This window comes from Frankia sp. BMG5.23 (assembly GCF_000685765.2).
In the GTDB taxonomy this organism is placed as follows: domain Bacteria; phylum Actinomycetota; class Actinomycetes; order Frankiales; family Frankiaceae; genus Frankia; species Frankia casuarinae.
In genome coordinates this window covers 7,201-122,543 of sequence record NZ_JDWE01000004.1, presented here as the reverse complement: position 1 = coordinate 122,543, position 115,343 = coordinate 7,201, and the positions used below count along the sequence as shown (strand labels likewise).

Below are 115,343 nucleotides of genomic sequence, written 5' to 3'. Positions count from 1 at the left end.
GCGACGACGTCCATCGCCCCGTGGACCAGCGCGGCGACCCGGTCATTGACCGTGGTCAGCAGGCTGAAGTCGGGCACCCGATCCGGATCGGCATCGGCCAGCAGCCCCGCGACCCGACGCACCAGCCGGCGACCCATGGTCGACGCGGTGGCGCCCACCTCGGCAGCGACCTCGGCGCACAGCGCCAGCAGCCTGGTGGTCGTCTCGGCCGTCTCCGCCCGGCCGGCACAGGCGACGATGAGTGCGCCGGGCAGCCGGACGACCACTCCCGTCCGATCTCCGCGCCCGGATTCCACGACCACCCGGAAACGGTCCAGTCCCGCCATGACCTCGCCCCTCGTATCCCGCACCCCGGAGGATCCCGACCTTGAAGGATCCCGCATTCCGAACATCGGTGCCGATCTTCAGGCTATCGGCTCCGGTGCGTGTCCTCGCCGCCTATCCTGCCGTGCCGCGCCGGCACCGGAAACCGCCTGTGGTCACCGCGCACCTGTGGTCACCGCGTACCTGTGGTCACCGCGCACCTGTCCTCGGGTCGGTCACCCCAGCGCGCGGTCGAGATGGATCGCGGCACTGATCAGGGCGAGGTGGGTGAACGCCTGCGGGAAGTTGCCGAGCGCTTCCCCGGAGGAACCGATCTCCTCGGCGTAGAGCCCCACATGGTTGGCGTAGGTGAGCATCTTCTCGAAGACCATCCGGGCCTCGGCGACCCGACCGGCCCGGGTCAGTGCCTCCACGTACCAGAACGAGCACAGGTTGAAGGTGCCCTCGTCACCCGTGAGGCCGTCGCTGCCGTCCGCGGCGTACCGGCGCACCAGACTGTCGCTGACCAGGTCCCCGCTGAACCGTTCCAGGGTCGACAGGAACCGGGGGTCGGTGGGGCCGGAGAACTTCACCAGCGGCATGCACAGCAGGGATGCGTCCATCCGTGGTGAGCCGGGGAACTCCATGTAGGCGCCGCGGGCGGGGTTCCACGCCTCGTTCTGGACGAACCGGTAGGCCCGCCCGGCGTAGTCCTTCCATTCGTTCGTCGGCCCGGGCAGGCCGCGCTGGCGCGAGATCCGGCAGGCCCGTTCGAAGGCGACCCAGGTCATCACGGCCGAGTAGGTGAAGCGCTGGCGCCCACCCCGGGTCTCCCAGATGCCCTCGTCCGGTTCGTCCCAGTGCCTGGCCAGCCAGTCGAGCTGGCGGCCCAGCGCCTCCCAGAGCTGGAAGGAGATCGGGACCTGCTTGTTGTACAGGTACACCGAGTCCATCAGCTCGCCGTAGATGTCGAGCTGGAGCTGCGTGGCGGCGGCGTTGCCGATGCGCACCGGCTTCGAGCCGCGATAGCCGGACAGCTGGTCGAGGACCAGCTCGTCCAGGTCGGCGTTGCCGTCCACGCTGTAGAGCACGTAGAGCCCGCAGTGCTTGGGTGCCTCGTGACATCGCTGTTCGAGCCAGTCCATGAACGCCGCGGTCTCGTCGGTGAATCCGAGCGCCATCAGCGCGTACACCGTGAAGGCCGCGTCGCGGATCCAGGTGTAGCGGTAGTCCCAGTTGCGCACGCCGCCGAGCTCCTCGGGTAGCGAGGTGGTCGGCGCGGCCACCAGCGCCCCGGTGGGCCGGTAGACGAGCAGTTTGAGGACGAGAGCGCTGCGTAGCACCATCTCCCGCCACCGGCCGTGATAGCGCCCGCGCCGGATCCAGGCCTGCCAGTAGTTCAGCGTCCGGGTGAACAACGTCTCCGCCTCGCCGATGATCAATGGGCGGATGGTCGAGTTCCATTCGAGCACGATGTCGGCACACTCGCCCATCGCCAGCTCGAACTCGGCGACCACGGCCGTGGCCTCGACGCGCAGCGGCAGGGCCGTGCGCAGCACAAGGGTGCCGGCGGTCGACTCGAACACCGCGCCCGAACCAGGCACCAGGGTGACGGTGTGCGGGGCCCGGCCGTAGTCGAACCGGGGGTCGCAGCGCAGCCGGAACGTGGCGGTTCCACGCACCGCTCGGGCCTGGCGGACCACGACGTGCGGTGTCTCGGTGACGTCGCTGTCCACCGGGACCATGAAGTCGATGACCTCACCGACCGCGCGGGGGGCGAGGAAACGGGTCATCAGGATGTTCGAGTCGGGGAGGTAGAGCTGCCTGGCCCGGGAGTCCGGACAGTGGATACGGAACGATCCGCCACGGTCGGCGTCCAGCAGACTCGCGAAAACCGACGGCGCGTCGAAGCGCTGCGGGCAGTACCAGTCGATCGTGCCGTCCGTGGCGACCAGGGCCACGGTACGCAGGTCGCCGATGACCGCGTGCTCTTCGATGGGCGGATAGTCGGTGTCGGGCATTCGTGGGCTCCGCGAAGCGTGACCGGCCGAGGTCGGCCGTGGGGGTTGCGGACAGGGGGGAGGATGGACCGTGTCGCCGCGGCCCGCTAGGAGCCGCCCGCGTCCTCCGACCGCCGCCGGTCGCCACGCGATTCGGTGGCAACCAGGCGAAGGTAACCCGTGGCGGAGTCCACGGGACCATCACCGGGCATAAGCCACAGTGGCCGCGGCGAGCCGGTGAACGTGCGATGCCGGCGGTGGTTCGCGGCCACATCGGTGGCTACCAGGATCGTTGGCACCGGTTCACCGGTGCGAAACGGTGGTTCCCGGCGCGGGTGTGCGGGTGTTGCGGATGCGCCCTGGTGGGGTCTCGGCGCTCGGGCCCTCACAGTGGCCACCTACGATCACGCCATGGCCGCCCACCCGCCGATCGCCGAGGACGGTCGTGCCGCGTTGGTGATGTTCGCCCGGGGTGACCGGGTCTTCCCCGTTGACGACCTCGGTGGCGGGGTCTGGTCGCGGCGCGGCACGGTACTCGCCGTCCACCCGGCCGGCCGTCGCGAACCGGCCGGGAACGCCGACCCCGTGCGGGTCGAGTCGGCCCGCGGCGTGACCCCCGTCACGGCCCGAGCGACTGTGCTGTGGGACGACGGCACCGCGGAGGTGATGGCGGAGGACCAGCTGTGCCTCGTCTACGACCAGGAGGCACCCGTCGGTATCCGGGTCGTCACGCTGCCGATGGTCGAGCCGGTGGACGTGGTGCAGCACGGTGGCCACGTCGTGCTGGTCCTGCGCGACGGTCTACTGACACCCGCCGACGTGGAGATCCTGCGCGGCAAGCTGCGCTCGGTGCGTGCGGCGCTGGCCTCCACGCGGCCGGATCCGTCGTCCGTCGCCGAGCTGCGCCGCCGGGATCTCGACCTGCTGCGGGCCCTGATCGCCCAGCTGACCGGGGGATAGCCCGACACCGGGGGGACAAGCCCGGCTCGGTGCCGGATGGCTCAGGACGTCGAGTAGGGGCCGGGGCGCACCCCGGGGCCGTAGGCGTTGCCGTTCATGCCGGCTCGCGGCTGCTCGGTCATCGCCTGGCTGACCTTCGACGCGATCGCCTCCGTGAGCCGGATCGCCTGGGTCAGCGACAGGTTCAGCACGATCTCGCTGTCATCGGTCATCGCGAAGCGTACCGACACATCCGCCATGGTGGTTCCTCCCAGTCTCGGCCCGCCCGACACCCGTCTCCGGTGGTTGGAGGTCGGAGGGAGGCCCGTTTGGGCGCTCACTGCCGCACGGCCTCGGGGCATGGTGACCACCCCACCCTCTCGGATCGACTTCTCGAGCTGTACGCGACCCCCCCGTTCAAGGGCCAGGGCGGTGCTGCTAGTGGCATCCTGGTCCGACTCTTCGTGACCGTCCAACTTCGATAACCCCTGTCGCCGCGGCTGTCGCCGTTCCAGCTTGCCGATTCGTAATGGTTGCATCGCCTACGGTGGTGATGCCACGAATGGGGTGCGGAGCCGTGAGTCGGATCACGTTGAGGCGACGCCGTGGGGCCTCGTCGGGGGTCCACGGGTCGGCGCTGTGGGCCTGGTGTGGTGTCCTGTCAGATCCAGCCCGGGAACCACATCCGGGCGCGCCACGAGGAGTAGGGGATCACCTCGGCGGCCAGGATCGGGTAGAAGTACGCGAAGAGCAGCACGACGATGATCGTGTAGACCCCGACCGACAGCGCCCCGACCAGGCGGCGGGTCTCCGACGCCTCGCGCGGGCCGAGGACGAGCCCGGCCAGCGCCGTGATGGCGAGGACCAGGAACGGCAGCGACGGCAGCGCGTAGAAGAAGAACATCGTGCGGTTCGGGAACAGCAGCCACGGCACGAAGGCCGAGCCGAACCCGACCAGCACCAGGGCCGCCCGCCAGTCCCGCCGGGAGACCCACCAGGCGAGCATCGCGACCAGTGCCGCCGTGCCGACCCACCAGATCGCCGGGTTGCCCAGGGCGATGACCTCCCGGGAGCAGCCGGCCGGATCGTGGCAGCCCGAGGTCCCGTACGCCGGCGAGGAGTAGTAGTACGCGACCGGCCGCGCCATCACCAGCCAGCTCATCGGATGCGACGCGAAGGCGTGCCCCTCGTGGAGTCCCTCGTGGAACTTCAGCACCGCCATCTGGTACTTCCACCAGCCGTGCCACGCGGCGCCGAAACCGTTGCCGTAGTAGTGGCGGTAGTAGCCGCCGTCGGTGACGAACCAGCCGGTCCAGGTGGCGAGGAAGGTCACGATGGGGACGAGTACGAACGCGGCGAACCAGGCCGGGCTGTCCCGGCGCAGTGCTCCCAGCACGGGTCGGCGGGCTCCGCCGGTGCGCCGTGCTCCGATGTCCCACGCGAGGGCGAGCGCCGCGAAGCCGATGATCGTGTAGAGGGCGCTCCACTTCACCCCCATGGACAGTCCCAGGGCCGCTCCGCAGGCCAGCCGCCAGGGGCGGAACCCCAGCCGCGGCCCGTACATGTCGAGGAGGCGGTCGGCCCGGGTGGGCGGAGCCGTCGTGGTCGGGCCGCCGTCCGGGCCGGCGTCCGTACCGCCGTCCGGGCCGGCGGCCTCGTCCCCCAGGGGTGCTGAGCCGGGGCTGGAACCAACCGGTTCCAGCCGGTCGGCGAGCCGGCGGCGGCCGTCGTCCCGGTCGAGCAGCAGACAGGCCAGCGCTACGACGACGCCGGTCATCAGGAAGATGTCGAGGATCCCGATGCGGCTCTGCACGAACTCCAGCCCGTCGAGGGCGAGGAGCAGACCGGCGAAGCAGCCCAGGAGCGTGGAGCGGAACATCCGTCGGGCGGCGCGGGCGAGGACCAGGACGGCGAGCGTCCCGAACAGCGCGGACGAGAACCGCCAGCCGAGCTCCGGACTGCCGTGCGGGACCCCGGCACAGTCGGTATAGCCGAACAGGCCCTCGGAGGCGGCCATCAGCCATTTGCCGAACGGCGGATGGACGACGTAGGCCGGACCGGAACAGGTCGTCGAGTTGATCTCATACCCGGCCGTCAGCAGGCCCCAGGCGTCCTTGGTGTAGTAGACCTCGTCGAAGTAGATCCCGCGGGGCTCCGTGAGGTGCCAAAAACGCAGCAGCCCGGCGACGATCGCGACGGACAGGGTCGCCAGCCACCCCATGAGCGGCGACCGCGGCATCGGTGGACACAGCCGCTCACGCACCGAGAGCGCCCGACCGCCGGCCGGGCCGGCGGAACCCGGGCCGGTCACCCGCGCCGCGTCCCCGCGACCGGTCGCCGTCCAGGGCAGGTGAGCCGTCGTCGCCGTCACACCGATCAGGGTAGGTCCTGGCTCCTGACAGACTGGTCGGGTGTCCGGGACCCTGGTGCTGTGCGGTGCCCCCATCGGCGACGTCCGGGACGCCAGCCCTCGGCTCGGCGAGATCCTCGCCACCGCGGATGTGATCGCCGCCGAGGACACCCGCCGGGTCCTACGGCTGGCGCACGCGCTCGGCGTGACGGTGTCCGGGCGGATCGTGTCGTGCTACGACGCGGTGGAAGGCGCCCGGGCCGCCCAGCTCACCGACTACCTGCGCCAGGGCGCCACCGTCGCGCTCGTCACCGACGCCGGGATGCCCGCCGTCTCCGACCCCGGGTTCCGGGTCGTGGCCGCGGCCGCCGCCGCGGGGATGGCCGTGACCGTCGTTCCCGGTCCGTCCGCCGTCACCGCGGCCCTGGCCGTCAGCGGGCTGCCGACGGACCGCTGGACCTTCGAGGGCTTCCTGCCGCGCAAGGGCGGCGATCGGCGTGGACGCCTTCGCGACCTGGCCGGCGAGCCGCGGACGATGGTGTTCCTGGAGTCCCCGCACCGGCTCGTGGCCGGCCTGCGCGACCTCGTCGCGGCCTTCGGCGCCGACCGGCCGGCGGTGCTCTGCCGCGAGCTGACGAAGACCTTCGAGGAGATCGTCCGCGGCGACCTCGCCGATCTGCTCGGCTGGGCCACCGACGGCCGGGTCATCCGGGGGGAGTTCACGCTGGTGGTCGCCGGCGGTGCCCGGGGCCGGGCCGAGCCGAGCGGGGCCGAACCAGGCGGGGCCGGGCTGAGCGGGGCCGAACCGATCATCGACGGCAGGATCCTCGTCGCCGAGGTAGCCCGACGAACCTCGGTGGGGATGTCCCCGAAGGACGCGCGCAAGGCCGTGGCCGCCGAGTACGGCGTCTCCCGCAACGAGGTCTATGCCGCGGAGCTCGCCGTCCGGGCCGGGGACCGGGCTGGCGGGCGCTGAGCACGGTCGGCGGTCAGCAGTGGCGTTGGAGAACGAGGGCCTTGCCCAGCGCCGCCCACTCGTAGGCGATCACGTACGGCCAGGCCCGGCGGGGGGGCGGGACCCCCTGCATCCGCGTCTCGCCGTCATAGCAACGGGCGAGGCGCAGCCGGGCGCGCGTGCTCTGCGAGGTCGAGGCGACGACTATGAGTGAATGCCACCCGCGGCGTGCCGCCGCCGCGGAGGTCCACCGCGACTCGCCCTGGGTCGTCCGCGGATCGGGCGAGAAACAGATCACCTCCACCCCGGGAATGGGCCCGGGGCACGGGTCCTTCTCCGTCGGCGCCGAGACCGCGAGCACGGGTGCGTAGCCGGCCCGCGCGAGTGCGACGGCGCGTTCGAGCCGTCCCGGGCTCCCGGCGAACATGACGATCGCGTCCACCGGGGCGGGAGCATCCTGGTGCGGAAAGACGAACAGCCGGGCCGTCGCCACCGCGAAGGCCACCGTCAGGCCGCCGAGGATGCCCACCGCGGCCCGGCGGCGCCACGGCCTCGTGGGAACACGACCGAGTGGACCCGCCGTCATGTTTCCCCCTCCGCGGCCCGCGCAGGTGCCGCCGTAGAGCTTCTCAGTACCACGGCGGCACCCGAACCAACCACCGTTCACCCGCTCCGGGTGGTCCACCGCTCCGGACGGTTCACCCGCTCCGGACGGTTCACCCGCCCCGGACGGTCCGCTGGCGGCGGAGAGCCACTCACGTGGTGGGGAGTGTGCGTGAGGCCGGAGGCGTCCGAGGCTGCGTGGGCGTGGGCGTGGGCGTCCCCGGCGAAGTCCGAGACGCCATCCCCGGTCGGCTGGTGAACAGCCGGGGATGGGCGAACGGTGCCCGCGCCGACTCACGGGGCCAGACCGTCCGGGAGGCACCGGCCTGCCACTGCACGATCGGGATCTGGTGGCCGACCTGGAGCCCCGTCGCCTCGTCCAGCCGGAAGCGACCGAGCAACGTGGTCGTGTCGATGCCCCGGGCGGCGGCGAGCACGGAGGCATCCTGCACGCCTCCGCAGTAGCGAATGGCCCGTCCCAGGATCAACCCGGTGACGTAGGCCCAGGCCGCCGTTTCGGTCGGCGCGACGCCGTGCAGGGCGGTGAAGTCGGCGGTGAACTCCCGCGCGGTCGGGCCGGTCGCGGTCGGCTGGGTGCTCTCGGGCATCCAGCTGCCCGGCGCCAGCAGCTGCTCGCGCAGGTCGCCCAGGCTCGCGGTGGCCTGCGCGCTGACGGCCGTGGAGAAAGCGGCCGCCCGCCACGGCCGGCGCAGCAGGATGTTCGCCGCCGCCAGCTCGTCGTCCGGGCCGGCGTGGACGATGAGGATGTCGCCCGGGGGCAGCCGGGTCGCGGCGAGGGCGGCCTTGCCCGGGGGGAAGACGTGCGAGGCCACCTCGAACGACTGCGCCACCGCGGCGGCCTTCGTCACCGATGTGATCTCGACGGCGGTGTCCCCGGAGGCGAGCAGGACGACCTTGCGGGCCCGTCGATCGGCCGCCCGTACGGCGGCGAGGACCCCGCGCGGCCAGGTCGAGGTGGCCGCGGCGATGTTCACGACGTTCGGGAACGCCTGCCGGACGAAGCGCGTGGACGGGGCGCCGGTGTTGAAGACCACCCGGTCCGTCGAGGCGCAGGCCGCGAGTGCCGCCCGGTGGCCGTAGGGTCCGAGCAGGGCGTCCGGCCCCGCGGCCACCGCGGCGCGCATGGCGGCGGCCGAATCGGGATACGCGTCGTAGGCGGTGAGACTCACCTCGTCCCAGGGCAGTGGGAGGCGTTCGTCACGCGCCCACAGGGTGACCCCTCGTAGCCCGGCGAGGCCTTGGGCGGCATCGGGACCGGTCAGCGGGGTGACCAGGGCAACGGTCAACGGTGTCGTCATCGCGTGGGGTCCTTGCGCTTGCTCACCCGATTAGCGTCCCATGCCGGGTTGTCTGGCACACCCGGCGGCGGTCGTAGACTTCAGACCTCAGGAAACGAAGGGCGGGCACGAGAGGGCGGGTGAGGTGGCGCGAAACTCTGGCCGGTCGGGTGATCCGCCGCCACCGCCGGACCCTCTTCCCGTGGCCGTGGTCGACAGCCACTGTCATCTCGACCTGATGGGCACCGAAGTTCCGGCGGCGATCGCGGCGGCCCGGGCGGTCGGTGTCACGCGGGCCGTCACCGTCGGCATCGACCTGCCCACCAGCAGATGGCAGGCCGAGGTTGCCGCGGCGCATCCGGAGATCTACGCCGCCGTCGCGATTCATCCCAACGAGGCGGCCCGGGGGGTCACCGAGGAGACGTTCGCCGCCATCGCCGAGTTGGCCCGCGCCGATCGCGTGCGCGCGGTCGGCGAGACGGGCCTGGACTACTTTCGCACCCCACCCGAGGCGCATGCCGTGCAGCAGGAGAGCTTCCGGCGCCACATCGCGATCGCCAAGGAGACCGGCCGGGCGCTGATGATCCACGACCGGGACGCCCACGACGACACGCTGCGTATCCTCGCCGAGGAGGGCGCCCCGGAGAAGGTCGTCTTCCACGCCTTCTCCGGGGACACGGCGATGGCGAAGATCTGCGCGGACGCCGGGTACGTGATGTCGTTCGCCGGCAACGTCACCTTCTCCAATGCCGCCAATCTGCGGGAGGCGGCGGCCGTCGCTCCGGCGGATCTCATCCTGGTGGAGACCGACGCGCCGTTCCTCACCCCGACCCCCTGGCGGGGCCGGCCCGGCGGCCCGTACCTCATTCCGCTGACGCTGCGGGTGCTGGCCGAGACCCGCGGCGTCGGCGTCGCCGAGCTCGGCACGCACATCGCCGCGAACGCGGAGCGGGTGTTCGGGCCCTGGTAGACACCGACGCGCTGTTCTCGCCGGCTGAACTTCGGGCCCTCGCGCACGAGCTGGGCCTGCGGCCGACGAAACGGCGCGGACAGAACTTCCTCGTTGACGCGAACACCGTCCGCCGGTTGGTGCGGCTCGCCGGCGTCGGCCCGGACGACACGGTGCTGGAGATCGGGCCAGGACTCGGGTCGATGACCCTGGGGCTCGTCGAGGCGGCGAAGGCCGTCGTCGCCGTCGAGGTGGATCGCCCCCTCGCCGCGGCCCTGCCGGTGACCGTGGCCGCCCGGCTGCCGGCCGACGTCGCCGAGCGGTTGCGCGTGGTGGCCGCCGACGGTCTGCGGGTCACCCTGGCCGACCTGCCCGCCGACGTGGCCGCGCCCGGGGTGCTCGCCGCGAACCTGCCCTACAACATCGCGGTGCCGCTGCTGCTCGGGCTGCTGGAACGGCTGCCCTCGCTGCGCCGTGGGCTGGTGATGGTCCAGGCGGAGGTTGCCGACCGGCTCACCGCGCCGCCGGGCAGCCGGGTGTATGGGGCGCCCAGCGTCAAGCTGGCCTGGTACGCGCACGGCCGGCCGGCCGGCGCGGTGCCCAGACCGGTCTTCTGGCCGCAGCCGAACGTTGATTCAGGGCTGGTGGCCTTCGCCCGCAGGCCCCTGCCCGGTCCGGCGCGGCTGCGGGCGGACGTGTTCGCCGCGATCGATGCCGCGTTCGCGCAGCGCCGCAAGACCCTGCGTACGGCCCTGGCGCCCTGGGCCGGATCGCCCGCCGCCGCCGGGGACTTGGCGCGTGCCGCCGAGGTCGATCCCGGTGCCCGGGGCGAGACCCTCGACATCGCGGCCTTCTGCCGGCTGGCCGCTGCCCGCGCCGCCCGCTCCGACTGAGCCACCCGGCGCAACTGAGCCACCCGGCGCAACGGCGGGGAAGGGCGCAACGGCGGGGAAGGGCGCAACGGCGGGGGAGGTCAGAGGTGCGAGATCCCGATCGCGCGCCGGACGCCGGCGAGCACCGGCCGGGCCCGGTCGCGGGCCCGCTCGGCACCCGCCGCGAGGATGCCGTCCAGCTCGCTGTCCGGGGCGATGAGCTCGGTGTAGCGCTCCCGCAGCGGTGACAGCCAGTCGTTGAGCGTCTCGAACAGGGCGTTCTTCACCTCGCCCCACCCGGTGCCGCCCTGCTCCAGACGGCCGCGCATCTCCTTGATCGTTTCTGGAGTCGCGAAGTTCTCGAGCAGAACGAAGGCCGCGGAACTGTCCGGGTCCTTCGGGTCCGCCAGCGGTGTGCTGTCGCTCACGATCCCACGGACGAGTTTCCGTAGCTGCTTCTCCGGCGCGAAGAGGGGGATTGTGTTCCGGTATGACTTGCTCATCTTGCGGCCGTCGATGCCGGGCAGTACCTTCGCCGAGCTCCCGGCCGGGAGGACCACCTCCGGGATCTTCAGGCTGAACACGTCGCCGAACAGATGGTTGAAGGAGCCGGCGATGTCGGCGGCGTATTCCACATGCTGCGACTGGTCCTGGCCAACGGGGACCACGTCGGCATTCATGATGAGAATGTCGACGGCCATCAGAATCGGATAGTTGAACAGGCCCATGTTGATGCCGGCGTCCAGATCGGGGACGCCGGCCTCGGCGTTGCGGTCACGGGCCGCCTTGTAGGCGTGGGCCCGGTTCATCAGACCCTTGCCGGTGACGCAGGACAGCACCCAGGTCAGCTCGAAGATCTCGGGGACGTCGGACTGGCGGTAGAAGATCGTGCTCGTCGGGTCGAGCCCGAGCACGAGCCACGTGGCCGCCACCGAGCGGGTATAGCTCGCCAACTCCTCGCGACTACGCACGGATGTCAGGGCGTGATAGTCGGCGACGAAGTAGATCGACTCGTAGGCCGAGGTGAGCTCCAGCGACGGCCGGATCGCTCCGATGTAGTTGCCGAGGTGCGGCTCGCCCGTCGGCTTGATCCCGGTGAGAGACACCTTCGGCTGTTGCGCTGCCATGGCAGGGCAGTCTACGGACGCGGGGCGGCCGCCGGGACGCCCCAGGTCGTTCGCCGCGGCCGTTCGCCTGCCCGCGCCTGTCTCGCGGCGGGGTGGGGATGCGAGCCTCGGTCAGGCGTCTCCGCCGAACAGGCCGGTCACCGACCCGTCCTCGAACACGGCCTTGATGGCCGCGGCCAGCAGCGGGGCGATGGACAGTTCGGTGATCTTGTCGATGCGAGCCTCGCTGGGCAGGGGCAGCGTGTTCGTGAGGACGACCTCGCTGATCTCCGAGTTCTTCAGCCGGTCGGCGGCGGGGCCGGAGAGCACGCCGTGGGTTGCCGCCGCGATGACGCCCGCCGCGCCGTGCTCCTTGAGTGACTCCGCGGCCTTCGTGATCGTGCCGGCAGTGTCGATCATGTCGTCGACGATGACGCAGGTCCGTCCGTGCACCTCGCCGACCACGTCGAACATCTTCACCTGGTTGGGAACGTCCGGGTCACGCCGCTTGTGGATGATGGCCAGCGGGCAGCCGAGCCGGTCGGTCCACCGCTCGGCCACGCGGACCCGGCCCGAGTCGGGGGCGACGACGGTCACCTCGGACGTGTCCAGCTTGGACTCGATGTAGTCGGTGAGCAGCGGCAACGCGAAGAGATGGTCCACCGGCCCGTCGAAGAAGCCCTGAATCTGGGCGGTGTGCAGGTCGACCGACATGAGCCGGTGCGCGCCGGCGGTCTTGAACAAATCGGCGACGAGGCGGGCCGAGATCGGCTCCCGGCCACGGTGCTTCTTGTCCTGGCGCGCATAGGGGTAGAAGGGCGCGACGACGGTGATCCGTTTGGCGCTGGCCCGCTTCAGTGCGTCCACCATGATCAGCTGTTCCATCAGCCAGGTGTTCACCGGAGCCGAATGGCACTGGAGCACGAAGGCGTCGCAGCCCCGAACCGATTCGGAGAAGCGGACGAAGATCTCGCCGCTGGCGAATTCGTAGGCATGGGTGGGGACGGGCTCGACGTCGAGCGCGGCCGCGACCTCCGCCGTGAGGCCCGGGTGCGAACGTCCCGCGAAGAGCATCAGATTGCGCCGGTTCTCGGTCTGGTAGGCCACCGCGTACTCCTCGGGCGTGACGGGATGATCGGGCTGGCGTGATCGGGCTGGCGGGGGCAGCCCCCGGGCGGGTGACCCGTCCGGGGGAACGGCCGTGAGGCTGCACGGTTCAACACTCGGGCATACCCGGCCCCGCCCCTGTTTGCGCAGGCGGGATGGTACCCACGTGCCCGGATCGCCGCCTGCGGACCCCGGGCGGCCGACCCGGGCGGGGCAGGTCGGGCGGTGTGCATCCCCTCGCTGGCCAGAAGGTTTGGACGGACGTCTCTTTACGTTCTGCTCCCCGCGCCGGGAATGCCAGCGATGCCGGCCTCGCCCTCGCCGGTATGCGGCAACTCACTCCGGTGCGCCACGTCACCCTGATGAGCTGGGATCGGCACGGCGGCCTCGGCCGCGGACGGTTGCGGCATTTCATCGGGATGCTCGGGATCCCCGGCGCTGCCGGGGGCCTGGACGCCGGCAGCGGCGGCCGCTCGTGCCGCCGGGCTGCCGGGACGGCGGCGGGAGACCCAGCCTTCGATGATCCGTTGCCGCCCCTCCCGGACCGCCAGCGCGCCCGGCGGAACGTCCTCCCGGATCACGGATCCGGCGCCGGTGTAGGCCCCGTCCCCGACCGTGACCGGAGCAACGAGCATGGTATCGCTGCCGATCCGGACGTCCGAGCCGATCACCGTGCGGTGCTTGGCCACCCCGTCGTAGTTCACGAAGACCGTCGTGCATCCGATGTTGCTGCGCTCGCCGACCACCGCGTCGCCGACATACGCCAGATGCGGGACCTTCGTCTGGTTCCCGAGATCGGCCGACTTCGTCTCGACGAAGGAGCCGATCTTGCCTTCGCGGCCCAGTCGGGTGCCCGGTCGGAGATGGCTGTAAGGCCCGACCACGGCCCCGGCGCCGATCTCGGCCCGCTCGGCCGTGGTCCGCAGGACGGTCGCGCCCGCGCCTACCGTCGTGTCCGTCAAGGTGCATTCGGGGCCGATGACGGCGCCGCGAGCGACGTGCGTCCGGCCGTGCAGGAAGGTGTTGGGGGCGATAGTCGTGTCCGGTTCGAGAGTGACGTCGGCGTCGATCCAGGTGGTCCGCGGGTCGACGACGGTGGTGCCGGCGCGCATCGCCGCCTCGACGATCCGGTCCCGCAGCACCCGTCCGGCGGCGGCGAGCTGGACGCGGTCGTTCACCCCACCGGCCTCGCCGGGATCGTCCACGACCCGCGCGGCCACCGGCTGCCCGGCGGCGACCAGCAGCCCGACGACGTCGGTGAGGTACTCCTCGCCTTGAGCATTATCCCTGGTCAGCCGCGCGAGCGCGGTCTGGAGCGGGCCCGCTGCGAACGCGTACACGCCGGTGTTGATCTCTCGGATCGTCGCGGTGGCGGCGTCGGCGTCGCGATGCTCGACGATGGCCCGGACCGCGCCGTCGCCGTCGCGCACCACCCGGCCGTAACCGGTGGCGTCGTCGATGACGGCCGACAGGACCGTCGCCGCGGCCGCCCGGGCATGGTGCTGGGCCACCAGGGCAGTGAGTGTCGCGCTGGTCAACAGCGGGGTGTCGCCGGGCAGCACGACCACCGTGTCGCCGGGCGCCAGCTCGCCGAGCGCCGCCAGGGCCACCCGGACGGCGTGGCCCGTGCCGTGTTGGCGGTCCTGGACGACCGGGACGACCTCGGGAGCCTGCTCCGCCAGCATCGCCGCGACCTGTTCGCGGCCGTGGCCCACGACGACCGCGGTACGCGCCGCCGCGAGGGCTCCGGCCGCGCTCAGCACGTGGTGGAGAAGGGAGCGCCCAGCGATGTGGTGCAGCACCTTCGGTCTCGTCGAGCGCATGCGCTTGCCTTCGCCCGCTGCCAGGATGATGACGGCCACCGGACGTGATGATGTCACGCGATCTCCCGAGTCTTCGGACCTGGACAGCGGTGGGGCGACGGCGCCCACACTACTCGTCGACCGGAAGGCGCCGGCAGATGCCACGGCCATCCCGGGAACACGCCGGCCCCGGACCGGGAAATGATGTGGGCCTGGCCACCGCCGTGGTGATGGTGCGGCGGCGGTGCTTCCGGAATATTCTTTTCGATGGTATTACTGGTGGTGCCTGGTAGTGCTCCGCCGCCACGACTCGAACGTGGACTAAGAGAACCAAAATCTCCTGTGCTGCCGATTACACTACGGCGGACCGCGAGAAAACACGCCAACTCTACCATCGTGGGGTGGCTCGGATGGTAAAAGCCGGGCCGCCACCGGCTACCCGGCCCGCCGGCCGGCGCGGGCGGCCGGCGCGGGCGGGCGTCCCGGACCGGGTTTGGCCGGCTGTCGTTCATCTCTTCGTCGCCCGACTGTCACTGACTGTCACCGACTGTCGGCTGATGGCGTTAAATGTCATTGGATGTCATTATTTGTCATCGGCTTGTCATCGACCTGTCGGTGATCGTGGTGCGCGGCGGTGCCGATCGATCCGGGTCGGGTCGGCGACGGATGGTTTGTTTGCGTGGCGGACGTGGAGGAGGGGGGACGTTGTCATGTCGGCGGGCTACCGTGGCGGATGGAGCGCCGGCACAGTGGGCCAGCCGCGACGGATGGAACGAGGCAATGACCGCTACCGACACGGTGACGCCGAGCGATAATCGGGCACCGCGGGACAACCGCGAACCCACCACGGGTCCGGTTCCCCGCCGGGCTGATCCCGCGAACAGCCGCGGTAACGCCACGCGGCCCCGCTCGATGGCGAAGGCCCACGCCGAGCAGGTCGTGATGGTGGTGACGATCGTGGTGCCGCTGGTCGCCCTGGCGGTCGCGATCCCGGCGATGTGGGGGCAGTGGATCTCCTGGCGGGACGTCGTCCTCGCCGTGGTGTTCTACGGCATCACCGGCCACGGCGTGACGATCGGCTTTCACCGTTACTTCACCCACCGCGGCTTCCGGACGTCCAGGCCGGTGCGGATCGCGTTGGCGGTCGCCGGCAACATGGCGATCGAGGGTCCGGTCATCCGCTGGGTGGCCGACCACCGGCGTCATCACGCCTTCAGCGACACCGAGGGCGACCCGCACTCGCCGTGGCGTTACGGTCCGGGGACGTGGTCGCTGATCAAGGGTCTCTGGCACGCCCACGTGGGTTGGCTGTTCGACGTCGAGCAGACCGACCAGCGTCGGTTCGCCCCGGACCTGCTCGACGATCCCGACATCATGAAGGTCAGCCGCTCGTTCGCGCTGTGCGCGTTCGCCAGCCTCGCGCTGCCCGCCGTGATCGGCGGCCTGTGGGGGGGTTCGTTCGCCGCGGCGCTGGAGGCGTTCTTCTGGGCCGGGCTGGTCCGTATCGCGCTGCTGCACCACGTCACGTGGTCGGTGAACAGCATCTGCCACGTCCTCGGCTCGCGTCCCTACCGGTCGCGGGACCGGTCGACCAACGTGTGGCCGCTGGCCCTGCTGTCGATGGGCGAATCCTGGCACAACCTGCATCACGCCGAGCCGACCTCGGCCCGGCACGGGGTGCGGCCCTGGCAGATCGACACCAGCTTCTACCTGATCAAGATGATGGAGACCGTTCACCTGGTGTGGGACGTCCGCTGGCCGGACCCGGCGCGTCTCGCGGCGAAACGCGCCACCGCCTGACCGGACGGCGGGTGGCGGTGGCTTGTCAGCCACCCTCGATCTCGGCGGCGAGGGTGAGCCAGGCCTCCTCGGTGCTGTCCTTGTCCGCGACGACGGCGCGCAGCTCGGCGTCCAGCGTCAGCAGACGCTCGTGATCCGTCGCGGCCTCGGCCAGCTCGTGATGCAGCTCCTGCTCGCGTCGGCTCAGGCGATCCAGGGCGCGCTCGAGCCGGGTCAGCTCCTTGCGGGCGGCGCGCAGCTCGCCCCCGGACAGGACGGGCGGCCCACCTGTCCGCCCGGCTTCGGCGACGGTGGTGGTCTGTCCGCCCGCTCCGCAGCCGGCGGCCGACGAACCCCGGGATGACGGTGCCCGAGCCGCGGCGTCCTGCCGGGCGGCCGCGCGCCGGGCGAGGTACTCCTCGATGCCGCCGGGCAGCATGCGCAGGTGCCCGTCGCCAAGTAGCGCCAGTGTCACGTCGCAGGTGCGTTCGAGGAAATAGCGGTCGTGGCTGACCACGATCAGGCTGCCCGGCCACGAGTCGAGGAGGTCCTCGAGCGCGGTGAGGGTGTCGGTGTCGAGGTCGTTGGTCGGCTCGTCGAGGAGCAGCACGTTCGGTCTGGCCATCAGCAGGCGCAGCAGCTGCAGCCGGCGGCGTTCGCCGCCGGAGAGGTCCCCGACCCGCGTCCACTGCCGTGACGACGGGAGGCCGAACTGCTCGAGTAACTGGCCGGCGGTCCGTTCCCGGCCCTTCTCGACCTCCAGGACCTGCCCGACCTGTTCGACGGCCTCCAGCGCCCGCAGCGACGCCGGTAGTTCGGCAATCTCCTGGGACAGCAGGGCCGGTCGCACGCTGGCCCCCACCCGGACCCGGCCGGCCTCCGGCGTCACCGCACCCAGCAGCACGCGCAGCAGGGTGGTCTTGCCGGCTCCGTTGACACCGACCAGCCCGATCCGGTCCCCCGGTCCGACCAGCCAGGTGACGTCGTCGAACAACGTCCGGTCCCCGATCCGGACCGTGATGTGCTCGGCGTCGTAGACGTCCTTGCCCAGCCGGGATGCCGCGAAGCTGCGCAGCGCCATGGTGTCCCGGGGCGGCGGCTCGTCGGCGATCAGCGCATTGGCGGCGTCGATGCGGAAGCGCGGCTTACTGGTCCGGGCGGGCGGGCCGCGGCGTAGCCAGGCGAGTTCCTTACGCAGCAGGTTCTGGCGCCTGGCTTCGGTGGCGTCGGCCCGCCGGGTGCGTTCGGCCCGCGCGAGCACGTACGCTGAGTAGCCGCCCTCGTACGCGTCGACACGCCCGTCCACGACTTCCCAGACCCGTCCGCACACCTCGTCGAGGAACCAGCGGTCGTGGGTCGCGACGAGCAGTCCACCGCGGAAGCCGGCTAGATGCCGGGCGAGCCAGGCGACCCCCTCGACGTCCAGGTGGTTCGTCGGCTCGTCCAGGATCAGCAGGTCGGTGTCCTGGACGAGGAGCCGGGCCAGCGCCACCCGGCGGCGTTCCCCGCCCGACATCGGTCCGACCGGGTCGTCGAGCCGTTCGAGCAGCCCGAGCCCGGCGAGGATGCCCCGCTGCCGGGGATCCGCCGCCCACTCGTGCTCAGCGACGGTGCCCACGACAATCTCGCGCACGGTGCGCTCGGCGGGGAGCACGTCTGCCTGCGCCAGGGTGGCGACCCGGGTGGAACCGGCGGGCACGACCCGGCCGGCGTCCGGGGCCACCTCGCCGGCGATGATCCGCAGCAGGGTGGACTTCCCGGCCCCGTTGCGCCCCACGACCCCGATCCGTTCCCCGGCGCCGATCCCCAGGCTCACCCGGTCGAGCAACGTCCGGGTGCCGAACGCGGCGTTGACGTTCTCGAGGCTGACCAGGACGGCGCTCACGGCGCTTCGCCTGCTCCCTCCACCATCCTGGCGCCGCTCGCCGGCCCGGAGGCCCGGCGTACCGCGCGGGCGACCCCCATCCCGGCGAGGCTCGCCGCGAGCGCGATGCTCTCCTGCGCTCCGGCCGCGAGGAAGGCGCAGGTCGGGCCGGAGCCGCTCACGATCGCCCCGACGGCTCCCAGCTCCCGGCCCGCCTCCAGGACGCGGCGCAGGGACGGCCGAAGCCGCAGTGCTGCCGGCTGCAGGTCGTTGACCAGGGCGGCTCCGAGCTGGCCGGGGTCGCCGGTGCGCAGCGCGGCGAGCACGTCGTCGGCGGGGGTCGGGCCGGTCCGCAGTTTGCCCTCGGTCAGCCGGTCGAACTCCTTGTAGACCGCGGGGGTGGACAGGCCGCCGTCGGCGAGCGCGAACACCCAGTAGTACTCGCCCGTCGCCAGGACGTCGGTGAGCTGCTCGCCGCGCCCGGTGCCGAGTGCGGTGCCGCCGGCCAGGGGGAACGGGACGTCGCTGCCGAGCTGGGCGGCGAGTCGGGTCAGGGTCGCCCGGTCCAGGCCGGTCTGCCAGAGCGCGTCGCAGGCGACGAGCGCCGCCGCCGCGTCGGCGCTGCCCCCGGCCATCCCCGCGGCGACGGGGATGCCCTTCGTCAGGGTGAGATGAACCCGTTCCGAGGTGATGCCCGCGGCCTCGGCAACCAGGTGAGCGGCCCGGACGGCGATGTTGTCCCGGCCGGTGGGGACGATGGAGACCTCCGGCGTGGACGTCGCCGGACCCAGCGACGCCGGGTCGGCGCCCTCCCCGGACACCTCGACGGTCACGACGATGTCCCCGCTGGACCGGCCGTTCCCGTCGGACCCGCCGTTCCCGTCGGTGGTCGATGGCCCCGGGTCGTGGAACCGCGGGGGATCGACGGACGTCGCCGAGACGTCGTCGAACAGCGAGACGGCCTGCAGCACTGTGATGACGTCGTGGTAGCCGTCCGGTCGGAGCGGTCCGACGCCGAGATGCAGGTTGACCTTGGCGGGGGCTCGCACGGTGACGGTGGCGGGGCCGGCTCCGACGCTTCGGCGCGGACCCGGGTGGGATCGAGGCAGCGGATGCTCCTTCGCTCGGACGCACGCGCGCCCGCTGGGCGGCGTGGCGTTCGGTGGCGGCCGGCACCCAAACCTATCCGCCCACGCCGGGAGCGGATGAGCGTCCGCCCGCGAAGGATCGCGAGGGACGCAGCGAATCGGCCCCCGGCGACGCGGCGGGGACGATGCGCGCTTCCGTTCAGTGATCGTAGCTGTGCCGACGGGAACGGGTTGTTGTCCGACCGGAGAATTCGGGTATCCCTGATCGTGAACGGCCGCACCGGAGAGCGCCCGGACGGATCGTCCCTCGACGTCCCGCTCCTGGTCGGACCTGACCCCTTCCACCGCTTCGGGCGCTCCGACGATGCCGGCCAGGAAGGAGCACCATGACCACCACAACCAGCGCGGCCGGGCCCGAGGCGAAGGCCTCGGACGCAGGTGGTGCGCGTCGCACCACCGTGCCGGAGCGCAAGACATCCACCGAGCTGGTGACCGGCCGGGGCCGGACGTCGATCGCGGACGCCGTCGTCAGCAAGATCGCCGGTGTCGCGGCACGCGAGGTCTCCGGGGTACACAACCTGGGCTCGAGCGGGGCCCGCGCGATGGGTTCGTTCCGGGCCCGCATCCCCGGCGCGTCGGCCAGCGTCTCCCAGGGGGTCGCGGTGGAGGTCGGGGAACGGCAGGCCGCGATCGACCTCGACGTCGTCTGCGACTACGGGGTCTCCATCGTGGATCTGTCCCACTCGATCCGGCACAACGTCGTCACCTCTGTGGAGGGAATGACGGGCCTGGAGGTCACCGAGGTGAACATCGCGATCGACGACGTCTACATCGGCGAGGAGGAGTCGGAAGAGCCGCGGCGGGTCGAATGAGCACGAACCCGACAGCGGCCGGGCCGGTGAGCGGGTTCGCCTGGAACCCGGATGCCGTGGCCCGGACCGTGCTGTCCTGTCCCGGTGTCGTCCGGCTCATCGGCGCGCCGGTCCGGCACAAGGATCGTCACCGTGTTCCGGACGGCGGGGCGGGTGCCGCGGCCGAGGTCGCGACCTACCTTCCGGGCCGCCGGGTGGAGGGGGTACGGGTACGGCCGGACGGGATCCTGGTGCAGATCGTGTGCCGGTACGGGGAACGGCTCGGTGAGCTCGCCGCCCGGGTGCGCGCCGCGGTGCTGGTGGTCGAACCCGGCTGTCCCCGGGTCGACGTCGTCATCCGTGATCTGGCAATTCCGGATCCGGACCTGTCGTGTCCGCAGGGGCCGGACGCGGCGGTAGTCGGTCCGGGGACGCCCCGTTCGGGGACGCCCCGTTCGGGGGTGCCGGGTGCGGGGGTGCCGGGTGCGGGGGTGCCGGAGATGGGGGTGCCGGAGATGGGGGTGCCGTGACCTCCGATCGGCGGCAGGAGTCATCCCGACGCCAGCTCGACGCCGCCCGACGCAGGGCCGAGATCCGCGCGTTCATCCGCACGCACCATCCGGATCGGGGAGGTGATCCACAGGCGTTCGCCGCCGGCCTGCGGGCCCTGCGATCCACGCCGGATGGGCCGGACGGGCCGGGTGTTCCGGGTGTCCGCCTCACCACCCATCACCGGCCCAACGCCGCGGACATCCTGTTCGCCTGGGTTCGCGGTCGCGGGCGCCGCTGTTCCGACTCCACGCGTCGGTGGTGGTCGCACCGCCGGGCGCGGTTCGGCCCCGGCCGTGGTCCTCGGGTGCGCTGAGGCGACACCGGGTCCGCGGGACCGCACCCCGGGCTCGGTTCCATGTGACGATCACGCGGGATGCCCCTCGATCTGCCGGTCCAGAGGGGCGGACCGGGTACTGCGGCCGGGCTGGACGGGGCCGGGCTGGACGGGGCCGGGCTGGATGGGCCAGGAAAGGGGAAGAGCCACATGCGATCGAGCGCGCTTGGCCTGATCATCGGTCTGATCGCCGGACTCGCCCTCGCCTTCGGGGGCTTCAGCGAGTTTCTGATCGTGCTGGTCTTCGGTGCGATAGGGCTGGTCATCGGCAAGGTGGTGGATGGTGATCTCGATATCACCCGTTATGTGGGCGGTGACCGGCGTCGGGGGCGGCGGTGAACGAGAGGGAGCGTGCGCGACCGGGCCGTCCCGCGGGTAGGCGGGCGGGGGCCGGTTCCCTGCGGGTGGCGGACCGGGTTGTCGAGAAGATCGCGGCCATGGCGGCGGCGGATGTCGTCGGCGTTACCGGACCGCCACGCGGATTCCCGCGCCATGGCGGCGCGCGGCGTCGTGGGCGTGCCGGGCGGCCACGGGTCTCGGCGAAGATGGAGGGAGCCACCGCCCGACTGACGATGTCGTTCTCCGTGCGTTACCCGATCCCGGTCACGGAGACGGCCGAGCTGGTCCGTTGCGAGGTGCGGGACCGGGTCGCGGCGCTCACGGGTGTGCGCGTGGCACATCTGGACATCGATATCCCGTCGCTGCCCTCCGATGGGTAGCGGCCCTCTTCTGTCCCTCCGGTTCGCGTTCAGACCACGGGTAACAGACCACGGGTAACAGACAAGGTTGGGCTCGGTGAGGGGAGGGTGCCGTGCGGGTGGGGCGCAGGATCGTCGCCGGACTGCTCGCCGCGCTGATCGTGGCCGCCGGGGTCATCACCGTCATCGAGATCGTGGCCGCGGCCGGCGGTGGCAGGGGCTACGTCGTGGTCGACTGGCCGGCGTGGGCGGACGACCTGGCGGACACGGCCTGGTCCTCCGGGCCGGTCCGACTGGCCGCGGGGGTCTGCGTTCTAGTTGGCCTGCTGCTGATCTGGCTCGGAGCGCGGCGCGGAACGCCGTCCCGACTCGCCGTGCGGCGCGGCTGCGCGCAGACCATTGTCTTCGTCGAGCGGCGAGGGGTTGCGCGGGCGCTGCGCTCCGCAGCCCTGACCGTCGACGGGGTGCGGGCCGCCCGGGTTCGGGTCCGTGACCGGACCGCCGACGTCCGCCTGCGCCTTCGGCAGCGTGTCGCCGGTGGCGCGCGGGAGCGCGCGGGTGCCGTCCTGGCCTCTACGCTTGTCTCCTTCGAGCTGGCTGAGCCGCTCGAGCTGCGCATCCAGGCGACCCCGCCGGCCGCGGACCGGACCGTCAACGGGGCGGACCGGGCCGCTGGCGGTGCGGCATGACCGAGACGCGGGCAGCGGGCGGGCAGGCCGCCGAGGGCCGCTCGGCGGGTGGCGGGGTACCCGCGGAGCCCGGCGGGAGGCCGGCCGGGCTGTCCGAGCCGCCGCCCGACCGCCTCAACCGGGTCGCCCTGGTCGGAATCGGGTTGCTCTGCCTCGCGGCCGGTGTTCTCGCGTTGCTGGTGGGGGCCGGTGCGTTCGGAAACGACGTCGCCGACGAGGCGGTGCTCGACGCCGACACCCGTTCCTACCCGACCTCCCACGCCTGGTTCTGGCTCGTCGTGGGGATCGGTTCCGGGCTGGTCGTCCTGCTCGCCCTCGGGTGGCTTCGGGCGCAGACGGCGCTGGCGGCGCGGCGTCGTGGACTCTACGTGACGGATGATGCGCTCGGCGGTGTCCATTTGTCCGCCGCGGCACTGACCGACGCCGTCGAGGACGACGTGCTCGGGATCGTGGGCGTCGAGGCGGTGCGGGCGGTGCTGCGCGGCCGGCGGGAACCCGTGCTGGAGATCGCGGTCACCGTTGTCCCGGGGCCGGGGGTCGCCGGCGTGCTCGACGACATCCGTGGCCCGGTGCTCCATCGAGCCCGGACCGCGGTCGGTCGTCCGCGGCTACCCGCCAAGGTGGAGGTCCGCCCCGCTGCCACCATCCGGCCGCAGGTGCGCTGAGGTGCGGCCCGGCGTGACCGGGCAGGGTGACCAAGGCCGCGACGCACCCAGGGGCTTGACAGAACGGGGTCGTTTCCCCCATGCCATGGCGCGTCCGGTACTGTGAAGGACCGCGCCGCGGTGGTTCCACCGCCCTCCGGCGCCGGATCCCCAGTTTAGGAAAGGATGAGCGCCGCCATGTCCGAGGTCCGCATCGCCGCGGAGCCGCGCACCGAGTTCGGTAAGGGCGGGGCTCGTCGCACCCGTCGGGCCGGCAAGGTCCCGGCTGTTCTCTATGGTCACGGTAAGCCGCCGCGTCACATCGCGCTGCCCGCACACGACCTCCTCCACGCCTTCAAGACCGACGCCGGCACGAACGTCCTGTTGACGCTCGAACTGGCCGAGGGGACCGAACTCGCGCTCGCGAAGGACGTCCAGCGCCACCCGATCAAGGGCAGCTTCGAGCACATCGACCTCGTGCTCGTGGCCCGGGGCGAGAAGGTCGTGGCCGACATCCCCGTGCAGGTGATCGGGGAACCACACCCGGACACCCTGGTCGACCAGCAGGTCACCACGATCGCGGTGAAGGCCGACGCCACCCGGCTGCCCGGCCCGATCGAGGTCGATATCACCGGGCTCGAGCCAGGTACGAGCATTCTCGCCCGCCAGCTGGTCCTGCCGGCCGGCTCCGAGCTCGACGCCGATCCCGACCTGGTCGTCGTGCAGTGCCTGGCCAAGCGGACGAACGCCCAGCAGGAGGCCTCGCTCGGCGAGACTCCGGTGGCGGAGGAGGCCGGCGTCGCGAGCGCGTCCGTCTAGGCGGATCCGCTCCATCGCCGATGTCGCCTGCCGATGATGATCACCCCGACCGGCGATGGGCCCTGGCTCGTCGCCGGTCTCGGCAATCCCGGACCGACCTATGCCGGGAATCGGCACAACGCCGGCTTCATGGTCGTGGACCTGCTCGCCGAGCGGACCGGGTCACGGCTGAAGTCGCACCGTTCCCGGGCCGATGTCGCAGAGACCCGCCTGGCCGGGGCGCGGGCGGTCCTTGCCCGTCCGCTCTCCTTCATGAATCTCTCCGGCGGTCCTGTCGCGGCGGCCCGGAGCTTCTACAAGGTCGAGGTCTCCCGGCTCATCGTGGTGCACGATGAGCTTGACATCCCCTTCGGGGCAGTGCGGCTCAAACGCGGCGGTGGGGACAACGGCCACAACGGTCTGCGGTCCATCTCCTCAGCGCTCGGGACGCGGGACTATCTGCGGGTCCGGGTCGGCATCGGCCGTCCGCCCGGCCGGATGGATCCGGCCGACTTCGTGCTGCGGGACTTCACCTCGACCGAACGCCGTGAGCTGCCCCTCCTGCTCGAACACGCGGCCGACTCGGTCGAGATGCTCATCGCCGACGGTCTGGAGCCCGCGCAGAACCGCTATCACGCGTTGCTCTGAACCGCTCGACGGACGCCGCGTGTTTCTGCCGGTCCGGCGGGCACTCCGGGTGCTTGGCTACTTCAAGTGTTGGCATGGATGCGAAAGGTCAACGGCATGGCCGGTTGCCGGGGAACCGGGGAGCGGAGGCTTCGTGCACTGGCATGAGGGGGAGAGAAAGGGCGGGCGAGCGCGGAGGAGTGCCGGATGCTGGCGTTGACGGCGGGCCCGCCGGCCGATGGGCGGGCGTACAGCGTCGTGGCCCTCGGGGCACATGCGGACGACGTGGAGATCGGCGCCGCTGCCACGATCATGCAGTTGCTGGCCGCCCATCCGGAGGCCACCGTGCACTGGGTGGTCTTCTCGGGCGAGGGCGAGCGCGGCTCGGAGGCGGAGGAGAGCGCGCGTGAACTGCTCGGCTCCTCGCTCGGTTCGCTGCACCTGCACGAGGTCCGGGACGGTTTCCTCCCGCGGGAGTGGAGCGGGGTCAAGGAGGTCCTGCTGCAGATCGCCCGCCAGGTCACCCCGGACATCGTGTTCGCCCCGGCGCTCGCGGATGCCCACCAGGATCACCGGGTGCTCGGCGAGCTGGCGTGGCAGGCCTTTCGCGGGGCGCTCATCCTCGGCTACGAGATCCCGAAATGGGAGGCTGACCGGCTGTCCCCCAGCCTGTACGTCCCGATCCTCGAGGAGACGGTCGGGGCAAAACTCGATCATCTCAAACGTCATTTCCGCAGCCAGCAGGACCGCGCCTGGTTCGACGACGAGACCTTCCGCGCGACCCTGCGGCTGCGCGGCGTAGAGTGCGGGACGCGCTACGCGGAGGCGTTCGACGCCCGCAAGGTGATGCTCACCTTCTGATATGTCTCCCGCCCACCGGTCTTCCGCCCACCGGTCTGCTCCGTCGGCTCGGTGAGGCCCGGCGGGCAGGGACTCAGGCTGGCGTCAGATGTTCCTGGATGCGACCGATGAGCGCCGTGTGGTCGAGTTCCTGTAGCACGTAGGCCTGGCCGGCTGTTCCGATCTCGGCCGCCTTCCAGGGCTGTTCCAGCAGGCTGCAGGCGGCGTCGGCGAAGGCGCCCGCGTCCTCGGCGACGAGGAGGTGGGTACCGGGCGTCCAGCCGAGGCCGCGGCTGCCGGTGGGTGTGCTCACGACCGGCGTTCCCGCCGCCATTGCCTCGATCGCCTTGATGTTCACGCCGGATCCCGAACGCATCGGGTTCACCGACAGGGTGGCGGTGGCGAGGTAACCGGCGACGCTCGGCACGTCGGTGTGCAACTCCACGCCCTCGAAGCCACCGAGCCATGCCGCCAGGCCCTCCTCCGGACGCCGCCCCACCACCTGGAAGGTCGCGTCGGGATGGCGGACCCGGATCGTCGGCCAGCAGCCGCCGAGGAACCAGCGCAGGGCTTCGATGTTGGTCGGGGTGTCCAGCGAGCCGACAAAGATCAGCTTTTTGCCGGCGCTGTCCCGAGGCGCCGGCTTCCGGCCCGGCGGGGCCGGCTCGGTACCGGCCGACCCGGTGCCCGTCGGTGCGGTGAGGGCGCCGACGGGCAGGAACGGCGGCAGGTGGAACGTTGGGATGCTCGCCCGCGTACGCCGCCAGTTGTGGTCTTCCAGCGAGATGTCCGCGATGCAGGTGATGAGCGGAGAGTGGTGCATCGAAAGCTCCGCCAGCCGCAGTTTGTGATACTCCAGCTCGTAGGCGACGGCGCGCGGCCCCGAGCTGTTGCGGGCCAGCACCCGGAAGAACTCCGAGTCGACGTTGTGCGCGCGCACCAGATGCGGCAGCTTCCAGATCCGGGCGACCTCCTCGCCGAGATGCGACGTCCGGCAGCTGTAACTGATCACGGCGTCGGCCCGTGGCGGTGTCGACTCCAGCGCGCGGCGCAACGGACCGACCGGCCGGGATGCGTGCATGAATGGCCGGGCCGTCAGGTGTGCCCGTGGGCTGTCGTCACGAGGCAGCCGGATGACGGCCGAACCCGGCACGGCCTCCTCGTACACGGCGATATCCAGGTTCTCCCGGGAAGGCACCAGGACCTGCATCCGAACGCCGGCCGCGGAAGCCGCGGTGAGGAAGCTGAAGGTCTCCACCCGGCCGCCCGCGTCCGCCGGGAGAAACGGTTCCTCGACAACGACGATCCAGCGTGTGGAGTCGCTCACCGGACAACTGTAACGACCGTGGGGTCGGGTAACGACTGCGGGCTCGGTACTCGCGCGGGGTGTCGCGGACAGTTCCAGGTAGATGACAAGAGTGTCGTGAGGTGAGGTGAGGTGAGGTGAGGGTGGGGTCGAGGTGCGCGCAGGCCCGCCGGGGGTCCATCCGATTCCGCGGGACGACTTTGGCGCGGTGCGGGTGTCACGGCTGCGCGGCGTCATGGCGTCATGGCGTCAATGGCGCCGTACCGCAAAGGACGGAGCCGTTGGTTGTGGCTGACCGGCGGAACGCTACGGTAACCGCCATGACAGGTGTCCGGACCATCGGTCGAGGTGCCGCCGTGGCGGCGCTGGGAGCCACAACCGTTTACGGTCACGTCTTGTATCCGATCTATATCGGATTGCGCAGCCGTGGTCTGGAGTCGACGGCACCGCCGGACCCTGAGATCTGGCCGGGACTGAGCGTGGTCGTCTCCGCCTATCGGGAGTCGGCGGTGATCGGGGCGAAACTGGATGAACTCACCCGCGCGGACTATCCCGGGCCGATGGAGATCATCGTCGTGGCCGACGATCCGGAGACGGCCGAGGCCTCGCGCCGGCCCGGCGTGCGGGTGCTGTCGTCCGGGGAACGCCTCGGCAAGGCGCGGGCGGTCAACCGGGGAGTCGCCGCCGCCACCCACGAGCTCGTGGTGCTCACCGATGCGAACGCTGTGCTCGCGCCCGGTGCCCTGCGGGCAGCCGCCCGTCATTTCACCGACGAGACGGTCGGCGCGGTGGCGGGGGAGAAGCAGGTTGACGATCCCGACGGCGCCCAGGGCTTCTACTGGAAGTTCGAGTCCTGGCTGAAGCGCCGCGAGTCGGCGACCGGGGCGACCATCGGCGTGGTCGGCGAGATGCTGGCCTTCCGCCGCCAGGCGTTTCGGCCCCTGCCCGCGGACGTGGCCGTCGACGATGCCTGGCTGGCTCTCGACATCCTCGAAGGGGGGCTGCGGGTCGTCTACGAACCCGAGGCGTACTCGATCGAGTCGTCGAGCCCGGACTACTCGGCGGAGTGGGAGCGGCGGACCCGGATCGTCGCTGGCAACCTCGACATGCTCTGGCGGCGCCGGGCGGCGCTGGTGCCCGGCGCGCTGCCGGTCACCCCGCAACTGTGGGGCCACCGGCTGGTCCGCTCGTCATTCGGCCCGTTGGCGCAGGTCGTCCTGGTGGGGCTCGCCCTCCCGGCCGCCCGCCGGAGCTGGATTGCCCGGCTGTTCCTGGCCGGCAACGCCGTCGGCGCTGTGAGTACCGCGGCGCTGCTGACCGGGCGCACGCCGCCCGGTCCGACCCGCCTGGTCGCGCAGGTCTTCTTCCTGCAGGCCGTCGCGCTCGGCGGGGTGCGGCGCTTTGTGGCCCGGGACCGGCCCGCCGTCTGGCCCAAGCCGGAGCGGCCGGCCGTGGCCTCCGCGACGTCACCGGCGCCCCCGGGGTCGGTCCTGCCACCGGGGCAGACGACGCCGCCTGGCCCGCCGACCGAGTTGGCCCCGGCCGGCAACTGACCTGCTCCGGCAACTGACCTGCTCCGGCAACTGACGCCGCTGACGCCGGCCGGGACCGGCCTCGACCGGAGAACCCACCGCGGCCCGTCACCGGCTACGCCTATCGAAATACCACCCGCCGTGGGGTGGGAATACCGTGTGGCGCGACACCGCAACACCGCACGAGGCGTGGATATCCACCTGAGTGCGCGTCAGCACACGCAGTGAGGAGCGTGCCGCCATGTCCGTCGAGAAGTCCAACCGGTCCAGGTGGCAGTACGAGCTGGTACTGGTCAGTTTTCACAGCCGTGGCCAGCTCGAGCAGCTCTTCGCGACCCTTCCGTTGGACATGCCGGTTGTGATCATCGATAACGCGGAGGGCGTCGACCGCGTTGACGAGCTGATCGCGGACCGGCCCAACAGCCGTTACCTCGACTCCGGTGGCGGCAAGGGATTCGCGAAGGCCGCCAACATGGGCATCCGTTCGTCGCGCTACGAGTACGTGGTGCTCGGCAACCCGGACAGCCGGCCCACCGTGGAGGTCATCGACACGCTGGTCGACGACCTCATCGCCGATCCCGAACTGGTGACCAGCGCGGCCACCATGAAGGGGCACGACGACAAGCCCGAGCTCGGTAACGGCGGCTGGGAGCCGACGCCTCGCCGGGTGCTGCTGCACGTGCTGGGAGCGCACAAGGTGGCGCCGAGCTCGGCGCTGTTCGCCCGGCCGACACCGGGCCGCCCGATGAACCCCGAGTGGCTGACCGGCGCCTGCATGGCCGTCCGTCGGTCCACCTTCCTCGAACTGGGCGCCTTTGATGAGACGTTCTACGTCTACAACGAGGACATGGCGCTCGGCCGGGCGATCCGTGAGGCGGGGCTGCGGCAGAAGCTGCGCACCGATCTGCTGGTACCCCACGGGGCGGGAGGTTCCGGGGCCGGTAAGACATGGATGCTGCAGATGCGCGGTGCGTCCATGGTGCGTTATCTGCGTAAGCACAATGCGCCGGCTCGGGTGAACGTGATGCGCTCGATGCTCGTCGCCGGCTACGCCGGGCGTACGGTGCTCTCTCGGGCCCGGGGCAGGAAGGCAGTGGCCGACGAGCACGCCGCATATATCAAGGGCCTGCTGGTCGGACCGCCGGCCCAGTAGCCGCGCCCGTTCCTCGTTCGTTCCCTGCCTGTTCAGTGGGCTGTTTGTCCGATTCGTCCCTCTGGCCAGGCAGGGAAGTGAACTCGCTGGTCCCGGGCTCGCTGGTCCCGGGCTCGCTGGTCCCGGGCTCAGGTGAAGCGGGCCACCCGCCATTCCCGGCGACCGCGGCGGACCAGGATGACCGAGCCGTGCAGCAGATCCTTGGTCCCGACGGTGGCTTCCACGCCGACCCGTTCCCCGTTCACCAGGACCGCATGGTTGCCCAGGTGCTCGCGCGCATCCCGCTTGCTGCTGGCGAGGCCGGTGGCGATCAGCAGATCGACAACCGGCCAGCCGTCATCCTCGAGCCGGGCGGCCGGCTCCTCGACCGTGGGCACGTCGGCGAAGACGTCGGAGAGCAGATCCGCGCCGATCGCCTTCACGTCCCCGCTGAACAACGCCGCCGACGCCGCCTCGGCCGCGTCCACCGCGGCCTGACCGTGCACCAGTGCGGTGATCTCCCGCGCCAGGTGACGCTGCAACGCCCGCTTACCCGGAGCCTCGGCGTGCTCGGCGAACAGCCGCTCCAGCGGCTCACGGTCGATGAGCGAGAAGAACAGGGCGAACCGGCGTGCCTCGTCGTCGGACAGATTGATCACGAACTGGTACAGGGTGTAGGGCGAGGTACGGTCGGCCGAGAGCCAGACCGCACCCTTCTCCGACTTGCCGAACTTCGTGCCGTCCGAACGCAGCAGCAGCGGGCAGGTCAGCCCGTGTACCTGGGTGCGCAGCACCCGTCGCACGTAGTCGATCCCGGCGACGATGTTGCCCCACTGGTCGGAGGCGCCCATCTGAAGGGTGACCCCGTGGTCCTCGCACAGGCGGCGGAAGTCGTACGCCTGGAGCAGGGAGTAGCTGAACTCGGTGTAGGTCAGGCCGACGTCGGGATCGTCCAGCCGCCGGCGCACCGAGTCACGGCGGACCATCTCGGTGACGGGGAAGTGCTTGCCGACGTCCCGCAAAAACTCGATCATTCCGAGTCCGTCGAGCCAGTCGGCGTTGTCGACGAACTGTGGTAGCTGGCCGGAGTCCAGGGCCCGGGCGAAGACGGACTCCATGATCTCCTGTTGTCCGAGCATGTTCGTCCGTACCTCCTGGGCGGTGAGCAGGCTACGTTCCACCGACTTGCCCGACGGGTCGCCGATCAGACCCGTGCCACCGCCGAACAGGGTGACCGCGCCGATCCCCGCCCGTGCGGCCCGGATCAGCAGGGTCATCGGCAGCAGGTTGCCGATCGTCAGCGAGGGGGCCGTCGGGTCGAAGCCGATGTAGCAGCGCCGCCGTCCGCTGTCGAGGTGCTCCCGCAGCTCGGCGGGATCGGTGCTGTCGTGGAGGAGTCCACGCCAGGACAGCTCGTCCAGGAGCGCGTGTGTCATGGGCCCATGGTAGAAGTGGCGCGCCGGTCCGCAGTGACACCGCGAGATCACCCGGTAGGGGAGCGCGGGCGGACGCGGCTGCCCGCGCGGCCCGGTCCCGCCCGCGTCGCGCGCTGCCAGGCGTACAGCAGATGTGTCACGATCCCGAGCAGGACGCCCAACGAGGCCGCGATCCCGAGCCCGGCGGTCCAGACCAGTGGCGAGGGTTTCGATGAGTCTGGGCCGGCTGCGCCGATCGGACCGGTGTTCGTGAGTGTGGCGCCGGCCCCGTGGGTCGTCGCGTCGCCGGCGGACCCCCGGGCCTGCCCGCCGGGCATGATGCGGCCGGCGGCCGGCGCGGGCCCCCCCACCCCCCAGCGTGTCGGTGCCGACAGCAGCGGATTGCTCCTGACCACCGGCACGGCCCGGGTCAGCGCCGCGACGGGGTCGACGATGCCAAAGCCGAACTCGTCGTCGCGGCCAGGAGAGCCCGCATCCCGCGCGGTGTAGACGAGCCGCTCGATGACGTTGGGTGCGTCCAGGTCCGGCTGGGCGGCCCGGATGAGGGCGACAACGCCCGCGACGATCGCCGCGGAGTTCGAGGTGCCGCCCCCGGTGTCCAGGCCGTCCGGGGAGACCCGGGTCGGGACGGGGGCCCGGATACCGGGGGCCGGCGCGGCGATGACGGCCCGCGGCCCGTGGGCCGATTCCCGCCAGAAACCACCAGCGGCCGTCGATCCGGTCACCGCGACCACCCCCGGGATACTGGCGGGGGAGTTGATCGCGGTGTCGCCGGACTCGACGTTCCCCGCCGAGGCGACCACCACCACGTCGTGCGCGAGGGCGTAGCCGACCGCTTTCTCCTCGTCCGGGGTCGCCGTCCCCGTCGAGCCCAGGGAGAGGTTGATGACGTCGGCACCCAGGTCGACTGCCCGGCGGATGCCGATCGCGACCTCCTCCGAGTTCGCCTCGGCGCCGGTCGAGACGGGCAGGATCTTGGCGGCCGGGGCGATGCCGCGGACCTCGGGCCGGCCGTTGTCGTTGCGACCGGCGATGATGCCCGCCATGGCGGTGCCGTGGCCGTTCGGATCATCGTCGCGCCAACCGTCCCGCGCCGCCCCGGGGCCGATGCCGGTACCGGGAAGCAGCTGACCCCACAACTTGGGTTGGCTGGCGTCGACCCCGCCGTCGATGACGGCCACCACCGTGCCCGCGCCCTGGCTGATCCGGTGCGCCTGGGCGAGTCCCAGGACAGCGTGGTACCACTGCGAGCCTCGGGCGGGCGCGATCGAAGCCGGGCCGGGCCCGGCCGCGTGCGGCGGGACGGCGGCGCCGGCCGGAGCGGTCGTCATCACGAGGCCGACCAGCAGCGCGAGGCCGACCAGCAGGCCGAGCATGGCGCGGTGGTGCATGAGGGGGTCCTGCCTCCGGGGGCTGCCGCTCGGCGGGCGTGGCTGATCGTGTCCGGTTACGCGCCCTGTCTGAGGAAGTTTTCCACATTGCATGGTCTATGCAGACCACTGTTACAAAGCAGATAGCTCGTCCGGATAGCCCGAGGTGGTTTTCCCGGCTTCAGTGCCTTCGACGGCGCAGGAGACGATCGATGCCCAGTGGGGCGTGGCTCTGCCGGGTGACCGCCTCCCCGGTCCCGGTCCCGGTCGACGCGCAACCTCCACCGGACCGGGGCACGCTCCTCGCGTCCCTGGTTGCCGCCCTGGCCTGATGGTCGCTCCGTCGCCTACCAACACTTACGTGACGGTAGAGTGCCGAGGAACCGCGTATGGGCGCCGCGAAGAGTCGCACCGAGAGGGGCCGCAGCAATGACCGACAGAAGGGACGTCGGCACGGACGTCGGCGAGGGCGTCGCGTCACCGCCGGAACATCCGCGGATCGCCGAGTTGACCGCGCGTGCCGCCACGAGTGAGATCCCGACCGCGGCGCTGTGCCGTGATCTCGCCGTCGCGCACGAGCGGGCCGGCGACGACGCCGGGGCCGTGCGGTGGGCCCTGGCGCTCACCGACGCCGGCAGCGACCTCGGTGCCTGGTCGGCCGCTGCCGGCGTGCTGCGCCGCGTCCTGCCGCGGGTCGCGCCGCTGCCGAGGTCCGCGCGGGTGGCCGTGCTCGGCAGTTACACGACGTCGCAGTTCGCCGCGCTGTTGCCGCTGGCCGCGGCGCGAGCCGGGGTCGCCGTCGAGGTCTACGAATGCGGCTATGGGCAGTACCGCCAGGAGGTCCTGGACCCCGCGAGTGAGCTCTACCGGTTCCGGCCCGACGTCGTCGTGCTCGCGGTGCACGCCGGGGAGACCGCCCTGCCGGCGGTCGCCGACGACCCGGCCGCCGCGGTGGCCACCGAGGTCGAGCGTTGGACGTCGCTGTGGGACATGATCATAAATCGGTGCGGGGCCCGGATCGTCCAGCACACCTTCGCCATCCCCGGCGAGGTCGCGCTCGGCCATCTGGCGTTGCGGGTTCCCGGCTCCCGGCCGGCGATGCTCGCGCGGGTCAACGCCGAACTCGGCCGGGTGTCCGGCGAGCGGGGCGACGGGGTCGCCTTCGTCGACTGCGAGCGGCTCGCCGCCGACGTGGGCAAGCGTGCCTGGTTCGACGCGCGGTACTGGCACCGGTCCAAGCAGGCGGTGTCGCTCGCGCAGGTGCCGCTGCTGGCCCGGCACACCGCCGCGGTGATCGGGGCTCAGCTGGGAACGAGCCGGAAGTGCCTGGTCCTCGACCTCGACAACACTCTGTGGGGCGGCGTGCTCGGGGAGGAGGGCCTGGCCGGCATCGCGCTCGGCGATGGCGCTGTCGGGGAGGCGTTCGCCGCGTTCCAGACGTACGTCGCCGAGTTGAAGGCCCGCGGGGTCGTGCTCGCCGTCTGTTCCAAGAACAACGACGCCGACGCCCGGGAGGCGTTCGAGCGTCATCCGGGGATGCGGCTCGGCCTCGATGACATCGCGGTGTTCAGCGCCTGCTGGGACGACAAGCCGACGCAGATCCGCCGGATCGCCGCCGCGCTCGGCCTCGGCCTCGACGCGCTGGTCTTCGTTGACGACAACCCGGCCGAACGCGAGGTCGTCCGCCAACTCGTTCCCGAGGTGGACGTCGTGGCGCTGCCCGCCGATCCGCACGGCTACGTCCGGGCGCTGGCGGACTATCCCTTCTTCGAGGCCAGCGCCCTCACGGCCGAGGACGCCGCGCGCACCGCCGCGTACCGGGCCCGGGCCGAGACGGCTGCCGCCGCCGCGGCGGCGACCTCGCTGGAGGATTTCCACCGCGGGCTGGACATGACCGCTACCGTGGTCCCGCTCGACGACATGACCCTGCCGCGGGTCGCCCAGTTGGTCGGCAAGACCAACCAGTTCAACCTGACCGGTCGCCGCCGGGGCGCCGCCGAGATCGAGCGGCTGGCCGCCGATCCCGGCACGGCGGTGTTCTGCGTCCGGCTCGCCGACCGGTTCGCCGACCACGGGCTGGTCGCCGTGGTCATCGCGGTGGAGTCGGCGGACGCGCTGGACATCGACACCTGGCTGATGAGCTGCCGGGTGATCGGCCGGACCCTCGAGGACGAGGTGGCCGCGCTTGTTCTCGCCGAGGCCCGCCGCCGCGGCCTCGCCCGCGTGACCGGGCACTACCGGCCGTCGGCGAAGAACGTTCTGGTGGCCGGCCTCTACGAACGGCTCGGTTTCGAGCGGGTCGACCCGGCGCCGGCCACGACCCCGGCGGCGGAGACGACGTGCTGGAGCCGTGATGCGCGGTCGCCGTACCTGCCGCCTGGGCTCATCCGGGTCGTCGTGGCCGAGCCGTCCGGCGTCGTGGCCGGGCTGTCTCCCCAGGTGTTCCCCCAGCCGCGGCCACAGGACCGCAAGATGGAAGAGGTGCCTCGCTGATGGTGCAGGAGCGACTACAGCAGATCTTCCGGGAGATCTTCAGTGACGACGACCTCGTCATCAGCGACGGAATGACCGCCGCCGATGTACCGGGGTGGGACTCGCTCGCGCATATCAACCTCATCTACGCGGTCGAACGCGAGTTCTCGATCCAGATCGCCGATGAACGGCTCGCGAGTTTCGCCACCGTCGGTGACCTGCGCGAGCACATCGAGGAGCTGAGTGGTGTCCACTGAGATCGAGCGTGTCAACGGCCCCGGCCCCGGTGCCCCTCTCGGGTCCGGCGGGTCCGCCGGACCCGACTCCGCAGGGAGCGACTCCGCAGGGAGCGGCGCCGTCCGAGCCGATCAGCCCGCAGCCGCCCCGTCCCCCCGGGTAGCCGAGACGGACGGCGACCAGGACACCCGGGATGCCTCCGACCTCGGGCTGTGGGAGATCCTGCGGGAGGACTGGCGCCGGCACTACAAATCGTTCGCCCACCCGGGGCTGCACGTGCTCGCCGTCTATCGCATCGGGCAGTGGCGGCGCACCCGCAGCCAGCCCGTCCGCGGGATCGTGACCGTCTTCTACAAGGTGGTCAACAAATTGGTCATCCGTAACCTGTACGGGGCCGAGCTCGACGAGCAGGCGCGGATCGGCCGCCGGGTCCACATCGGCCATCACCAGACGATCCTCATCCCGCCGCACTGCGTGATCGGGGACGACTGCACCCTGCGGCACAACTTGACCATCGGCTACGCGAGCGGTACGGCGGGCCCGCGGGACGTGCCGAAGGTCGGCAAGCGGGTCGAGCTCGCCCCCGGGGTCCACCTCATCGGGGCGATCAGCATCGGCGACGACGCCAGGATCGGTCCGGGCTCGATCGTGATGACGGACGTGCCGGCGGGCTCGACCGTCTTCGCCGCTCCCGCGCGGGTGATGCGCCCACCGGGGCGTTGAGACCGTCCGGGTGACGCGCCCGCCGGCGCGCTGAGACTGCCGACGCGCCACTGCGGGATGTCGGCGACCGGCTCGTGGGATCGACTCGGTACGGTTTGAGGCCGGAACACTGGTGTCCGATTGGACCCGACCTGTGCCGTTGCCGAGATGGGGAGGACTCGCGGATGAAGGTGCTCGTGACGGGCACGGAGGGGTATCTGGGGTGCCTGCTCGCGCCCGAGCTGCTGCGTGATGGCCATGAGGTCATCGGCGTGGACACCGGCTACTACAAGTACGGCTGGCTGTACCGCGGCGTCGACCGGACCCCGTTGACCCTTGACAAGGACCTTCGCCATCTCACGGTCGAGGACTTCGCGGGGGTCGACGCCGTCGTGCACATGGCGGAGCTGTCCAACGACCCGCTCGGCGCGCTCGCCCCGGACGTGACGTACAAGGTGAACCACGTCGGCTCGGTCCGGCTGGCGAAGCTGGCCAAGCAGGCCGGCGTCGAACGGTTCGTCTACATGTCCTCCTGCAGCGTCTACGGCGTCGCGACCGGTGTGGACGTCACCGAGGCCTCGCCGGTGAACCCGCAGACCCCCTACGCCGAGTGCAAGGTCTACGTGGAGCGTGACGTCGCCCCGCTGGCGGACGACACCTTCTCGCCGACCTTCCTGCGCAACGCCACCGCCTACGGTGCCTCCCCGCGGCAGCGTTTCGACATCGTGCTCAACAACCTGGCCGGGGTGGCCTGGACTACCGGCGAGATCGCGATGACCTCGGATGGCACCCCGTGGCGCCCGCTGGTCCACGGGCTCGATATCGCGAAGGCGATCCGCCTGGTGCTGACCGCACCGCGCGACATCGTGCACAACCAGATCTTCAACGTCGGCGACAGCGAGCAGAATTACCAGGTGAAGGAGATCGCGGACGCGGTCGCCACGGTGTTCACCGGCTGCACGCTGAGCTTCGGTGACAACGGCGGTGACAATCGCAGCTACCGGGTGTCGTTCGACAAGATCGCCTCCACCCTGCCCGGCTTCTCCTGTGACTGGAACGCGCTCAGGGGCGCCCAGCAGCTGCACGACGTCTTCACCCGTATCCAGCTCGACAACGAGACGTTCACCGGCCGCGGGCACACCCGGCTCAAGCAGCTTCAGTACCTGATCCGCACCGGCCAGCTCGACGCCGACCTGTTCTGGGCCCACTCGTGATCATTACGCCGACGCCGATCGCCGGGGTGATGATCGTCGATGTCGAGCCGTTCCCCGATGCCCGCGGCATGTTCGCGCGCACGTTCTGTGCCGACGAGTTCGCCGCCGCGGGGCTCACGGTCGACGTCGCCCAGTGCAGCGTGGCCTACAACGCCTCCGCGGGCACCGTCCGCGGGATGCACTGGGCGGGGGAGCCGGTGCGGGAGACCAAGCTGGTGCGCTGCACCCGCGGCGCCCTGCTCGACGTCGTCGTCGATCCCCGCCCGGACTCGCCGACCTATCTGCGGCACGTGGCGGTGGAGCTCTCGGCCGACAACCATCGGGCGCTGTTCATCGACGCGGGCCTGGCGCACGGGTACCAGACGCTCGTCGACTCCACCGAGGCGACCTATCAGATGAACGTCCCGTTCACGCCGGGACACGACCGTGGGCTGCGCTTCGACGACCCGCGACTGGGCATCGTCTGGCCGCTGCCCGTCTCGGTGATCTCCGACAAGGACCGTGCGTGGCCGCTGCTGGCCGGCGATGGCCCGGCCGGACCATCCGGCGACGCCGCGCCACCCGGCCCTCCCGGCATCCAACGTGATGTAGCTCATGCATCCGGCGGGGTCGGCGCGACGGCCTGAATCCGTCGTCCCCGGTTCGGTCGACCGCCGGGCCTCCGCTCCACCAGTGAAAATCAATGCTGGCAGGGAAAAGTGGGCGGGTGTGGGGTGTTGCCCACGAACGGGGGCGGGTGCTGGAGGGCATCCCACGTCTTGCCAGCTGGACAACCAGGCGCGGACGTGAGGGTTGGATTACCGGGGTTTCCCCCGACCGGCTGAACGAGGCCGTCGGTCGACAGTCGGTCGACCGACGGCCGACAATGCCTGCAACGCCGCGGATACCCGCCGGGCGGGACGGCTGGCGGGGCCGGCTCGGCGGCGTCGGGGGGTGGTGCCACGGCTTCCTCTCGGCGACTGTGGGTCACGTGGGGGGTGGTGCCCACCGGCTAGCATGACCCGGCGTGCGCAGAACCCATGACCGCCGATCTTCGCCGGAAAATCATCGGGCTGCCGTCAGCGGTGCCGGCGGTGGCATCTCGCCGACGGAAACGAGCGCTCGTCCGGCGGTCGCCGCTGCGGCGGTGGGTGGCGGGTGTCCGGCCGATGACCGGTGCCCGCATGCCCGGTGCCCGCGCTCTCCTTCCTGCCTTCGCCGGCGATCGCCCGGCGGCGTGGCGGGCCCGTCCCGGCTTCACGAAGATCATGTCGTTCGCGGGACCGTCACATCCTTCTGGTCGGATGTGCGGTCATCATGTCGTTCGGCCTCTCGTTCGGCCTCGCGGCCGACTGGCACAGCCATTCCCGTCCACCAGATCGTGAAGATCGATGTCGACACCTCACCTAGGGGAACGCATGTCATCCGCAACCCCGGCCCAGCGCGGTAGTGGCACCGCCGAGGCCGACGCGACCCAGAAGCAGGCGACCCAGAAGCAGGATGCTCCCGGCGGCATCGCCACGGCGGTAATCGCCTGCCGGTCCTGCGGCGGACCGGCCCCGCGCCTGTTCCTCTCCCTGGGGTCCACCCCCATCGCCAACCGCCTGGTGCGCGCCGACGCCCTCGACGCGACCGATCCGTCGTTCCCGCTTGAGGTCGGCTTCTGCGAGGCCTGCGCACTCGTCCAGCTCACCCACGAGCTGCCGGCGTCCGAGATCTTCGACGAGGACTATCCCTACTTCTCCTCGTTCTCCGACATGCTCGTCCGCCACGCGGAGAAGCACGTGATCGACCTGATCGCGAGCCGCAACCTCGGGCCGGACAGCCTGGTGGTCGAGGTCGCCAGCAACGACGGCTACCTGCTGAAGGCGTTCGTCGAGCGGGGCATCCCGGTCCTCGGGATCGAGCCGACCCCGGGCCCGGCCGCGGCCGCCCGGGAGGCGGGCGTGCCGACCCGCGAGGAGTTCTTCGGCGCGGAGCTCGCCCGTCAGCTCGTCGCGGAGGGTCGCAAGGCCGATGTGATCATAGCGAACAACGTGATGGCCCACGTCCCGGACCTCAACAGCTTCGTCGAGGGCTTCTCGATCCTGCTCGCCGACGGCGGCCTCGTCGACGTCGAGAACCCCGGGGTCGGCGCGTTGCTGGCCCACACCGAGTTCGACACGGTCTACCACGAGCACTTCTGCTACTTCTCCACGATCGCGGTCGACGCCCTGATGCGCCGGCACGGCCTCGCGCTCGTCGGCGTCCAGGAGTTCCCCGAGCTGCACGGCGGCACCCTGCGGTGGAGCATGCAGCACACCGCCACCGCGGACCCGGCCGAGTCGGTGGCGGCGGTGCTCGACGCCGAGCGGGCCGCCGGGCTCGACACGTTCGACCGGTACGCCAGCTTCGGCGACGACGTCCGCGCCGTGCAGGACGAGCTGGTGGCGTTGCTGCGCTCGCTGCGCGCCGACGGTAGGACCATCGCCGCCTACGGCGCGGCGGCCAAGGGAGCGACCCTGCTGAACTCCAGCGGCATCGGTACCGACCTGCTCGATTTCGTCGTCGACCGCAACATCCACAAGCAGGGCCGGTACCTGCCCGGCGCCCGGTTGCCGATCCTCGATCCTGCCGTCCTGCTGGAGCGGCAGCCCGACTACCTGCTGCTGCTGGCGTGGAACGTGAAGAAGGAGATCATCGCCCAGCAGGCCGAGTACGCCGCGCGCGGTGGCTCCTTCATCGTGCCGGTTCCCCGGCCCGTAGTGCTGTAGGCAACCCATCGTGGTCTCAGGCCGTCGTTATTTCCGTCCGCGGTTGTGCGGACCCTGCTCGCTGGGCCGGCTGAGCCGGTCGGGCTGGTCGAGAGAGCGGGTATGACGGACATCGACGTGGACCTGAGAGCCACGGGTGGGGAGGACGACTCCCCACCCGAGGGTTCCCCTGACGAGACCCGGTACGTGCCACGATCCCAGCGTCCCGCGCGGGCGACCGGGCAGCGTCCCGGAGAGCGGACCGAACGTCTCGGCGAAGGGTTCGAACGCCGTGGCGGCCGCCGACCCGGCGAGGTTTTCGAGGTGTCCACGGGGCCGATCCGCCCGCAGCCCGCTCCGGCGCCGGCGCCGCGGCCGGAATCCGGGGCGGGCGAGCAGACCATCAAGGTCTCTGGACTGCCGTTGATCCGCCGCCCGCCCCCGGGTACCGTGCGGACCGGCCCGGTGCGGCCCCACGGCGATCCGTCGGAGCAACGGCCCACCGCTTCCCCGGGCGAGATCTCCGTGAGCCGGGTGCCAACGGCCGGGAAGGCGGGAGACGGGAAGGCGGGAGAACCGTCGGGCGAGGCCGGGGGAAGACCGCCAGTCGACCCGGTCCGCCCCGCGGGGCCGGTGTCCGGGCGGTCCGGGCCCGCGATCCAGCCGCCCGACGTCGTCACCGCCACGATGGACCTGAGCGCGCTGCAACGCCGGCTGCGGGCGGAGAAGACCGAGCTCCTCCGGCGGGTCGAGGGGCAGACTCCCCGGCATCGCCGCTCGGACCGGCGGGCGCGTCGAACCGACGAGACCGATCCGGAGAGCACACAGATCTTTCCGCGGCCGCCCCCCGCCGGGCGTGGCGGCCGATTTCCCGGGGCGGGCACCGCGCGGTCCCGCGGTCGACGAAGGCCCGCCGCGACGGGCGGCGGCGAGCGGGCCGCCGCGGCCGCGTCCTTCGGGCCGGGGCCCGGTAACGGGGCCGACGGCCTGGTGGACGATCTGACCGGCGACGAGGGTCCGGGCCGCGAGGGTCCGGGCCGCGAGGGTTCCGGCGGCCGTGGCGGAGCCAGGTCGAAGGCGATCTGGACGCTGGCGGACCAGGCCGTCTCCAGTGCGACGAACGCCGCGGTCTCGTTCCTGATCGCCCATCAGGTCAGCGACGTCGAGTACGGCGCGTTCGGTATTGCGTACACGTTGTTCTCCATCGTCATCGGCCTGGTCCGCGCCGGAAGCTGCATGCCGCTGAGCATGTTCTACTCGGGTGCCACTCGGAGCGACTTCCGGGCGGCGGCCACCGCCACCACCGGCTCGTCGTTCGTCTTCGGTGTGGCCGTGGGAATCGCGTTCGTCGGTCCGGGTCTGCTCCTCGGCGGCCCGGTCGGGTCGTCGTTGTCGGCGATGGGCCTCGTGCTGCCCGGCCTGCTGCTGCAGGATGCGTGGCGCTATGTCTTCTTCGCGATGGGGAAGCCCTTCGGCGCCTTCGTCAACGACACCGTCTGGGCGGTCGTCCAGATTTTCGGGATCTTCCTGCTCATCCACCGCGGTGTGACCGCATCCCCGCCGCTGCTGCTCGCCTGGGGGGCCTCGGCTCTCGTCGCGGCCCTGCTGGGGATAGCCCAGGCCGGCTTCTGGCCGTCGCCCGGCGAGACCCTTCGATGGCTCCGCAGGAACAAGTCGAACTCCGCCTATCTGGCGGCGGAGTTCATCACCGTCCAGGGCGCGATGCAGACCTCGCTGCTGGTGATCGGAGCGGTGGGTTCGCTGGCGACGGTGGGCGCCCTGCAAGGTGCGCGCACGCTGCTCGGCCCGACCACGGTGGTCGGGGTGGGGGTCGTGAGCTTCGCGTTGCCGGAGTTCTCCAAGCGGACCTCCATGACCCGCCACGCCCGGGAGCGCGCCGCCTACGCTCTCTCGGCCCTCGTCCTCGCCATCGGCACGGCGTGGAGCCTGATCTTCTACCTCCTTCCGGAACGTTACGGCCAGGCGTTGTTGGGCGACTCGTGGGACGGCGTCAGGAACATCCTGGGGCTGTCGATTCTGCACTATCTGGCCGCGTCGGTCCCGGTCGGACCGGCCTGCATGGTCTACGCACTCGGAAAAGCCAAGATCACATTTCGGGTCAATGCGGTCTTTGCGCCGATGTTGTTTGGTTTTCCTATCATTGGGTTGCTTGTCGGGGAGGCGCGGGGTGCGGTCGTCGGCTATAACATTGCTTTCTGGTCCATTGCGCCGGTGTGGTTTGTGCTGCTCCGTCGACTCGCTCGGGAGCACGACGCGGAGCAGGCCGCGCTGCGGGCGGCGCGGGGCGGCTCCGGGCCTGACCCCGCCCCGGCGGGGCCGGGAGGACGAGAGCTGCCGCGCCCGCGCCGGGCCGGGATGAGCGACGCACGTCGGTCGAGACGGTCGAACGCTGGCGAATCTGACCATCGAATGGATCCCGTGGATGATGTCGAGGGTATGGATGTCGCTCCGGAGCACGGCCCTCGCCGGCCTGGTCGCGGAACCGGATCGCGGCGTGGTGGGCGGGGCACCTGAGCATCCGCGCGGCGTCAGTCATAGCTATAGACCGTTTACTATCCGCTATCGGCTATGCTCACAAATCGGTTCCGTCAGATCTAGACCGTGGTCCGGCAAACGGGCCGGATGCTCCTGTGGGGGGCCACATTGAGTTCGCTTCATGTCCCGCTGGAGGAGTCGTTGCGTCGTCTCACCGGCACTCCGATCCGGGTACGGGCCCGGTCCGCTCGTTCCGAGTCCGTGGCGGGTGCGTCATGAGTCGCAACGTGCAGGCGGGCAACGAGACCAGCCGGGCTCCCTCCGCCCCGTCCCTGCTTCGTATCCTCCAGCCACGGCTGCTGGTTGTCGCCATCGTCGTGGTCGTCTTCGCGGCTCTGGCGGCCGCCTACTCCAAGACGCAGACGGCGACCTATCGGTCGAGTGCCCGGGTCTTCCTCTCGACGGACTCGGGTACGCTCGGCGCCAACTCGGTCGACGCGACCCGCTTCGTGCAGACCCAGGCGCAGTTCGCCCAGTCCTCGGCGGCCGTCGCGGAGATCGCGAAGGAACTCAAGCTGCCCGAGCTGGACGTCGCCGCCCGGCTCAGTACCTCGCCGTCCGACGAGGGCTACTTCTTCGTCATCAAGGGGACGGGCCCGAGCCAGCAGGCGGCGGACGCGCTGGTCAAGTCGGCCGAGGATGCCTACAGCAAGCTTTTGACGACCTATGGCCCCAACAGCCAGGCGAATATCAGCGCCATGATCAAACTTCGTGACGGGCTGGTGGCGGAGCAGGCCGCTGCGGGCCAGGGAGCCGGTATTGCCGGGAGCGTCGACAACACCGTCCGCAACACGCAGATCGCGAACCTCAACACGCAGATCGCCACCGCCCGTACCGCCTCCGCGCTGGCGAGCGCGTCGATCAAACTGGCCGAGCCACCCGTCGCCGAAGGCCAGAGCGGGCCGAACCTGTTCCGTAACACGCTGGTCGCTGCGATCGTCGGGTTGCTCGGTTCGATCGCGGCGATTTGGATCATGTATCAGCGCCGGCCCACCATCCTCGACCCGCACAACCCATCCGACACCCTGGGCGTGCCGCTGATCGCCGTCCTGGAGCCGGGACGGACCACCGCCAGCGCGGCCGAGACCCTGGTCTCGGCGATGTCCGCGGTGATGTCCCCGACGAGCAAGGTGATCGCGTTCACCCCGGCGTCGCGAGGGGACCTGACCGCCGATCTCGTCGCCTCCGTGGCCGCCGCATGGTCCGATGATCAGGGCGTCGTCCTGATCCTGGACACCTCGCCGTCGTCCGAGGTGCGGGGAGTTCTTGAGGGACTGCCCCGGGCGACCTCCGGGGAGCTGCCTCGCTGGGCGCACGAGCCGACCTGCCTGGCACGCTCGTCCGGCACCGGACGGGGGCACATCCTCTACAACCGCGTGTCGCCGGCCCGGGCCGCCCGGCCCGGTGGCCTCGCCCCGATCCTCGCCGACCGGGCGCCGGTCGTCGACCTCGTCATCCTCGTCACCTCGGCGCTGGCCGAGCTGCCGATGACCGCGGCCTCCGCCATCCAGGCCGACGCCGTCGTGGTCATCACCTCCACCGAAACCAGCCTCAAGGAGCTTGAGCAGGTGCCGCGGGACTGGCCGGCGCTCGCCGAGCGAGTCGTGGGCGTCGTGCACGACGGCCGGACCGGCATCCGCCGGGCCGTCGCGGCGGCCCCGGAGCGTCGTTCGTCGGTCGACACCATCACCTCCAATTCCCCGGTGGGGGACTCGGCCGCGGTGAGCAAGCGGGGCGGCGGCGTGGACTCGGAGGCCACCGACCGCTACGCCCGCCCCGGCAAGCGTTAGAGAGCCCGTAGCCGCGAGGGTCCGGGACCCCGAGGTTCCCTGGATTCCAGGCGTCGCAACGCCGGTATGACGAGCCGGGCGGTCAGCGTAATCTGACCGCCCGGCTCCTTCGTTGTACCGGCTTCTTGTCGCGGCTTCTTGTCGTATCTCCGGTCCCTGGGTCTGGTCCCGGCGCCCGGTCCCAGTTCCGGCCATCGCGATGGCCCTACCTGCCAAGATGAGGCGAGAGGCGAGAGGCGAGACGAGCACGGGCAGGGATGGCGGTATGGGCGGATGGCGCCATCCGTGCGCTGTGGTGCGTGCGGTCGCGCGCCTGCTGCGCGCTGGGTCAGATCGAGGCGAAGGACCGGCCCGGTGCGGGAGCCGGTGGGATCCGCGGTGACGGCGCTCCCGGATCCCTCTGGAGCCTGACGGTCTCCTCGGGGGTAACCGTGAACCAGGTGACGAGCAGGAGGCCGAGCCCGGTGACAACCGGGGCCAGCAGGCCTCCGGACAGCACGCTATAGAAGATCAACACCGACCCGGAGAGCACGAACGACTGCGAGCCGCGTACGAACATCGCCACCACCAGACCGATGAACGCGGTGGTCCCGACGACGCCGTACTCGAGGATCAGCTTGGGCAGGAGGGCGTAGTTCAGCGGCAGTCCGGTGCGGTAGAAGAACGCGGCCGCGTCCCGGTCGGCGAACCCGGGCCCCGAGCCGAACGCCACCGTCATCGGGTCGCTGCCGAGCGCGTCCCAGGTCCGCTGGTACGGCTGGACGAAGCGCAGGCTGCCGCTGGACGTCGATGAGGATGTCTCCGTAGCACGCGCGGCGAAGATGCTCGATGCCGGGGTGAAGCTGATGATCAGCGCCACGAGGCTCACTCCGAGCAGGGCGGTGAGCGCGAATCGGGCGCCCTTGTGAACGGCCAGCAGGACGCCTGCGCAGGCCAGCAGGAGCAGACCTGTGCCGGAAACGGTGCTCAGGATGGCCAGCACAAACATGATCATGCGCCACCAGCCGCCGTTGCGCAGTGTGCAGACCACGATACCGAAGCCGAGGAACTGTGAGCAGAATGACGCCTCGAGGCAGATGAAGGCGTTCGACTTGTACAACGACGAGCCGTACTGCACGGGGTAGGACGTGTTGAACCCATGCATCAGGAACTGCGACGGCACGATGTCCTTGACGACGTCGGTGTACGGAACGCCGACGAGCTGAATGGCGAACTGGAACAGCGCGAGACCGGCGAGTACCGTGATCATGATCAGAAAACGGTCCAGCAGCCGGGGCAGGAGAGCGCGGGCGTCCGCGCCGCGCAGGCCGAGGACGAACGGCACGTACGTCGCCAGCAGCAGCAGCAATGAGGTGAAGGACGTGTCGTCCTTCTCGCGGAGGAAGCAGACGAGTGCCGAGGCCGAACATGCCGTCATCGCGACGAGGTAGGTGGTCACCCGGCTGGAGTTGTACGTCAGACCTCCGCGGCGCAGCATCAAGGCCGCGCAGACATAGGTGATCGGCAGGATTACCTGGACCTGTGAACCGCCCACCGGGAAAGCGATCCGTTGCAGGAAGATCTCGCAGAAGAGCAGGATCGTCAGCATCCGGAAGGTGGCGTCGTTGACCGACTTCCCGCTGCCGGCCTCCTGGGTCGGGATCACCCACGACCGTGGAATCCTGGTCGTGAGCGTGGTGGTGACCACTGGTTCCCGTCCCCCCCGTTCCTGGTCAGTGGGCTCCCGGGCGCCGCGTCCGGCGACGGGGGTCCGGCGATGGAAGCCCATCCGCACGTCGGCAGGTCGGCTAGCTGGCGCTACGGGCGGACGGCGTGGGCGATTCAGTCTATCCGGGGCCCTCGTGCCGTCTCGCAAGGTGGTCTCCGTGCCGTTTCCGGAGCGCATGGTTGCGTCTCCGTCACGCCTTGCAGCCAGCTGCTGGGGGGCTCTTCGAACCCGGCACGGGCGATGAATAATAGCGGTCGTCAGGCTTGACCGCCATCGGTTCGTATCCGTGCAGATCTGGATTCCGGCGGGGCGGGGCGGACACATGCCCTCGGCCACCCGGGACCCGGACGCTACACCGCTGACCTGCTCCGCCGCGGCCGCGGAGGCCGGTTCGTCCTGGTCCTGGATCTTGCTTCCGGATCTTGGTTCCGGTCCCGGGGTTCCGGTCCCGAGTCCGGGACCGCGCCGTCGGCGGACTTCTGGGCCTCGGGGCCCGTGGGCTCTGGCGCGCCCACGGGCCCCGAGTCGTTGCGCAGCGTGAGTGCGTCAGTAGCTCTTCTTCGCCGGCCGCAGGTGCAGCTCGGTGATCTCCGCGGTGGGTGGGAGCCGGATCAGATAATTGACGAGATCGGCCACGTCGGCCGCTTGGACGAGCAGCTCGGGTGCGTACTCACGGCCTTCCCGGGCGTAGATCGCCTCCTGCCTTGGGGTCGCCGTACGGCCGAGATGGATGGTGGTCACCCGGATGCCGTCGGCGTTGATCTCCTGGCGCAGGCTGTCGGCGAACCCCCGCATGGCGTGCTGGGTGGCGGCGAACACGCTGGTGCCCGCGCCGGCCCGGATGCCCTGGGTGGAGTTGACGATGACGATGTCGGCGCCGCGGTCGGCCCCGGCGACCCGCAGCGCCGGCAGCAGCCGCTGGGTGAGCGCGTATGGTGCTCGGACGTTCGCGAGGTACTGGGCGTCGAGATCGGCCAGCGACACGGCGTCCACCCGGGCGCTTCCGTAGGCGCCGGCGCTGTGCACCAGATGATCGACGCGGCTGTAGCGGTCCGTGACCTCGGCGGTGAACGCGACGACGGCCGCGTCATCGGTCAGGTCGAGGCGCACCGGCGTCAGGGTGCCCGGACCGCTCGCCTCCTTGCCGAGGGCGTCGAGCCGGGTCTGGTCGCGCCCGAGCGCGAGGACGGTGGCTCCGCCCGAGGCCAGCCGCAGCGCGGTGGCCCGGCCGATGCCGCTCGACGCACCGGTCACCACGGCGACCCGCCCGGCGAGCGGAACCTCGTCCGCCGCCGGGTCGCCCGCGCCGGATCCGTTCGGGGCCGCCGTCATGCGTTCTGGTGGGAGAACACCAGCATCGCGTCCTCCCGCGGCGGCGCGGTGTCGTAGGTCAGGCAGATGTCCTCGGGAATCCGGCTCAGGTCGGTGCCACGCAGGTAGTCCCGCATGGTCGTGCCGGTGCACTCCGCGTCGACGTTCGGCGCTCCGACGTGGTTGACCACGTCGTCGAAGTGGACGGTGCGGAAGTCCATGCTGAACCGGGTGCGGCCGGAGTTGTTCGGCACCGAGGAGTGCAGCTGGGCCGCCGAGAAGATCATTATGCCGCCGGAGGGGGCGACCACCCGGGTCTGCGGAAAGATCTCCACCTCCTCCTCGGGCTTGGGCTGCTTGCGGGTGTCGGACTTGATGTGCTTCGCGGCGTCGGCCCGGTTCTTCGCGTTCCACTCGTAGTAGTCGTAGTCGCGGGAACCGTTCTTCACGCCCTGGGAGAAGTAGCGCGGGTGGAAGGCCATGGCGTTCTCCGGCACGATGTCGAAGATCGGCATCCACCAGTTGAGCTGGCAGAACGGTGCCGAGTACCAGGTGTCGCGGTGCGGGTGGAAGGCATAGGCGATGCCCGAGGTGAGGTAGTCGTCCGACGTCGAGGTCCGCAGCCGGGGCACGTCGAAGTAGGTCTTCGACAGGTCGCAGCCGTGCTCGGCGAGAATCGCCGGCAGCAGTTCCTTGCAGGTGGGGTGGTGGATGAACCGTGGCTTCAGCTCGGCGAGCAGGGCCGCGTAGTCCTCGACCGGCATGTGGTACTGCGCCGTCTCGGGGTCGAGATCGCCGAAGGCCTCGCGGATCAGGGTGCGGCTGAACTCGACGAACTCCCGCGTCGCGGGCCTGGGCGCGTAGACGAACAGCTCGCCGGCGTAGAGCCTCGCCCGCCGCTCGTCATCGGACAGCGTGGATTCGACCAGTACCGAACTCATTAGGTTCCCCCTCGGAACGAACATGGGTGAGAAGCAGCCGGGCCATGGCGAGTTCGTCCGGCGTGGTGACATGGATGTTCGCCGGCTCGCCGGGGACGACCACGACCAGGCCGCCGGCCGCGGCAACCATCGCCGAGTCCTCGACGGCCTCGCGGGCCTCCGCGTGCACGGAGCGCAGCAGGTCCGCCCGGAAGGCGTGCGGGGTCTGCACGAGCCGGTGAGTCTCCCGCGGCAGCGAGGCCCCGGTGACCAACCGGGGGGTGTCGTCGGGGGGGCTGCCGAGCACCGTCGAGCGGATCTCCTTGACGACCTCGGTGAGCGGGAGCCCGGGTACGGCCGCGTCGGCGCCGGCGCGGACCTCGTCGATGACCCGCTGGTACAGGGCGGGAGTCGCGAGTGGATGGGCGGCGTCGGTGACCACGATGACCCCGGCGTCCGCGGGCACGGCAGCCAGCCCCGCCCGGACGGACTCGGCCCGGGTGGCGCCGCCAGCGACCATCCGCACTCCGTCCGGCGGTGACCAGTGGCCGATCAGGGCGGCGGGGACGACCACGACGATGCCGTCACTGGCGGGCCGCGCCGCCGCGACCGGATGGGCGAGCAGGGGCTCACCCCCGAGGTCGAAGAACTGTTTCGGCCCGCCGAAACGCGTGCCGCCGCCGCCGGCCAGCACGATCGTCCAGACCGGGCCGCTGTTCCCGGTGCTCCCCGCACCGTTGGCGACGGCGACAGCGGTGTCGGTCACCGCCGGGCTCCCGCGGGCGCGGCGCTGGTGACGTCGCTGCTGGTGACGTCGCTGAGTAGATCGACGCCCGCCAGGGCATCGGCCGCCGCCGCGACGGTGTCGAACGGCAGGTCCGCGCGGTCGGCGATGTCGAGCAGGCTGCGCGTGCCGTCGGCCAGGTTCAGCACCCACAGCAGGCCCATCTCGATCGCCTGGCGGTTCATGGTGGCCCCGATGGCGCGGTACAGGCCCCGCCGGCCGAGCTGCGGCTCCCCGTACGGGGTGGTGTTGCGCCAGATGCGGTCGCGCTCGCAGATGTCGATCGTCCGCAGCAGGATCGCGAACGAGTCGGCCAGTGACTGCGGGGTCACGAAGTCGAGGTCGTCCGCGGACGTGTGGTACTGCGGATAGTCGCCGTGCTGGCCGCGCCCGAACCGGCCGACGGGCAGGTCGAAGCCAGGGGAGCAGAACTGCCGTTCGTCGTAGCCGTAGGGGGAGAAGTCGACGACCCGGTGCGGCCGCCCGGTCTCGGCGAGCGCCGCCGCCGCGGCCCGGTCGACGGCGGCGTTACCCCGCCGGCTGCGCTTGTAGGTCGGGTCCGACCGGTCGCCCAGGCCGGTCAGCACCAGCCCGTGCCGAATGCGCCCGACGGTGTCGCGGTTGCGCGCGAGCCAGGTGATCGATCCGATCGTGCCGGGGATGAACAGCAGCCGGAAGGTGTGCCGGCGGGGCAGCCCGGCCAGGGTGCGGGCCAGCAGGGTGGCCGTGGCGATGCCCGAGCAGTTGTCGTTCGCCATCGCCGGGTGGCAGGTGTGGGTCGTGATGAGGAACTCGTCGTCCGTGGTCCCGGGCAGCACGATCTCGCCGTAGGTCAGCGACCCCGCGGTGAGGGTGGTGTCGATCTCCACGTCGTACTCGCCGTCGGGCAGCGCGGCGAGCTGCCGGTCGGTCAGGCAGAAGCCCCAGTTCTCGGTGTAGTAGGAGGTCCGGTAGGGCACCCAGTCCGGGCGGTCCGGCATCGAGAACAGGTGCGGGCGCAGCTCGTCGAGGGACAGCCGGGCGCGGACCGGTGTGCTGTACCCCAGCAGGTGCAGCGGGTTGTCAGCGGCGTCGACGACGGTCTTGCCGTCCGGGCCGGTCAACCGGGCCGAGGCGACGTTCCATTCCCGGGGCACGGTCCAGTCCAGGACCGGTGTCCCGCTGGGGACCTCGTGCACCGTGAGCGCGGGCTCCGGGCCGAGCGCCCGCGCGACGGTGGCGAGCGTCGTGCGGACACCGTCCCCGGTGATGCTGCGCATGGGGGGCAGCAGGGTGGCGACCAGGTCGTGCAGCCACGTTCCCGGGTCGGCGCCTGCCGTCGCCGCGTACTCGCCGGCGTCGGCGGGCTCGGAACCGTTCGGGGGGGAAGCGTTCAGGGGGGAAGCGTTCGGCTCGGGACCGCCGGAGCCGCGGGAGGAATCGCTCATCGCTGGACCCGTCCGGAACCTCAGCCGGCCCAGACACGCCAGGGCGCGGCACCGGAATCCCAGAGCTGGTTCAGCTCGGTCCAGTCGCGGAACGTGTCCATACCCATCCAGAACCCGTCGTGAGTGTGCAGGGTCAGCTCGCTGTCCCGGGCCAGCTGCTGCAGCGGGTGACGCTCCAGCAGCAGCGCCGGGTCGTCGTCGAGGTACTTGTCGATGAACTCGCGCTCGAAGACGAAGTATCCCCCGCTCACCCAGCCGGTCTGCGGCGGCTTCTCGGCGAAGAGGGTGACGGCGTTGCCGTCCGTGGTCAGCTCGCCGTAGCGACTCGACGGCCGGACGCCGGTGACCGTCCCGATCCGCCCCGACGCCAGGTGGTCGGCGAGCACCGCGCCGACATCGACGGCACCCACGCCGTCGCCGTAGGTCAGCATGAACCGCGGGCCGGTCAGGTACTGGGCGACCCGGCGCAGCCGGGCTCCGGTTCCGGTGAGTAGGCCCGTCTCGGCGAAGGTCACCTCCCACGCCTCGTCGCCCACGGTGTTGTGGAACTGGGGGGTGTGGTCGTCGGAGAGCGTGAGGGTGAAGTCGGCGACCTGCGCACGGTAGGCGAGGAAGTAGTTCTTGATCAGATCGCTCTTGTAGCCGAGGCAGAGCACGAACTTACGGAAGCCATAGTGCTCGTAGGTCTTCATGATGTGCCACAGCACCGGCTTGCCGCCGATGTCCACCAGCGGCTTGGGTAGTTTCTCGCTGGCTTCCCGCAGCCGGGTTCCCATCCCGCCGCACAGGATCACGACGGGGATGTCCGCCACGTCGGGAATCTCGCTGGTCTGGGCGATCTCGATGCTCAAGGCTGTTGCGTCTCCCGTGCTCATGCCCCGGTCCGGACGCACTCGGGGCGGATGGGCGTCAATGGCCTGGTCGTTGCGGGACCGCGACGCGCTCCGGGTGATCCGGGGCAGCCGTCCCGCGGGCCGGCTGGTCGTGACCGGTGGGGGCAGCCACCGGGCGGTCCGGCTGCGCGGGCGGCGCGTTCCCACGCGGGTGAGGACGTCGCTGCTCGCCCGCGAACGTGCGTGCGGGCGTGACCCGTGGCAACGGTACCGTATGGTCCTTTGCCGGCTGGCGGTGTCCCTACGAACCCGCGTATGCGGCATAGACCCCACAGCCCCGCGGGCCTCCCACGCGTCTGACTTCCCTGACTTCCCTGGCTCCGGGACCGGATGACGGTTTCGGTGGGTCGGGTGCGCGTGTCGAACAATTCTCTCGGAGCGGGAGGGTTGGTCTACGGATGGCTGATCGTTGCACTGCGTGATAAGCCGAGGCCGCCGAAGGTGCACTTCGTCGGTGGTTGTTACTGTTTAGCGATCACTCTCGGATTACCGAACGAGCCTCGGCTCAGGTGTCGACGGTGATGGCGGACCTCGTTGCGAGCCACCGGATCGGGGAGAGTGTCGCGCTTGGCCGCACTTTTGCACTACATGAGTAAAAATGACTTTATAGATAGAAATGTACGACTGGGGTGATGCGGGTGCGCGGGCGCTCCTGGTCGGATGACCCTCCGGCCGCTGGTCGCTGGCCGGTGGCCGGATCGCCATCCTCGGACCAGGACGGCACGGTGCATCACTCCGAGACGGACCCGCCCCGTTCGGCCGATCGGCGGCCCGCCGGTGGGAGCGCCGGCATGCCGACCCCGTCCCGGGGCGAGTGGCCGGACGCCCGGCTGCTCCCGCTGCGCCGTCGCCGAAGCGACACGACGCCGCGGATCCTCCGTTCCCCTAGCGAGGGTTCCCCCACCGAGCTGGTCCACATCCGCCGCGACGGCGCTCCTCGCGACGCGGATGGCGGCCCGGTCACAGCCCCCGGCGGGGACCGGCCGGACCCGGTGCGGGCACGTCCGGACGGCGCCACCACGACCGTGTTCCATTGGCACGGGCGGCAGGCCCCGGCCGGGAAGAGGCTGGACACGCCGGACACGAACGTTCTGGCCCGGGACGTTCTGGCCCGGGACGTGCCGGTCTGGGACGGGCCGGTGCCGGACGCGCGTGTTCGGGCGGACGGCGGCGGTGAACCTGGCCCGGGTCGTCTGTCTCGCGTCGCCGGTTGGATCGCTGCGCGCCCGGGGGGCCGAGCCGGCCGAATCCCGCGTCTCCCGCTTGTCGCGGTCTCGATCGCGGTCGTGACCGCCCTGACCGCCTGGGTTCTGGTGTCCTCCGGAGGACACCCCACGGACACGGTGGCCGGCGGCCCGACGTCCGCCCCGCAGTCGCAGCCCCCGCCGCAGTCGCCGCCCGCGCGGTCGCCGAGCTCCGGCCCCTCGCCCGCACCGGGGGTCCAGCCGCCGGTCACCGTGCCCCGGGTGCAGCGGGCCGCCACGACCGGTGAGTTTCCCACGGGGGTCGCCGCGCACACGTTGGCGCAGGCGAACCGCTGGGCGGAATTCCGTGGCCGGCCCAACGACGTCGTCGTCATGTACACCGAGCGGTCCAGCTGGCGGGCGATCGTCGAGCCCTGGATCGGTCGCGGCGCCTCGACCTTCGCCGGGTTCTCCGGCACATGGGTCATCAGCCAGCCGCTCTTTCCGGACGAGGGGCCGGAGAAGGGCAACCTCGCCGACTGCGCGGCCGGCCGCTACGACGCCGAGTGGCGGCAGTTCGGCCGCTGGCTGGTGAGCATGGAGCGGGGCGACTCGTTCGTCCGGCTGGGCTGGGAGTTCAACGGGCTGTGGTTCGCGTGGGCGGCCACGGACCCGCAGCAGTGGGTGCAGTGCTTCCGTAACGCCTCATCGGCGATCAAGGCTACCAGTCCGCGGGTCCGCATCGACTGGAACCTCAACGCCCACGGCTCGACCACGTCGGTCGGCGCCTTCGATCTCTACCCGGGTGACCAGTACGTCGACGTCATCGGGGTCGACAGCTACGACCAGTACCCGCCGAGCCCGACCTACGCTGACTTCGACAACCAGTGCAACGAGACCGGCGGTCTCTGTCAGGTGATCATCTTTGCGCGGATCCATCACAAGCTGTTCTCGGTGCCGGAGTGGGGCGTGGTCAGCCAGCAGGGCACCAAGGCGGGTCGGGTCGGGGCCGCGGGTGGGGACAACCCCGTCTATATAGAGAAGATGCACGAGACGTTTGTGCGTAACGCGGACATTCTCGCCTACGAGGCGTACTTCCCCGATGCCGTGCCGAACAACGTCCGTTCCTCGTTGGTCGACCCCACCATCAATCCCGCGGCGGCGGCGATGTACCAGCGGCTCTGGGGCTGATCCCTGGGGGCTGATCCCTGCCGGGGCTGGCTCGTCCCTGTTCGCCTGGTGGCCCGGGCTGCGGGGGTATCGCAGGACACGGTCTTGCGTGGGGCGGACAGCAGTCCTCAGCACGATGGGCACGGCGGTGAAGACGGGCATCTTAGACCCCGCGTCGTCCGCCGCGTCCGCCGCGCCCGCCACAACCAGTACCCGGTCAAGAAGCCCGGCCAGCGCGGCACCCGCCACGACGCCCCGCCCACGATCAGGCTCGCCAACCCGGTACTCCCTGGCATCGGGCGCCGGTGATCGGTGCTTACCCGGGTAGCTGCCGCCAGATTGCGCGCCAGCGGGTGTCGGACAGGGAAGCCGGATCGGCGCCCTCGGCACGGACTGTGCCCTCGACGGCGGCCAGCCGGTCCCGGAAGCGACGGGCGGTCGCCCGAAGGGCCCGCTCCGGATCGACGGAGGCCGTCCGGGCGAGCGCGACGGCGGCAAAGAGCAGATCACCGATCAGGTCGTCCCCCGCCGTGCCCGACCGGGCCAGTACGGCGGCCGTGGCGGCGATCTCGGTGACCCGATCGCCCGCGTCGGTCACACCCCACGCGGCCGTCCCGGTCAGCGCGAGATCCGCCGGGACGCCGATGCCGGCCGCCCGCTTCAGCAGCTTGGCCGCGAGGGACAACGCCGGTTGGGAGAGTGGGACACCCTCGGTCACCGAGACGCGCCCCTTCTCGACCGCCTTGATCGCGTCCCAGTTGGCGACGACGTTCGCCGGACCGTCCACGACCACGTCACCGAACACGTGCGGATGACGGCGGATCAACTTGGCCACCAGACCGGCCGCGATGTCATCGACGTCCCAGCCGTCGTCGGCGCGCTCGGCGGCGATCCGAGCGTGGAAGAGCACCTGCATCAGCACGTCGCCGAGTTCCTCGCGCAGCTCGGTGAGATCGCCGTCCTCGATCGCCTGATACGCCTCGTACGTCTCCTCGACCAGGTACGGTGCGAGCGAGGTGTGCGTCTGCTCGGCGTCCCAGGGGCAGCCGCCCGGCGACCGCAGGCGGTCCATGACCGCGACGGCGTCCAACAGGCTCGAGCCGGGCAGCTCCCTGGTGGCCACGAGGCTCGTCACTTCGACCCCGGTCACCCCGTCGACGCCGGCATCGTTGCGTTCCCCGGATCCACTCGCCTCGTCGAGGAGGCAGTCGAGGATGTTCGGCGCAAGCGGATCGGGTAGCCAGGCGACCTCGGCCGCCGCGGGATCAGGCAGGGCGGCCCGGATGAGGGTCACCGCGCCGGCCAGACCGCCGGGATCGCCGGGATCGCCGGGATCGACGATCAGGACGGTCGCACCGGCCGCCCGCAGCGCGGCGAGCTGAGGATGCGTGGGGCTCGCGGTCAGGACGGGCACCGTGCGCACGACATCCCACGCCCGGGCCGTGAGAATTCCCGGTGCCACCCGGGGGCTGGTGACGACCACGGTGATCCGCATCAACATGTCGCCGTCCGCTCAGGATCGGGTGGTCAGGTCCAGGATCGGCGTGGGCGCGGGCTTGCTGGCGATCGAGCCCTCAGCGGCGACCACGGCGAACTGCTTCGTGTCCCAGGTACCAAATCGTGGGTTTATCGAGATGGGATCCCGGGACTCGGCCTGCGCGAGTAGCGGACGCACCTTCGTCGCCCGTTTGTCCGCCACCAGGAACCGAGCCAGGTAGGGCTTGGCCTGCCGGTAGCTGAGAGGGATCTTCCCGATCTGATCGACGATGCTGTCGTACTGGGCGCGGGTGTCCGCGTCGGAGGCGAGGACACCCGGGCTGATCTTGTCCCCGAGCGCCGACTCGAACGCTCCCGAGCGGACGATCGTCGCCACGTCCTGCTGGGCGAAGCCTGCCGCGGCGGCTCGCTGCTCGAACGCCTTCACGCTGCCGAACTGCAGGATCGCGTACGCCTGGTAGTAGGACGCGATGTCCTGGCCGGTCAGCGAGATCCCCAGCCGCTTCGCCTCACCGGAGATCAATTCGAGCTGCACGAGCGTGGTCAGGGTTCGTCGCTGGAGTTCACCCCGGTTGAGACTCTGCGACGCCGACTGCGAGGTCTGCGGGATCGGTACCGTCTGCGCGGCCTTGAGCCCACGGTCGACGATGCCGCGCAGCTGGGAGGTCCCGATGGTCTGCGAACCGACCTGGGCGGCGGCCCCGGCATGGGTCGTGCACCCGGTACCGACGAGCATGAGGAGCCCGACACCGGCGAGGAGACGGGAAAGCTTCACGAGCCGAGACGGTATCCGCTCAGCGTGGCGTACGGTACGGCGCCCTACGCCAGGAGTCAGATCGAGGCCGCCGCGGCGGCGACCGAGTCGCCCGCGACCGCATGCAGGAGCTGGCCGACCCAGACGAGCAGGGCCCGGTCCCGCAATGGCCGGGAACCGATGCGCCCCGTCTCGGTCGGCGCGGGAACGAGTACGGTCCGCACCGCCGGTTTGACCACGGCGCCCCGGTAGAGCCGGGTCAGCCGGAGTGTCTGACTCTCCCGCAGCTCCAGCGGAGCGAACCGGATCTGGCGACCGGCGGTGATGATCTCCGTGACGCCGAAGCGCCGGGCAAGCACCCGCAGGCCCGCGACGGCCAGCAGGTTCTCGACCGGTTCGGGCACCGGACCGAACCGGTCCACGAGCTCGCCACGCACCTCGTCGATGTCGGCGTCCGTGGCGGCGCCGGCCAGCCGCCGGTAGGCATCCAGCCGCAGCCGCTCGCTCGGCACGTAGTCATGCGGCAGGCTCGCGTCGACCGGCAGCTCGACCTTGACCTCCGGGGGCTCCTCGACCCCCTCCCTGCGGTACTCGGCCACCGCTTCGCCGACCATCCGCACGTACATGTCGAACCCGACCGAGGCGATGTGCCCGGACTGCTCGCCGCCGAGCAGGTTGCCCGCTCCCCGGATCTCCAGGTCCTTCATGGCCACGGCCATTCCGGCACCAAGGTCGTTGTGCTGGGCGATCGTGGCGAGCCGGTCGTGGGCGGTCTCGGTCAGCGGCTTGTCCGGCGGGTAGAGGAAGTAGGCGTACGCCCGGTCCCGGCCCCGCCCGACCCGGCCGCGCAGCTGGTGCAGCTGGGACAGGCCGAACACGTCGGCCCGCTCGACGATGAGGGTGTTGGCGTTGGAGATGTCCAGGCCCGACTCCACGATCGTCGTGCAGACCAGCACGTCGAACTTCTTCTCCCAGAAGGAGACCATGACCTGCTCAAGCGCGTCCTCGTGCAGCTGGCCGTGGGCGGTGGCGATCCGCGCCTCGGGAACCAGATCGCGCAGCCGGGCGGCGGCCCGGTCGATCGTCTCCACCCGGTTGTGGATGAAGAAGACCTGCCCCTCGCGCAGCAGCTCCCGGCGGATCGCCGCGGCCACCTGACGGGCGTCGTAGGCGGCGACCGAGGTCAGCACCGGGTGCCGCTCCTCGGGCGGAGTGTCGATGGTCGACAGCTCCCGGATGCCGGTGATCGACATCTCCAGCGTGCGGGGGATCGGTGTGGCGCTCATCGTGAGCACGTCCACCGCCGTGCGCATCTTCTTGAGCTGCTCCTTGTGCTCGACACCGAAGCGCTGCTCCTCGTCGACGATCACCAGGCCGAGATCCTTGAAGCGGTTCTCCCCGGACAGCAGCCGGTGGGTGCCGATGACCACGTCGACACTGCCGGTAGCGAGCCCCTCCTGCACCGCCTTGTGTTCGGCGGGCGAGTTGAACCGGCTCATCGCCTTCACCACCACCGGGAATGCGGCGTAACGCTCGGAGAAGGTCTGGAAGTGCTGCTGGACCAGCAGCGTCGTGGGCACCAGCACCGCGACCTGCTTGCCGTCCTGCACCGCCTTGAACGCGGCCCGCACCGCGATCTCGGTCTTGCCGTAGCCGACGTCGCCGCAGATTACCCGGTCCATCGGGACCGGCTTCTCCATGTCGGCCTTGACCTCGTCGATGGCGGCGAGCTGATCGGGTGTCTCTCGGAACGGGAAGGCGTCCTCCAGCTCACGCTGCCAGGGACTGTCGGGAGCGAAGGCATGCCCGGGAGCAGCCATCCGGGCGCTGTAGAGCCGGATCAGCTCACCGGCGATCTCCTTGACGGCCCTGCGGGCCCGACTCTTGCGCTTGGCCCAGTCGGCGCCGCCGATGCGGTCCAGGCTCGGCGCGTCACCCCCGACATACCGGGTGATCTGTTCAAGCTGGTCGGTCGGCACATACAGTCGGTCGCCCCGGGCGTACTCCAGCAGAAGATACTCCCGCTTGGCGCCCGCGACGGTCCTGGTGACCATCTCGACGTAGCGGCCGACGCCGTGCGCGTCGTGGACCACCATGTCCCCGGGGAGCAGGGCGAGCGGATCGATGCCCTTGCGCCGCCGGCTCGGCATGCGCCGCATGTCCTTCGTGCTCACCCCGCGGGCACCCGCGATGTCGCTTTCAGTAAGAACGGCGAGGCGCAAAGTATCGCTGGTGAAGCCGGTGGCGAGCCGACCGCAGGTGACTATGGCGACGCCCGGAGTGAGCGTGGCCTCCTCGGCGAGGCCGGCGCCCAGGTCGGCGTCGCGCAGCATCTCCACCAGGCGCTGCGCCGGACCGTGCCCCTCGGTGACCAGCAGCACTCGCCAGGACTCGGCGAGCCAGCCCTTGACGTCGGCGATGACCGCCGCGGTGTCCCCGTGGTAGATCGGCGCGGGCCGGAGGCTGGCGACCACCGTGTTGTCGCCGTAGTTGTCGCCGTAGTTGTCGCCGTACTCGGTCCCGTCGTAGGCGGCGCCCGTCAGCCCGGTGCCCGCCGGTTCCCGGTCGCTGCCTGCCGGGGTCGACATGAAGGGAGTGACCGACCACCACGGCAGGCCGAGATCCTCCGCACGCTCGCGGACCTCGATGATCGATCGGTAGGCGGCCGCGCCGAGATCGATCGGCGCGCCGCCACCCAGCGCCGCGACGCTCCACGACGCGTCGAGGAACTCCTGGCTCGTGCGCACCAGTTCGCTCGCCCGCGAACGGACCCGTTCGGGATCGCAGACCAGCACGTGGGTGCCGGCCGGCAGATCGTCCAGGAGTAGTGACATGGCGTCGACGAGTACCGGGGCGAGCGCCTCCATCCCCTCCACGGGGATGCCGTCGGCGATCTTGTCGAGCAGGTCCAGCAGCTCCGGGTGGCGCGTCGCGAGGTCCGCGGCCCGCGCCCGCACCTGCGCGGTCAGTAGCAGTTCGCTGCACGGCGGCGCGAACAGGACACGGCCACCACCGGTCGCGCCATCATCCTCCGGTAGCGCCCGCTGGTCCGCCACGGAGAACCGGCGGATGTCCTCGACTTCATCGCCGAAGAACTCGACCCGCAGCGGATGTTCCTCGGTGGGCGGGAAGACGTCGAGGATGCCGCCGCGCACGGCGATCTCGCCGCGCCGCTCGACCAGGTCCACCCGGTGATAAGCGATGTCCACCAGCCGCGTCACCACGCCGTCGAGGTCGGCCGTATCGCCCTCGGCGAGGGTGACCGGTGCGAGCTCGCCGAGCCCGGCCACCTGGGGTTGCAACACCGCACGGATCGACGCGACCACGATCCGCAGTGGCGGCCGACCGGTGCTCGCCGGATGCGCGAGCCGGCGCAGCACGGCGAGGCGCTGCCCGACCGTGTCAGCCCGGGGGGACAGCCGCTCGTGGGGCAGGGTCTCCCAGCTCGGGAAGACCGTGACCACATCGGGACCGAGCAGGCTGCCGAGCGCCGACGCCAGATCCTCGGCCTCCCGGCCGGTAGCCACGACAGCGAGGACCGGCCGGTCGGCCCCGACCGCCAGGGCCGCGGCGGCGAAGGGCCGCAACGCCGCGGGACCAGCGAGGTCGAGGACCGGTTCACCGACCGCGCCGATCGCCCGGCCCAGGGCAGGGTCCCCGCCGGGACGGGCGATCAGCGCGTCGAGCAACGGCGCGAGGGTCATGGGGTGCGTCCCTGTGCCTCTCGGTTGGTTGGGATCCGATGGTTGGGATCCGACGACGTGACACGGCGAGGCCGGTCCGGCCCTGATCTACCGTCCGGCCCGGCCCCGCTCCACACGACGCTTCCGCCCGGCGATGCCCCGGTCCGCAGGCGCCGGCAGCGGGTCAACCTCGATACCCAATCGATCTTGATGCCGAGCCGACCTTAATACGGGTCAACCTTGATACCGGATCGACCTCGATCGGCTCAGCCCTGTCGGCACAGACGATATGTCCAGCCTACGACAACCTTCCCACCCGCCCCGGCAACCCACCCTCCTCCCGTTCGGACCGGCGCCATGTTCGTCGGGGCCGCGGTAACGTGCGCGTCCATACGAACGCGGGGCCGGCCGGGTGGACGCCGTGGACACGGCCGCGGGGCCGCATCGGCGAGCGCGACGGCTCCGACGTGACGCATCTCACGTTTCCGGCAACGCGGTCCGGTCGGTACCGGACGACGGACGGCACGCTCGGGCGCCCCGCACTCCCCCGTCCCGCCCGCTTCGGCGAAGGGGGCGCCACATCGCCGAGCGACGTACAGTCGACTGCCTGACGTCCGGTCCGGTTGCCCAAAATCGTCCGGTCCGGTCGTCCAATATCTACCCTAACGTAAGGGCCGAGTTGTCCACCAAGCGCCGTGGTGTTTCGGGATCGAACACGACCCGTGGCGACGTTTACCAGATCGGGGACGTTGCGGAGCGGGTCAGCCTCTCCCTGCGAACAGTCCGCTACTATGAGGAGTCAGGGCTCCTCGCGCCGGTAGGTCGGACCGTAGGGGGATTTCGTCTCTACGACGACGACGCCATCGAGCGGCTGCTCCTCATCAAGAAGATGAAACCGTTGGGGTTCACCCTGGAGGAGATACGGTCGCTGCTGGCCCTTCGTGATGAGCTCGCCGAGCCCGACCTCGCCGCGGGCGTCCGGGCCGAGCTCCAGGAGCGGCTTGGCACCTGGGTGGTACTCGCGGAGGAAAAACTCTCCACGCTTCGGGAGCAGGTCAGCGTCGCGGAGTCGTTCGTCGGCGGGCTGCACGACGACGCGAAACGGTCGGGAGGAACCGTCTGATCCGCGGATACCGATCACCGCACCCACCGCGGCGGGCCTCGCGCATCGCACCGGCAAGACCAAGATCAAAACTTGAAGTTATTTTCCGGCGGCGCCAGGGGTCCCCGCACTGCGCCGGAGGCGCTGTGGGTTCTTTGCGCCGGAGGCGCCGTGGGTTCTTTGAGGGTTGTCCCAGGAGGTTCGCCGAAGGCGAGGCGACGGAGACCCCGTACGGCGCCCGATGCCAGGGGTCCCCGCACTGCGCCGGAGGCGCCGTGCGGGGGAAGGCTAGCCTCTGAGGGCATGGCTGCCATCCCACGTAAGGCGCTGGCCGACGTCCGCCAGATCGCGGCGCGGCGGACGGCTCCGATCGTCCTTGAACTCGATCTGACGGTCGACCCGATCGAAGGCGTCCCCACCGACCCGATCACCCTGGCGCTCGCCCGGCGTCGGACGACCCTGCGGGATGTCGTCGAAGGCCTACGGTACGCGACCGAGGATCCCCGGGTGTCCATCGTGGTCGCGCATATCGCCGCCTGCGGGATGCCGCTGGCACGTATCCAGGAGATTCGCGCCGCGATCGCCGCGTTTCGTGCGGCCGGTGGCACCGCCATCGCCTACGCGGACACCTTCGGGGAGTTCGGGGGCGGCACGGCGCCCTACTATCTGGCCTGCGCGTTCGACGAGATCTGGCTCGCCCCGCCCGGTGACTGCGGCCTGACCGGTCTCGGGATGGAGGCGCCGTTCCTGCGGGGAGCGCTCGACCGGCTCGGTATCTCCGTCGAGATCGGCCAGCGGTACGAGTACAAGAACGCCGTCAACACGCTGGTGGAGCGGGACTTCACCCCGGCGCACCTGGAGGCGGTCAGCCGGATCATCGAGTCCAGCTCTGACCAGATCGTGGCCGGCATCGCCGAGGGACGCGGGCTGTCCACCGACCGGGTTCGGCGTCTGATCGATCTCGGACCGCTGGCCGGGTCCGTCGCGCTCGACACCGGTCTCGTCGACCGTCTCGGCTACCGCGACGAGGTGTACGCGGCGGCACGGGAACGGGTGACGCGGGGGCCGTCGGCCGGATTCGGGGGTGACGGGGAGGGCGCGGGCCGGGAGGATGCGCGCCGCGGGTCCGGCGCGGAGCCGGTTTTGATGTACGCCTCCGCCTACCGGCGGTCCGCCGAGCGGCGGGAGAAGTTCCCGGCGCTTCGCGTGGCGGCGCTGGCGGCCGGCGGTCCGGCGGCTTTCTTCTTCCGCGAGGTTCCCGATGATCGGGACGGCTCCCGTCCCGACGGCGCCGGGGAGGCCCACCTCCACCCGGACGAGGCCGCGGGCAGCGGGACGAGTGCGCTGGCCCCCTCCGTGACGGCGCCACATCGAGACCCGAAGAAGTCGGTCATCGCGCTCATCCATGGGACCGGGCCGGTCGTCCTCGGACACGGTGCCCCGGGTCCGTTCTCCGGGCCGGTGCTCGCAGCGGAGGCCACCGCGGCGGCCTTCCGTTCCGCCGCGCGTGATCCCGCGGTGGCGGCGGCGGTGTTCCGGGTGAGCAGCCCTGGGGGTTCCTACGTCGCCTCCGACCTGGTCCGCCGGGAGGCCGAGCGGTTCCGGGCCAGCGGCCGGCCGCTGATCGTCTCGATGGGTGACGTGGCGGCCTCTGGTGGCTACTTCGTCGCCCTGGCATCCGATGCGATCGTGGCGAACCCCGGCACGCTGACCGGCTCGATCGGGGTGTTCGCCGGCAAGCAGGTGATCAGCGGGCTGCTCGACAAGGTGGGAGTGGGCTTCGGTGCCGTCGCGGAGGGCGAGCATGCGCTGATGATGTCGCCGCGGCGGCCCTTCACCCCGGGGGAGCGGGAGAAACTGGAGGAGTTCCTGGACCGGGTCTACGCCGACTTCGTTGACAAGGTGGCGGTCGCTCGCGGGCTGTCCCGGGACCAGGCGCACCAGCTGGCCCGCGGCCGGGTGTGGACCGGCGCGGACGCCCATGCGCACGGCTTGGTGGACGTCCTCGGCGGGTTGGCGCAGGCGATCGAACTCGCCTGGTCGCGCGCCGGTCTGCCGGCCGGTGAGACTCCGCGGGTGCGGCTGACGCCCAAGCCGTCGGTGCTGGAACGGGTCCGGTCGCCGAAGTCCAGCGAGGACCGCGGGGCCGCCGCGTCGGTGGCCGGGTCGGTGGCCGGGTCGGTGGCCGGGTCCGCCCTGGGCCTGCTCGGCGCTGGTCCCGGTGCCGGCTTCGTCCCGGGTTGGGGGGCGCTGGCACCGCTGGCGGCGCGGCTTGGTCTGCCCTCGGCCGGTCCGCTGGTCATGCCGCCGATCGGGCGGATCGGTTAGCCGGTCCGCACCGGTGGCCCACAACGAACTCGCCGGCCTGTGGGATGCGTGACACCGCCGTCCGCGGGAGGATCGACGCCCGGGTGCCCGACGGCCAGGCAGGCGGTGAAATGACCGTCGGGTGGCCGGTGAACGGACCCGCCGCGGGTGAATGGACGCGCCGCGCCGGGCCGGGACCGGCGTCGCGTCGCCGTGGGGCGACGGTAGTCTCGCAGCGACCGGTTTCGTCCGGACGGCACCGCTCGTCCCGCGCCACGATCCGCGGCAGGCCATCAGGGTCTGCCCCGGTGGCCTGCCGCGGGGTGGTGGCTTCCGGTCACCGGCCTGTGGCGGTCCGCTGCTGCCACCGCGTCATCGTTCCGTGTCAGAGCGCATACCGGAGGTCGAAGCCGTGCCGTCTATCGAGGCCGTCGGAGCCCGCGAGATCCTTGACTCGCGCGGTAACCCCACCGTCGAGGTCGAGGTCGTCCTGGAGGACGGCACGCTGGGCCGCGCCGCGGTGCCCAGCGGGGCGAGCACCGGTGCCTTCGAGGCCGTCGAGCTGCGCGACGGGGACAACCGCTATGGCGGCAAGGGCGTGACCAAGGCCGTGGCCGCGGTGATCGACCGGATCGGTCCGGCGATCATGGAGTTGGAGGCCACCGAGCAGCGTCTTCTCGACGCGACGCTCATCGACCTCGACGGCACCCCGGGCAAGTCGGCCCTCGGCGCCAACGCCCTGCTCGGGGTCAGCCTGGCGGTGGCCAAGGCGGCGGCGGCGTCGAGCGGCCTGCCGCTGTTCCGGTACCTGGGAGGTCCGACCGCGCACCTGCTCCCGGTGCCGATGATGAACATCCTCAACGGTGGTGCGCACGCCGACACCAACGTCGACATTCAGGAGTTCATGATTGCTCCGATCGGCGCGAGCACCTTCGCCGAGTCGCTGCGCTGGGGTGCGGAAGTCTATCATGCGCTCAAGAGCGTGCTGAAGGCGCGGGGCCTGGCGACCGGCGTGGGCGACGAGGGCGGCTTCGCGCCGAGCCTGCCCACCAACCGGGAGGCTCTCGACCTCATCGCCGAGGGGATCGACAAGGCCGGCTTCGCCCTGGGGACGGACATCGCCCTGGCGTTGGACGTTGCCTCCACCGAGTTCTACGCGGACGGGTCGTACACCTTCGAGGGCAACTCGCGTAGCGCCGAGTACCTGAGCGACTACTATGCCGAGCTCGTCTCCGCCTACCCGATCGTCTCCATCGAGGACCCGCTGGCCGAGGATGACTGGGATGGCTGGGTGGCGCTCACCGAGCGGCTCGGTGGCAAGGTGCAGCTCGTCGGGGACGACTTGTTCGTGACCAACCCGGAGCGGCTGGCTCGCGGGATCGCCTTGAAGGCCGCAAACGCCCTGCTGGTGAAGGTGAACCAGATCGGCACGCTGACCGAGACGCTCGACGCGGTGAACCTGGCCCACCGTAGCGGCTACCGGGCAATGATGTCCCACCGGTCCGGCGAGACCGAGGACACCACCATCGCCGACCTCGCCGTCGCGGTCGACTGCGGTCAGATCAAGACCGGCGCCCCGGCGCGCTCGGAGCGGGTCGCGAAGTACAATCAGCTGCTGCGCATCGAGGAGGAACTCGACGACGCGGCCCGGTACGCGGGCGCCGCCGCGTTCCCCCGCCGCAGGCAAGCCGGCTGATCCCATGCCGCCGCGGAACACCGCGCTGACCACGAGGGCGACCCTGCTCGCCGTCGTGATCTGCGTGCTGGTCCTGACCCTCGCCTATCCGCTGCGGCTGTACCTGCAGCAGCAGGCCAAGCTCTCCGAGCTGAGCCGGACCAACGCGCAGGCCCAGGCGAGGGTCAACGAGCTGCGGGCGACGGTCGAGCGCTACGACGACCAGGCCTGGGTCGAGGACGAGGCGCGCCGTCGGCTGCATTACGTCAAGCCCGGTGAGCGGGCGTACCTGATGCCGATCAAACCGGCACCCACCAAGGACGGCGACGAGACCCGCGGCGGGTCGTCCGGGGGCTCGGCCTGGTACGCCCGACTCTGGTCGGAGATCTCGACGCCGTAGCGGTCACGGGGCGGGAGCCCCGACCCCGGTGCGGCGAAGGAACGGGCTTGGCGGACGGTGATGACGGCGATGACGGCGAGGGGGTGAGTATGGCACCGGCGGTGACGGCCGAGGATCTCGAGATCGTGCGCCGTCAGCTCTCCCGCGAGCCGCGAGCCGTCCTCGCGGTGGCCCATCGCTGCTCGTGCGGTCTTCCCGACGTGGTCGAGACCGCACCGCGGCTTGCCGGCGGCACCCCCTTCCCGACCCTGTACTACCTCACCTGCCCCCGGGCTGCGTCGGCGATCTCGCGGCTGGAGGGGGTCGGGGTGATGCGCGAGATGACAGCCCGGCTGGCGGAGGATCCGCGGCTCGCCGCCGCCTACGCCGTCGCCCACCGGGACTACCTCGCCCGGCGCGACGCGCACGAGGTGCTGCCCGCCGCTCCGAGCGCGGGTGGCATGCCCGATCGGGTCAAGTGCCTGCACGTCCTCGTAGCGCACAGTCTCGCCGTGGGTCCGGGAGTCAATCCGTTCGGTGACGAGGCCCTTGCGGCTGTTCCCGACTGGGGTCGGCGGGGGCCGTGCGTGGCCGGTGGCCGATGTCCGGGCGTTGACGAGGCCGAGGCGCCCGGACCCGCCCCGGGCGGCGGGGCGGCGGGCGACGGACCGACCGGCAGTCGTTCGACAGGGGATCCGGCAGGGGACCCGACGGGGGATCCGAAAGAGATCCGATAGGGGATTTGACCGGGGAGGAGAGACCGTGAGTCGGGTCGCCGCGATCGACTGTGGAACCAACTCGATCCGTCTGCTGGTGGCGGACGTCGAGGGATCGACCCTGCACGAGCTGACCCGCCAGATGGAGATCGTCCGGCTGGGGGCCGGGGTCGACCGGACCGGTGAGCTCGCGCCGGAGGCGCTCGCCCGCACCTTCACCGCGCTGCGGGACTATGCCGAGCAGATCGAGCGGCTGGGAGCCTCACGGGTGCGGATGGTCGCCACGAGCGCGACCCGCGACGCGCGCAACCGCCATGAGCTCGTCGCCGGGGTCCGCGCGATCCTCGGTGTGGACCCCGAGGTGATCAGCGGGAACGAGGAGGCGGCCCTGTCCTTCGGCGGCGCCATCGGTGACCTCGTCGGCCGAGCCGGTTCGTTTGACGCCGGTTCGTCTGCCGGTTCGGTCGAGGGCGCGCCGACGGGGCCGGTCGCCACGCCGATCCTGCTCGCCGACATCGGCGGCGGCTCGACCGAACTCGTCCTCGGGGACGTGAGCGGGGTGCGGGCCGCCCGTTCGGTGAACGTCGGATGCGTGCGGCTGGCGGAGCGGCACCTGCACGATGATCCGCCGACCGGCGCGCAGGCCGCGGCGATCGTCGCCGACGTGCACGCGGCACTCGACCTCGCCGCCCGTACCGTGCCCCTGACCGAGGCGGCGACGCTGGTCGGCGTCGCGGGGACCGTCACCACGGTCGCCGCCCTCGCGGCTGATCTCCCCGAGTACGACCCGACCCGCATCCACCTGTCCGTGACGACGGCGGAGCAGGTCGCGCAGGTCACGGACCGGCTGCTGAGGATGACGCACGACCAGCGCGCGGCCCTGCCGGTGATGCACCCGGGTCGGGTGGACGTCATCGCCGCCGGCGCGCTCGTGCTGCGCACCCTGGTCGAGCGAACGGGCGCCGCGGCGGTGGTGGCAAGCGAACGCGACATCCTCGATGGGATAGCGCTGGCCCTGGCCGCCGCGCCGGGCGCCCCGGCCACCGGGCCCGGGCGGGCGGCGCCGCCCGTCACCGCCGGCCCGTCGGTATGAGGACCAGCTGTAGGAGGACCGGTGGGGCGGGGTGACGGACGGGACGGGTGACCCGGTGCGGTCAGGGGGCCCGGTGCGGTCAGGGGGTCCGGTGCGACCGGGAAGCGGTTGGCCGGGGGACCTCGCCGCCGCCGACACACCGGTCGCAGCCACGCCGGGCGAGGTCCGCGCGTTGGCCGCCGACGCGACGGGCACCCGGGAGCTCGATGCCCGGATGTCCGTCTGCCGGGCCTGCCCGCGCCTGGTCACCTGGCGGGAAGAAGTCGCGGCGGTGCGGCGGGCGGCCTTCGCCGAGCAGGCCTACTGGGGGCGTCCGGTGCCCTCGTTCGGCCCGGGCGACGCCCGGATCCTCGTCATCGGTCTGGCGCCCGCGGCCCACGGAGGGAACCGCACCGGACGCATCTTCACCGGGGACCGCAGCGGCGACTGGCTGTTTGCCTCGTTGCACCGCGTCGGGCTGGCGGCGCTGCCGACCTCGGTGTCCGCCGGGGACGGTCAGCGTCTGACGGCCACGCGCATCGTCGCCGTCGTCCGTTGCGCTCCGCCCGCGAACAAGCCGACCACTACGGAGCGTGACACCTGTCGGCCCTGGTTGGTGCGTGACCTGGAGCTTGTCCGGTCCACCCTGCGGGTCATCGTCGTCCTCGGTGGATTCGCCTGGTCCGCCCTGTGGCCCGCCCTGGTCCAGGCCGGATTCCCGGTTCCTCCGCGCCGGGTGTCGTTCGGGCACGGCGTGCGGGTCGAACTTCCCGTATCCGGGGTGTCGGTCGTTGGTTGCTATCACCCAAGCCAGCAGAACACCTTCACCGGTCGGGTCACCGAAGTGATGCTTGACACGATTTTTGGCACGGCGGCGGAGCTCGCGGAAGTGGTTGAGCGGGCCGGGTAAGTCTTTGTCCTTGTGGCCGTCGACACAGAAGGTGAGCCGGAACACGGTCCCCACGCATCGGCACCACGGGCCGAAGACCGCCGGTATTCGTGTCCTGCGTCACGAAAAAAGCTGGGCGGCCAGCCCGGGACCAGGGTGTAACACGGCCCTCGTGGGTACGTTTTTGCCATGGGCTACGGGCAACCACCGCACATCCTCATCGTCGGCGGAGGATACGTCGGCATGTACACGGCCCTGCGGCTGCGGCGGAAGCTGCGCCAGGACGAGGCATTGGTCACAGTCGTCGAGCCCAACTCGTACATGACCTATCAGCCTTTCCTCCCGGAAGCGGCGGCCGGCAACCTTGAGCCACGGCACGTGGTGGTGCCGCTACGTAAGGTGCTGAAGGGCTGTCGGGTTGTCAGCGGAAGCGCGCTTCAGGTGTCGCATGGGACACGGACCGCCGTGATCAAACCATCCCTTGGCGAGAAATTTGATCTTAAGTACGACATCTTGGTGATGTGTCCGGGATCGGTGGCGCGAACCCTGCCAATCCCAGGGCTCGCGGAGCAGGGCATCGGCTTCAAGAGCGCGGCCGAGGCCATTTATCTCCGTAATCAGGTCATCAGCCGGTTGGACGCGGCCGCCTCGGTGACCGATCCCGCGGTCCGGCGCCGGGCGCTGACCTTTCTCTTCATCGGCGGAGGGTATGCCGGAATAGAGGCTCTTGCCGAGTTGGAGGACATGGCCCGCGATGCGTGTTCTTTCTATCCTGATCTGGAACCGACGGATATGCGTTGGGTCCTCGTTGAAGCCGCCGGCCGTATTCTTCCCGAGGTTTCACCCGGAATGGGGCTTTATACCCTCCGGCAGCTCGAGCACCGGGGCATCGACGTCAGGTTGAACACGCGGGTGGAGAGCCTGGTCGGTGGGCGGGTTGTGCTGAATAACGGTGAGGAGTTCGACGCGGGCACCATCGTGTGGACGGCCGGGGTGCGGGCGAACCCGATGCTGGCCGACACGGATCTGCCCTTGGACGATCAAGGCCGGGTGCGCGCGACCGTCTTCCTGCAGATCGACGGGGTGGGTGACGCGTGGGCCGCGGGTGACTGCGCGGCCGTGCCCGACCTGACCAGGGGCGAGGATGTCACGACCGGTCCCTCGGCCCAGCACGCCGTCCGCCAGGCTCGCCGGCTGGCCCTCAACATCCTCGCCGAGCTGCGCGGCGAGCCCCTCGAACCATACGAGCACAGCTATGCCGGCAGCGTGGCGTCCCTGGGCCTGCACAAGGGTGTCGCCGAGGTCTACGGGGTCAAGCTGCGCGGCTGGCCCGCCTGGTTCATGCACCGGACGTACCACCTGAGCAGGGTTCCCACCCTCAACCGCAAGACCAGGGTGGTCGCGGACTGGTCGTTGGCACTGTTCTTCCGCCGCGAGATCGTCTCGCTCGGATCCTTCGCCGATCCCCGGGCCGAGTTCCGCCGGGCGGCGATGCCGTCCGCGTTCGCCGCGGCCATCTCCCCAGGCACGCCCGGCACTCCGGTCACGACGACCGGGCGGAACGGGACCACTCGCGCCCCCGCGTCCGCCGTCGCAGCCGACTCGCCCGGCGATGCCGAGGGCGGTGAGGCCGAGGGTGGTGAGGCCGCGTCCCCGGGTGAGGATGTCGTCCGGGCCGCACCGACCGGCAGGATCTCCCGCGGCCGGAGCCGGACGCCCGGTCCGCGCGGCACGTGAACTGAGCGCCCGGCGGCACCATGGCCGGCGTGTGACGGTAGGGACGCCGGGAGCCTGCGGGCCGGTGAATCGTCGCCCGGTTGCGATGGTTCACCGGCCCTCGTGGCTTCACGGCACTTAGGTGGGGGTGTTTTCCCGCGTCTCCGCTCTGGCCGTCAGGACCAAACCCGACGGTGGACCCGCCTTTTAGCGATCTGAGCTGTCCACCGATCGAAGGGGATGGCGAACAGTTGGCATCCTCGTCACGATGAGTCACGCTTTCGGTCGTGCCGCCATCTCCGGACCACTTTTTCCGCATGTGTTATTCCCAGACCCTACGTAGCGTGGTAGAAACATCAGCGATGTAGACGAGCCGGTGTATCCCAACTGGTAGAGGAGGCTGTCCTAAAAACAGCTCGAGTGTCGGTTCGACTCCGACCACCGGCACAATCCTTTCTCGGTCATCCGGGCATCTGACCGATGAACCGCGGCCGAGGAGGGGAAGGCTTCGTCGCTGTGGGATGCTGTGAGGATGCGCGCGTGGACGTGCGCCGCGATGCCTTGTCGCCATCCACCGTGTCCCGGTGCGCCGGGAACTCCCGTATCCCAAGGAACGTTCCAGACGGTGACGTAGGCTGTAGTCACCGAGGGTGATGCCTCCCCGGAGGCGACCGAGAGGAGCCGGCTCCATGGCCGACCTTCGTTCCTCGAACCCCGCGTTCCGTCGCGGTGGGTTCGCGTCTCCTCCCACGCCGACCCCCGAGGAGCTGGCGAGCCACTACCGCCAGCCCACCACCCTCACGATCGACGACGTCGTCGTGCACACGCTGGGGCTGTTCGCGCTGCTGGCGGTCGGTGGCGCGGTCGGCTGGGCCCTCGCGCCGGACTCGCCCGGCATCGCGCTGGGGGCCGGCCTCGTCGCCCTGGCGATCAGCCTGTTCGTCTCGTTTCGCAACCTGATCAGTCCGCCGCTCATCATCGCCTTCGCCCTGATCGAAGGGGTGGCGGTCGGGGCGGTCTCGCGCTACTACGAGAACGCCTTCAACGGCATCATCCCGCAGGCCCTGCTCGGGACCGGTCTGATCTTCGTCGCGATGCTGGTCGCCTACCGTAGTGGTCGGCTACGGGCCACCCCCCGGATGGCCCGTATCGTGTTCGGCGTGCTCCTCGGGGTCGTGCTCCTCGGCCTGACCGACCTCGTGATCAGGGCCACCAGCGGAAGCCACCTGCCGGTGATCAACGATGCGACGCCGCTCGGCATCCTGTTCAGCCTGCTTGTGCTCGGCGTCGCGAGCCTGCAGTTCATCCTCGACTTCGACTACATCGAGCGGGCGATCGCGTCCCATGCGCCGCGTTCCGAGGCGTGGCGGGCGGGATTCGGCCTGCTGATCGGCTTCGTCTGGGTCTACCTGGAGACGCTGCGCCTGCTCTCCAAGCTGCGGCAGTAGCGCGCGGGTCCGTCGTGGGGCCGGGTCCTGCCGATGATCATGTCAGGGCGGGCAGGGTCAGGGCGCGCGTGGTCAGGGCGCGCGCATAGCGGGTGTCCTCAAGCCTGGTCCTCAGCCCGAGACGTCCGGCCCCGCCGACCGCGCAGTGATCTGGATGATGCATCGCTGATCGCGGATCATCGCCGCCCGGTAGTCGTCCCAGTCGGGATGCTCACCCGCGATGTCTCGGTAATAGGAGATCAGGAGGTCCATCGCCGCCGGTAGCCGGACGATCTCGGCGGTTCCGTTGATCTGCACCCAGGGCCCGAAGAACTCATCGGGGAACACACAGATCCGTACGGTCGGATCCCGCTCGATGTGGCGGACCTTGTAGGCGGTGAGCCGGCTGCTGATCTGCAGACGGCCGTCGGTGTCCACCCCGACGGTGACCGGTGACATCTGGGGCGTGCCATCCCGGCGGGTGGTGCTGAGCACCGCCCGGTGGTGATCGCGTACGAACTCAGTGGCTGCGTCGAGGTTCATGCAGTCATTGTGATGTGTCCGGTGGCCGACCGGGCGCGTCAACGATGCGGACCATGTCCGCCCCATGGCGCCGGGTACCCGGCGCCATGGGGCGGGGGACAGCTGCGGGAAGCCGGGCCGTACCTCGACGCCCCACCGAGCGGCCGGGCCTGCGCGGCCGGGCCGCCGAGTGTCTACGCGCGGATCGCCCGCCGCCGCAGATCGGCCTCATGGACCAGGGCCGCCGCATAGCAGTGCGGCAGGTCGTGCTCGGCCCGCAGCCAGTTGACGCGCTCTGCGAAGCGGAGCAGGCCGGGTCCGTCGTCGAGCCGATCGAGCCAGTGGTTCACGTCGTGGCCGGTTGCCTTCGGTATCCGCTCGATGAGGATCTGGTGGGTCTGGGCGGAGCGGTTCAGCGACATGCGCGCCTCCTGAGGTGAAACCCGACGTCAACGGACCATGTCTGGAGGGTGCCCTATACCACAGTAGAGAGCAAGACCCGTTCCCGTCATCGTCAGGTAACCTGCTCGGATGTCCGACGAGGTCCGTGATCTCACCCGTGAGGTCGGCCTGCTGATTCACCGCCTTCAGTGTTGGTCCGGGTCATCATGGGATGTTCCGGTGGAATCCGGTGGTACCAGGGCGGAGCGGGCCGTTCGGCTGCTCGACGAACTGGCGTCGCTCGGCGAGCGGGCCGGCACGGGAGCGCCGGCCGGCGCTCGTCCGCCGCGGCTGGCGCCGCATGCCCTGACCGACCAGCTCGCGGTCCTCGCCGACGAGCTCGTCGCCGCGATCTCGGTGTCCGGTGCGGCGGCGCCGTCCGGTCGCGACGTCCTGGCCGCCGCCCGGGCCGCCGTCCTGGAGGCCCGCCGGGATCTGGACGGCGCGGGCTTCGGGTTCCGCCCCCGTTGAGCGTTCGGTCGGTCTGATCGTCCAGTTCGGTCGGTCGGTCCGATCGTCGTTCACCGCAGGTTCCACGTGCTGCGCACGGTTTCCAGAACGTGTCCCGCGGCGATCCGCGCGCCGTCGAGACTCAGGTGCACGCCGTCACGGGCTCGGGCCAGGACGGTGTTACCGTCCGTGCCGGTGAGGTAGTCGCTGTATGCGCCGTTCTTCGACAACCACGGGGTGAGATCGAGATATCGGGCTCCGACCACCCTGGTCGTGGCGTCGAGGGTCGCCTCGTTCAGCCGGCGGAAGTAGCCGTTAAGCTGGTCCGACCGGGCCGGCGGGAGGCTGAGCCACAGCACTCGGCGGGCTCCGTCGCCGCTCCAGATCCGCATCACGACGATGGCACGCCGTTGGTACTCGGCGGTCCACGCGTCCGATCCGGCCGGCAGGACGGTTCCGTCCGCAAGCGTGATGCCCTGGCCGTCGTTCCCGCCCATTGCGACGATCACCAGCTCTGGGTTGCGCTGCGTGATCTGCGCCCGGGCATGGGTGGCCCAGTCGAAGAAGTCGGGCCGCACCAGGCCCGTGCCGAACCGCGTCTCGGTCTGTGCCCGGATCGTGGCGGGCGCACTGTTCATGATGCTCGGACCGAGTGATTCCGTCAGCGAGTCCCCGGTGACCAGGACGCGCAGCGGATCGGCCGCGGTCGGGTGGCGCGGTGGCAGCGGGGAGCGGTGGGAACCGGCGGCGCCCGGCCCGAGGGCGCCGGGGCGATCGGGCTCGGCTTCAGCTCGGCTGGCCGCCGATGCCAGCTCGGAGAAGGTGCCGCCGGACTTGGCGTCGTGACCAAACGCGCGCGACAACCACCGGTCCGGTTCGTCGAGATGGACGGTCCGGGTGATCCGTTCGGTCGGCCGGGCCACGCCCAGCACGAGCGTGCGGGTGAGTCCTGGGCGCATGCCCTCGCCCGCGTGCACCATCGCCGAGGCGCGGAGCACCGCCAGCAGACCCAGGGTGACGGCTACCAGCAGGAAGGCCTGCCGAACCCGGACGACGCCGGTGGTCGCCGCGGGTGCGGTCGCCGGGGGTCCCGGTGGCGCCGAATCTTCACGCTCAGTCATCGCCCCTCGGCTTCGTTGACGCAGGTCACAGATGTCCCGGAATGTGATCGGGCGTTGCTATTAGATTACTCTAAGTTAAAGTCCCTCTCGCCGTTGCTCGTATCGTCCGGCCTGAGTGTTACCCCGGCCGGGGTAACACTCAGGCTCCGGGACCGGGGTTGGGCTGGGGAGAGCAGGCGAGCGTGACTCAGAAGCGGAAGTAGATGAACGGCGCGACGTCCTGTGGGCCGACGATCGCATAAATGATCATGATGCTCGGGGTGAGCAGCGCGATCTGGGCGCCAAGGCGCAGTCGGGTGAAGGCGGCCTGCGCGTGGATCCACCAGACGCGCGGGACGGCTGCGGTGGCCAGTCCCACCCCGATGGCGGCGAGGACCGTCGGAGTGACCAGCGGCGCCGGTCCGCTCGCGGTGAACAGCCGGACGACGAGCTCGCGTGCCGTTGCCAGGTCGGGCGCTCGGAACAGGACCCAGGTGGCACACACGAAGTGGAAGACGGCCAGCCGGCCGGCCCAGGCGCGGACCGGGTTGGGGACCGCTTCGGGAAGCGCGGCCTGTGCGGCGATGATCGTCCGGCGGCTCGCCGTGGTTGGCGTCCCCGCGGAACTGCCGGCGATGCCGAAGCCGGCAGCGGGACCGGGACCAATAACGGCGCCGGATCCGCCAGCGGAAAGGAGCGGTGCGGGGCTCTCCGATCCCGGCCGGGGTAGCGGCATCGCGGAGAGCCCCGCCGATTCGGCCTGTCCCGGGATCTGTTCCTGTCCCGTGGCTCGGGCCCGTCCCGGGATCTGCTCCTGTCCCGTGGCTCGGGCCCGTTCCGTCGCCCGGATCCGGTCCGCCCGTCGGGCCCGGATCCGGCGTTCGGTCACCAGCCCACCGCCGTGCAGCGCTCCCCACAGGACGAACGTCCAGGCGGCGCCGTGCCAGAGACCACCCAGAGTCATGGTGATCATGATGTTGAGGTAGGTGCGCCGCTGCCCCTTCCGGTTCCCTCCGAGCGGTAGGTAGACGTAGTCCCGTAGCCATCGGGACAGGGTCATGTGCCAGCGGCGCCAGAAGTCCTGCAGGGTGACGGCCGCGTAGGGACGGTCGAAGTTGTCCGGGAAGCGGAAGCCGAGCAGGAGGGCGATCCCGATCGCGATGTCGGAGTACGCCGAGAAGTCACAGTAGATCTGCACGGCGTAGCCGTAGCCGGCCGTGGCGATCTCCAGCGACGAGTGCTGGCCGGGTGCGTCGAAGACGGGGTCGACGAGGCGTGAGGCGATCAGATCGGCGAGCACCACCTTCTTGACCAGGCCGCCCACGATCAGGAACACGGCCCGGGTGGCCTGGACCTGGTTCGGGTCCCGTGGCGTGGCGAGCTGGGGGATGAACTCGCGCGCACGCACGATGGGACCGGCGACCAGATGCGGGAAGAACGCCTCGTACACGGCGAAGTCCAGCAGCGACGCGGGTGTGCTGGTGCCGCGATGGACGTCGATGACGTAGGACAGCGCCTGGAAGGTGAAGAACGAGATCCCGATCGGCAGCGCCACCTGGAGCAGGGGCAGCGCCGTGGGGAGACCGATCTCGGCCAGCGCGCGGTCCACCGACAGGGCGAAGAAGCTGTAGTACTTGAACCAGCCGAGCAGGCCGAGGTCGCAGACGATCGCGGCGATGAGGACGCGGCGGTCGCGCCAGCGGTGGATCGCGACGGCGGCACCCTGGTTGATCAAGGTGGAGGCCACGATCAGCAGCACGAAGCGTGCGTCCGCGAAGCCGTAGAAGAAATACGACGCCCCGAGGATGAACGGCTTCCACAGCCTCGGCCGGGGCATCAGCAGCCAGGAGATCGCCAGCACCACGACAAGGAACGCCGCAAACTCGATCGTCGGAAAGATCATGTGTGCCCGTCCGGTGGGGTCGCCCAGCAGGATAATCGCTTTAGGAAGTCGAGCGACTACCTAAAGTAGTTGATGGGTGGGGTGTTCGCCGCTCGACGGCCGCGCTGCCGGCATCCGCCTGGCCCTTTCGGGTAGCCTCCGGCCGATTGCCGGTGGAACTCGTGCGCCGGCGCCATGGGATGGCTACCTTCCGACCATGGGCATCGTCTCAGTCAACGGCATCGACCTCGCCTACGAGATCCACGGCGACGAGGACGGGTTGCCGCTGCTCCTGATCGGCGGCCTCGGGCAGCAGCTCGTCGGCTGGCACCCGGACCTGCTGGCCGCGCTCGGTCGTCGCGGTTATCGAACGATCATCTTCGACAACCGGGACGTGGGACTGTCCACTCATCTCGACCAGCTCGGTCGGCCCGACCTGGCGGCGATCCTGAGCGGTCGCTTCGACCTCGCTCCCTACCGGCTCGAGGACCTGGCCGCGGACGCGGTCGGCCTGCTGACCGCCCTCGGGATCGAGTCGGCGCACCTGATGGGCAGCTCGATGGGTGGCATGATCGCCCAGATCGTGGCCCTCGGGAACCCCGAGCGGGTGCGCAGCCTCACCTCGATGATGTCCCATCCGGGTGACCACCGGGTGCAGCCGACCGCCGAGGCGATCGCGCTGTTCCTGCGGCCGGCGCCGGCCGACCTGGAGGAGTTCGTCCTCGCCGGGCACGAGGCGCAGGAGGTCCTGGGCTCGCCGTTGTTCGCGCCGGACGTGGCGTGGCTGCGGCGGCGGGCCGAGATCCAATGGGGCCGTCGCCCGAACCCGGTCGGGGTCATGCGCCAGATCGCCGCCGTGCTCGCGGCGCCCGACCGCACCCCCGGGCTCGCGCGGCTCCCGGTCCCCACCCTCGTCGTCCACGGTGACGCGGACCCGCTCGTCCCGGTCCTCGGTGGTCGGTTGACGGCCGCGGCGATCCCGCTCGCGGAGCTGCTGGAGATCGACGGGATGGGGCATGAGCTCCCCCGCCAGGTCTGGGGTCGCATCCTGGACAAGCTTGACGATGTCGTGCATCGCGGGGAAGTCGATCGTCGCGGGACGCTCGCGCAGGCGAGCTGAGCGACGACCCGCCTGCCCGGATCGTCGCGGTGGCCCGGCCGCGTCAGGTCCCGGGCTTGATGACCATGAAAGCGATGATCAGTATCCAGCAGGCGGTGCTCACGGCGACACCCCCCATGATTGGAAGGGTACGCCGACGCGTGTCACCGCCCGCGTCGATCTCCTTGACGGCGTGGGCGAGCCCGGGCGCGATCATGCCCAGCGAGATCCCGGTGGCCACCACCCACAGCACGAGGGCACCCGACAGCCAGGGGTCGCCCAGCGACCGCACGCTGCCGAATGATCCCTGATGCACCAGCCCGAGGCCCGTCACGACGATGAGCAGTGAGGCGAGCGCGAGAGCCCGGATCATCCGCACGCACAGGCGCAGGATCGGCAGGGCACCGGCCCCCAACCGCAGCAGGCGCGGGGTGACCACGGTGATCAGCGTCAGCGGACCGATGACGAAGACCCCGAGAACGACGTGCACGGTCAGGAGGAGCCCGAAGCTGCCCGAATGCGGCATGCGCAGAAGGTATCGATCGTCGTCCGTCGGCCGTATCCCGGGGGACGGCGATCCGCTAGAGCCGGTAGGACTGGTAGTAGAGCGACTTCACCACGTCGCCGAAGTGAGTTCCGTACAGCTTGTCGTTGACTCCGGCATAGGCGTAGCTGACCACCCCGTCGACCCAGCCGTGCCCGGAACCGAGCCGGCCGAGGCCGGTGAGTAGTGGCCCGCCGCTGGCGCCGGCCGTCATGCGGCAGGCGACGCCGATCGACGGGCTGCCGTAGGGGTCGCCGAAGCCGGGGCCGGCGCAGTAGACGAGTTGGCTGCCGTCGTAGGGGGGCAGCCGCGGGTAGCCGAAGGTGTACTGCGGATACGTCCCCGGAAGATCGAAGGCTATGCCCTGGGATCCGACCGTGTCCTCGAGATGACGGCCGCGGGACGGGGACGGGTTGAACAGGGCGAAGCCGGTGTCGACGTCGAAGTCGTCCTGGCGGGCCCACCCGGACGTCACGGTAAGCCGGCGGGCGGTCCAGATGCCGTAGGGCATCGCGCCGTTGTCGAACCCGGGGATGAAGATGACGTTCCGCGCGAACTGTTCCCCGCTACCGCCGTGCACGCAGTGCCCCGCGGTGACCACGAGGTCACGGCTGGGGCTGGACACGACGCTCGCGGAGCAGGCGTAGTCACTGCCGCCGATGGTGGCGAACAACCGGCCGGTGGTCGTGGTCACCAGCCCGCCCCGGGTGTAGGGCGTTCCGGCGCTCGGGGGCGGGGGAGCGTCGCTCGCGGCCGTTTCGGAGTCGCCGGCGGCAGGCGGGGCCGGCCCGGGACTGAGGGGGGCGGCATCGGCATGGTCGTTCGTGCGGGCCCCGAAGGCTCGGGCCCGCCGCTGCGCGCTCCAGTACCGTTCGACCTCGCGCTGCTCGGCGAGGGTCACCGCCCCCGGCGCCGAGAGGAGCTGTCCCGCGGTGGATCCCGGGTACGTGGCGGCGATCGGCGCGCCCCCTCGCCCGGTGTCCGACGCCGCCTGGGCGGGGCTGGCCGGAAGGGCCGCGGGTGCCAGCGCGACGCCCGCCGTCAGCAGGATCGCGACGGTGAGCCTCGATCGCGCCGGCGGGCGTGGGCGGGCCCGGGTGGCGCCGGGTACATCCGCCGGCGGGAGTGGGCGGAGGCGTGCCGCGTCCGCCCGTCGCTCGGACTCCTGGTCTGCACTCCGTGACGTCACGACAGCGCAGAGTAGCAGTACTGTCGCCTTCTGTGGCGGCTCGCGGGCGTTGTGGGACGGGTGGGTCGGCGGGCCGCGCCTCCCGCCCTTGTCGACCCCTCTCCATGGGCCGGTTGGAGAGGGCTGTAGGGGTAAGACGGCTAGGTGCTAGATAGTCCGGAAGAGACGGTACCTATAAACCCGTATCATTCAACCCGTATCATTCAAGCCATATCATCGAGACCATGGCTGGAATCGCGCTGACGCCGGTGTCGTATCTGGTCCTGGGGGAGGTGGCGCGGCGTGGCAGCGCCACTCCGTACGAGCTCAAGGTCGCGGTTGCCGGCTCGATCGGTAACTTCTGGTCGTTTCCGCACGCCCAGCTCTACAAGGAGCCGCCCCGCCTTGCCGCGGCCGGACTCCTCTCGGAGGAACGGGAGGAGTCCGGCCGCAGGCGGCGGATCTTTCGCCTGACCGACGCCGGCCGGAGCAGGTTGGCCGCGTGGCTCACCGTCCCGGAGGCCGGGCGCACCGAGCTGCGCGATCCCGGCCTGCTCAAGCTGGCATTCGCCGATCTGGGCCGGCCGGGTGATGTCAGCCGGCTCGCGCGGGCCCAGGCGGCGGCGCATCGCGCTCACCTGGAGGTGTACCGCTCCCTGATCGCGCTGCCCGCGGGCGCCCTGGCCTGGTCGCTGCGCCGGACCCTCGATCTCGGGCTCGGCTACGAGGAGCTCGCGGTCGAGTTCTGGGAACGCCTCGCCGCCGAGCCGGGCGGGGTGGCGCGGCGGTCAGCGGGCGGTGCGGTGCCTGCCCCGGGCCCGCAGGTAGTCCCGGATGACGTAGTTGCCGAGGGCGGCGGGATCGGGTGAGAGAACCCGCCCGCCGTTGCGTCTGGCTATCTCCTCGACGAACTGCACCAGCCGTGGCTCGTCGTCGAGCATGAACACGTTGACGGTCACGCCGCGCCGGGTGAGCCGGTCGACCTCGGCCAGGGTCAGCTCCAGGGTCTCGGGCATCGGCGGCCAGGAGAACGAGGGAGTACCGTCGCGCAGCAGGTGCGCGGTGGGCTCACCGTCGGTGACCACCATGATGACCGGCTCCGACTGCGGGTAGCGGCTCAGCAACCGGCCAGCGATGAGCAGGGCGTGCTGCAGGTTCGTGCCCTGCACCATCTCGGAGTCGAGCCCGGCGAGCTCGACCGGCCGCAGCTCCCGGGCGTAGTCCGAGAAGCCGACAATGTGGATCTTGTCTTGCGGGAACGACGTGCTGACGAGCGTGTGCAGCGCGAGTGCCGTCGACTTCGCGATGCCCCAGGTGCCCCGCAGCGCCATCGAGTAGGACAGGTCGACGAGCAGGCACACCGCCGCCGTGGCGCGGCGCTCCGTCTCGGCGACCTCGAAGTCGGCCACCGCCAGGCGGATCGGGTGGCCCCGGCCGGGCGGACCGCCGCGCAGCACCGCGTTGCGGACCGTGCGGACGACGTCGATCGGCTGGGTGTCGCCGAACTGCCAGGCCCGGGAGGTGCCCAGCAGATCCCCGGCGGAACCCGCGTCGGTCACGCTGTGATCCCCGCGGCCCCGGGCGGAGACCTGCCGGAAGATCCGGGCCAGTGCGGCCTGCCCGATCCGGCGCACCGCCCGCGGGGTGAGCTCGAGGCTCCCGGCCCGGCGGGTGAGGAATCCCTGCCGCTCCAGCTCCCGTTCGATCTCCTGCAGCCCTCGCAGATCGTCGACGGCGGACCGGCCCAGCGCCCGGGCCACCGCCTCGGGGTCAACGTCTTCCAGGGAGGCCCCGGCGTAGTCCTGCCCCAGCGCGGCGGCCAGTTCGTCCAGCTCCGCGAGCTCCTCCAGCGCGGTGGTGGCGTCGCCGAGACCGAGCGGTTCCTCGCCGCTCAGGCCGTCGCCCAACCGGCCGGCCCGCCCCCGCAGCCGTCCACCCCAGTTGAGGTCAGGTCGGGACGCGCGCAGCGCCTGCGCCAGTCGTGACATCTCCGCGGCGAGCCCCAGGTCCTCCATCGCCGTGGACATCAGATCGGCGAGTTCGGAGCGCTGCTGCGGGGTGAGCCCGGCCAGCAACCGCGCGGCGGCGGCGGCCCGGCGGGCCAGCGCGTCAACCAGTTCCTCCAGCGAGCCGGGGTTCTCCGGAAAGAAGTCGCCGAACTCCCGCATGAACCGGGCGAACGCCTCGTCGGTGTCCTCACCGCGGGCGTCCGCCTCCAGCAGGGCGTTGAGCGCGCCGACCATCTCCCGGATCCGGGCGAAGTCCTCGGGCGTGGCCCCCTCCAGGGCCTGCTTCATCCCCTTGAACTGGGAATCGAGGACCTCGCGACGCAGCAGCTCGGAGATCTTCTCGTACGTCTCGCGGGCCGGCGGGGACCGCCAGTCATACTCGGCGAGCGAGCGCACCGCACGGGCGGGGTCCGCGGGCAGCGCGTCCAGCTCGGCTTCGCGCAGCCGGGCGTCGTCGGAGGGGTCGGGGAACAGCGCCGCCCGTTCCTGGCCCACGGCGGTGTCGAGCAGCCGGCGGACCTCTTGGAGTGTCCCGTCCATCCGGCCGTGGGATCGGGCCTCCCGCCGGTGCCGCTCGACGGCCCGGCGCATGTCGTCCAGACCACGCCGGCCCGGCATGCCCCGGCGCAGCAGCGACTCCAGAGCCTCCCGCGGGGTGCGTCCCTCCAGAATCTGGCGGGACATCTCATCCAGGGCGTCGGACGCGGTGAAGGGAGAGGCGAGTGGGTCGGGTCCGCCGTCCCACGGGCCATACCGGAATGTTCCGGAATTCACTGTTCCTCCTGGAAGCTTCCGTGCCGAGGCCAGGTGCCGCCGGGTCAGGTGCCGTAGACGGTCCGTCCGGGAAGCTCTTCCTTGGCCAGCCGGCGGTTGAGGTGCAGTCCCTCCATCGCCAGCTCCAGCGCGGCCGCCGCGAGCCCCGGCGACTCCGCCCCGTCCACGCCGAGCCTGGTCAGGATCGCCGCGAGCCCGGGCACCGGCCCGACCCGGCGCAGCAGCTCGGCCGCCGCTACCAGGTCGCCGGTCTCGACCGGGCCATCCGCGTCGAAGCGGGCCTGCAGGCCGGTGAGGTCCGCGCCGGCCAGCCTTGCCCGGAATGTCTCGGCCACCGCGCGGCGCAACAGCAGCGCGAGGACCTCGTCCTCCCGGCCCTCCTCCAGCTGGTCGAACTCGACCTTGCCGCGTACCGCCGGGACGATCGCGGCGAGGTCGACCACCCGTGCGGTGGGCGTCTCCTCGCCGGTCAGCGCCGCGCGGCGGACCGCCGAAGCCGCCACCGTCTCGGCCGCGGCCACCGACAGCCGGGCCGACACCCCCGAGCGCTGGTCGACCTGGGGGGCGTCGCGCACCAGCCGGGTGAACCGGGCCACGATCTCCACCAGGTGATCGGGTATCTCCGGTGCGCCGAGCGGGGACCCCGCCCAGGACATCACCGCCTCCTGGCGGATCAGCGCCAGTTCGTCGGTGAGGTGCAGCGGGTAGTGGGTGCGGACCTCGGCGCCGAACCGGTCCTTGAGCGGCGTGATGATCCGCCCCCGGTTGGTGTAGTCCTCGGGGTTGGCCGAGGCGACCAGCAGCAGGTCCAGCGGCAACCGGAGCAGGTAGCCGCGGACCTGGATGTCCCGCTCCTCCAGCACGTTGAGCAGCGCGACCTGGATCCGTTCGGCGAGGTCGGGCAGCTCGTTGACGCTGAAGATCCCGCGGTTGGTGCGTGGCACCAGCCCGTAGTGGACCGTCTCGGGATCGCCGAGCGTGCGGCCCTCGGCGACCTTCACCGGGTCGACGTCGCCGATGAGGTCGCCGACGCTCGTGTCCGGGGTCGCGAGCTTCTCGCTGAACCGCTCGCCGCGGTGCCGCCAGACCACCGGCAGCGCGTCACCGAGATCGGCCGCCAGCGCCCGGCATCGGCCGCAGACCGGCGCGTAGGGGTGGTCGTTGATCTCACAGCCGGCGACGGCCGGCGACCACTCGTCGAGCAGACTCACCAGAGTGCGGATGAGCCGGGTCTTGCCCTGCCCGCGCTCGCCGAGGAAGACGATGTCGTGACCGGCCAGGATGGCCCGCTCGACCTGGGGAAGGACGGTCTCGTCGAAACCGACGATGCCCGGGAACCGGGGGCCGTCGCCCTGCATCAGGGCGACGAGGTTGTCGCGCAGCTCCGTCCGCACCGGGCGGTGCGCGTGCCCGCTGCGGCGCAGCCCACCCAGGGTGGTGAACTGCGGGGCGGCGGCCGTCGGCGGGTGGACCGCAGATGCCACGGTCGGGGGCACGGTCGGTGGTATGGAATGACTGGGCTGTGCCGGCAGATCCTCCACCCGTTGACGGTACGCCGACGCCGCCACCCGTGCAGCCGGGCCGGCGCTCGTCCGCTGCTGGCGTAGTCAGCCCGAGTAGGGCGACACCGAGACGATCTCGACCTTGGCCGAACGGCCGTTGGGCAGCGTGTAGGAGACGGTCTCGCCCGCCTTGTGCCCGCTCACCGCGCCGCCTAGCGGGGACGCCGGGGAGAAGACCTCGATGGGCGTGCTGTGGTCCTCACGCGAGCCGATGAGGAACTTCTCCGTCTCCCGTTCGCCGGAGAAGCGCACCTCGACGACGGTGCCGGGGCCGGCCTCGCCGGTCGCCGCGGGTGCCTCGCCGACCTGGGCGTCGCGCAGCAGGTCCGTGAGCTGGCGAATCCGGGCCTCCTGCTTGCCCTGCTCCTCCTTGGCCGCGTGGTAGCCGCCGTTTTCCTTGAGGTCGCCCTCCTCGCGGGCAGCCTCAATTTTGGTCGCGATCTCCGTACGCCACGGGCCGGTCAGGTAGTCGAGCTCGGAGCGGAGCCGGTCGTATGCCTCCTGGGTGAGCCAAGTCTGCTGCGTCACGCGGGTCACGCTCCTCGGTGAACATCAAAAGGGTCATCATACCAAAATGAATCAAGGAATCCGATGTCGGGCTTGGTGGCTCTGGCGGCGTCTGGACCGCCCGGAAGCTCCGGACCGGCGGGTCAGCCCTTACGGGTGATCCGACAGCCCTTGCCTTCGACCTCGACCACGCATGCTTCACGCAGGGGTGGGAGGACGACGGAACCGGCCGTCGTCCATCGGCCCTCCGGACCGGGCCGACGACGATGTCGGTGCGCCGGTCGACGGCAGGCCTGCCGTCGAAGCATGCGCGGACGGTGCATTGTGCCACGGCGTTGGGTGACTTTTCCAGACCGAACGCGGGGCGGGCCCCGGCGGTTCCTCGGACGAGGTCGGATCACCCAGACCGGTGAGCCCGGAACAACGTCGAGGCATCAGGAAGGCCGAGGCATCAGCAACGTCGAGGCATCAGGAACAATGGGCCGCATGCCCGCGGTCCACGATCGGCATGGCCTGCGCCTGATGGCCATCCACGCCCACCCCGATGACGAGTCCAGCAAAGGCGCCGCCACCATGGCACGTTACGCCAGCGAGGGCGCCGACGTCCTCGTGGTCACGTGTACCGGGGGAGAGGAGGGCAGCATCCTCAACCCCGCGATGGACCAGCCGGGTGTCGCCGCCCGGATGGCGGAGATCCGCAGGCAGGAGATGGAGGCCGCCCGGCTCATCCTCGGGGTCCGCCAGGAGTGGCTCGGCTTCGTCGACTCCGGACTGCCTGAGGGCGATCCGCCGCCGCCTGTTCCGGACGGGCGGTTCGCCACCATCGCGCTCGGCGAGGCGGCCCGTCCGCTGGTCCGGTTGATCCGTCAGTTCCGGCCGCAGGTCATCACGACCTACGACGAGTCGGGCGGGTATCCGCATCCCGACCACATCATGACCCATCGGGTCAGTGTGGAGGCGTTCGAGGCGGCCGGTGATCCCGACCGTTATCCCGAGGTCGGTGTCGACGCCGGCCTCGAACCCTGGCAGCCGCTCAAGCTTTACTACCACCTCACCTTCCACAAGGAGCGCGTCCTCGCTCTCCACGAGGAGATGATGGCCCGCGGTCTGGAGTCCCCCTATGCCGAGCGGCTGGCCGAGTGGGTCGACCGCGCCGAGGACACCGGTCGGCTCACCACCCAGGTGGAGTGCGCGGACTGGTTCGAGACCCGCGACCGGGCACTGATCGCCCACGCCACCCAGGTCGACCCCACCGGATGGTGGTTCCGGATACCCCTGGAGGTGCAGCGGGACGCCTGGCCGACAGAGGACTACCAGCTGGCCCGTTCTCTTATCGAGGTCGGCATGCTGCCCGAAGACGATCTGTTCAACGGCGTGTGACTCTCCGGTAACCTGACCTTTCAGGTGGCATGTGACTTTTCGGATGGCATGTGACTTTTCGAACAGTATGTGATCTAGTCAACGGTGCGTGACCGCGGAGGCGGAGGACTCGTACGGCAGGGCGTAGGGTCGGAATCGGCGCCCGTCGTGGAGTGTCCCCGTGGCGGGCGGTGACAGCAGGTGTGGCGGACACCAGAGGACACCAGGTGTGAGGACGTGCCCGTGAACGAGGTCTTCGCCGCTTCCGTGCTGGTCGAGAGGAAGATCGACGCCGGAGCCGTCGGGCTCCTCGTCGTCCTGGCACTGATCGCGGCCTCCAGCGTGATCTTCTTCTTCCTCTCGAAGAGCCTGCGCCGGATGCGGTCGAACGTCGCCAGCGGCGAGTTCGCCGGCGTCGACCCTGATCCGAACGCGATGCGCCGGCTGGACGGTGGAGACGGGCCGGTTATCGACGGGGAGGTCGTCGAGGACACCGCCGGCACCGCCGGCGCCGGCGGCACGGCGGGCCTGGCGGGTGGCGGCGAGCAGCTGGACCTGCCGACCCAGCCTGGACCCCCCGCGGGCTCCGCGGGGAGCGATCGGTAGGCGGCTGCCGCAGACCCCGGCTAGGCGGGGGAGATGGCGATATTCACGATCCGACCGGGCACGACGATGATCTTCTTGATCGTCCGACCATCGGTCTGCCGGGCGAACTCGGGATGTGCGGCGAGCAGATCGCGAACCGTCTGCTCCGCTGAACCGTCCGGAACCTCGATGGTGAACCGGACCTTCCCGTTCACCTGGACCGGGATCGTCCTGACCGACTCGGCGGCCAGCGCCGGATCCCCGATCGGGAAGGCGACCGTGCTGACCGACTCCTCGTGACCGAGGCGGGACCACAGTTCCTCGGCGATGTGCGGGGCCAGCGGGGCCGCCATCAGGGTGAGCGGCTCGGCGAGCGCGCGGGGGGTGGGGGATTTCCCGTAGCTCTTGCTGACGAAGTTGGTTAGTTCGATGAGCCGGGCGACCGCGGTGTTGAACCGCAGCCCCGCGTATTCGGCGGTGACCGTGAGGATCGTCCGGTGCAGGACGCGAAGAGCCTCGCCGTCCAACGGCTCGTCAACGACGGCGGCCGCCCCGGTGGTTTCGTCGACGACGGTGCGCCACAGCCGCTGGAGGAACCGGTGCGAACCGACGATGTCGTCGGTGTGCCATGGCCGGTCAGCGTCGAGCGGGCCCATCGCCATCTCGTAGACGCGCAGCGTGTCGGCGCCGAACCTGTCGTACATCTCGTCCGGGCTGACGCTGTTCTTCAGGCTCTTGCCCATCTTGCCCGAGCGCCGGTTGACCGGGGCGCCCTGGAAGAGGAACCGGCCGTCGGGGGTCGCCGTCACCTCGGCCGCCGGGACGTACATGCCCCGGGCGTCGGTGAAGGCATCCGCCTGGATGTATCCCTGGTTGAACAGCCGCTTGAACGGCTCCTTGGTGGAGACGTGGCCCAGGTCGTAGAGCACCTTGTGCCAGAACCGGGCGTAGAGCAGGTGCAGCACGGCGTGCTCGACACCGCCGACGTACAGATCGACGCCGCCGTCGCCGGGAACCGCGCCCGGCCTGGCCATCCAGTAGCGCTCGACGGTCGGGTCGACGAAGCGCTCGGTGTTGGTCGGGTCCAGGTAGCGCAGGTAGTACCAACACGAACCGGCCCACTGCGGCATGGTGTTCGTCTCGCGCCGGTACTGCTTCGGCCCGTCGCCGAGATCCAGGGTGACCGTCACCCAGTCGGCCACCCGGGCCAGGGGGGGCACCGGGTCGCTCGCGTCGTCCTCGGCCATCGCCGTGGGCCGGAAGTCGGTCATCTCCGGCAGTTCGATCGGCAGCAACTCGTCGGGAACCGCGTGGGGCAGCCCGTCGACGTCGAAGACGATCGGGAACGGCTCGCCCCAGTACCGCTGGCGGGAGAACAGCCAGTCCCGCAGCCGGTACGACCGCGCCGACCTGCCGGCGCCGATCTCCTCCAGCCAGTGAACCGTGGCCTTGATCGCCTCGCTTTTCGACAGGCCGACCAGCACCGGGGCGCCGGCCGGACCGGGCCGATACTCGCCCGCACCGCTGAACGCCTCGGGCCACTGCGCTGATGGAGTCGCGGGCACTACCCCGTGCGCGGCGTACCAGTCCGCGTCCGGCTCCAGCACGGCGGGGATCGGCAGGTCGAACGCGCGGGCGAAGGAGAAGTCCCGGCTGTCGTGCGCCGGTACCGCCATGATTGCCCCGGTGCCGTAGCCCAGCAGCACATAGTCGGCCAGGAAGACCGGGATGACCCCGCCACCGACCGGGTTGCGCACGTACGAGCCGGTGAACACGCCGGTGCGGTCGATGACCTCCTCGCCGCGCTGCCGGTCGCTGCGGTGGGCCGCGAACTCCCGGTAGGCGTCGACGGCGGCTCGCGGGGTCCACGCCGGATCGGCGCCCGCCTCCGGCCCGGCGGTGTCCGCCGGTTCCGTGCCGCCGCCCGGCCGTCCCGCCGGGAAGCGCCAGCTCACCGGGGTGTCCGCCGGCCAGGTGTCGGCGATCAGGGCGTCGGCCAGGGGATGTTCGGGCGCGAGTACCAGGAAGGTGGCCCCCGCCAGGGTGTCCGGGCGGGTGGTATAGACCTCGATACGCCGGGCGGTCGATGAGCCAGACGGATCGGACGCACCTGCCTCCTCGCCGGGGGCGACGACGGTGAACTCGACGCTGGCGCCCTCGCTCGGACTGATCCAGTTGCGCTGCATCTGCTTGATCGAGTCCGGCCAGTCGACCAGGTCGAGGTCGGAGATCAGCCGCTCGGCATAGGCGGTGATCCGCAGGATCCACTGCTTCAGCGGCCGGCGAAACACTGGGTAGTTCCCGATGTCGCTGCGGCCGTCGGCGGTGACCTCCTCGTTCGCCAGCACGGTGCCCAGCCCCGGGCACCAGTTGACCAGCTGTTCGGAGATGTAGGCCAGGCGGTGCGCGTTGACGACCTTCCGGCGGGACACCTCGTCGAGTTCGGTCCACGCCAGCCCGGCCGGGTTCGCCGCCCGGACCGCGTCAACCGACACGGCCGTGTTCCCCCCGGCGGGGCCGGCTACCGGCGCCCGGGTGCCCGCGGCGAACTCCTCGATCAGCTCGGCGATCGGCCGGGCCCGGCCGGCCTGCGGGTCGTACCAGCTGTTGAAGATCTGCTGGAAGATCCACTGCGTCCAGCGGTAGTAGCCCACGTCGGTCGTCGCGATCTCGCGGCGGGTGTCGTGGCCCAGCCCCAGCCGGGAGAGTTGGCGGCGCATGTTGGCGATGTTGGCGTTGGTGGTGTCGCGGGGATGCTGGCCCGTGTTGATGGCGTACTGCTCGGCGGGCAGGCCGAAGGAGTCGTATCCGAACGGATGCAGCACGTGCCGGCCGGACATCCGCAGATAGCGGGCGAACACGTCGGTGCCGATGTACCCCAGCGGGTGCCCGACGTGCAGCCCCGAGCCGCTCGGATAGGGGAACATGTCCATGATGTAGAACGGCTCCCGGCCGGCGACCTTCTCGAAGCCCGTCGAGAGCGGCCCGACCGGGTTCGGCGAGTTGAACGTGCCCTCGTCGGCCCACCGGCGCTGCCAGCGCCGCTCGATGTCGGCGGCGAGCCGGGCGTCGTACCGGAAGCTCGGCTCGACGCTCCCGGTCCCGGCGGGGGCGCCGCCCGCGGTGCCCGCGGCTGCCGGGATGATCCCGCCAGACGCACCGGTCGGTGCCACCGTGGTGTCCGCGGCGCCGGTCCGGGCGCCGGGCTCGGCCGTCTCACTCATCGCTCGTGCCATCCAAACTCGTTGGTACGTCGACCCTCTCACCGCTCTCGCGGCGGGAACGGCGGCCTGACGGACGGCGGTCGGGCGAGCGGACGGCGGGGATCGTGCGGTCCCACGAGCCTATCCGCCGGGTACGTCGGCGCGGCGGGCCGGTCGAGGAAGCGCGCCGATCACGTCGGCGCGGCGTGGAGATGAGGGCGGACTACCTGGGCGCGCCTTTGGTTGCATATCCAGAGGCCTACGGGGTTCCGCGGGCCTGGCGGACACGCAGATCATGAGGAGTTCGGGTGCCTAACAAGCTCGCGGAGCAGACGTCTCCGTACCTGCTGCAGCACGCGGACAACCCGGTCGACTGGTGGCCCTGGAGCCCGGCGGCCTTCGCCGAGGCGGCCCGGCGGGGGGTGCCGGTGCTGCTCTCGGTGGGCTACGCATCCTGCCACTGGTGCCATGTCATGGCGCACGAATCGTTCGAGGACGCCGCGACCGCCGAGTACATGAACGACCACTTCGTCAACATCAAGGTGGATCGGGAGGAGCGGCCCGACGTCGACTCCGTCTACATGGACGTCACCGTCGCCCTGACCGGGCACGGCGGCTGGCCGATGACGGTGTTCCTCACCCCTACCGCCGAGCCGTTCTTCGCCGGCACCTACTTCCCGCCGCGTCCCCGGCCCGGCATGGGGTCGTTCCGCCAGGTCCTGACGGCGGTCACCGAGGCCTGGCGGACCCGGCGGGACGAGATCGAGGAGTCGGGGGCGGACATCGCCCGCCGGCTCGCCGAGGCGGCGACGCGTGGTCCGGCGTCCGGTCTCGCAGCCGAGATCACCCCGGCTCTGCTCGACACCGCCGTGGCGGGGCTGTCGGCCCGCTTTGACGCCCGTCACGGTGGATTCGGCGGTGCGCCGAAGTTCCCGCCGTCCATGGTCGCCGAGATGCTGCTGCGGCACTCCGCCCGCACGGGGGACGCGCGCAGCCTGGAGATGGTCGCGGTGACCTGCGAACGGATGGCGCGTGGGGGCATCTACGACCAGCTCGCCGGGGGGTTCGCCCGGTACAGCGTCGATGCGACGTGGACGGTCCCGCACTTCGAGAAGATGCTCTACGACAACGCGCTGCTGCTGCGGGTCTACCTGCACCTGTGGCGGGCCACCGGGTCGGCACTGGCCGAACGGGTGGTCCGGGAGACGGCAGCCTTCCTGCTTGCGGATCTGCGCACCCCCCAGGGGGGGTTCGCCTCGGCGCTCGACGCGGATGCCGTTCCCGCGGATGCCGTTCCCGCGAGCGCTGCCCCGGCGGGAGCGCACCCCGAGGAGGGGGCCAGCTACGCCTGGACACCCGCCCAGTTCGTCGCCGTCCTCGGGCCGGAAGACGGGCGGTGGGCCGCCGGCGTCTTCGGCGTCACCGAGCAGGGCAGTTTCGAACGTGGTACGTCGGTGCTGCGCCTGCCGGCGGACCCGGACGATCCGGCGAGGTTCGCGGCGGTCCGCGCGGCCCTGGCCGCGGCACGGGCGACCCGGCCGCAGCCGGCTCGCGACGACAAGGTGGTGGCCGCCTGGAACGGCCTGGCCATCGCGGCGTTGGCCGAGGCTGGCGCGTTGTTCGACGAGCCGGACTGGGTGCGGGCCGCCGAACAGGCCGCCGTCCTGCTCCGGGACGTGCATCTCGTCAACGGACGCCTGCGCCGGACGAGCCGGGACGGGCGGGTTGGCGTGAACGCCGGGGTACTGGAGGACTACGGCGACGTCGCCGAGGGACTGCTCACCCTGCACCAGGTCACCGGCGATCCGGAGTGGCTCGCGCTCGCCGGGACGCTGCTGGACATCGTCCGTGATCGGTTCGCGGCCTCTGACGGGGGGTTCTTCGATACCGCGGACGACGCGGAGGTGCTGTTGCGCCGGCCGCGGGACGACTCGGACTCGGCGACCCCGTCGGGCCAGGCGGCTGTCGCCGGCGCCCTGGTCAGCTACGCGGCGTTGACCGGTTCCACCGAACACCGGTCGGCCGCCGAGACGACGGTGGCGCGCGTCGCTCCGTTGCTGGCCCGGGATGCCCGGTTCGCCGGTTGGGCCGGTGCGGTCGCCGAGGCGCTGCTGGCCGGGCCGGCCGAGGTCGCGGTCGTGGACAGCCCGGCGCTGGAACGGCTCGCCCGCCTCGGCACGGCGCCCGGTGCGGTCGTGGTGACCAGCGGACCGCTGACCGTCGGCCGGGAAACGGCTGGGGTGTACGTGTGCCGGGATTTCGTCTGTGAGCTGCCGGCCCGGACCGCAGCCGAGGTGCGCCGCCAACTCGGGGTGAAGGTGGCCAGCTGACCGTCCCTCTTCTTTCACTGGTGATGCGGTAAGCATGTTGCACTGGTGATGCGGTAAGGCTGGTGATGCGGTAAGACTGGCGGTGCGGTAAGCATGTAATTGTCACGAGGGGTTCTTCGGATCCGCTCTGGAGTGCCAGATCGGGCCTCCGGGCCCGGATCAGCCGGCAGGCCGGGCCCGCGCGCGGGTCCCGATCGGAGATCGAGGGGACACGTCATGTCCGGTCCGCGTGGACGGGGGTACGGCAGACCGGGGGAGCGGGCGGAGGTGGTTCCGGCGGACGACGCCGCAGCCTGGTTCGCCGAGCACATCCCGGCCGGGTGGTTCGCCGGGATGCCCACGGTGGTCGTGGACCGGGACGAGATCACGGTCATCGGGGTACTCGCGGCCGGCGGCGTCGCGCCCGGAGGAGGGCCGTCGGCGACGGGGGCCCGGATCCGGCGGTTCCGGGAGCAGACCCGTGAGGAACGGATCGCCATCGCCACGAAGGCCGAACATCGGTACAACCGCAAGGTGGCGTGGGGCGCGACCGTCGGTGACACCACCGAGCTGTTCACCGCGCTGTCCGTGCCGGTGATGACCCGGCTGCGCCAGCCGGAACGCCAGGTGCTCGACACCCTCGTCGACTCGGGGGTGGCGCGCAGCCGCAGCGAGGCCCTCGCCTGGTGCGTACGTCTGGTGGGCGAGAACGCCGACAGCTGGCTGCGCCAGCTCCGGGAGGCCATGGAACAGGTGGAGAAGATCCGCTCGGTGGGCCCTCGGCTGTAGCCGCCGGAGCCCCCGGTAGCCGCCGTGCGGGGGAAGGCTGTTAGTAGATGGCGAAGAGCAGCGCAATGTAGTGGCAGGTCGCGGCGACGAGGGNGAAGGCATGGAACACCTCGTGGTAGCCGAAGATCGTGGGTGCCGGGTCCGGTCGCCGGCAGGCGTAGACGACGGCGCCGAGGCTGTAGCAGACCCCCCCCACGAGCAGAAGTACCATCGAGGCGATCCCGGCCCGGTGGGCGAGCTCCGGGATCACGAAGACGGCTACCCAGCCGAGCGCGATGTAGAGCGGCACGGTCAGGTACCGCGGCGAGTGCAGCCACAGCATCCGGATGGCGACGCCGAGTCCCGCCCCTCCCCACACCACCGCCAGGACCACCCGAGCGGTCGTCGGCGGCATCGCGATCAGGGCGAAGGGGGTGTAAGTCCCGGCGATGAAAATAAAGATCATTGAGTGGTCGAGACGCTTCATGCGCGCCCGGGCACGTGATGTCGACCACATCGTCCGGTGATAGAGGGCGCTCGTTCCGAAGAGGGCCGCAATACTCAGGGCGTAAACCGCGACACCGAGCCGGGCACGCAGCGTGGTAGCCAGTGCCACCGCAATGACGCCTAGTGTCAGGCTGATCGGGAACGCGCCGGCATGTAGCCATCCCCGCATGCGCGGTCGCACCAGGTCACGCGGGTGCGAGGCGATGTCCGTCTGCGGAGGCCCGGCTGGCTGCTGTACGAGGGAAGCCACGCCGAGAACGATAACCCGAGGGTTGCCGCCGTCACGAAGCGGAGCTGGACGGCAGCGGTCGGTCCGTATCGGTGCGTGATGGATCCGACGCTTCTGCGCACTCGCTATCGCGCGACTGCGGACGGAACGCGCGGTACAGTCTAATGATCCTGAACGTGGCCTCGAACTTCCCCTATATTGTGGGTTTTGTCTGAACGTCCACGAGTACGTTCGAGTTCTCAAGTGGGTACCTGCATATGGGAAGAGAGCGCGGCAGGTTCGACTCGACCGGAGGTGTGAGCTGTGACAACCGCGGCACAGGTTTCGGGGCTGGACGTGGCCCCCACGAGGCACGCCAGGCTGGTTGCCTGGGTGCGCGAGATTGCCGAACTCACTCAGCCGGATCGGGTTGAGTGGTGCGATGGATCAGAGGCGGAGTTCGATCGGCTGACCTCCCTTCTGATCGAGCAGGGGACCCTGGTCCGGCTGAATGACGAGAAACGTCCGAACAGCTTTTACGCCGCTTCGGACCCGGGCGACGTGGCCCGCGTGGAGGACCGCACCTACATCTGCTCCGAGCAGGCGGAGGACGCCGGTCCGACCAACAACTGGCTGGACCCTGCCGAGATGCGGGCCACGCTCCGGGGCCTGTTCGCGGGGTGCATGCGGGGTCGGACGATGTACGTCGTCCCGTTCTGCATGGGTCCGCTCGGCTCGCGCATCTCGGCCCTCGGTGTCGAAATCACCGACTCGCCTTACGTCGTCATCTCCATGCGGACGATGACCCGGATGGGAACGCCCGCCCTCGAGCAGCTTGGAACGGACGGTTTCTTTGTCCCGGCCGTCCATTCCCTGGGCGCTCCGCTGGAACCCGGCCAGGCCGATGTTCCGTGGCCGTGCAATACGACGAAGTACATTACCCATTTCCCGGAAACCCGGGAGATCTGGTCCTACGGATCGGGTTACGGCGGAAACGCACTGCTCGGCAAGAAGTGCTATGCGCTGCGTATTGCGTCCGTCATGGCCCGCGACGAGGGCTGGCTCGCCGAGCACATGCTCATCCTCAAACTGACGTCTCCCGCCGGCAAGGTCCACTACATTGCCGCCGCATTTCCGTCGGCCTGTGGAAAGACCAATCTGGCGATGCTCATCCCAACCCTGCCGGGCTGGCAGGCGGAGACTGTCGGTGACGACATCGCCTGGATGCGCTTCGGTGAGGACGGCCGGCTGTACGCGGTCAACCCGGAGGCCGGGTTCTTCGGGGTCGCCCCGGGGACCGGCGAGCAGACCAACCCCAACGCGGTCAGGACCCTCTGGGGCAACGCCATCTACACCAACGTGGCCAGGACCGATAACGGTGACGTCTGGTGGGAGGGGCTGACCAAGCAGCCGCCGGCGCACCTCATCGACTGGAAGGGCCGCGACTGGACCCCCGAGTCCAGCGAGCCCGCCGCACACCCCAACGCCCGCTTCACCGTCCCGGCGGGCCAGTGCCCGACGATCGCCCCGGAGTGGGAGGATCCGCGCGGCGTGCCGATCTCGGCGATCCTGTTCGGCGGGCGCCGGGCGACCGCGGTGCCGCTGGTCACCGAGGCTCCCGACTGGCGGCGCGGGGTGTTCTTCGGCTCGATCGTCGCCTCCGAGACGACGGCGGCCCAGGCCGGAGCGATCGGCAAGCTGCGCCGGGACCCCTTCGCGATGCTGCCGTTCTGCGGCTACAACATGGCCGACTACTTCGCCCACTGGCTCGAGGTCGGGCAGAAGGCCGACCAGACGAAGCTCCCGCGGGTCTACTACGTGAACTGGTTCCGCAAGAGCCCGGAGGGCAGGTTCCTGTGGCCGGGATTCGGCGACAACAGCCGTGTCCTCGCCTGGATCGTCGGTCGCCTGGAGGGCACGGCAGCCGGGGTGGAGACGCCGCTCGGCGTCCTGCCGACGAAGGACGCCCTACCCGTTGACGGCATCGACATCGCCGAGGAGGACCTCGAGACCCTGCTCACGGTGGACGTCGAGGTGTGGAAACAGGAGGCCCAGCTGATCCCCGAGCACTACCAGACGTTCGGGGAACGGCTTCCGGCCGCCCTGTGGACCGAGCACGAGGCGCTTGTCGAGCGGCTGAACAGCGCAGACTGAGCGGCTGACGCACCCAACCGCGAGCTCCGTCCGGGGAGCGCACCGCCGGCACGGCACTTCGTGGCAGCGCCTCACAAGGCAACCGTGGCAGCGCAGGGCATCCATGGCACCACTTCGTGTGATACCCCCGAGCGGGTCGGCCACGGGCCGAGCCGCTCGGCGGGCTCCCGGCCCGGCCCGTGGCGACCGGTCGGCAGGGTTCGGCCCTCCTTCGCCGGCCCGGCGGCCAGCCCGGCGCCGGACTCGTTCGTAACTCCGCGTCGCGTCCGTTGTTCCACCGTCGGCGGGCCGCGTTCCTACCGAGTGTCGCGGTACGGCTCACCTGAGCGGAGCACCATCCGATAATGACCACCCCGCGGATCCCGCATGTTCGCCGGGGATCAATCCCTCCCCCGGGTGAATTTCCGGGAATTCCCCAGCCGGTTGGCTGAATTTCCTCCGACCCGCCCGACGGTGCCAGTCGGCGCCCTCTTTCGGGCCCGGTTTGGTTCGATCCGATCTCGATGACATGTCGAGACAACGAGTGTCCGATCATCGGCCCGCGGTGTTCCATAGCCCGCGGTGTTCCATGGTGTTCCGTCGTGTTTCCCCCGTGGGCGCGCCTCATGCCGTCACCTCTCGGTCGTCGCGTTTCGGGTGACCCCTCACCGGCCATCACGCTTCGGCCTGTCACGTTCTGGCCTGTCGCGTTTCGGCCCACCGTGTCTCTGGCCGGCACGCCCGCGGTCATCCGGCTCTCGTCGGTCGCCGGGCTCATGGATCCGGTGGCGACCTGCGGCCGGTCGGTGCCTGTTGCCCCGGTCGGTCGGTGACTGTTGCCCCGGTCGGTGCCCGTCGCCGGAGTCGGCGCAGGTCCCGGGGCTTCCGAACCGAGCAGGGAGCGGTGACCTGGCTTCCTCGGGCGGACGCTCGTGGTCCGGCCTCCGACGGCGCCGCGCGCGGCGGCTGATGCTCCGCGTCATGATCCGGACGCAATGTGACCGATCGGGGTGCGACGGGAACTCCGGGGTGCGAGACGTTTCCAGTTCTTAACGTAACGTGTTGTCGGAAGTGGGTCGCCATCATCGAGGGCTGCGGTTACCGTGGGAGCGCTAGCGTCTCAAGCCGTGGTCCGGCATGGTGCCGGACCTCTCGGGAGGCCCCTCGGTGCCGCAAGCGCGACTACACCAGGAGGCCGGTGCCCGGCCCCTGCAGGGGTCGGTCCCGGACTACCTCCGAGTAAGCGGGTGGGCGTGTGCCACGAACGCATGTCGTCGACACAAGCGTGCTGCTTTCTGATCCTGGCGCGCTGCTGCGGTTCGCGGAGCACAATGTCGTGCTCCCCCTCGTTGTCATAGGGGAGCTGGAAGGCAAAAGGAACCATCCGGAACTGGGCTGGTTCGCCCGGGAGGCACTACGCATCCTGGACGATCTGCGCATCCGGCATGGTCGCCTTGATCAACCGCTCCCGCTGGACAACGGCGGGACGCTACGGGTGGAACTCAATCACACCGATGCGGCGGTGCTTCCACCGGGGTTCCGGGTCGACACGAACGACTCGCGGATCCTGTGCGTCGCGATGAACCTCGCCCGCGAGGGCGCCGACGTCGTACTGGTCACGAAGGATCTCCCGCTGCGGGTCAAGGCGTCGGTGCTGGGGCTGCCCGCCGAGGAGTACCAGGCGCTGTCCCCGGTGGACACCGGCTTCTCGGGGATGGCCGAGCTCACCGTCACCCAGGAGGACCTCGACCGGCTCTACTCCCGCGAGTACACCGAGATCCTGGAGGCCGCCGACCTGCCCTGCCACACCGGCCTGGTCCTCACCACCACCGGGGGGAGTGCCTCCGCGCTCGGCCGGGTGACCGCCGACAAGCAGGTCCGGCTCGTCCGCGGCGACCGCGACGCGTTCGGCCTGCACGGTCGCTCCGCCGAGCAGCGGGTCGCCCTCGACCTCCTGCTCGATCCGGATGTCGGGATCGTCTCCCTCGGCGGTCGAGCCGGCACCGGTAAGTCGGCGCTTGCCCTGTGCGCCGGGCTCGAAGCTGTGATGGAGCGCCGGGCGCACCGCCGGGTGGTGGTTTTCCGCCCGCTGTACGCCGTCGGTGGCCAGGAGCTCGGGTACCTCCCGGGCAGCGAGAACGAGAAGATGGCGCCCTGGGCCCAGGCGGTGTTCGACACTCTCGGTGCGCTCGTCTCCCCCGAGGTCATCGAGGAGATCGTGGATCGCGGGATGCTGGAGGTGCTGCCGCTCACGCACATCCGTGGCCGGTCCCTGCACGACGCGTTCGTGATCGTCGACGAGGCCCAGTCCCTGGAGCGCGGGGTGCTGCTGACCGTGCTGTCCAGGCTCGGGCAGGGGTCACGGGTGGTGCTCACGCACGACGTGGCACAGCGCGACAACCTGCGGGTCGGCCGGCACGACGGGGTCGCCTCGGTGATCGAGACCCTGAAGGGCCACCCGTTGTTCGCGCACGTCACGCTCACCCGTTCCGAGCGATCGCCGATTGCGGCCCTGGTCACGACGATGCTGGAGGATCTCGTTCTCTGAGCGATCTTGTTCTCTGGCGGCGTGCTCCCCGATCGTCCGGCGAACGTTCGATGAACCTTCGGAGAACCTCCGGAGAACCTTCGGAGAACCTCCGGAGAACATTTGGAGAGTATCTGGGGGGCGTCCGAGGGTCCCGGGCTGCGGGAACGTGTGGCCGCGGTGCGCGGTTGTGCGAGGAGACAACCACCGGAGGTGGCTTCCCATGTTCTTCGGTCGTCACAAGACGACACTGCCCACGCCCGAGCAGGCCCTTCCCGGCCGGGATCGGCCGGTGTTCGCGGGCGACGTCCCGCACACCGTGCTGGGGACCCCGCTCGCCGGCCCGTTCCCGGCGGGGCTGGAGACCGCCGTGTTCGGCCTCGGCTGCTTCTGGGGGGCCGAGCGCGCGTTCTGGAAGGTTCCCGGGGTGTACACCACCGCCGTCGGCTACGCCGGAGGGCACACCCCGCACCCCACTTACGAGGAGGTGTGTTCCGGGCTGACCGGGCACACCGAGGTCGTCCTCGTGGTGTACGACCCCGCGAAGGTCGGCTACGAGGAGCTGCTGCGCGTGTTCTGGGAAGGGCACGACCCGACCCAGGGCATGCGGCAGGGCAATGACACGGGCACCCAGTACCGTTCGGCGATCTACACCACCACTGCCGGGCAGGCCGCCGCGGCGGCTGCCAGCCGCGAGGCGTTCCAGCAGGTGCTGACCGCCGCGGGCCTCGGGGCGATCACCACCGAGATCGCCCCGGCTGGTCCGTTCTACTATGCGGAGGAATACCACCAGCAGTACCTCTCCGACGCCAAGAACCCCGGCGGCTACTGCGGCCTGGGTGGCACGGGCCTGTCAATATGTGGCCCATGGTCAGAGCGGGAATCTACGTCAGAGCCGGCCAGGACCGAACAGGCGCAGGGCTAGCAGTCTCACGTCAGGAGGCCGGGCTGCCGCCCCCTCTGCGACCGTAAGGGCTGGGCGGTCGAGGACGTCTACTACGGACAAGGATGTCGGTGCCCATTCCGGACGGCCACGCCCGGAGTGGGACCGGCTCGTTGACGACATCAAAGCAGGCCGCCTCCAGGCGATCGTCTGCTGGCACATCGACCGGCTGACCCGCCAGCCCCGCGAAGTTGCGGGACGACGCCGGGCCGCACTTCGGGTTCGGCTGGCACGCCGTTGGTCCGGAGCCGGGGTGGCGAAGCTGGTCGAGATGCTCGACTTGGGCGCCGAACGCATCCCCGGACAGGATCGCGTCGAGCGGCGCGGAGTGGACGTTCCCCGCCGATGAGCTGGACCACGCCGACACCGAGGCCGGCGGCGTCGTTGATCACCGCACTCCAGTCGGCGGTGCTCAACGTCCCGTGGTCCCCGAGCGGGGACGAGTCCGCGTAGCAGTGGACGCAGGCTGACACCGGCCAGTGATCTCCAACGCGACAAAGTCGAGCGCGGGCATGGTTGTGGGCGGCATGACATCTCCTCGGGTATATCCAGATGTCTCACGGTCAGACCGGCGGCGCCCACGGGGTGCGGCCGTGCCGGCGCACCACGGGCAATGCCAGATGGACCTCTGCGGGTGGCCGAGGACCGTGGCGTGGACGGTGACCCGGACCCCATAACACGTTGGCACGGACCCTCCTCTATCGCGCCGACCCCGATCCGATAGCCGCAGCGGCATCGGCTCGCGACGCGCTCGACGTGCTCGACGTGCTCGACGGGCGGCCTACGCGTGGCGTGATCCAGCGATCAGGCGAGATGTGGCGGGAAATGCACCACCGGTGGCCGAAGATCGCAGCCGTTCAGGATCTTGGAGAGGTTATCGATCATTCTCGGCGGGCGTTGGAAGCAAAGCCACCGGCATCAGCGTGAACCGCCTGTCGGTTACGGATCCGGCACGTTTGCTACCTGCCCGCATCTGCCGGGCTACCCTCCCGGATGAGCTGACGGCGGAGATGGAGGGAGGATGGGCTTCGGGCGGAACGCGGACAAGCGGGGCAGTAGTAGCGGGCAGGTGGGCAACCCGGCCGCTGAGCGGCACGAGGGCGAGGATTTCGATGGCGCCAGCATGATCCGGTGCCCGCGATGCGGCGGCTCTGGGAAGGTTCAGAAAAAGTGAGTGCAGGGGAAAGCTGCGGCGAGGAGGGGCCTACGGGCCCCCAACCCGAGGTGCACGCGCTGTTCCCGTCCTGCGGCGAGTGCCGGAGGGCGCGCGCGGAGCATCTGCGCCGGTCCGCGCGCGGGGCGCGGATGCGCGACGGGCTGCCCAGCCTGACTCTCCAGCCGCCGGTGACGCGCTGCCCGCATATCCCGGACGTGTGGGCGCCGGGATTCGGCCCGGGTCGGAGCCGCCGGAGGGCTCCGGGTGGGAGACGCGGCCGGAGGGCCCGGTCTGACCCCCGCCTGGTTCAGCCAGCTTGTCCCCGGTGGGCGGATGGTCCTGCCGTTGCGCTGGCGCGGCCAGACCCGGGGTGTCGCGTTCGTCAAAGGCGGCGACAACGTGCTGCGCTCGGACGCGGTGTTCCTCCGCGGCTTCGTCCCGATGATTGGTCAGGACGTCGAACGCGTCGCCGCGCTCCACGAAAACCCGCTCGTCCAGATCCACTACGACGTCGACCAGGACATCGACCCGGACCACCTCACCGGCGTCTTCGCCACCCCCGGGTCGCCGCCTGGTCGGGCACGACCATCGGGCCGCAGGACCCGATCGACGGGATCTGGCTGCGCGCCACTGCCACCGACCCGGCCGTCTGCCGGATCAACGCCAGCCGTGGCGCGGTCGAGGCCGATCTGTGCGTCCCGCTGATCCCGAACCTGAGCCCCGCGCTGGTCGCCGGCTCCTCGCTTGCCTACCTCGCCAAGCGCCGCCTCGACGGCCCCGATCCGGTATACGAGATCGGCGCCCACGGCCACGGGGCTGACGGCCAGGCCCTCGCTGAACGCCTCTGCGATCACATCCGGACCTGGGACACCGACCGCAAGGCCGGCCCGACCCTCACCGCGATCTCGCTGACCGCCGACGCCGAGGTCCCGCCGACCGCGATCGTCAAGAAGGACTGCGCGATCATCATCACCTTCTGGCAGCCGAGGGTGCCGCGTGGCCGTACTTGCCCGAGCGCGGGCAATCGCGGCCGGCCGGTGCTCAGCCGGTGGGAACGATCTGCGCCGGGGCCCCGATCTGGGCGACGATCATGGTCCAGCGCCCGTCACCGGCGTTGAGAGCGTCGGTCGTGCGCTGCAGCAGCACCGGCGGGGGGACGGGCGTGCCGTCGAACAGGTTCCCGCACGCCGTGACCGCCTGGGCGTAGGCACCGGCGCCTTCGGTCCAGTTCCTGCTCACGCTCTCGACGGGCGGGAGGCCCAGCGGTCCGATGCGGTCGACGGCCCGCCCCAGGTCGGCGCAGGCCGGTTTCAGCGACATGCCGTCCGCCGCCTGAATGTCGGCCCGTACCGCGTTGACCGCCCGCACGACCTCCGAACGGACCTGGGCGGTGGTGGCGTACCAGGACGTGAGCCGGGCCTTGACGTCGGTAGTGGGCGGTGCCGCCGCACCGGCCCCGCCACCGGCCCCGCCACCGGACCCGACGACGAGGAACACCACGACCACCGCCGCGACCCCGGCCACGGAAAGAACCGCCAGCCCGCGTCGACGTTCCTCCCTGGTCAGTTCCTCCCAGGTGCGGTAGTCGCTCCGGCGCCGGCTCACGGATCCCCCAGATAGCCAGATAGCAAGAAGTCAGCGACAAAGCAGACGCACAGCTCAATCCTGACGTTGCGTCGGGAGCGACTCCCGACCGCGCCGGTGACGCGACGCCCGGCGTCCCACCTACCCGATTCAACCTCCCCCCGCGGCGCCGAGGCGCCGCGGGGGCACCGAAGAGGCCCCGCGGGGGGCACCACAAAGGGGCACACCGCGAGGGGCACCACCAAAGGGGCGCCACCAAACGGGCTCCGGGGCTCTGCGGCTCTGCGGCTCCGGGGCTCTGCGGCGGTTATCCCGACCACCGCCGTAGCGATACGCCGGACCGGCGGTATGCGCGGCGGTAGATGCGGCCGCGCGACCGAGAGCACGGGCAGCGGACAAAGTACCGGCCTACGACATCACCCGAACGTCGGCGCGGGAAAATGCACCGTCTTCTACTCCCTCCCAAGGGGATCCCCACGCGGGAACTTCGATTTTCGTCACACACCTCTGCGTTCCGCTCCCGGCCGGCTCGGCGATGTACTCACGGATGTACGAACGGGCCGCGCCCGGCCGTTGCCGGCGGAGGATCCTGGACCGACCCAGGTCGACCTCCGGCGTTTCGATGCGCAAAGCCGCGCGAAAGCGCCAAGATATCCCGGGTTCTTTACCACCCCGCGGCTCGGTGGATACCGGTGAGGGACGTTCGCGAAGGGGCACAGATGGACTACGTGATGGACTTGTCGGAGTCGGAGTGGGGGACACCCGCACCGGACCGGACGGGTAGCTGGGCGATCGTCGTTCTGGAGCAGGGGACCCGGCAGGTGCAGGGAGTCATCGGCCCGTTCCGGTCGCCCGGCCATGCGCAGGCCTACGCCTGCGACGGGGGATTCGCCGACTGGCTCATCGTCCCATCCCTGTATCTGATGTCGCCCACCGAACCGGAGATCGCCGCCATCGCGGTGCTGTGAGAAGGGATCACCCGAACCCGGTGAGCTGAGGTGAGGTGACCGAACCCGCCGGATCGTTCGGGCCGGGTGGTCCCCATCATGGTGCCGAGTGGGGACCACCCGGCAGACGGCATCGAGCGCAGGCGGGGAGAATCGGGGGTCATGGCGGAACATCTGATCGAGAACTATCTCATCGACATGGACGGTGTTCTGGTCCATGAGGAACATCCCATTCCGGGCGCGGATGCCTTTCTGGCCGGGATCGGCGAGGCAGGCCTGGGTTTTCTCGTGTTGACCAACAACTCGATCTACACGGCCCGCGACCTGTCCGCCCGGCTGGCTGGCGCGGGACTCACGATCCCGCCGGAGCGGATCTGGACCTCGGCCCTCGCCACCGCGCTCTTCCTACATACCCAACGCCCCCGGGGATCGGCGTACGTCGTCGGCGAAGCGGGCCTGACCACGGCGCTGCACGACATCGGCTACGTCCTCAGCGACCGGTCACCCGATTACGTCGTCCTCGGGGAAACCCGGACCTACAGCTTCGAGGCAATCACCAAAGCGGTACGGCTGGTGCGCGACGGCGCACGCTTCATCGCGACGAATCCCGATCCCACCGGTCCCTCGGTGGAGGGTCTCCTGCCCGCCACCGGGGCGGTCGCGGCGATGATCACCCGGGCGACCGGCGTCACACCCTACTTTGTCGGCAAGCCGAACCCGTTGATGATGCGCAGTGCGCTGAACACGCTGTCCGCGCACAGCGAGACCACCGTGGTGATCGGCGACCGGATGGACACCGACGTCGTCGCCGGCCTGGAGGCCGGAATGGACACCGTGCTGGTGCTGTCGGGCATCACGTCCATCACCGACGTCGACCGGTTCCCCTACCGACCGACCGCCATCGTCGACAGCATCGCCCAGTTGCCCGTCGGTCGGGATGTGCGGACGCTCGACAGCATGCCGACGGCCGCCGTCCGCCCGGCGCCAGCCGGGGCTCCCGATCGCACCGGGACGCACGGTCGGAGCCCGGGACCGGTGCACACCTCGGGGTCCACCACACGTGGGTGAAGGGCCACCGCGGAATCAGGGAACCCCGGACGGGATCAGGAGCCGCCCTGCGAACGGCGGAACAGGGTCGCGGTCGGCGCGGCGGCGGTCAGGGTCACCTTCGTCGGCGTGAACAGGAACGACTGCTGGGGCAGGCCGTCCGGACCCAGCAGGAACGCCCGCTCGATCGAGTCGACCTGGACGCGCGCACCGGTGTCGGCACCCGCACCGACGACCCGGGTCGCCTGGATGGACGCGATGTCCTCCGCGACCGTCCCGGGTGGGAGTTCGACGGCCGTGGCGGCCGGCGCGTCCCGTTCGATGGACCAGGCAGGGTAGGTCTTGTTCGACCGGTAGGTCTCGGGGTTGCCGGCGAGCCGCACCCCGACCGACAGCCCGACCCAGGCGTCGGCGGTGTTCGGCGTGCCGACCGTGTTCTTCCGGACGATCAGGTACAGGTAGTTACGCGGGTCGCTGATCCGGGTGCGTGGGTCCGGGACCGGGGCGTCGGCGACCTTGCCCTCCCGGGCGACCTCCTGGGACATCACCCAGTAGGTCCACGGGTTGCGGTCCATCTCCCGCTCAGGGGCCTCGGCGTTCGGGTCGAGGGTGTCCGCGGCTGACAGGGCGAACCGCATCGGGCCGTCGGTGTTCTGGCACATGCTGTTGCTGCGCGTGCAGGTCCCGAGCAGCGGGTGCGTGCTCTCGTACCGGCCGGTGAACGGCTGCGACGTGTGCTCCGGCCCCTGGATCACGGCGCTGCCGGGGATGGCGTTGCCGGTGGCGTCGATCTCTACCTGGTAGGTCCACTCGATGTCGGTGGTCCGCCCCCAGAACGCCATCAGGGCCGGGGTCGGGGTGCCCTCGTCCTCGTTGCTCCACACCATCGAGTAGGTCAGCAGGCGATGACCGGCGATCGCGGTTGGCGCCTCGGAGTGGAAGGCGAGCAGTGGGGTGTCGGTGACGGCGTTCTGGAACGGCCCGCCGGCCATCGGGTCCGCGGCGGCGGCCGGCGCCGTCCGGCCGTAGATCACCGGGGCGTGCGCCAGTGCCTGGTAGCCGTTGTCCTGCGGCGTGACGGTGCGGAAGGTCAGATCGGTCAGGCGCGCCGTGGCGGCGTTGCGGGGCGACCGGTCCGCGGCGAACAGCGTCCGCAGGGTGTGCTTGCCGGCGGCCAGGTGACCCAGCGCGAGGCTGCGCTTGATCGGGAAGGACGTGGGGATCACGAGATCGGTGGCGTAGGCGGTGTCGACGTAGAGCGACAGCACCGCGGACTCGCCGCCCGGGGAGCCCCAGGAGACCCCCGGGGCGGTGGTGGTGACGTCCAGGAGCACCTCGCCGTCGGCCTCGGTGCGGAAGGGGATCGACGAGTCCTGCCCCCGATTGAGGACGATCTCCGCGGGTGGAGCCGGTGCCCTGTCCCCGGAACCGCACGCTGTGAGCCCCACCGCCAGCACGGTGGCGGCCAGGCCGGCGCCGAGCGTCTGACGCAGTCCCCTTGACACCCGCGTTCCCTCCTAGAATCCGGGATCGCAGCCGCGGCCCGTTCCGCGCTCCCCCGATCCCCATACATCCTGACATCCTGCTCTTTACGGCATTGTCGGCGTGCATCGGTCCGGGTTGGGCCACGGATAGCCCGCCGGTCGGCCGTGCGGGTGTCATGACGTACCCGCCACCGCTGGGCCGCGGAAACCCCTAGTGATCTCCATGGCGGATAACGTCGCGACGGAGAGGCCGGTGGGACAGCTGGGGGCGGGCCACCGAGGCGGCCGCGCGTCGGCCGGCCTCCGGGGCGGAGGAACGATCGGGAGTCGGCGTGCGCAAGTTCGTCATCATGGGCGTGCAGGGCAGCGGCAAGGGAACCCAGGCGACGATGATGGCCCGGGACTTCGACCTGGTCCACATCAGCGTCGGCGACGTCTTCCGCTGGAACGTGCAGAACCACACCAAACTCGGTGCCCAGGTCAAACGCATCGTGGCGGCCGGTCACCTGGTCGGGGACGACCTCGTCGAGTCGGTGGTGCGCTCCCGGCTGGCCGAGCACGACTGGAACTACGGGTTCATCATCGACGGGTTCCCGCGCAACGCCCGGCAGGCCGAGTTCTTCCTGGAGAGCTACGACATCGACGGGGTCATCTACCTCGACCTCCCCGACGACGAGGTCTATCGGCGGGTGCTCGCCCGCCGGTTCTGCTCACGGTGCGGCCTGGACTACAACCTGATCGCCAGTAGGCCGCAGGTGCCGGACACCTGCGACGTGTGCGGAGCGCCGCTGCTGACCCGGGCCGACGACAACCCGCAGGCACTTGCCGTCCGCCTGCGGGAGTACCACGAGAAGACCCGACCGGTCATGGAGATCTTCCAGCGTAAGGAGTTCGTGGCCGTCGTGGACGCCCGGCACCCGCCGCGCGAGGTGCAGGCGGAGATCCGTCGGCATTTCGATCTTCCACAGCTCGATCGCTCGCAGCTTGATTTTCCGCAACGGCCGGTCGTGCCCGGGTGAGCCCGGCCGTGATTCCCCGGGGGGACTACCGCTTGGTGAACACCACGGCGACGCCGTCGGTATTGCCGATCCCCGCGGCCCCGATACTCCCGTTGACGCCGTGCCCGTTGAACTGGATGGCTCTGGCGACCCCCGGAATCCCCACATCCGTTGTGATCTTGTAGCCGGCGCCAGGCAGGGTCTGCCGGTAGAAGGTGGCCACCCGGTCGCTGGACACCCCGCCCAGTGTCACCGTCGACGTCTTCCCGGTGGTCGTACCGACCTTCACGGTGGCCCCGGGCGGCACCGGGAAATCGGGGGGGACATTCGTGCCACGCAGGGCATCCGCGCCGCTGACGGCGTCGATCCTTCCCACCCCCGGCAGCGAGGTCGGCAGCGCGGTGGGCAGCCCGCTCGGCAGCGCGGTGGGCAGCGACGTCGGCAGGGTCGGTGTGCTGACGGAGGGCGGCACGCTGATGTCGTCGGACCCCCCGCAACCGGCGGTCAGCGCGACCATTCCCGCGAGGACCAGCCCCGGAAGCAGCGTCATGGTTCGGCCGGACCGGATCCCTCGGCGTGGTTCGTCGAGGGTGAGGTTCTCCCGCACGGCTGGTCCTCCCGCTCGGTCCGACCGGCGGAACGGGGGTCCCGCGGGCGGACGGTAGATCATCACTGTGGATCTGTCCAGGTGTCTGATTCCCGGATCTTTCGGATCCATGCCGTCGACCTTAGTCGCGGACGGTGCACGCCGCGTGGCGGTGTCGGCTCGGCGTCATTGCCCGCGTGGGATGGCCCGCGTGAGTGGGGGTGGCCCGCGTGGGGATGCGTCGGCGCGTCGCCACCCGGGGGAGCACACCTGAGCTTCACGTTGGGTCGGGGGCCGGGGTCGCGCGTCGGGGCGGTCGAGCGGCGCGCCGGTACCAACAATTACCTTCCGTAGTCACAAGAGGGGGATGGGCCGCATGGGGGTGACGATTACACGGGGTGTTGGTGCCACTGCTTCCAGCTTCCGCCGTTCCGCGGCCGACGGTGGATCCCCTCGTAGGCGGAGCTCCCTTCCTTGCTGCCGGAATTCCGATTCGGTCCGTTCTGTTACCTTTTTTATCACTGTAAGTGAGTATGCTGGTGCGATACGAGTTTCGGTGTGTCCCGTCTCAGTGGGTCGTGATCGGCGCCCGATGCCTGTACGTTCCTTAAGCGTGGCGGTCACCAACAACGCGGTGATCGGTGTGGCCCTGGGCTACATCGAGGCAAATCCGGACGAAGTGGACCTCATGCGGTCCTTGGTCGTGCTGGCTCTGCACGGGCCATCCATCACAGCCCGTAGCACGATGCCGGCCCATGTCACGTGCCGAGCCGCGATCGTGTCCCCGGACTGGCGGGTGCTGGAGATCCTGGAGCCGTCCACCGCGGTCTGGCGGATGCCCGGCGGTCATGTCGATGCCGACGACTCCTCGCTGCTCGGCGCCGCGCTCGGGCTCGCTGCGCGCCGGGCCGGTGTCGAGGCCGACGCGGTGATCCCGGGCGGGATCCTCCCGTTCGACGTGGAGGTCAGAATCGTCGACGCCGCGCCGATCCTCGGCGAACCCGAGCACGTGCACTACGACATGACCTATCTCTTCCACGTCGAGGACCGCAGCCTCGCGGTGCGGGAGAGCGCCACGACGCAGGTTCGGTGGGTGGCGCCCGAGCTGATTTCCGGCCAGCTGGGCGCGAAGCTGACCAGGGCGTCCCAGCAGGCCGGGCTGGTGCGCTGACCGGACCCGTGCGGGCCTGATCCGCTGGGGTGCCGGGCAACCCCGGGCCAGCAGGACGGGTCAGCAGGACGGGTCGGGGAGCCAGGTCTCGGCCCAGAGGGAGAGAGCCGCGACCGTGTCCGCGAGGTCCGCTCCCTTCGCGGTCAGGTGGTACTCGGTCCGCGCGGGCGTGTCCGGGACGACGGTGCGTCTGACCATCCCTTCGGCTTCGAGTTCCCTCAGCCGTACGGAACAGAGCCGGTCGGACAGGTTGGGCACCGCCGTCGTGATCTCGGAGAACCGGGTTGCGCCGGCCAGCATCGCGCGTACGATGGCCCCGGTCCAGCGCCGCCCGATGGTCTCGACGGCATGGTGGTAGCGCGGGCAGAACGAGGACAGCTCCACCCTGATCAGCCTATGCTTGCCCGCCATTAGCCGGCCCGATCCGGTGATAGCGGCTTACCTTTCGTCAGCTCATGACGTCGTGGGGCGAGGAGCCCGGTTCGCGGCCGCCCCCGGCCCGATGCGCCGTCTGGTGCTCCGGTCAGCCGCTGAAGCGGGCAACCGCGCGCATCTTGTTCATTGCGTCCAGGGCCGCGACCTTGTAGGACTCGGCGAGCGTCGGATAGTTGAAGACGCTGTCGACAAGGTAGTCGATGGTGCCACCGCAGCCCATCACGGTCTGTCCGATGTGGACGAGTTCGGTGGCTCCCGTACCGAAGACGTGCACCCCGAGAAGGCGCCGGTCGTCCGGGCTGACCAGTAGCTTCAGCATCCCGTACGAGTCACCGAGGATGGCTCCGCGGGCCAGCTCCCGGTACCGGGCGATGCCCACCTCGAACGGGATGGCCTGCTCGGTCAGTTCGTCCTCGGTGCTGCCAACATAGGAGATCTCCGGGATCGTGTAGATCCCGATCGGCATCAGCTCGGCCCGCATGGCGTTGACGTCCTCGCCGCAGGCGGCGTACGCCGCAAGGCGTCCCTGTTCCATCGACGTCGCCGCGAGAGCGGGGAATCCGATCACGTCGCCGACCGCGTAGATGTGATCGACCTCTGTGCGGAAGTCCGAGCCGACCTTGATCCGGCCGCGGTTGTCCGCGGAGAGGCCGGCCGCCGGAAGATTGAGGATGTCGGTGAGCCCCTGCCGCCCGGCCGAATACATCACCGTGTCCGCCGGGAGCTTCTTCCCGCTCTCGAGCAGGGTGAGGGTACCGCCGTTGTGGCGTTCCACGGAGACGACCGACTCGCGGAAACGGAAGGTCACCGCAAGATCGCGGAGCTGATACTTCAACGCCTCGACGATTTCGAGGTCGCAGAAGTCGAGCATCCGGTCACGGCGCTCGACGACGGTCACCTTCGTGCCGAGCGCGGCGAACATCGAGGCGTATTCGATACCGATCACACCGGCGCCGACGACGACCATCGACCGGGGCAGTTTCTCCAGGGCCAGGATCTGGTCGCTGTCGACGACGGTCCGTCCGTCGAAGTCGACCGTGTCCGGCCGCGCCGGGCGGGTTCCCGTGGCGATGATGATTCTTTCCGCCTGGATCCGGCGGTCCTCGGTGTCCTCGCCGCCCGCCCGCACGTTCACGGTGTGCGGATCGACGAAGCTGGCCAGGCCCGTCAGCAGGGTGACGTGGTTACGGCTGAGCTGGTTGCGAATCACGTCGATCTCGCGGCTGATGACATGTCTGGTCCGCGCCGAGAGGTCACCGACGGTGATGTCATCCTTTACCCGGTAGCTCGACCCATACAGCTCACGCTGTGACATGCCGGTCAGATAAAGGACCGCTTCTCGCAGCGTCTTGGACGGGATCGTGCCAGTGTTGATGCTGACACCGCCGATCATTTCCCGCTTGTCGACGATCGCGACCCGTCGGCCGAGCTTGGCCGCTGCGATCGCGGCCTTCTGCCCGCCCGGCCCGGATCCGATGACGAGGACGTCGTAGTCGAACATCGTCACATCCCCCGCAATCTATCGGTCTCCGGTGAACCCGAGGCTATCCGGCCGGACGGGTCGGATCGGCATGTTGGCCGTGCTTGTTACGTCCATTTCTTCTGGGAAATTTCTCGGGAGTCGCTTTACCTGCGGGTTATCACTTGAGGTAGGTGTCGCGAACCCGTCCGTGATGGCCGAGGCGTGCCGCCACGTCCGCCATATGTGCCGGTGTGGTTCCGGCTGAGAGCTTTTCGAGTCCAGCTGGTGGGAACCCGTCGAGGAGTCGCGACGCCAGGCCGCCGGGCCCCGCCGCCGGGCCGTCGTGCCGGGCCGTCGTGCCGGCAGGTGAAATTGGGGCACCCGCCACCCGTAACCAACCCGCCGCCGACCCGTTAAACCTCTAGCGGGGGTCGTGGAGGCTGTCTGGGGGGTCTTCCACGGCCCCCGCCGCGCCGTCGGGCGCCGCTGTCGGGTTGCGCCGTCGGGACGGAACACCTCCGTGGGTCACGGAGGTGCCCGGGAGACGCGACGGTCGGGAGCGGCCGCCCGACGAGCTTCGGCTACGGGTGGGTCATCGACAGCACGTCGAGCGCGGCGTCGAGCTGTGCCTCGGTGAGTTGGCCCGCCGCAACGTAACCGCGCTCGAGAACGACCTCGCGAATGGTCTTCTCCTCGGCGAGCGAGATCTTGGCGACCTTCGCGGCCTCCTCGTAGCCGATGTACTTGTTCAGCGGCGTCACGATGGAGGGGGAGGACTCGGCGTAGCGGCGGCAGCGTTCGACGTCGGCGACGATGCCGTCGATGCAACGGTCGGCGAACAGCCGGCTGATCGTCGACAGGATGTGGATCGACTCCAGCAGGTTACGTGCGATCACCGGCAGCATGACATTGAGCTCGAAGTTCCCGGCTGATCCGCCGAACGCGACCGCCGCGTCGTTGCCGACGACCTGGGCGACGACCTGACAGACCGCCTCGGGAAGGACCGGATTGACCTTGCCGGGCATGATCGAGGATCCGGGCTGGAGGTCGGGCAGCCGGATCTCGCCGAGCCCGGCTCGCGGGCCGGACGAGGCCCAGCGCAGGTCGTTAGCGATCTTGTAGAGCGAGAGGGCGATCACCCGCAGCACGCCGGACGCCTCGACGAGGCCGTCCCGGGAGGCCTGCGCCTCGAAGTGGTTGCGTGCCTCGGTCAGGGGAAGACCGGTGCTGGCGGACAGTTCCTCAATCACCGCGGCGGAGAAGCCGGGCGGGGTGTTGATGCCGGTCCCGACGGCTGTCCCACCGAGCGGCAGCTCTCCGATCCGGGGCAGTGCCACCTGCAGGCGCTCGACGCCGAGCCGGACCGCGGCGGCGTACCCGCCGAACTCCTGGCCGAGCGTCACGGGGGTCGCGTCCATCAGATGGGTCCGGCCGGACTTCACGACGTCGGCGAACTCGGTCTCCTTGCGACCGAGCGCGGTGGCAAGGTGCTCCAGGGCCGGGATCAGGTCCCCGACGATGCCCTGGGTGGCGGCGATGTGGATCGATGAGGGAAAGACGTCGTTCGAGGACTGCGAGGCGTTGACGTGGTCGTTCGGGTGAACCGGGCGGCCGAGGCGCTCGGAGGCGAGCGAGGCCAGCACCTCGTTGGTGTTCATGTTGGACGAGGTGCCGCTGCCGGTCTGGAAGACGTCCAAGGGGAACTGGTCGTCCCAGTCACCACGGGCCACCTCCGTGGCCGCGTCGACGATCGCCTCGGCGATGTCCGCGTCGAGCACGTCCAGCTTGGCGTTCACCGTCGCGGCAGCGGCCTTGATCCGGGCGAGCGCCGCGATGTGCGCGCGGGAGATCCGCTGGCCGGAGACGGGAAAGTTCTCCACCGCCCGCTGTGTCTGGGCCCGCCACCGGGCCGTGACCGGTACCCGGACGTCACCCATGCTGTCGTGCTCGATGCGGTATTCCTGCTCGCTCATGCGCCCGTTCTCCCGATGCTCGTCGCCCGTGCCCTGTACCGCACGTGCCCTGTACCGCATACTGGGGCCGCGTCCCGGCGAGATGCCGCCTGGACGCGGCCCCAGGGCCGACCTTAGGACATGTCGGGACCCCTGCTATAGGGGGCCGTTCGGGGTCTCCGTCACCTTGCCTTCGGCGAGGTTCCTGAGGGGAACGTCGGGGCTTCGGCGCAATGCGGGGAAGGGTGGCTCCGACGAGTCTGGTGTGAGGGGCGGTCCGGGCTCAGCCGGCGGCGCGCTCGCGGGTACGCATCTCCCGGCGAAGCTCCGGCGGCAACGCGAAGAGAAGGTGCTCGTCCGCGGACGTGACCTCCTCCACATCGGTGAAGCCCCGCTCGGCGAGCCAGGCCATCACGCCGGTGACGAGTTCCTCCGGCACCGATGCGCCACTGGTGACCCCGACGGTCTCGACACCATCGAACCAGCTCAGGTCCACCTCGGTGGAGTCGTCCACGAGGTAGGCGGCCGGGGCGCCGGCGTCGAGCGCGACCTCGACCAACCGGACCGAGTTCGAGGAGTTCCGCGAGCCGACGACGATGACCAGGTCGACCGCGCCGGCGATCTCCTTGACGGCGACCTGGCGGTTCTGCGTGGCGTAGCAGATGTCGTCGCTCGGTGGACCCTGCAGATGCGGGAAGCGCTCGCGCAGCGCGTCAACCGTCGTCATCGTCTCGTCGACGGACAGTGTGGTCTGGGAGAGGAAAGCCACCCGCTCCGGATCGCGGACCTTCACCCCGGCGGCGTCCTCGGGCCCGTCCACGAGGTGGATGCGGTCCGGAGCCTGCCCGGTGGTGCCGACGACCTCCTCGTGGCCCTCGTGGCCGATGAGGAGGATGTCGTAGTCCTCACGGGCGAACCGCCTGGCTTCAGAATGCACCTTGGTGACCAGAGGGCACGTGGCGTCGATTGTGCGGAGCTCGCGCACCGCCGCCTCTTCGTGCACCGTTGGTGCCACTCCGTGGGCTGAAAACACGACGGTGGCGCCGTGCGGCACCTCGTCGGTTTCGTCCACGAAGATCGCGCCCTTGGCCTCCAGCGTCTTCACGACATGAAGGTTGTGAACGATTTGTTTGCGTACGTAGACCGGTGAACCGTACAGCTCTAGTGCTTTCTCCACGGTCACGACGGCTCGATCGACACCAGCGCAGTAGCCGCGCGGTTTGGCAAGAAGGACCCGGCCCATGGGTGGGAGTCTACGCGGCGGCGGGCGGCCGGGAAGTCGGCTAGGCGATGCATCACCCGATGGCGACATCGTCCGGTCCGGCCGTGGGGAGGGCCGCCGACCGTTGTGGGGTGAGGCTGTGGGGTGAGGCTGTGGGGCGTGGTTGTGGGGCGTGGTTGTGGGCGAGGTTACGGTGCCCGGGTGGCACTGACATCGTCCCCGGAACAGCCGCTGCCGGTCCGCAGCGTGTCGCGCGCGCTGGGAGACTGGATCAACCGGCTGGGGCGGGTGTGGGTCGAGGGGCAGGTGACCGGGATCGTTCGCCGTCCCGGGATGGGAACGGTCTTCCTCACCCTGCGGGACCCGGTCGCCGACGTGTCCCTGCGGGTCACCTGCCCGCGCGCGGTGTGCGACGCGGTGGGGCCGGCGCTCGTCGACGGGGCCCGCGTCGTGGTGTGGGGCAAGCCGTCGTTCCACCCCGGCCGAGGCACGCTGGCCCTTGCGGTTGTTGAGATTCGCCCGCTCGGCGCCGGTGCGCTGCTGGCCCGGCTCGAACAGCTCAAGGCCACGCTGGCGGCCGAGGGGCTGTTCGCCGCGTCCCGTAAGCGGCGTCCTCCGTTCCTCCCGGCGGCCGTCGGTCTGATCACCGGGCGGGCCAGCGCGGCGGAGCGGGACGTGGTCGAGAACGCGCGCCGTCGCTGGCCGGCGGTGCGCATCGTGTTACGAGAGGTGGCCGTCCAGGGGCCTCTCGCGGTCGCCCAGGTCATCGACGCGCTGCGGGAACTCGACGCGCGCGCCGAGGTGGAAGTGATCGTCATCGCTCGTGGCGGCGGGTCGCTGGAGGATCTGCTGCCCTTCTCCGACGAGGCGCTGCTGCGGGCTGTCGTGGCCGCGTGTACCCCGGTGGTGTCGGCAATCGGACACGAGCAGGACACCCCTTTGCTCGATTTCGTCGCCGACGTCCGCGCCTCCACGCCGACGGACGCGGCGAAGAGGGTGGTGCCGGACGTCGGTGAGCAGGCGATCGCGGTCGCCCAGCTGCGGGCCCGGGCCCGGCGGGTCGTCGAGCACCGACTCGACCGGGAGGAACGTTGGCTGGCGGACACCCGGGGACGCCCCGTGCTCGCAACGCCCACGCGCGACGTGGACCGCAGAGCGGACGACGTGTCGGCGCTCCTCGCCCGTTCGCGCCGCTGCGTCCGCCACGTGATAGATGTGACCGGGAACGATCTGGCCGCCACCCGCGCCCGGATGCGCGCGCTGTCGCCGGCGGCGACCCTCGACCGCGGGTACGCCGTGGTGCAGCGCACCGTGGATGGTGCGGTTGTGCGCGGACCTGCCGAGGTTGCGGCCGGGGACGGGCTCGCCATCCGGGTGGCGGGCGGAACGCTGCGCGCGACGGTCGTGGACGGCTGAGCAGGCCCGGCGGCCCGGTCGGCTGGAGGGGCCGCTCGCTCAGGAGATCAGGAGATCAGGAGACGTCCAGGAGATCAGGAGACGCTCAGGAGAGTGGAGTCGCCGCGGCCAGTCGAGCGCGGGCGCCGTCGAGCAGTGCCTGACAGGTCTTGGCGAGCCCCTCGCCCCGTTCCCAGAGGATCAGTGACTCCTCCAAACTCACCCCGCCGGCCTCCAGCCGGCGGACGACCTCCTCGAGTTCGGCCCGCGCGACCTCGTAGGTGACCGGTGGGGCCGGGACGCCCGGCGGGAGGACATCGGCGGAGCCCGATGTGTGACCGGTAGGGCCGTCGTTGAATGCTTCGGGCATGGCCACCTCCGTGCCGCCTCCACAACCCTCTATCTTCCACAATCCTCTATAACGATGTCCGCTCAATCCGTGACCGCGCGGTTTCGGGTCGGTCCCGACCCGGCATCCACCGTTGGGCGACCCGGCGGCTAGGAGGCGCCGGCGTGGCGATTTCCCCTCCGCCTGACCAACATGATATCCAACAAGGAACAATCATGGCTGAACCCGGCCGGTCCGGTGGAGATCCATAGTACAAGGTCACTGCATGGCGTTTCAGGCCGGTCGCGGTCCGAGACGGACCAGACCGGCCTGGCACACCGGCCGTTACCCGTAGGACATCCAGTCCGGAGGTAGCAATGCCCGCGCTACGCCCGACGCCTCGTCGCAGACCTCTCGGCGACCTCGCCCGAGAGCACGCTCCGCCTTCGGTTGCCGCCGTGGGCGCCGTGCCGAGGGGTGGGATGATCGGGACGCGGGTTGGCGGCGCCCACCTCGGATGGCGGATGCCGGCGACGGGCCCGCTGCTACGTCGGGCGGCCGGGCTGGTCATCGGCATGGCGATTCTCATCCCCGCCGCCACCGCTCTGGAGGGTGGGGGCCAGCCACCGGCCGCAACGGCCGTCGCGCCCGCACGGCCTCCCGTCATCGCGGCCGCCGTCCAGCGCTGACCGGGTTCGCGCTGACCGGGCGGCTTGCATCGACCGGGCGGCTTGCATCGACCGGGCGGCTTGCATCGACCGGGCCCGTACCGGCGGCCCGATCAGTTCGTGGCGGCGGGAACGACCGGTCGCAGTGACGCGGCGAGGGTGACCAGATCGGCCTGATTCGCCCCGCCTTTGCCGCCTCCGTCATCCACGATCACGGTGACGTCGCCGTCGGTTCGGGTGAGCGCGAGATGCCCATCGCCGTCCCGGCGCTGCTGCCAGGCGACGCCTTCCACATCGACCGTGCCGTTGGCCGGTCGGTTCCCCAGGATCCGCTGGACCGCGGTGGGAGCGTTGCTCTCGACGAAGCGGGCGAACGTCCGATGGTCGGGCCGATCAACGACGTAGCCGATCGTCGCCTCGGCGGGACCACCATCGCCACCACCGGTGGGCAGCGTCAGGCGGATGGAGGTCGGCTTCCAGGAGGAGGGCAGGCCAGCCGGCCCGAGCGGGGAGTAGGGCGCCTGGCGGGCGAACGCCGCCATCGGCTCACTCGTCGCGACGACCTTGACCGCGGGCTCGTCGCCTCCGCGGGGCATGACGAAGACGACGAAGAGCAGGACACCCGCCATGACCACGGCGAGAGAGAGCGCCATGTCTCTGATCGTTTCCTGACCGCGTCGTCGTGCCACGTCCCCATCTTCCAGGTCCGAACCCCCGAATGGGCACCCGGACCACGTCTGGGCGGCTCGCGGGGGTGGTGGTGTGTTCAGACTCTCGCCCGGCTGGAGGGCCTTATCGGGGAGTGCGGGGCGAGAAACCGGCCAGATCGGGGCCTGCCGGGCAGCCGTCACGCCCCCTCCGCGTGACGGCTGCCCGATGCTCCGTTGGACGCGCGCACCGGGTTGAAGGTTGCGTGCCTCTTCGGCGGATTCGAGATGTCGTGTCGACGACAGGCCGGATTTGCCGGACGGCCGCGGGCGCACCTTCGCGGCGGGATAGGGTCATGGAGGTATATTCGGCGTCACTCCGGGCCTAGTTCGGGCGCCGACGGGGCTCCCGAACTAGGCTCGGGGCCGTGTCTTCCACTGCTGAATCCTCCGCCTCCAGGCCTTCCGACGCCTCGTCCGTGCCCGACACGCTGGCCGTGCAAGGGCAGGCTCCGGATCGCAACCTCGCGCTCGAACTCGTCCGGGTAACCGAGGCAGCCGCGCTCGCCGCGGCGCGCTGGGTCGGCCGTGGCGACAAGAACGGCGCGGACGGGGCCGCCGTCGACGCGATGCGTCGACTGGTCGGCACCGTCTCGATGCGCGGGGTCGTCGTGATCGGCGAGGGGGAGAAGGACGAGGCCCCCATGCTGTTCAACGGCGAGGTGGTCGGTTCGGGCGAGGGCCCCGAATGCGACGTCGCCGTGGATCCCGTGGACGGTACGACGCTGACCTCCAAGGGGATGAATAACGCCATCTCGGTCATGGCGGTCAGCGAGCGTGGCTCGATGTACGACGCGAGCGCGTGTTTCTACATGGAGAAGCTGGTCACCGGCCCGGAGGCGGCCGGGGTGGTGGATATCGCGGCCTCGGTGGAGGACAACATCCGCGCCGTGGCGAAGGCCAAGGAGATCCTCCCGCGGGACGTCACCGTGGTGGTCTTGGACCGGCCCCGGCACAGCCAACTGGTCGAGCAGATCAGGGCGGCCGGCGCCCGGGTTAAGCTGATCTCCGACGGCGACGTCGCCGGAGCGGTGATGGCTGCCTCGGCGGACACCGGCGTGGACCTGCTGCTGGGGATCGGCGGCACTCCCGAGGGGATCATCACGGCCTGCGCCGTGACCTGCCTGGGTGGAGTGATCCAGGGCCGGCTGTGGCCGCGGGACGACGCGGAGTATCGCAAGGTTGCCGACCTCGGGGGCGACCCGGCCCGGGTACTGTCCACCCGGGACCTCGTCGACAGTGACAACGTCTTCTTCGTGGCGACCGGCATCACGGACGGCGAACTGCTCGCCGGGGTGCGGTACCGGCCGGGCGGGGCAAACACGTCCTCGCTGGTGATGCGGTCACGCTCGGGCACCATCCGCCGGGTGGACAGCCAGCATCAGCTCACCAAGCTGCAGGCGTACTCCACCGTTCCGTTCTGAGCCGCCACCGTTCCGTTCTGAGCCGCCGCTGTCCCGTTCTGAGCCGCCGCTGTCCCG

97 protein-coding genes and 1 tRNA gene (1 of these 98 running past the window's edge) are annotated in these 115,343 nt (G+C 70.6%); 55 read left to right on the top strand and 43 right to left on the bottom strand.

The genetic code is table 11. The features are described 5' to 3' along the window. Window positions 1-326 carry the 5' end (the start) of an FHA domain-containing protein gene (locus BMG523DRAFT_RS03160; protein ID WP_023840051.1) on the bottom strand. The gene continues 1,165 nt to the left of window position 1, outside the view, so only the first 326 of its 1,491 coding nucleotides appear in the window; its start codon is at window positions 324-326; its stop codon lies off the left edge, out of view. A gap of 213 nt (window positions 327-539) precedes the next feature. Beyond that, window positions 540-2,324, bottom strand: coding sequence for a glycoside hydrolase family 15 protein (locus tag BMG523DRAFT_RS03155; RefSeq protein WP_011438346.1), 1,785 nt, complete (start codon window positions 2,322-2,324; stop codon window positions 540-542). Between the two features lie 390 nt (window positions 2,325-2,714). Between BMG523DRAFT_RS03155 and BMG523DRAFT_RS03150 the strand changes: the two genes are divergently transcribed. After that, window positions 2,715-3,263, top strand: a complete 549-nt coding sequence (locus tag BMG523DRAFT_RS03150) for a hypothetical protein (RefSeq protein WP_035909299.1) — start codon at window positions 2,715-2,717, stop codon at window positions 3,261-3,263. Between the two features lie 41 nt (window positions 3,264-3,304). Here BMG523DRAFT_RS03150 and BMG523DRAFT_RS03145 read toward each other — a convergent pair whose 3' ends face one another. Next, the gene (locus tag BMG523DRAFT_RS03145; protein ID WP_006541195.1) at window positions 3,305-3,502 is read right to left on the bottom strand and encodes a hypothetical protein; all 198 of its coding nucleotides are present in this window, start codon (window positions 3,500-3,502) and stop codon (window positions 3,305-3,307) included. 401 nt (window positions 3,503-3,903) lie between these two features. Further along, on the bottom strand, window positions 3,904-5,613 hold the full coding sequence (locus tag BMG523DRAFT_RS03140) for a dolichyl-phosphate-mannose--protein mannosyltransferase (protein ID WP_011438343.1): 1,710 nt from the start codon (window positions 5,611-5,613) through the stop codon (window positions 3,904-3,906). Between the two features lie 40 nt (window positions 5,614-5,653). On the opposite strand from BMG523DRAFT_RS03140, the gene rsmI reads away from it, so the two are divergent. Beyond that, on the top strand, window positions 5,654-6,568 hold the full coding sequence (gene rsmI / locus BMG523DRAFT_RS03135; protein ID WP_035732497.1) for a 16S rRNA (cytidine(1402)-2'-O)-methyltransferase: 915 nt from the start codon (window positions 5,654-5,656) through the stop codon (window positions 6,566-6,568). 13 nt (window positions 6,569-6,581) lie between these two features. Here rsmI and BMG523DRAFT_RS03130 read toward each other — a convergent pair whose 3' ends face one another. Together BMG523DRAFT_RS03130 and BMG523DRAFT_RS03125 are read right to left on the bottom strand one after the other, a co-directional pair. Next, window positions 6,582-7,133 (bottom strand): YdcF family protein, encoded by a 552-nt coding sequence (locus BMG523DRAFT_RS03130; protein ID WP_023840053.1) that lies wholly within the window; start codon window positions 7,131-7,133, stop codon window positions 6,582-6,584. 169 nt (window positions 7,134-7,302) lie between these two features. After that, window positions 7,303-8,469 carry an ABC transporter substrate-binding protein gene (locus tag BMG523DRAFT_RS03125; RefSeq protein ID WP_043590288.1) on the bottom strand — a complete coding sequence of 389 codons (1,167 nt, stop codon included), beginning with the start codon at window positions 8,467-8,469 and terminating at the stop codon, window positions 7,303-7,305. 124 nt (window positions 8,470-8,593) lie between these two features. Here BMG523DRAFT_RS03125 and BMG523DRAFT_RS03120 point away from each other — a divergent pair, with 124 nt between their 5' ends. Continuing rightward, window positions 8,594-9,418 carry a TatD family hydrolase gene (locus tag BMG523DRAFT_RS03120; protein WP_011438339.1) on the top strand — a complete coding sequence of 275 codons (825 nt, stop codon included), beginning with the start codon at window positions 8,594-8,596 and terminating at the stop codon, window positions 9,416-9,418. Between the two features lie 116 nt (window positions 9,419-9,534). Next, window positions 9,535-10,290: a 16S rRNA (adenine(1518)-N(6)/adenine(1519)-N(6))-dimethyltransferase RsmA gene (rsmA, locus tag BMG523DRAFT_RS03115; protein WP_304437753.1), complete on the top strand. Its 756-nt coding sequence runs from the start codon at window positions 9,535-9,537 to the stop codon at window positions 10,288-10,290. Window positions 10,291-10,370: 80 nt separating this feature from the next. Here rsmA and BMG523DRAFT_RS03110 read toward each other — a convergent pair whose 3' ends face one another. The 3 genes from BMG523DRAFT_RS03110 to glmU form a co-directional block, all read right to left on the bottom strand. Next, window positions 10,371-11,396 carry a tryptophan--tRNA ligase gene (locus tag BMG523DRAFT_RS03110; RefSeq protein WP_011438337.1) on the bottom strand — a complete coding sequence of 342 codons (1,026 nt, stop codon included), beginning with the start codon at window positions 11,394-11,396 and terminating at the stop codon, window positions 10,371-10,373. Window positions 11,397-11,507: 111 nt separating this feature from the next. Further along, window positions 11,508-12,482, bottom strand: coding sequence for a ribose-phosphate diphosphokinase (locus BMG523DRAFT_RS03105; RefSeq protein ID WP_011438336.1), 975 nt, complete (start codon window positions 12,480-12,482; stop codon window positions 11,508-11,510). A 269-nt stretch (window positions 12,483-12,751) separates the two neighbouring features. After that, window positions 12,752-14,362 (bottom strand): bifunctional UDP-N-acetylglucosamine diphosphorylase/glucosamine-1-phosphate N-acetyltransferase GlmU, encoded by a 1,611-nt coding sequence (gene glmU / locus BMG523DRAFT_RS03100; RefSeq protein WP_083494715.1) that lies wholly within the window; start codon window positions 14,360-14,362, stop codon window positions 12,752-12,754. A 702-nt stretch (window positions 14,363-15,064) separates the two neighbouring features. Between glmU and BMG523DRAFT_RS03090 the strand changes: the two genes are divergently transcribed. Continuing rightward, on the top strand, window positions 15,065-16,084 hold the full coding sequence (locus tag BMG523DRAFT_RS03090; protein ID WP_035909304.1) for an acyl-CoA desaturase: 1,020 nt from the start codon (window positions 15,065-15,067) through the stop codon (window positions 16,082-16,084). A gap of 25 nt (window positions 16,085-16,109) precedes the next feature. Here the strand turns inward: BMG523DRAFT_RS03090 and BMG523DRAFT_RS03085 are convergent, their stop codons facing one another. Together BMG523DRAFT_RS03085 and BMG523DRAFT_RS03080 are read right to left on the bottom strand one after the other, a co-directional pair. Next, complete coding sequence (locus BMG523DRAFT_RS03085; protein WP_011438333.1) at window positions 16,110-17,948, bottom strand: ABC-F family ATP-binding cassette domain-containing protein; 1,839 nt, start codon at window positions 17,946-17,948, stop codon at window positions 16,110-16,112. After that, window positions 17,945-18,976, bottom strand: coding sequence for a 4-(cytidine 5'-diphospho)-2-C-methyl-D-erythritol kinase (locus tag BMG523DRAFT_RS03080; RefSeq protein ID WP_083494714.1), 1,032 nt, complete (start codon window positions 18,974-18,976; stop codon window positions 17,945-17,947). Before BMG523DRAFT_RS03080 ends, BMG523DRAFT_RS03085 begins: the two co-directional genes overlap by 4 nt. Window positions 18,977-19,401: 425 nt before the next feature. On the opposite strand from BMG523DRAFT_RS03080, the gene BMG523DRAFT_RS03075 reads away from it, so the two are divergent. The 10 genes from BMG523DRAFT_RS03075 to BMG523DRAFT_RS03030 all read left to right on the top strand — a co-directional run bounded on the left by BMG523DRAFT_RS03075 (window position 19,402) and on the right by BMG523DRAFT_RS03030 (window position 25,069). Then, a complete protein-coding gene (locus BMG523DRAFT_RS03075) occupies window positions 19,402-19,887 on the top strand; it encodes an Asp23/Gls24 family envelope stress response protein (protein WP_011438331.1) in 486 nt (161 codons plus the stop codon). Further along, window positions 19,884-20,396 carry a hypothetical protein gene (locus BMG523DRAFT_RS03070; RefSeq protein ID WP_051623745.1) on the top strand — a complete coding sequence of 171 codons (513 nt, stop codon included), beginning with the start codon at window positions 19,884-19,886 and terminating at the stop codon, window positions 20,394-20,396. The genes BMG523DRAFT_RS03075 and BMG523DRAFT_RS03070 overlap by 4 nt, the downstream gene beginning before the upstream one ends. Beyond that, complete coding sequence (locus BMG523DRAFT_RS26185) at window positions 20,393-20,731, top strand: hypothetical protein (RefSeq protein ID WP_049760994.1); 339 nt, start codon at window positions 20,393-20,395, stop codon at window positions 20,729-20,731. The genes BMG523DRAFT_RS03070 and BMG523DRAFT_RS26185 overlap by 4 nt, the downstream gene beginning before the upstream one ends. A 171-nt stretch (window positions 20,732-20,902) precedes the next feature. Then, entirely contained in the window at window positions 20,903-21,091 is a 189-nt protein-coding gene (locus BMG523DRAFT_RS27180; RefSeq protein WP_035732549.1) for a DUF2273 domain-containing protein, read from the top strand. Then, window positions 21,088-21,471, top strand: coding sequence for an Asp23/Gls24 family envelope stress response protein (locus BMG523DRAFT_RS03055; protein ID WP_023840061.1), 384 nt, complete (start codon window positions 21,088-21,090; stop codon window positions 21,469-21,471). The genes BMG523DRAFT_RS27180 and BMG523DRAFT_RS03055 overlap by 4 nt, the downstream gene beginning before the upstream one ends. 98 nt (window positions 21,472-21,569) lie before the next feature. Then, window positions 21,570-22,139: a DUF6286 domain-containing protein gene (locus tag BMG523DRAFT_RS03050; RefSeq protein ID WP_051623744.1), complete on the top strand. Its 570-nt coding sequence runs from the start codon at window positions 21,570-21,572 to the stop codon at window positions 22,137-22,139. Further along, a complete protein-coding gene (locus BMG523DRAFT_RS03045; RefSeq protein WP_011438327.1) occupies window positions 22,136-22,804 on the top strand; it encodes a hypothetical protein in 669 nt (222 codons plus the stop codon). The genes BMG523DRAFT_RS03050 and BMG523DRAFT_RS03045 overlap by 4 nt, the downstream gene beginning before the upstream one ends. 177 nt (window positions 22,805-22,981) lie before the next feature. Further along, complete coding sequence (locus BMG523DRAFT_RS03040; RefSeq protein ID WP_035732506.1) at window positions 22,982-23,602, top strand: 50S ribosomal protein L25/general stress protein Ctc; 621 nt, start codon at window positions 22,982-22,984, stop codon at window positions 23,600-23,602. Between the two features lie 33 nt (window positions 23,603-23,635). Further along, window positions 23,636-24,229, top strand: a complete 594-nt coding sequence (gene pth / locus BMG523DRAFT_RS03035; RefSeq protein WP_011438325.1) for an aminoacyl-tRNA hydrolase — start codon at window positions 23,636-23,638, stop codon at window positions 24,227-24,229. Window positions 24,230-24,415: 186 nt separating this feature from the next. Further along, complete coding sequence (locus tag BMG523DRAFT_RS03030) at window positions 24,416-25,069, top strand: PIG-L deacetylase family protein (RefSeq protein WP_011438324.1); 654 nt, start codon at window positions 24,416-24,418, stop codon at window positions 25,067-25,069. A 73-nt stretch (window positions 25,070-25,142) separates the two neighbouring features. Here BMG523DRAFT_RS03030 and BMG523DRAFT_RS03025 read toward each other — a convergent pair whose 3' ends face one another. Then, window positions 25,143-26,375 carry a glycosyltransferase gene (locus BMG523DRAFT_RS03025; protein ID WP_035958063.1) on the bottom strand — a complete coding sequence of 411 codons (1,233 nt, stop codon included), beginning with the start codon at window positions 26,373-26,375 and terminating at the stop codon, window positions 25,143-25,145. A gap of 299 nt (window positions 26,376-26,674) precedes the next feature. On the opposite strand from BMG523DRAFT_RS03025, the gene BMG523DRAFT_RS03020 reads away from it, so the two are divergent. Together BMG523DRAFT_RS03020 and BMG523DRAFT_RS03015 are read left to right on the top strand one after the other, a co-directional pair. Beyond that, window positions 26,675-27,907, top strand: a complete 1,233-nt coding sequence (locus BMG523DRAFT_RS03020) for a glycosyltransferase family 2 protein (RefSeq protein ID WP_070982138.1) — start codon at window positions 26,675-26,677, stop codon at window positions 27,905-27,907. A gap of 220 nt (window positions 27,908-28,127) precedes the next feature. After that, window positions 28,128-29,039, top strand: coding sequence for a glycosyltransferase (locus tag BMG523DRAFT_RS03015; protein WP_011438321.1), 912 nt, complete (start codon window positions 28,128-28,130; stop codon window positions 29,037-29,039). Between the two features lie 128 nt (window positions 29,040-29,167). On the opposite strand, the gene tyrS is transcribed toward BMG523DRAFT_RS03015, so the two are convergent. Both tyrS and BMG523DRAFT_RS03005 read right to left on the bottom strand, forming a co-directional pair. Then, window positions 29,168-30,454 (bottom strand): tyrosine--tRNA ligase, encoded by a 1,287-nt coding sequence (gene tyrS / locus BMG523DRAFT_RS03010; RefSeq protein WP_011438320.1) that lies wholly within the window; start codon window positions 30,452-30,454, stop codon window positions 29,168-29,170. Between the two features lie 47 nt (window positions 30,455-30,501). Continuing rightward, window positions 30,502-31,845, bottom strand: coding sequence for a S8 family serine peptidase (locus tag BMG523DRAFT_RS03005; protein WP_023840064.1), 1,344 nt, complete (start codon window positions 31,843-31,845; stop codon window positions 30,502-30,504). Between the two features lie 408 nt (window positions 31,846-32,253). On the opposite strand from BMG523DRAFT_RS03005, the gene BMG523DRAFT_RS03000 reads away from it, so the two are divergent. The 8 genes from BMG523DRAFT_RS03000 (at window position 32,254) to BMG523DRAFT_RS02965 (ending at window position 43,506) form a co-directional block, all read left to right on the top strand. Beyond that, complete coding sequence (locus tag BMG523DRAFT_RS03000; protein WP_023840066.1) at window positions 32,254-34,317, top strand: HAD family hydrolase; 2,064 nt, start codon at window positions 32,254-32,256, stop codon at window positions 34,315-34,317. After that, window positions 34,317-34,553, top strand: coding sequence for an acyl carrier protein (locus BMG523DRAFT_RS02995; protein WP_011438317.1), 237 nt, complete (start codon window positions 34,317-34,319; stop codon window positions 34,551-34,553). Before BMG523DRAFT_RS03000 ends, BMG523DRAFT_RS02995 begins: the two co-directional genes overlap by 1 nt. Continuing rightward, on the top strand, window positions 34,543-35,256 hold the full coding sequence (locus BMG523DRAFT_RS02990) for a serine O-acetyltransferase (protein WP_023840067.1): 714 nt from the start codon (window positions 34,543-34,545) through the stop codon (window positions 35,254-35,256). Before BMG523DRAFT_RS02995 ends, BMG523DRAFT_RS02990 begins: the two co-directional genes overlap by 11 nt. Window positions 35,257-35,420: 164 nt before the next feature. Further along, a complete protein-coding gene (locus BMG523DRAFT_RS02985; protein ID WP_011438315.1) occupies window positions 35,421-36,449 on the top strand; it encodes an NAD(P)-dependent oxidoreductase in 1,029 nt (342 codons plus the stop codon). Next, window positions 36,446-37,075 (top strand): dTDP-4-dehydrorhamnose 3,5-epimerase family protein, encoded by a 630-nt coding sequence (locus BMG523DRAFT_RS02980; protein ID WP_011438314.1) that lies wholly within the window; start codon window positions 36,446-36,448, stop codon window positions 37,073-37,075. The genes BMG523DRAFT_RS02985 and BMG523DRAFT_RS02980 overlap by 4 nt, the downstream gene beginning before the upstream one ends. A gap of 771 nt (window positions 37,076-37,846) precedes the next feature. Continuing rightward, window positions 37,847-39,181 (top strand): class I SAM-dependent methyltransferase, encoded by a 1,335-nt coding sequence (locus BMG523DRAFT_RS02975; protein WP_011438312.1) that lies wholly within the window; start codon window positions 37,847-37,849, stop codon window positions 39,179-39,181. 102 nt (window positions 39,182-39,283) lie between these two features. After that, window positions 39,284-41,695 (top strand): hypothetical protein, encoded by a 2,412-nt coding sequence (locus BMG523DRAFT_RS27090; RefSeq protein ID WP_023840068.1) that lies wholly within the window; start codon window positions 39,284-39,286, stop codon window positions 41,693-41,695. 236 nt (window positions 41,696-41,931) lie between these two features. Next, window positions 41,932-43,506, top strand: a complete 1,575-nt coding sequence (locus BMG523DRAFT_RS02965; protein WP_011438310.1) for a Wzz/FepE/Etk N-terminal domain-containing protein — start codon at window positions 41,932-41,934, stop codon at window positions 43,504-43,506. Between the two features lie 328 nt (window positions 43,507-43,834). Here BMG523DRAFT_RS02965 and BMG523DRAFT_RS02960 read toward each other — a convergent pair whose 3' ends face one another. The 6 genes from BMG523DRAFT_RS02960 to BMG523DRAFT_RS02935 form a co-directional block, all read right to left on the bottom strand. Continuing rightward, window positions 43,835-45,151, bottom strand: coding sequence for a hypothetical protein (locus BMG523DRAFT_RS02960; RefSeq protein ID WP_084680723.1), 1,317 nt, complete (start codon window positions 45,149-45,151; stop codon window positions 43,835-43,837). Window positions 45,152-45,760: 609 nt separating this feature from the next. Beyond that, the gene (locus tag BMG523DRAFT_RS02955) at window positions 45,761-46,546 is read right to left on the bottom strand and encodes an SDR family oxidoreductase (protein ID WP_011438308.1); all 786 of its coding nucleotides are present in this window, start codon (window positions 46,544-46,546) and stop codon (window positions 45,761-45,763) included. Further along, complete coding sequence (locus tag BMG523DRAFT_RS02950) at window positions 46,543-47,466, bottom strand: hypothetical protein (protein WP_023840069.1); 924 nt, start codon at window positions 47,464-47,466, stop codon at window positions 46,543-46,545. The genes BMG523DRAFT_RS02955 and BMG523DRAFT_RS02950 overlap by 4 nt, the downstream gene beginning before the upstream one ends. Continuing rightward, window positions 47,429-48,211, bottom strand: a complete 783-nt coding sequence (locus BMG523DRAFT_RS02945; protein WP_011438306.1) for an IspD/TarI family cytidylyltransferase — start codon at window positions 48,209-48,211, stop codon at window positions 47,429-47,431. The genes BMG523DRAFT_RS02950 and BMG523DRAFT_RS02945 overlap by 38 nt, the downstream gene beginning before the upstream one ends. After that, the gene (locus BMG523DRAFT_RS02940; protein WP_011438305.1) at window positions 48,208-49,656 is read right to left on the bottom strand and encodes a DUF4910 domain-containing protein; all 1,449 of its coding nucleotides are present in this window, start codon (window positions 49,654-49,656) and stop codon (window positions 48,208-48,210) included. Before BMG523DRAFT_RS02940 ends, BMG523DRAFT_RS02945 begins: the two co-directional genes overlap by 4 nt. A 20-nt stretch (window positions 49,657-49,676) precedes the next feature. Beyond that, window positions 49,677-50,432 carry a sugar phosphate nucleotidyltransferase gene (locus BMG523DRAFT_RS02935; RefSeq protein ID WP_308726855.1) on the bottom strand — a complete coding sequence of 252 codons (756 nt, stop codon included), beginning with the start codon at window positions 50,430-50,432 and terminating at the stop codon, window positions 49,677-49,679. A gap of 908 nt (window positions 50,433-51,340) precedes the next feature. Between BMG523DRAFT_RS02935 and BMG523DRAFT_RS02930 the strand changes: the two genes are divergently transcribed. Beyond that, entirely contained in the window at window positions 51,341-52,924 is a 1,584-nt protein-coding gene (locus tag BMG523DRAFT_RS02930) for a glycoside hydrolase family 26 protein (RefSeq protein ID WP_023840071.1), read from the top strand. 295 nt (window positions 52,925-53,219) lie between these two features. Here the strand turns inward: BMG523DRAFT_RS02930 and mazG are convergent, their stop codons facing one another. Genes mazG through mfd form a run of 3 tightly spaced genes read right to left on the bottom strand, consistent with a single transcriptional unit; the run spans window position 53,220 to window position 58,858 of the window. Next, entirely contained in the window at window positions 53,220-54,404 is a 1,185-nt protein-coding gene (mazG, locus tag BMG523DRAFT_RS02925) for a nucleoside triphosphate pyrophosphohydrolase (protein ID WP_023840072.1), read from the bottom strand. A 12-nt stretch (window positions 54,405-54,416) separates the two neighbouring features. Continuing rightward, a complete protein-coding gene (locus tag BMG523DRAFT_RS02920) occupies window positions 54,417-55,175 on the bottom strand; it encodes a SurA N-terminal domain-containing protein (RefSeq protein WP_023840073.1) in 759 nt (252 codons plus the stop codon). Between the two features lie 56 nt (window positions 55,176-55,231). After that, window positions 55,232-58,858 carry a transcription-repair coupling factor gene (gene mfd, locus BMG523DRAFT_RS02915; protein ID WP_011438300.1) on the bottom strand — a complete coding sequence of 1,209 codons (3,627 nt, stop codon included), beginning with the start codon at window positions 58,856-58,858 and terminating at the stop codon, window positions 55,232-55,234. Window positions 58,859-59,516: 658 nt separating this feature from the next. Here mfd and BMG523DRAFT_RS02910 point away from each other — a divergent pair. From BMG523DRAFT_RS02910 to BMG523DRAFT_RS02865, 10 genes are all read left to right on the top strand, one after another. Beyond that, window positions 59,517-59,960, top strand: coding sequence for a MerR family transcriptional regulator (locus tag BMG523DRAFT_RS02910; protein ID WP_011438299.1), 444 nt, complete (start codon window positions 59,517-59,519; stop codon window positions 59,958-59,960). A gap of 282 nt (window positions 59,961-60,242) precedes the next feature. Continuing rightward, window positions 60,243-62,267, top strand: coding sequence for a S49 family peptidase (locus BMG523DRAFT_RS02905; protein ID WP_023840074.1), 2,025 nt, complete (start codon window positions 60,243-60,245; stop codon window positions 62,265-62,267). Between the two features lie 391 nt (window positions 62,268-62,658). Then, window positions 62,659-63,942 carry a phosphopyruvate hydratase gene (gene eno, locus BMG523DRAFT_RS02900; RefSeq protein ID WP_011438297.1) on the top strand — a complete coding sequence of 428 codons (1,284 nt, stop codon included), beginning with the start codon at window positions 62,659-62,661 and terminating at the stop codon, window positions 63,940-63,942. A 4-nt stretch (window positions 63,943-63,946) separates the two neighbouring features. Continuing rightward, window positions 63,947-64,321 (top strand): septum formation initiator family protein, encoded by a 375-nt coding sequence (locus tag BMG523DRAFT_RS02895; protein ID WP_011438296.1) that lies wholly within the window; start codon window positions 63,947-63,949, stop codon window positions 64,319-64,321. Between the two features lie 89 nt (window positions 64,322-64,410). Continuing rightward, a complete protein-coding gene (locus tag BMG523DRAFT_RS02890; RefSeq protein WP_035941014.1) occupies window positions 64,411-65,037 on the top strand; it encodes a DUF501 domain-containing protein in 627 nt (208 codons plus the stop codon). A 25-nt stretch (window positions 65,038-65,062) separates the two neighbouring features. Beyond that, entirely contained in the window at window positions 65,063-66,109 is a 1,047-nt protein-coding gene (locus BMG523DRAFT_RS02885; RefSeq protein ID WP_043590286.1) for a Ppx/GppA phosphatase family protein, read from the top strand. A 91-nt stretch (window positions 66,110-66,200) separates the two neighbouring features. Next, window positions 66,201-66,998: a uracil-DNA glycosylase gene (locus BMG523DRAFT_RS02880; protein ID WP_023840076.1), complete on the top strand. Its 798-nt coding sequence runs from the start codon at window positions 66,201-66,203 to the stop codon at window positions 66,996-66,998. A gap of 168 nt (window positions 66,999-67,166) precedes the next feature. Beyond that, window positions 67,167-68,714 (top strand): NAD(P)/FAD-dependent oxidoreductase, encoded by a 1,548-nt coding sequence (locus BMG523DRAFT_RS02875; RefSeq protein ID WP_035940980.1) that lies wholly within the window; start codon window positions 67,167-67,169, stop codon window positions 68,712-68,714. Window positions 68,715-69,065: 351 nt separating this feature from the next. After that, window positions 69,066-69,140 (top strand) — tRNA-Leu (locus BMG523DRAFT_RS02870). A 242-nt stretch (window positions 69,141-69,382) separates the two neighbouring features. After that, the gene (locus BMG523DRAFT_RS02865) at window positions 69,383-70,141 is read left to right on the top strand and encodes a Bax inhibitor-1/YccA family protein (RefSeq protein ID WP_023840078.1); all 759 of its coding nucleotides are present in this window, start codon (window positions 69,383-69,385) and stop codon (window positions 70,139-70,141) included. Between the two features lie 111 nt (window positions 70,142-70,252). Here the strand turns inward: BMG523DRAFT_RS02865 and BMG523DRAFT_RS02860 are convergent, their stop codons facing one another. Continuing rightward, entirely contained in the window at window positions 70,253-70,663 is a 411-nt protein-coding gene (locus BMG523DRAFT_RS02860) for a PPOX class F420-dependent oxidoreductase (protein ID WP_023840079.1), read from the bottom strand. A 173-nt stretch (window positions 70,664-70,836) separates the two neighbouring features. Next, window positions 70,837-71,064 (bottom strand): DUF4287 domain-containing protein, encoded by a 228-nt coding sequence (locus BMG523DRAFT_RS02855; protein ID WP_011438288.1) that lies wholly within the window; start codon window positions 71,062-71,064, stop codon window positions 70,837-70,839. A gap of 199 nt (window positions 71,065-71,263) precedes the next feature. Between BMG523DRAFT_RS02855 and BMG523DRAFT_RS02850 the strand changes: the two genes are divergently transcribed. Continuing rightward, a complete protein-coding gene (locus tag BMG523DRAFT_RS02850) occupies window positions 71,264-71,554 on the top strand; it encodes a hypothetical protein (RefSeq protein ID WP_235462825.1) in 291 nt (96 codons plus the stop codon). Window positions 71,555-71,604: 50 nt separating this feature from the next. Here the strand turns inward: BMG523DRAFT_RS02850 and BMG523DRAFT_RS02845 are convergent, their stop codons facing one another. Then, the gene (locus BMG523DRAFT_RS02845) at window positions 71,605-72,654 is read right to left on the bottom strand and encodes a DUF459 domain-containing protein (RefSeq protein ID WP_011438286.1); all 1,050 of its coding nucleotides are present in this window, start codon (window positions 72,652-72,654) and stop codon (window positions 71,605-71,607) included. A 187-nt stretch (window positions 72,655-72,841) separates the two neighbouring features. Then, the gene (locus tag BMG523DRAFT_RS02840) at window positions 72,842-74,536 is read right to left on the bottom strand and encodes an MBOAT family protein (RefSeq protein ID WP_011438285.1); all 1,695 of its coding nucleotides are present in this window, start codon (window positions 74,534-74,536) and stop codon (window positions 72,842-72,844) included. Window positions 74,537-74,732: 196 nt separating this feature from the next. On the opposite strand from BMG523DRAFT_RS02840, the gene BMG523DRAFT_RS02835 reads away from it, so the two are divergent. Next, window positions 74,733-75,635, top strand: coding sequence for an alpha/beta fold hydrolase (locus BMG523DRAFT_RS02835; RefSeq protein WP_011438284.1), 903 nt, complete (start codon window positions 74,733-74,735; stop codon window positions 75,633-75,635). A gap of 43 nt (window positions 75,636-75,678) precedes the next feature. Here the strand turns inward: BMG523DRAFT_RS02835 and BMG523DRAFT_RS02830 are convergent, their stop codons facing one another. Both BMG523DRAFT_RS02830 and BMG523DRAFT_RS02825 read right to left on the bottom strand, forming a co-directional pair. Next, a complete protein-coding gene (locus BMG523DRAFT_RS02830; RefSeq protein ID WP_011438283.1) occupies window positions 75,679-76,140 on the bottom strand; it encodes a membrane protein in 462 nt (153 codons plus the stop codon). 55 nt (window positions 76,141-76,195) lie between these two features. Then, window positions 76,196-77,347: a serine protease gene (locus tag BMG523DRAFT_RS02825; RefSeq protein WP_011438282.1), complete on the bottom strand. Its 1,152-nt coding sequence runs from the start codon at window positions 77,345-77,347 to the stop codon at window positions 76,196-76,198. A 224-nt stretch (window positions 77,348-77,571) separates the two neighbouring features. On the opposite strand from BMG523DRAFT_RS02825, the gene BMG523DRAFT_RS02820 reads away from it, so the two are divergent. Next, the gene (locus BMG523DRAFT_RS02820) at window positions 77,572-78,195 is read left to right on the top strand and encodes a PadR family transcriptional regulator (protein ID WP_011438281.1); all 624 of its coding nucleotides are present in this window, start codon (window positions 77,572-77,574) and stop codon (window positions 78,193-78,195) included. On the opposite strand, the gene BMG523DRAFT_RS02815 is transcribed toward BMG523DRAFT_RS02820, so the two are convergent. From BMG523DRAFT_RS02815 to greA, 3 genes are all read right to left on the bottom strand, one after another. Continuing rightward, window positions 78,115-80,109, bottom strand: a complete 1,995-nt coding sequence (locus BMG523DRAFT_RS02815; protein WP_011438280.1) for a VWA domain-containing protein — start codon at window positions 80,107-80,109, stop codon at window positions 78,115-78,117. The genes BMG523DRAFT_RS02820 and BMG523DRAFT_RS02815 overlap by 81 nt on opposite strands. Before the next feature lie 44 nt (window positions 80,110-80,153). Next, complete coding sequence (locus BMG523DRAFT_RS02810) at window positions 80,154-81,593, bottom strand: magnesium chelatase (protein ID WP_173645785.1); 1,440 nt, start codon at window positions 81,591-81,593, stop codon at window positions 80,154-80,156. A gap of 123 nt (window positions 81,594-81,716) precedes the next feature. Next, complete coding sequence (gene greA / locus BMG523DRAFT_RS02805) at window positions 81,717-82,199, bottom strand: transcription elongation factor GreA (RefSeq protein WP_011438278.1); 483 nt, start codon at window positions 82,197-82,199, stop codon at window positions 81,717-81,719. Between the two features lie 465 nt (window positions 82,200-82,664). Here greA and mca point away from each other — a divergent pair, with 465 nt between their 5' ends. Both mca and BMG523DRAFT_RS02795 read left to right on the top strand, forming a co-directional pair. Then, on the top strand, window positions 82,665-83,558 hold the full coding sequence (mca, locus tag BMG523DRAFT_RS02800) for a mycothiol conjugate amidase Mca (RefSeq protein WP_232234877.1): 894 nt from the start codon (window positions 82,665-82,667) through the stop codon (window positions 83,556-83,558). Window positions 83,559-83,780: 222 nt separating this feature from the next. Further along, window positions 83,781-84,143 carry a hypothetical protein gene (locus BMG523DRAFT_RS02795; protein WP_043590285.1) on the top strand — a complete coding sequence of 121 codons (363 nt, stop codon included), beginning with the start codon at window positions 83,781-83,783 and terminating at the stop codon, window positions 84,141-84,143. A gap of 20 nt (window positions 84,144-84,163) precedes the next feature. On the opposite strand, the gene BMG523DRAFT_RS02790 is transcribed toward BMG523DRAFT_RS02795, so the two are convergent. Continuing rightward, window positions 84,164-87,358, bottom strand: a complete 3,195-nt coding sequence (locus BMG523DRAFT_RS02790) for a leucine--tRNA ligase (protein ID WP_152987813.1) — start codon at window positions 87,356-87,358, stop codon at window positions 84,164-84,166. A 275-nt stretch (window positions 87,359-87,633) separates the two neighbouring features. Between BMG523DRAFT_RS02790 and BMG523DRAFT_RS02785 the strand changes: the two genes are divergently transcribed. After that, the gene (locus BMG523DRAFT_RS02785; RefSeq protein ID WP_011438274.1) at window positions 87,634-89,655 is read left to right on the top strand and encodes a thioredoxin domain-containing protein; all 2,022 of its coding nucleotides are present in this window, start codon (window positions 87,634-87,636) and stop codon (window positions 89,653-89,655) included. A gap of 216 nt (window positions 89,656-89,871) precedes the next feature. Then, window positions 89,872-90,423: a hypothetical protein gene (locus BMG523DRAFT_RS02780; RefSeq protein ID WP_011438273.1), complete on the top strand. Its 552-nt coding sequence runs from the start codon at window positions 89,872-89,874 to the stop codon at window positions 90,421-90,423. A 40-nt stretch (window positions 90,424-90,463) separates the two neighbouring features. On the opposite strand, the gene BMG523DRAFT_RS02775 is transcribed toward BMG523DRAFT_RS02780, so the two are convergent. After that, entirely contained in the window at window positions 90,464-91,078 is a 615-nt protein-coding gene (locus BMG523DRAFT_RS02775) for a hemolysin III family protein (protein WP_043590283.1), read from the bottom strand. Between the two features lie 363 nt (window positions 91,079-91,441). Between BMG523DRAFT_RS02775 and BMG523DRAFT_RS02770 the strand changes: the two genes are divergently transcribed. The 5 genes from BMG523DRAFT_RS02770 to BMG523DRAFT_RS02755 all read left to right on the top strand — a co-directional run bounded on the left by BMG523DRAFT_RS02770 (window position 91,442) and on the right by BMG523DRAFT_RS02755 (window position 98,581). Further along, entirely contained in the window at window positions 91,442-93,271 is a 1,830-nt protein-coding gene (locus tag BMG523DRAFT_RS02770; protein WP_011438271.1) for a phosphoenolpyruvate carboxykinase (GTP), read from the top strand. A 1,234-nt stretch (window positions 93,272-94,505) separates the two neighbouring features. After that, window positions 94,506-95,798 carry a PhoH family protein gene (locus BMG523DRAFT_RS02765; protein ID WP_011438270.1) on the top strand — a complete coding sequence of 431 codons (1,293 nt, stop codon included), beginning with the start codon at window positions 94,506-94,508 and terminating at the stop codon, window positions 95,796-95,798. A 202-nt stretch (window positions 95,799-96,000) separates the two neighbouring features. Further along, the gene (msrA, locus tag BMG523DRAFT_RS02760) at window positions 96,001-96,702 is read left to right on the top strand and encodes a peptide-methionine (S)-S-oxide reductase MsrA (RefSeq protein WP_011438269.1); all 702 of its coding nucleotides are present in this window, start codon (window positions 96,001-96,003) and stop codon (window positions 96,700-96,702) included. Further along, entirely contained in the window at window positions 96,617-97,069 is a 453-nt protein-coding gene (locus BMG523DRAFT_RS27175) for a recombinase family protein (RefSeq protein ID WP_349256624.1), read from the top strand. The genes msrA and BMG523DRAFT_RS27175 overlap by 86 nt, the downstream gene beginning before the upstream one ends. Window positions 97,070-98,140: 1,071 nt before the next feature. Further along, window positions 98,141-98,581 carry a hypothetical protein gene (locus tag BMG523DRAFT_RS02755; protein ID WP_023840087.1) on the top strand — a complete coding sequence of 147 codons (441 nt, stop codon included), beginning with the start codon at window positions 98,141-98,143 and terminating at the stop codon, window positions 98,579-98,581. Window positions 98,582-98,917: 336 nt separating this feature from the next. On the opposite strand, the gene BMG523DRAFT_RS02750 is transcribed toward BMG523DRAFT_RS02755, so the two are convergent. Continuing rightward, the gene (locus tag BMG523DRAFT_RS02750) at window positions 98,918-99,481 is read right to left on the bottom strand and encodes a hypothetical protein (RefSeq protein WP_023840089.1); all 564 of its coding nucleotides are present in this window, start codon (window positions 99,479-99,481) and stop codon (window positions 98,918-98,920) included. A gap of 671 nt (window positions 99,482-100,152) precedes the next feature. Here BMG523DRAFT_RS02750 and BMG523DRAFT_RS02745 point away from each other — a divergent pair. Together BMG523DRAFT_RS02745 and BMG523DRAFT_RS02740 are read left to right on the top strand one after the other, a co-directional pair. Further along, entirely contained in the window at window positions 100,153-100,428 is a 276-nt protein-coding gene (locus tag BMG523DRAFT_RS02745) for a hypothetical protein (RefSeq protein ID WP_131728894.1), read from the top strand. Between the two features lie 141 nt (window positions 100,429-100,569). Beyond that, window positions 100,570-101,475, top strand: coding sequence for an HAD-IIA family hydrolase (locus tag BMG523DRAFT_RS02740; protein WP_011438263.1), 906 nt, complete (start codon window positions 100,570-100,572; stop codon window positions 101,473-101,475). A gap of 35 nt (window positions 101,476-101,510) precedes the next feature. Here the strand turns inward: BMG523DRAFT_RS02740 and BMG523DRAFT_RS02735 are convergent, their stop codons facing one another. After that, entirely contained in the window at window positions 101,511-102,959 is a 1,449-nt protein-coding gene (locus BMG523DRAFT_RS02735) for a hypothetical protein (protein ID WP_011438262.1), read from the bottom strand. Window positions 102,960-103,270: 311 nt separating this feature from the next. On the opposite strand from BMG523DRAFT_RS02735, the gene BMG523DRAFT_RS02730 reads away from it, so the two are divergent. Beyond that, on the top strand, window positions 103,271-103,957 hold the full coding sequence (locus BMG523DRAFT_RS02730; protein ID WP_011438261.1) for a nucleoside monophosphate kinase: 687 nt from the start codon (window positions 103,271-103,273) through the stop codon (window positions 103,955-103,957). Window positions 103,958-103,982: 25 nt separating this feature from the next. Here BMG523DRAFT_RS02730 and BMG523DRAFT_RS02725 read toward each other — a convergent pair whose 3' ends face one another. Beyond that, complete coding sequence (locus BMG523DRAFT_RS02725; protein WP_023840091.1) at window positions 103,983-104,543, bottom strand: hypothetical protein; 561 nt, start codon at window positions 104,541-104,543, stop codon at window positions 103,983-103,985. Between the two features lie 592 nt (window positions 104,544-105,135). Between BMG523DRAFT_RS02725 and BMG523DRAFT_RS02720 the strand changes: the two genes are divergently transcribed. Next, complete coding sequence (locus BMG523DRAFT_RS02720) at window positions 105,136-105,693, top strand: NUDIX hydrolase (protein ID WP_235462822.1); 558 nt, start codon at window positions 105,136-105,138, stop codon at window positions 105,691-105,693. A 60-nt stretch (window positions 105,694-105,753) separates the two neighbouring features. Here BMG523DRAFT_RS02720 and BMG523DRAFT_RS02715 read toward each other — a convergent pair whose 3' ends face one another. The 4 genes from BMG523DRAFT_RS02715 to BMG523DRAFT_RS02700 form a co-directional block, all read right to left on the bottom strand. Next, window positions 105,754-106,104: a helix-turn-helix domain-containing protein gene (locus BMG523DRAFT_RS02715; RefSeq protein ID WP_011438258.1), complete on the bottom strand. Its 351-nt coding sequence runs from the start codon at window positions 106,102-106,104 to the stop codon at window positions 105,754-105,756. Window positions 106,105-106,216: 112 nt separating this feature from the next. Beyond that, a complete protein-coding gene (gene sthA, locus BMG523DRAFT_RS02710; protein WP_011438257.1) occupies window positions 106,217-107,629 on the bottom strand; it encodes a Si-specific NAD(P)(+) transhydrogenase in 1,413 nt (470 codons plus the stop codon). A 542-nt stretch (window positions 107,630-108,171) separates the two neighbouring features. After that, window positions 108,172-109,563, bottom strand: a complete 1,392-nt coding sequence (locus BMG523DRAFT_RS02705) for a class II fumarate hydratase (RefSeq protein ID WP_011438256.1) — start codon at window positions 109,561-109,563, stop codon at window positions 108,172-108,174. A 262-nt stretch (window positions 109,564-109,825) separates the two neighbouring features. Further along, on the bottom strand, window positions 109,826-110,785 hold the full coding sequence (locus tag BMG523DRAFT_RS02700) for a 4-hydroxy-3-methylbut-2-enyl diphosphate reductase (RefSeq protein WP_035729888.1): 960 nt from the start codon (window positions 110,783-110,785) through the stop codon (window positions 109,826-109,828). Between the two features lie 180 nt (window positions 110,786-110,965). Between BMG523DRAFT_RS02700 and xseA the strand changes: the two genes are divergently transcribed. Next, window positions 110,966-112,180, top strand: a complete 1,215-nt coding sequence (xseA, locus tag BMG523DRAFT_RS02695) for an exodeoxyribonuclease VII large subunit (RefSeq protein WP_035940986.1) — start codon at window positions 110,966-110,968, stop codon at window positions 112,178-112,180. 85 nt (window positions 112,181-112,265) lie between these two features. Here xseA and BMG523DRAFT_RS02690 read toward each other — a convergent pair whose 3' ends face one another. After that, window positions 112,266-112,529, bottom strand: coding sequence for an exodeoxyribonuclease VII small subunit (locus BMG523DRAFT_RS02690; protein WP_049761136.1), 264 nt, complete (start codon window positions 112,527-112,529; stop codon window positions 112,266-112,268). A gap of 440 nt (window positions 112,530-112,969) precedes the next feature. Between BMG523DRAFT_RS02690 and BMG523DRAFT_RS02685 the strand changes: the two genes are divergently transcribed. Further along, the gene (locus tag BMG523DRAFT_RS02685) at window positions 112,970-113,176 is read left to right on the top strand and encodes a hypothetical protein (protein ID WP_049760991.1); all 207 of its coding nucleotides are present in this window, start codon (window positions 112,970-112,972) and stop codon (window positions 113,174-113,176) included. 92 nt (window positions 113,177-113,268) lie between these two features. Here the strand turns inward: BMG523DRAFT_RS02685 and BMG523DRAFT_RS02680 are convergent, their stop codons facing one another. Then, complete coding sequence (locus BMG523DRAFT_RS02680) at window positions 113,269-113,844, bottom strand: DUF4245 domain-containing protein (protein WP_076804920.1); 576 nt, start codon at window positions 113,842-113,844, stop codon at window positions 113,269-113,271. A 455-nt stretch (window positions 113,845-114,299) separates the two neighbouring features. Here BMG523DRAFT_RS02680 and glpX point away from each other — a divergent pair, with 455 nt between their 5' ends. Further along, window positions 114,300-115,286, top strand: coding sequence for a class II fructose-bisphosphatase (gene glpX / locus BMG523DRAFT_RS02675; RefSeq protein WP_049761135.1), 987 nt, complete (start codon window positions 114,300-114,302; stop codon window positions 115,284-115,286). The last annotated feature ends 57 nt before the right edge of the window (window positions 115,287-115,343 follow it).

Coding starts and splice junctions, on each gene's coding strand:
- BMG523DRAFT_RS03155 (WP_011438346.1), bottom strand. CDS start 2,324: ATGCCCGACACCGACTATCCGCCCATCGAAGAGCACGCGGTCATCGGC.
- BMG523DRAFT_RS03150 (WP_035909299.1), top strand. CDS start 2,715: ATGGCCGCCCACCCGCCGATCGCCGAGGACGGTCGTGCCGCGTTGGTG.
- BMG523DRAFT_RS03145 (WP_006541195.1), bottom strand. CDS start 3,502: ATGGCGGATGTGTCGGTACGCTTCGCGATGACCGATGACAGCGAGATC.
- BMG523DRAFT_RS03130 (WP_023840053.1), bottom strand. CDS start 7,133: ATGACGGCGGGTCCACTCGGTCGTGTTCCCACGAGGCCGTGGCGCCGC.
- BMG523DRAFT_RS03125 (WP_043590288.1), bottom strand. CDS start 8,469: ATGACGACACCGTTGACCGTTGCCCTGGTCACCCCGCTGACCGGTCCC.
- BMG523DRAFT_RS03110 (WP_011438337.1), bottom strand. CDS start 11,396: ATGGCAGCGCAACAGCCGAAGGTGTCTCTCACCGGGATCAAGCCGACG.
- BMG523DRAFT_RS03090 (WP_035909304.1), top strand. CDS start 15,065: ATGACCGCTACCGACACGGTGACGCCGAGCGATAATCGGGCACCGCGG.
- BMG523DRAFT_RS03075 (WP_011438331.1), top strand. CDS start 19,402: ATGACCACCACAACCAGCGCGGCCGGGCCCGAGGCGAAGGCCTCGGAC.
- BMG523DRAFT_RS03070 (WP_051623745.1), top strand. CDS start 19,884: ATGAGCACGAACCCGACAGCGGCCGGGCCGGTGAGCGGGTTCGCCTGG.
- BMG523DRAFT_RS27180 (WP_035732549.1), top strand. CDS start 20,903: ATGCGATCGAGCGCGCTTGGCCTGATCATCGGTCTGATCGCCGGACTC.
- BMG523DRAFT_RS03045 (WP_011438327.1), top strand. CDS start 22,136: ATGACCGAGACGCGGGCAGCGGGCGGGCAGGCCGCCGAGGGCCGCTCG.
- BMG523DRAFT_RS03040 (WP_035732506.1), top strand. CDS start 22,982: ATGTCCGAGGTCCGCATCGCCGCGGAGCCGCGCACCGAGTTCGGTAAG.
- pth (WP_011438325.1), top strand. CDS start 23,636: ATGATGATCACCCCGACCGGCGATGGGCCCTGGCTCGTCGCCGGTCTC.
- BMG523DRAFT_RS03030 (WP_011438324.1), top strand. CDS start 24,416: ATGCTGGCGTTGACGGCGGGCCCGCCGGCCGATGGGCGGGCGTACAGC.
- BMG523DRAFT_RS03020 (WP_070982138.1), top strand. CDS start 26,675: ATGACAGGTGTCCGGACCATCGGTCGAGGTGCCGCCGTGGCGGCGCTG.
- BMG523DRAFT_RS03015 (WP_011438321.1), top strand. CDS start 28,128: ATGTCCGTCGAGAAGTCCAACCGGTCCAGGTGGCAGTACGAGCTGGTA.
- tyrS (WP_011438320.1), bottom strand. CDS start 30,454: ATGACACACGCGCTCCTGGACGAGCTGTCCTGGCGTGGACTCCTCCAC.
- BMG523DRAFT_RS03005 (WP_023840064.1), bottom strand. CDS start 31,845: ATGCACCACCGCGCCATGCTCGGCCTGCTGGTCGGCCTCGCGCTGCTG.
- BMG523DRAFT_RS03000 (WP_023840066.1), top strand. CDS start 32,254: ATGACCGACAGAAGGGACGTCGGCACGGACGTCGGCGAGGGCGTCGCG.
- BMG523DRAFT_RS02995 (WP_011438317.1), top strand. CDS start 34,317: ATGGTGCAGGAGCGACTACAGCAGATCTTCCGGGAGATCTTCAGTGAC.
- BMG523DRAFT_RS02985 (WP_011438315.1), top strand. CDS start 35,421: ATGAAGGTGCTCGTGACGGGCACGGAGGGGTATCTGGGGTGCCTGCTC.
- BMG523DRAFT_RS02975 (WP_011438312.1), top strand. CDS start 37,847: ATGTCATCCGCAACCCCGGCCCAGCGCGGTAGTGGCACCGCCGAGGCC.
- BMG523DRAFT_RS27090 (WP_023840068.1), top strand. CDS start 39,284: ATGACGGACATCGACGTGGACCTGAGAGCCACGGGTGGGGAGGACGAC.
- BMG523DRAFT_RS02965 (WP_011438310.1), top strand. CDS start 41,932: ATGAGTCGCAACGTGCAGGCGGGCAACGAGACCAGCCGGGCTCCCTCC.
- BMG523DRAFT_RS02955 (WP_011438308.1), bottom strand. CDS start 46,546: ATGACGGCGGCCCCGAACGGATCCGGCGCGGGCGACCCGGCGGCGGAC.
- BMG523DRAFT_RS02950 (WP_023840069.1), bottom strand. CDS start 47,466: ATGAGTTCGGTACTGGTCGAATCCACGCTGTCCGATGACGAGCGGCGG.
- BMG523DRAFT_RS02940 (WP_011438305.1), bottom strand. CDS start 49,656: ATGAGCGATTCCTCCCGCGGCTCCGGCGGTCCCGAGCCGAACGCTTCC.
- BMG523DRAFT_RS02935 (WP_308726855.1), bottom strand. CDS start 50,432: ATGGGAACCCGGCTGCGGGAAGCCAGCGAGAAACTACCCAAGCCGCTG.
- BMG523DRAFT_RS02930 (WP_023840071.1), top strand. CDS start 51,341: ATGCCGACCCCGTCCCGGGGCGAGTGGCCGGACGCCCGGCTGCTCCCG.
- mazG (WP_023840072.1), bottom strand. CDS start 54,404: ATGTTGATGCGGATCACCGTGGTCGTCACCAGCCCCCGGGTGGCACCG.
- mfd (WP_011438300.1), bottom strand. CDS start 58,858: ATGACCCTCGCGCCGTTGCTCGACGCGCTGATCGCCCGTCCCGGCGGG.
- BMG523DRAFT_RS02905 (WP_023840074.1), top strand. CDS start 60,243: ATGGCTGCCATCCCACGTAAGGCGCTGGCCGACGTCCGCCAGATCGCG.
- BMG523DRAFT_RS02895 (WP_011438296.1), top strand. CDS start 63,947: ATGCCGCCGCGGAACACCGCGCTGACCACGAGGGCGACCCTGCTCGCC.
- BMG523DRAFT_RS02890 (WP_035941014.1), top strand. CDS start 64,411: ATGGCACCGGCGGTGACGGCCGAGGATCTCGAGATCGTGCGCCGTCAG.
- BMG523DRAFT_RS02875 (WP_035940980.1), top strand. CDS start 67,167: ATGGGCTACGGGCAACCACCGCACATCCTCATCGTCGGCGGAGGATAC.
- BMG523DRAFT_RS02865 (WP_023840078.1), top strand. CDS start 69,383: ATGGCCGACCTTCGTTCCTCGAACCCCGCGTTCCGTCGCGGTGGGTTC.
- BMG523DRAFT_RS02860 (WP_023840079.1), bottom strand. CDS start 70,663: ATGAACCTCGACGCAGCCACTGAGTTCGTACGCGATCACCACCGGGCG.
- BMG523DRAFT_RS02855 (WP_011438288.1), bottom strand. CDS start 71,064: ATGTCGCTGAACCGCTCCGCCCAGACCCACCAGATCCTCATCGAGCGG.
- BMG523DRAFT_RS02845 (WP_011438286.1), bottom strand. CDS start 72,654: ATGACTGAGCGTGAAGATTCGGCGCCACCGGGACCCCCGGCGACCGCA.
- BMG523DRAFT_RS02840 (WP_011438285.1), bottom strand. CDS start 74,536: ATGATCTTTCCGACGATCGAGTTTGCGGCGTTCCTTGTCGTGGTGCTG.
- BMG523DRAFT_RS02835 (WP_011438284.1), top strand. CDS start 74,733: ATGGGCATCGTCTCAGTCAACGGCATCGACCTCGCCTACGAGATCCAC.
- BMG523DRAFT_RS02830 (WP_011438283.1), bottom strand. CDS start 76,140: ATGCCGCATTCGGGCAGCTTCGGGCTCCTCCTGACCGTGCACGTCGTT.
- BMG523DRAFT_RS02820 (WP_011438281.1), top strand. CDS start 77,572: ATGGCTGGAATCGCGCTGACGCCGGTGTCGTATCTGGTCCTGGGGGAG.
- mca (WP_232234877.1), top strand. CDS start 82,665: ATGCCCGCGGTCCACGATCGGCATGGCCTGCGCCTGATGGCCATCCAC.
- BMG523DRAFT_RS02790 (WP_152987813.1), bottom strand. CDS start 87,358: ATGGCACGAGCGATGAGTGAGACGGCCGAGCCCGGCGCCCGGACCGGC.
- BMG523DRAFT_RS02780 (WP_011438273.1), top strand. CDS start 89,872: ATGTCCGGTCCGCGTGGACGGGGGTACGGCAGACCGGGGGAGCGGGCG.
- msrA (WP_011438269.1), top strand. CDS start 96,001: ATGTTCTTCGGTCGTCACAAGACGACACTGCCCACGCCCGAGCAGGCC.
- BMG523DRAFT_RS02740 (WP_011438263.1), top strand. CDS start 100,570: ATGGCGGAACATCTGATCGAGAACTATCTCATCGACATGGACGGTGTT.
- BMG523DRAFT_RS02715 (WP_011438258.1), bottom strand. CDS start 106,104: ATGGCGGGCAAGCATAGGCTGATCAGGGTGGAGCTGTCCTCGTTCTGC.
- sthA (WP_011438257.1), bottom strand. CDS start 107,629: ATGTTCGACTACGACGTCCTCGTCATCGGATCCGGGCCGGGCGGGCAG.
- BMG523DRAFT_RS02705 (WP_011438256.1), bottom strand. CDS start 109,563: ATGAGCGAGCAGGAATACCGCATCGAGCACGACAGCATGGGTGACGTC.
- BMG523DRAFT_RS02700 (WP_035729888.1), bottom strand. CDS start 110,785: ATGGGCCGGGTCCTTCTTGCCAAACCGCGCGGCTACTGCGCTGGTGTC.
- BMG523DRAFT_RS02690 (WP_049761136.1), bottom strand. CDS start 112,529: ATGCCCGAAGCATTCAACGACGGCCCTACCGGTCACACATCGGGCTCC.
- BMG523DRAFT_RS02685 (WP_049760991.1), top strand. CDS start 112,970: ATGATCGGGACGCGGGTTGGCGGCGCCCACCTCGGATGGCGGATGCCG.